Here is a 115,343-nt window from a genome sequence, read left to right as displayed (position 1 = left end):
TTTGAGCTAATTCATCACTTTCATCAATTTGTTGGTTATCATCTTTCTTTTTACGAAAAACAATAAAACCAATTTGTATTAATGCCACGATGCCCGCACCAATCATGACACCGTGAGGTACATAGTGTTCATATAAGTTATAGGGAATTAAGCCAGACTCAGAAAAACCACGAATAAGTAGACCTATTGCAAACATGAATAAAGCGAAAATACTGCCAATTAAGGCAATACCTGCGGATGCCATTGGAATTCCGAATCCGGCGCCAACGGCGCCAAAGGTGAAGCCGGCAAGCAATGCACCTAGTCGTTTTCCACCTTTATTACCTGCCCATAAGGTTTCGGCTGTTGCAACGCCTGCGGGCCATGATGCGCTGGCAGGGTACGCTTTGGTATTAAACAAGCCATACAAAATAGTACCGTCAATGATAATAGCCATAAATGCGCCAGCCATCATTGGCCAAATTAAATCAGGCATTCCAAGCACCCAAGGCACTCCAATCGCAATCATTAACCCATTGGCGGCTGCAAAAGTAGCGGCTGAAATACTGGTTTGAATTAAATTTTGTGCGTCTATAAATCTAAATGATGAAAATATAGAGATGGGAATACGAGATAATAAAATGGCTAATACGGCACCAATAATTGAGGTATTAGCTGATATTCCGAGTGTGACGATAATTTGGATACCGATAATGGCACCCACAAAAGATAATATAATTATTGCGATAAATAATGGTGGTGAAAATATAGATACACGTACCTCTGTATCATTTTTATGTTGAGATACATTCATAGAGATTACCTATTTTTTTATATTTTAATATATATCCATCGTATATTTTCGATGGTTTATTTAGCCATAAACAACAATTAAAATATGGCGGATAGCTGGGATGCTGTAGATTTTAATAATGGATAATATTCAGTTAAATCTTTACTTTGGCTTGATGCTGCAATACATAACGAACCTAATACCCCTTTCTCAAATGAGAAAATAGGAACAGACAAACCTTGAGTTCCTGCAAGGTATGCTTCTTTCGAATAGGCATAACCTTCATTTGCATAATGTTGTAATTTAGTTTTTAAAATTAAGTCATCCTGTAAATTATGTCTTATCAAATAGTCTTGAATATATAATGTATTCATAGAACCAAGAATTACTTGAGTAAAAGGTGCTTCATGAAGTGATAATGCTTCACCTTCAGTTGATGTAAAACGAATAAAATGGTCACTTTCTAAAATAAAATTACAAATAGCGATATCATCATATCGCCGATATATAAATACAGTTTCATGCGTTTTTTCTGATAAAGGGCGTAGATAGTCAGTAGCTAATTGTGAAAATTGGCGCGTATTATTAGCTAGGTGACCTAATTCAATACAACGTAAACCTAGTAGATACTCTTTATTTTTATTTTTTTGTAAAAAGCCTTGTTCTTCTAAAATATTAAAGCCGCGCTGAACAACAGAAGGGCTCTTATCTATGTGTCGAGCTAATTCGCGCACACCCCAAACAGGTTTTTTTAATGAAAAATAATTAAGTAGTAATAAAACAAATCCTGCTGATTGTAGCCGATTATTCATGATGCCCCCTGAATGCAAAGGTAATAAGTAAAATGGGATTATTGTTATATTCATTGTTCCCTTATAAGGAACAGTGTTCCATTTCGTAATATGACTATATTTAGATGAATTGATTGATAAAGTAAATGAGTTATTGCATTTTTGTTAAACTGGTCACTGAATTGATTTTAAAATTTTAGGGATAGATATTAATTAAAGATTAAGATATTGATTTTTATTGTTTTATTTGTTTTTTCGTCTGTTCCTACTAGCGAAACAGTTGCTCAGTAACTGCGTTTTACTTATTTGGCGATTATTTATTATGTTTAAATATTGATTTTAGTGATGGTGATAATGGGGTAGTTTAGTTAAATAATGAATGGATAAGCCAAGGATGCGTAATGTTAGTTGTTGAGATGCTAAGTACCGGTGATGAAGTGCTACATGGGCAAATTATAGATACAAATGCTGCATGGCTTGCAGATTGCTTTTTCCAGCAAGGTCTTCCTTTAAGTTGCCGAACAACCGTTGGTGATGAACTAGCCCATTTAGTTGAAATATTTCTTGAGCGTAGCCTCCACGCAGATATTTTAATTGTAAATGGTGGACTTGGGCCGACGAGTGATGATTTAAGTGCATTAGCTGCCGCAAAAGCGGCAGGTGTGCCACTAGTCGAGCATTCTGAGTGGATTGACGTTATGGAGCGCTACTTCGTTGCTCGCGGGCGGGTAATGCCTGAAACGAATAGAAAGCAGGCGTTATTACCTGAAAATGCAGAGCTCATCGATAATCCTGTGGGTACTGCTTGCGGGTTTTCTGTCGAGATCAATGGCTGTTTGCTATTTTTTACACCGGGCGTACCTTCTGAATTCAAAGTAATGATTAACCAACAGATCCTACCTCGTTTACAACAACGTTTTACATTACCTGAGCCTCCAATTTGCTTACGATTAACCAGTTTTGGTCGCAGCGAAAGCAGTTTAGCAAAGCAGTTTGATAGCCTAACTCATCCTCAAAATTGTGTTTTGGGGTATCGCTCTTCAATGCCGATTATAGAGTTAAAACTTACAGGTCCTGCGTCAATGCGTGATGAGATGGAAGCCCATTGGCAAGTGATTAAACAAGGGGTTGGCGATAATCTTGTTTTTGAAGGAACCGAAGGTTTACCGAGTGTGATTAGCCGAAAATTGCGTGAAAAACAGCTACAAGTGGCAGTGAGTGAACAATTTAGTGCAGGCTTATTGAGTTGGATATTACGTTCAGTTGATGGACTATTTACGCCAAGCGAAGTGCTTGAGCGAGACGCTCAACAAACGCTGCAACAGCTTGCCGAACAGGCAAAGCAGATATCAGCTCAGCAAAATGTCGCTATTGGATTAGCAATAGGGTGTTTTGACGATGGACAATTGGCTTTAGCGCTGCATACGCCAAATAAAAGTTACGCCCAGCGAGTGCAGTATTTACCAACTAATCATAGCCTAAAAGAGAAACAAGACGTCAGTGTAATGTTGATGTTAGATATGCTGTCACGTTGGCTAAATCAACGGGATGTGATAGGACAATATGAGTGGTTGGTACAATCAGAAACTTGGGTAAGTGAGTAATTTTTGTTGCTCCCCTTGGTTGATAAGGGGAGCAATCATTGTCAGTTTTAGCCTTTTACGCCACCTGCGGTTAATCCATTAACCAGCCAGCGTTGTGCTAGTAAAAATACAATAGTAATTGGAATTGCGGATAACACTGCTGCGGCAGCAAAATCACCCCATAGGTAATTTTGTGGATTAAGATATTGCTGCATACCCACGGCTAAAGCAGGGACTGATAGCGGTAGTAAAACCAGTCTGAATGCCTGCCAAGGTGTCGCACCATCTAATGCTGCGGCTTCTTCTAGTGAGCCATCAATCGTTTCGAAATAACCTTTAATCGTCCATACATGGAGTGCAATCCCGCCTAAATAAGCGAAAATGACACCGCCGTGGGTATTCAACCCGATCATCGGTATATATTGGCCTAACCTATCAAATAAGGCATAAAGGGCATTTACCTCAGAACAAGTGAATGCACTACTTGAAGATGTTAATCAGCAGCGAAAAAACATTCAGGGTAAAAGTATTCAATAGTATAAGTGTGTCTATTAATCATTAAGGCTCTCTATTTTGGAGAGCTTTATTTTTATATTTAAAAAGCCTCATATTTAAGCTTAAATTAATCGTATTTATATTGGCTTGTGGTAGCGTTATTTTTTTATTTTGAGGTATTTGCAATGGATAAGGTTATTGCTGGTGGATGTTTATGTGGTCATATTCAGTTTCGTGCATTTGAGCCATCGAATGTGCATTCTTGTTCATGTGATATTTGCCAAAAACATACAGGCGCACAAATGGCGGTATGGATTGAATTTCCGGCAAACCGTGTTGAATGGATAGGTAAAGGTGGGAAGCCAGCTGTTTATCGCTCATCAGAATATTCAAGCCGTGCTTTTTGTCCACAGTGCGGTAGCTCTATAGGTGCTATTGATGACGCACCTACAGTCGCATTATTAACTGGCGTGATGGATAATTTATCTAGTCACGATTTAGAACTCGAATACCATTCATTTACAGATTTAGCACCCAAATGGTGGTGTAAATTATTGTGCTATGACAATGTGGAGTTATAGCAATGAAGGTCATCAATTTATTATGGGTTAGTCCCGTTGAGCTTTATTGGCTGGGGGATACTGTATTAATAATGTAATTCAAACTAGATATCCCTTTTTCACAGGCTGCATTTTTGAATGTGGATGGTGTTTTTTCAATCGTACTTTTAAGCGTTGAAAGTTGGTTTGAATATATTTCTGAGCCCGTAATATCAGGGTTATCATTTAAGTAAGTAATTACAGAATCCACTTTTTGATAAAAATATTCACATTGATCGCCTTCAACAGTTATTGCCTGTAAATTTTTCAATGATTCAGGTACTAAATCTTGAGTATTTTGTTTTACTAATTCAGCATAATCACCTGATTTTACTTGTTCTAAGATCTCAATCGCTTTGTCTTTCATATTGTAAAACATGATAGCGGCAACAATCAGAAGTGCTGCTAATACCACGCTTACTGCGATGCTGATACCAAGTAAATATTTTTTCATTAGATTCCTAGAGGGAAAAGTGTGGATGTTAGGTTAATTATCAAATAAGGATAATGTGCATGGATTTAGGTATAAATACAATCTAATATTTTGGAGGATAGGCAATTATTAGTGAAAAAATAAAATAATAACAAAAAATCCACTGAGGTAGATTTCTTGTTATTTGATTTAAAGGGAGAATTAGCGAACGGTTAATACCGATATTTTTGAGTTTTGGATGATCATGGATGCAGTTGAGCCTAGGAAGTAGGTTGACATACCTGGACGTCTTGAACCAATCACAATTAAATCCGCAGAAATTTCTTCTGAGACACGCAATATTTCATCTCTTGGCGTTCCCATTACAACTTGAGCACTATATTTGCTTGCCGGGATTTTAAATTCATTAATTATTTCAGCTAATTTTTTAGTGACATTTTCTTGCTCGCTATCCGCTTTTTCTGCGAAACCAAATCCCATTGTGGTATAGAACGGGATTGTTGGGATCACGGCTAAAAAATGAATATGAGCGTTTTCATATTCTGCAAGATATTGAATATGAGATAGAACTAAATGTGCCAAGCTTTTCTCTGTAATATCAATAGGGACTAAAATTTTGTTATACATGTTTTTCTCCAGCTCTCATTTATTGAGTCCATGCTGTATTGAATTATAAGTTTTTAGCGATATAGGGTATATAAAATAAGAGATATCCATAATATTAATAAATATCTCTAAATCACGGGAGGCGATATCGTCCCGACATTTAGGATAACGGATTCAAATAAAAAATACTTTGACGGTGTATTCATCTTAGGAAAGATATAAGGGCTAAATTGACGAATTAGATGACTGATTTGTGCTATCAGTTACTTGGTGACTTTTATCAATAACCTCGTTGGTATATGATCTATATATGAAACAACTATATTTTGTATATTCAAGGGTGCGATTTTGGGAATAGTTAAAATTTCAGATGAACTGCATGATTATTTGCGATATGCGAGTCAGGTCATGTCGCGCTCAATCAATTCACAAGCGGAGTTTTGGATCAAAATAGGTATGCAGGCTGAATTGAATCCAAATAAAACATTTACCATGTTAATTAATGAAATGCTTGAAAAAGAAGTTATTGAACAAAAAGGAAAAACGCATGAATAATATTACCATCAAAACAGCTGATGAGATTGAGCTGATGCGTGAGTCAGGCCGATTATTAGCACGTGTTTTCAACATGTTAGATTCTATTATGGTGCCGGGTATCTCGACCATGGAAATTAACGATAAAGTTGAAAGTTATATCGTCAATGAGTTGCAAGCGCGTCCGGCAAGTAAAGGGCAATATGACTATCCTTATGTATTAAATACGTCCGTTAATGAGGTGGTTTGTCATGGTGTGCCCAAAGATGATGAGTACTTGAAAGCCAAAGATATTATTAATGTCGATATTACACTCGAAAAAAATGGTTTTATTGCAGACTCAAGCAAAATGTATGCGATGCCTGAAGCATCCCCATTAGCAAAAAAACTGGTTAAAGATACTTATGCCGCTATGTGGGAAGGGATTAAGCAGGTCAAGCCGGGTGCTACATTAGGGGATATTGGCTCTGCGATACAGCATCATGCAGAATCCAATGGCTACAGTATTGTCCGTGAATATTGCGGTCATGGTATTGGTCGTGAAATGCATGAAGACCCGCAAGTATTACATTATGGAATTCGTGGTAAAGGGGTGGTACTTAAAGAGGGCATGACCTTTACGATTGAGCCAATGATTAACCAAGGTGCCATGAAAATCAAAACTAAAAAAGATGGCTGGACCGTTGTTACTCGTGATAAAAAGCTGTCGGCACAATCGGAACATACCATTTTAGTGACTAAAGATGGTTATGAAGTGTTGACTTTACATGATGAAGAAAAGTAATTCAGCTTAAAGCGAAATAATATTCATGCCTTCTATATGCAAGCTGAAGGCATGAATATGAGTATTAAGTACGGAACCGATTGATCACCATTAAGGCTAGAAAATAGCTACCCCCAAGAATGGCAACTAAAGTCCCTGCTGCAATTTGGGACGGATAAATAATGAGTTGTCCTAACCAATCTGCCCAAACCATTAAGGTTGCACCAAGTAGGCTACCCAAAATCAGTTGTGATTTCACTTTCTGAGCCCCCAACAGTGCGGCCATATGAGGCGCGACTAACCCAATAAAAGCCAAAGGCCCTACAGTTGCAGTTACTAAAGCACATAGTAGAGCAACTAATCCTAGCAGTAACATTGTCGCTTTTCCCGCATGTAATCCACGAGCTTGGGAAAATGCACGACCAATACTCAACAATGTTAACCAGCGACTTAGCGATAATGTGACAATAACAAGCAATACAACAATGATTGAGAATAGAATGGCTTGTTGATCATTGACTCGATAGGTTGAACCAGAAAGCCACAATAGAATACGATAATTGCTGAGCGTTCCTTGAGCGAGGAAAAATTGGACAAAGGCCTCAAGGCAGGCGGTTAGCGAAATTCCGATCAATATCAGACTCGCAGGTGCAAATTGATGTCGTCGGCCTAATAAAAGTAACAACGCTAACACCAGTAAACTGCCTAATAAAGCCACTCCCCATAATGAAGTTTGTATGGTTGTCCCTAGAATCATACTTACCAGAATCAAACTTACAGTAGCTCCTGAAGAGACGCCAAGAATATCTGGACTTGCAAGCGGGTTGTAGATTAAGCGCTGTAATAATGTACCCGCGACAGAAAGAGCGATACCCGCTATTAGTGCTGTTAGCAATCGTGGCCACCGAAGTGCCCATTGAAATGCTTCTGGTAATTGCCAAACTATGGCATGTTCTGAGTTTTGTAAAAAAACAGAGAGCGTCATTCCTACTGCAAGTAAAAATATGATACAGCCGCCTGCACGGTACAACAATTGGGGGCGAATAATGGGTTTTAATAGTAGGGTGAGGCTATCTTGGGCTTTAAAGGTTCTGCGACTAAAAGCAATCAGTGCTGGTGCTCCGATTGCAGCGGCCATGACGCCTGTTGGGATTACGGAATGTAACCATTGGCTTATGGCAATGGCTAAAGTGTCAGCAAATAACAGAAGTAATGCACCCAATAAGGCACTTGCTAACAATTCACTCAGCGCTGTTCTTGCACCAAAAGCTCTGACAATGTTTGGTGCTAATAAACCAATAAAGCCAATCACACCAATAGTGCTTATTACGGCAGCAACTAGCCATGTAGCAACAACCATAAATAAAATAAAAATGGGTAAAACTGATAATCCTCTTGCCTGTGCGCCGTCATGTCCAAGGCGTAAGACAGTTAAAATTCGAGGGGCTGAAATAATAATAAATAACGCAGGTAATAATTGTGGCAGCAATCGAATGACTGCCGACCAACCATCTTGTGTTAAATCACCGGCACCCCACATAAAAATATTTTGAGCAAATTGGCTGTTTAGCGTAATAAGCGCCGTTGCGATAGCGCCGAGAAGAATATTAACAACCATGCCGGAAACAATGAGAGGCAGGCCTGTCATGTTACGTAGTCCAGTGATCGTCACAACAAGTACAAACGCTAATAATCCACCACCCATTGCGACTAGTGGTGCAAAATCCGCACTTAAATCTGTGAAGCTGATAGAAAGAATAACCAGCCCAAGCCAAGCACCAGAAGATGTTCCTAAAGTCAGTGGAGAGGTGAGATTATTTTGTGTTAGTTGCTGCATTAAGCTGCCAACTAAACCCAATGTCGCGCCCACTAATAACGCCATCACTAAGCGAGGTAGTTGCCCATAAAGATAAAAAATTTCTGGAAAATTTTGTGCTGATTGTGGCGCAAAAATAAGACTAATTTGCTGGCTAATAGAAAGCCCAGGTTCTAATTGAAGATTGCCAATGGCTAATACCAAGAGCAATAAAATAAAACCGAATAAGGAGGTTATTTTCATGGTGCTGGTGCAATCTCCAATAAGCTATCGGTGATCGCTTGCGCCATACGTTGTAGCGAATAAACACCGCCATAATTCCACACAGGAATGACCCCATTTACCTGATTTTTTTGTACAAACGGCATCGCTTGCCATAAACGAGCATCGGCAAGTTTTTTTTCATCAGGAAAAGGACGTAGAAATAAAACATAGCCATCATCAATACGACTAAGTTCATTAATACGGCGCTGAGTGATCCCCCAAGGTCGTGCTGGTAATTTTACGGCAGGTTTCAGTCCTAAGCGTTGTAAAACATAATTGATACTCGCATTTTCCGTTGGCAGAAATACCGAGGTCAGCGTTGAAAATCGGATGACGGTGACTTCAGTATTATTAGGATAGACTTGTGCTAGTTTTGCGCGTAATAACTCAAACTGTTTATCTAACTGGGCTAATTGTTTTTCTGCTTGTTGTTGTTTATTAAACAATGTCGCCAAAGTTTTAAAATGACGGATAGCAACAATTGCTGCATCATCTTGAGCCGAAAAATTGGTTAAATAGACCACCGGTGCAATTCGTTGTAATAACGGAATTAAATCTTGTTGTGCGCTAGTCGCAAGGATCACGTCAGGTTTTAACGAGGCGATTTTTTCAAGATTAGGCTCTGCACGAGTACCTACTTCATCAATAGATTCAGGCGCTGCTGGCATAACAACCCATTGATTGTAGCTATTAATTTCGGTTGCACCGACCGGAATGATATCAAGAGATAAAACTTGCTCTAATAAATCCCAATCAAGTACCACAATACGTTCAGGTGAAGTGATAAAGGTTTGAGTACCTCTATCGTCATTAATTGTGATTTCAGCCAAACTTAGAGAGCTGAACAGTAGTGAAAACAGCACAATTAAATGCGTAAATGGCAACGGAATTAATCGCATATCACCGCCACTTTACAGCCTTTAGGGCCTTCAGGATGTTCGATTAACCGAACACGCGTTTCATATAAATTAGATAGGCGTTGTTCATCATTTAATAAGTTTGCAGGACCTTCAAATGCTATTTGACCATTCTTCAATGCAACAATATGCGAGGCATACTGTAAGGCTAAATTTAAGTCATGCAAAATGACGATAATACCGACATCTTGGGTTCTATTGAGTTCACGTAGTAAATTCATTAATTGATATTGGTGGTGAATATCTAGTGCTGATGTAGGTTCATCCAATATTAAAACAGGAGATTGCTGGGCCAGTAACATGGCAACCCAAGCGCGTTGCCGCTCACCGCCGGATAAATTATCGGCGAGAGTATCCGCAAAAGAAGAGACACCCGCTTTATCCATGGCTTGGCTGACAATAGTTTTATCATCTTGATGCCAACGACCGAAGGCGCCACGCCAAGGAAATCGGCCTAAGCGTACAAGTTCGCGTACTGATAAACCTGCGGATGCAGGTAATTTTTGTGGCAAAAAAGCCAGTTGCCTTGCGAGCATTTTTTTATTGTAGTGTGCAAGGTTTTTGCCATCAAGATGAACGGTGCCTTGGTCTGGTACCGCTTGACCTGCAAGTAAATTAACGAGTGTCGATTTGCCTGAGCCATTGTGCCCCAATACAACGGTTAATTCAGTCGTCGGTAGCGTTAGTGATGGAATCGATAAAATCGGGCGTCCATCTCGTACAATATGAATATCACGAAGTTCAAACATAAAAATTTTCTCAAATAAAAAAACTACGCCCTATTAAATGATAGGGCGTGAGCGAAGCAGATTACCAGTTGTATTTTGTTTGGATAAGAACGGAACGAGACTGACCGTAATAGCAGTAATAATCACAGGCAGAAACGTATTCTTTATTGAGTAGGTTATTGATATTCACCTGTAACTGCCATTGTTTATTGAGTTTATAGGTTGCTGCGGCATCCCAAAGTGTGGCACTCGGTACTGTAATATTACTGGCTAAATTAGCTGGATTATCTTTTGACTGACCTAAATATCGAACGCCTGATCCTAATGTGATTTCTTGGGTATCTGTCAGTGGGATAGTGTAATTTGCCCAAGCAGAGGCCATATGTTTAGGGATTAGTCCTGCTTGCTTTTTGCCGCGGTCACCCGTGTTATCTGTTTTTGCGTTGGTATAGGTATAGGCGGCTTGAACGTTGAAATTGTCCGTTAGCTGCACCATAGCCTCAGTTTCAATACCTGTTGAGGTTACTTTTCCTGTTTGTGTGGCTACAAATGTTTTTGGATTGGTCACCAACGCATTTTTTTGTTCAATATCGAACCAGGCAACATTGATATATCCATCAAAATAGTTTGGAGTATATTTTACACCCACTTCAACTTGCTCACCTTTTAGTGGGTCATATAGTTTACCTGTTTCTGGGTCAATGGTGCTTAGCACTTCAAATGATTGTGAGTAACTTGCATAAGGAGAAAGTCCATTATCGGCTAAATACATCACTCCGGTATTCAAGCTAAACTCACCATCATTACGTGATTTATTAATTTGCTGAGTTTTATTTTTATTTTCAGTTTTAACCCAATCATAGCGAAGGCCAGCAACACCTATCCATTGGCTGTCAAATTTCACTTGGTACTGTGAGTAGAGGCTCGATTGTGTTTTATCAATGGTGCGATTGATGTTATTCGCAGGGTCAATTGGGGTGTATTTACCATAGATAGGGTTCCAAGGATTAATTTTGTCAAAATTATAGTTGTCTTGTTCATCCCCTTTGGTTTGGTGATATTGCAGTTCAACACCAGTCAACAGGGTATGTTCGAAACGTTCAGAATCCCATTCACCAACAATATTATTATCAAAAGTTATACTTTGATTTTTACCGTCACGAAATACTACACCTCGGCTTAGTTCACTGACGGAGGTATCCGCATTAGGGAATGCATAAACACTGCGCAAGGTTAATTTATTGTAGCCGTAATTTAAGCGTTGAGAAAAGCGCCATGAATCATTAATACTGTGTTCAAGTAGGTAGCCTGCAGACAATTGACTACGTTTATATTTATCGTAATCGGGCTCACCTAAATTAGTGGATGGCTTAATTTTACCAAAAGGTGATTTGATAGTTGTGCCTGCGGCAGGGAAGAACGGATTCGTGGGAGTACCATCATCATGTAAATAGGTACCCATTAATGTCAGCATCGTATCGTCAGAGATATCAATAGCTAAGCTCGGCGCAATATAAACACGTTCATTATCTGTGCCTTTTAGTTCACCATCACTTTTTTTCATTGTGCCAACAAGACGGTAGCGTACATTACCTTCTTCATTGGCATTACCAGCGACATCCAAACCGAATCCTCGTTGGTCATTATTTCCCGTCTCAAGGAAAACTTCGCCTTTGGGGGTAAATAACGGTTTTTTAGTCACGACGTTTACTGCGCCACCGGGTGTTGATTCACCGAATAAAACGGCAGAAGCCCCTTTAACCACTTCAATACGTTCGAAGCCATAAGGCTCTAATAGCCAAGTGTAATAACCATCGCGAAATAGGCGGCTGTTATCTAAATAAGTTGCAGCATCAAACCCGCGTACTTTAAACCAGTCGGTATCGTTATCGGCGCCGTAAGGTTGTGAAACTACGCCAGAAGTATAACGTAACGCCTCATCAAGCTTTTGTGGTGCGCGTGTTTCTAGCTCTTCTTGGGTGATCACTGAAACGGATTTAGGGGTTTCTTGTAGTGATGTATTCACTTTAAGAGCTTGAGCACTGACGACTAAGGTGTCAGATTTCTCACTATTCGGCGTTTCTGCAAAAGCACTGGAAATTGAAAATGATGCGGCAATGGCACTTAATAAAACGGGTGTTAGCGGGTGTTGTTTGAAAGGCGTCATGTTATTCACAGTGTATAAATCCGAATAGAGAATGATAATAGTAATGACTATTATTACTAATAATTGTATTAAGTGACATAATTATTATGTAAATGATGAGAAATAGAGAGTTTTGCAGGATATAAAATCATGAATTTGAAAAGTAACAGATGGTATGACGAGTAAAAAAATTAAAACTAATCAGTTGATTAACGTCTATATCAAAAAGGAGGCCATGAATTTGACCTCCTTTTTATTTTTAGTGATTGCCGTTAATTTAACGTAAGGCTGCTACTGTCTTAATGCAATTGCGACACGATTGAATGCACTCATTAAGCCTATCGCAAGGGTTAAATCAGAAATTTGTACGTCACTAAAGTGAAGTTTTACATGATTAAACAGTGAGTCAGGAGCCACTGTTTGTGCAATATTTGCGACAGATTCCGTCCAGGCTAATGCAGCTCTTTCTTTTTCAGTAAAATGATGGCTGACTTGCCAACCCGCTAAGGTATCAATTTTCTTATTGCTAACACCCGCAGCGCGCAATGAGGTGGCATGCATATCAAGGCAAAAAGCACAGCCGTTAATTTGAGAAATTCTAAGATAAACTAACTCGATGAGTTCTTTACCTAATCCACTTTTTTCTAGTGCATTTTTGCAATCAATTAAACCTTTGTAGGCTTCTGGTGACAGTATGTTGTAGGCTAGACGTAACGTACTCATAACTAATTCCTCATATAATTAAAGCATCAAGATAATATGCAGCTTATTGTCTTCATTGGTGTGGGTGTCTATATACTACACATTCTTGTTTTATCTGTTTTAGCACATTTAAATAACTGTAGCGCATATTAAAGCATCTTGGCCTATAATAAAGGGGCAAGAATAAAAAATATCACTAGGACAAGATGTGTTAAAAATGTTTCTACAAATTGATACAGCAGCTAATACACCACTTTATTTGCAAGTTTATCAACGTTTTCATGAAGGAATAAATAATGGGCAGCTACAGGCTTTCCAGCGTATTCCTTCAATACGAGCTCTTGCGAGTGAATTAAATGTGGCTCGAGGAACGATAGAACTCGCATATCAGTTGCTGATTAGTGAAGGATTGCTGGTGGCTAAAGGTGCTAAGGGAACCTTTATTGCTCAGTCGGTGAAAAATATACAAGACCATCAGACTAATAAATATCATGTTGCAGATGCTGTCGTATCAGAAAAAAAAGATCAAAAGCAGGAGAATAAGCAACAGTATAATATAACCGAGTATCCACAAAATATTGCTCCATTTAAATTAGGAATTCCTGCATTAGATGTATTTCCTGTCAAATTATGGTCAAGGCTATCAGCAAGTATTTTACGAGAAGCGAGTACAACACAGCTAAGTTACCCAGACCCTCAAGGCTTATTCAGTTTACGTGAAGATCTAGCTCGCTATTTAGTTATGTCTCGGGGGATCAATTGTACACCGGACCAAATATTTATTAGTGCGGGTTATTGCGCCAGCTTAACGCTAATTATGCAAAGTTTATTTAAAATCGGGGACATAGGTTGGTTTGAAGAACCGGGCTATCATATTGCGCGTTCATATTTACAGCATATTGGCATGAAATTGACACCAATCGAGGTTGATAGTCACGGTATAGTTGTTAAACAGGGCGAAAAAGTAGCGCCAAAAGCAAGATTTGCTTTAGTTACACCGACCCATCAAAGCCCGACAAATGTTTCGTTAACGTTAGCTCGAAGAATAGAATTACTTGATTGGGCTGATAGTAACCAAAGCTGGATTATCGAAGATGATTATGATGGTGAATTTCGTTATCAAGGTCGTCCATTACCGGCATTGAAAAGTTTAGATAAACATGAGCGAGTTATTTACTGCGGTACGATGAGTAAAGCGCTATTTCCTGCATTACGATTATCTTATATTGTTGTTCCTAACTCACAGATAGCTCAGTTTTATTCGGTTGCTAAAATTATAAGTAATCAAAGTTCTATTTGGCAGCAAGAAATTACACATCGATTTATTCATGATGGGCATTTTGCTCGGCATTTACGTAAAATGCGAAATTTATATCGTCAAAGAAGACAATATTTGATTGATGCAATAGTACATAATCTATCAGAGATTTTTGAAATTCAAATGCAATCGGGTGGTATGCATATTGTCGTGAAAATTATTAATGGCCAATCATCAAAACAATTTGCAGCAGTCGCGAATCAAAATGGTTTTGGTCTAGAATCACTTGATGAGTGGAGTATGAATAGCAGTAATAAGCAAATACTCATGCTAGGATTTACAAATATTAAGAATGAGGCTATCGCTGACCAATACTGTAAGCAATTAAGGGAAATAAGTTCAAAAATGTTAATTTAAAATGAGTAATTTAGCTTAAGATTGATTTTTAAATTAAAAAAATAAAGCATAACGTCAATTAAGATAATTAAATAAAACTGATAAAAATATTGAATATTAAAATGTGATGCTAAATTAATTTTATTAATTTCGTTATGATTCAATTGGTTGTAATTACTTGGATGGCTATGCGTTTTTTGCATACTATTTCGTCCATTTGCATTTCTCTTTAAGTTAAAAAAATGTAACTATCCATTTTAGGCTCAAGAGTCGCCTCAATAAAAGGGTCTTGTTAATATCAAAGACTTTAGATAAATACAATAGGGGTCCGAATGAATAGACAAAAATTGATGAAGCAAATTATTATTGCAATAGGGCTTGGCGTTATATTAGGTTGGGGATGTCATAATTACGCCGCATCGGTAGAAGAGGCAAAAAATATTGCTTCTTATATGAATATTATTACAGATGTATTTTTGCGTTTAATTAAAATGATTATTGCTCCACTTGTATTTGCGACTATTGTCTCAGGTCTTGTTTCTATGGGGGGCTCATCTTCCGTAGGTAGCATAACAATTAAAGCAATGGTTTGGTTTATTAGCGCAGCGATTATTTCATTAGCGATTGGTATGATTTTTGTTAATGTATTCCAATTAGGCGTAGGGCTTAATTTAGCTGTACCAGCAGTCGCGGTTGATAGTGGATTAAATACTTCAGGATTTACATTAAAAGCCTTTATTACGCATATTTTTCCGAAAAGTTTTGCAGAAGCAATGGCGAATAATGAGATTTTACAGATATTAGTTTTCTCAATATTTTTTGGTTCAGGATTAGCGTTTATTTGTAAAGATAAAAAAAGCCCAATTGTGACATTAATTGAAGATTTGTCTCGCATTATGTTTCGCGTGACTGACTACGTCATGAGTTTTGCACCTATCGCGGTATTTGCAGCAATTGCCTCTGCGGTAACAGTAGAAGGTTTAGGGTTACTATATGACTATGGTAAGTTAATTGGCCTATTCTATGTAGCGCTTGCTTTATTATGGGTGGTTTTATTTAGTGCGGGTTATTTCTTCTTAGGAAAATCAGTCTTTAATTTAGGTAAATTAATTAGAGAACCTGTTGCTCTTGCATTCGCTACTGCCAGCAGCGAGTCTGCTTATCCGAAAACGATGGAAGCATTGAACCAATATGGTGTGCCTAAGAAAGTTACTAGTTTTGTTTTACCCTTAGGTTATTCATTTAACCTTGATGGCTCTATGATGTATCAATCTTTTGCTGTCTTATTTATCGCAAATGCTTACGGCATAGATTTAAGTATTACTGAGCAAATCTTGATTTTATTAACCTTAATGGTTACCAGTAAAGGAATGGCAGGGGTCGCAAGGGCATCAATTGTGGTTGTCGCTGCAACTTTACCGATGTTTAATTTGCCAGAAGCGGGAATTTTATTGTTACTTGGTATCGATCAGTTCCTTGATATGGGACGAACTGCAACAAATGTAGTCGGCAACAGTATTTCAACCGCTGTGATCTCTCGATTAGAAGAGAGAAAAGGGAACTTACATGAAGAACCTGACGTTACTTTAAATGAAAAAGTAACCACAACATCATAACTCCAATATTAATAGAGCTTTAAAAACCGCTTCCTTCTTAGCGTAATGAATTAGGTGAATAATTACGCAAGAAGGAAGGAGGTAATAAAAATCGTATTATTTATAATTTTTGGTTGCGCATAAATTGCCAAAAGCGCTCAGAGGAAATATTTAGCCTCGCTTCGGTACGATAAATATAAACTCCCATTGTGATAGAAAGTTGATCATCTAAAATAGATAATTCTTTTTTTTCAATTTCATTCTTAATTGAATAATCAGGTAACCAACCAACACCACTCCCATTGAGTATCATACGTTTCAATACATCACTCATAGAAGAAACAAATGATAATTCAAAAGACAAATTATCTAGTTTACTCATTAATTGATTAACTTGTCGGCCCATATAGCTTTCATCGGTATATTTCATTAAGGGTAATAATGGGTCACCTAATTTAAAAATAGGTTGCTTATGGACATCACACAAAGAGACTAAATGTAAGCGACTTTCGAGTATTTTCGCATGCAAGAATGGAGATGACATGAGCTCTTCATTATAAAATGAAAGAATAAAATCACTTTGTCCATCTTTTAATTTGTGAACGGCTTCGTCAACATTGATAGATTCAACAAAAAATATTTTGTCAGTATCATGAGAAAACTGAGAAATAAAATCAGGTAGTAAAAAAACAGAAAGTGAATGTGCGGCTGATATATTAATACGTTGTTTGCTATTATCTACGCCCTTAATTTTATTTATTTGGAAATAGATATCATCAAGTAAGTTTCTGGCATAAACAATAAAGTTTTTTCCTTGGGGCGTAAGTTGAAGCGGATTTGTATTTCGATCAAATATTTCAAAACCTACGGCAGACTCAATAGATTGAATGCGTCGGCTAAAAGAGGATTGAGAAATATTTCGTTTTTCTGCTGCTAAAGTGAAACTTCGATATTCTTCTAATACGACAATATCATGTAGCCATTTTATTTCTAAATTACTGATCATTGTTCCACCAAATTATTTTAGTTATTAATTTATTATGCAAATTTAGCATACCTTAGCGAAACTCTGCAATTACTGAAAGGCAGCATTGTGTCAAAATATATTTAATTTCAAGGAGGGTATATGAAAAAAATAATAGGTATGCTAGGTGGAATGGGACCTGGTGCAACGGCTGATGCTTTTTCAAAATTGATAGCTAATACACATGCGAAAAAAGACCAAGATCATATTCCTATTATTATCGTTTCTATTCCTGATATTCCAGATAGAACAGAAAATATTATTCATCAAGGATTATCACCTTTACCTGCAATGATAGATTCACTTAAATTGCTCGAAAATGCAGGTGTGTCTTGTATTATTATGCCTTGTAATACGGCACATTATTGGTATGAAGATCTAAAGGAAATTGTTAATATTCATTTTATTAGTATTATTGATGCTGCCTGTAATAAAATCATTAACTCAGGTATTAAAAAAGTTGCTTTGTTAGCAACAAGCGCGACTATTTATACAAAATTATATCAAGAAAAACTAAGGAATTATGGAATTGAATGCTTTGTACCAGATGAAGTTAATCAATATAAGGTAATGCAAAGTATTATTTCATATAAGTCAGGAGATCTGGAGTTGGCTAAAGAATTAATCTTTCCTTATGTTAACCAACTTAAATCATTAGGTATGAATAAATTTATAATGGGATGTACCGAGCTCCCCATCATATTGAATGAGTTATCAATTAAATCACCCGATGACTTTATTGATGCTACAGAAGAACTTATTAAGGAAACAGTGAGCTGGTATAATCTAACTAATATAGTAAATGAAACGGAAGATAATAAACTATCTTCTGCATTATGAAATCTATACAATTATCTTGAAATATTTGATTATTAAATAGACAGTTATTATTTTATCAAAAAAATTATCGCATCGTTGCAATGGCTAACAATATTTATTTTAGGATTGTTACGCTTGTAGTTATTTTTATAGTAAGGACAATAAGCGCTTTATTATAATGACAATAACTAGATAGGGATAAGAAGATGCAGTTTAAATCGATGATAAAATTAGTTATAGCTGCTGCTATATTATTAGTTTTAGGATTGGTAAGTATAAATTCGTATACGATTGTACAAGATGGTTCAGTTAAAGTAGGAACTTTTTTAGGAAAAGTTGATCCTGTGGCTTATGATGCAGGACTACATTTTCCAATTAATCCATTTACTAACTTTGATACCTACTCAACAAAAGATATCCGCGTTTCTTTAAAAGAATTACGTGTGCCTTCGCAGGATAAATTAAAATCGATAGTTGATATTACTGTTATGTTGCAATTTGATGGTGCAAAAGCGCCTATGTTACGAATTAATGGAGGAACGGAAAGCGAAGCTCTTGATAAATATGTTCGCCAGAAATTAATATCGACTATTTTAGAATTTGGTAAAGATGTTGCTAATGCACAGGATTTGTATACCGCTGATACTCAAAGAAAACTTCAAGAATCTATTCGTGATGCTATTCAAAATTATGCATCCCCTTATGGCTATACTATTAAAGAAATTATGATCCAAGATATTACCTTACCTGAGGTAGTTCAAGAGCAGGTCGTTAATACAAAAATGCGCCAAGAGCAAATCAATCAAGCGAAAGCAGAAGCAGAAAAAGAGCGTGAACTTGCACAGAAAAAGGTAGTAATAGCTGAGGCTGAAAGAGAATCATCAGAACAACAAGCTATTGCTAGAGAACGTAATGCGCAAGCAAGTTCATTTGCTATGCGCCAAGAAGCGGATGCAAAATTATATGCAGCACAAAAAGAAGCGGAATCAAACGCCATATTGCAACGTACAATTACACAAGAAATGATTAATTGGAAGAGATTGGAAATAGAACAGATAAAAGCACAAAAATATAAAGGTGAAGTCCCTAATATTGTTGTTGGTGCAGATTATGATGGTAAGATGATTATGGATATGCGTAGTAATTAATCATAACATTTTGTTTATTATTATAATTTTACTTTAGTTAATAGTAGATTGTTATCAATTTAAACTATAGTGAATAAAATAGCTCACCTAGTAATAGAGTGGGCTATTTTTTTATCTTAGAGTAATCATAATGATTTAATAAATTTGTTAGTGTTTAGCCTTTTATTTATAGATACTATGCAATGAGTATTTTTGGCGGTTTTTTGGTATGAAGATAAATGCGCTAGTTCTCTAATTGGTTGTCTACACTGAGAATTAAAATTTACCTCTGTACGATAAATATAGATAAAGTCATTGAGGTTGCTAATGATAGCAGTAAGTTCCTGCCTACTTGGTTATTGCGTTAGATATGATGGTAAACATCAATTATATTCCCCATTGAAAAAACTTTATGATCTTGGTTTAGTTATCGGTATTTGCCCTGAAGTACTGGGCGGTTTACCTACTCCGAGACCATCAGCAGAAATTATAGATGGAAATGGTGATGATGTTTTAGCAGGCAACGCTAAAGTCATAGAGAGTTTAGGAAATGATGTGACTGAGCAGTTTATTCAAGGTGCCCATATTGCCCTAAATATGCTAAAAGAAAATAAAATAGATTTAGTAGTTCTCAAAGCGAATAGTCCTTCATGTGGCAGTCAGCATATCTATAGTGGTCATTTTGATGGGACTTTAAAGGTAGGTATGGGCGTTTGTACCGCACTTTTTAAACAGCACAGTATCGAGGTTATCGATGAAAATAACCCAACCTTAAGTGATATTATTCACCATTATCTTATTCGTAATACTACTATTGTTGATAATGGATGATAATATTTAGATTGGTCGTTTTTATACCAATATTGCTTTTAGCTAAAGCATAATAGAACTTATATTAAATTTTGCGCATTTATACTATATTAATGGGATATAGATATGTAGCCGACCTGTATTTCATCATTAAAAGATATAATCTTGGATATAATATCTGAAATGAGCCTGTAACTACTTAATAACTAGATAATTATATTAGTATTATGGTATATCATCGGAAAATCTATTCTGCGGGTATATTCTATGTTTAATATTTCTGAATTAATTAATGATTCACCGATTGATTCAATTTTGTTGTTTGTTGTTACTTTTATTTTATTAGTGCTGGCCGCTTATATTGGTAAGTATATTTTTAAACGCAAAGCGGCAAATGAAGAAGCATCAGATGACGAAGCTAAAATTATTCTAGGTGCTATTTTATCGTTGCTAGGCTTGCTCATCGGTTTTGTGCTATCGATTTCTATTAATGGTTACAATAATCGACAACAAACTGAGGAAAATGAAGCAATAGCAATAGGTACTGCATATCAACGAGCTCAACTATTAAATAATAGTACTGATAAAGCTGAAGCTTCACAATTACTACAACAGTATCTAGAAGCTCGTATTGAGTTTTTTAAGTCAGGGGTCAGTGATGAAAATAATCAATGGCGAATGATATCTCTCGATAAACAAAGCCAACTGTGGAGTATTGCAGTGAAAGAAGCAAATCAATCTCCGAATCCTATTGTTGCCTCTGTCTTATCGTCATTTAGTGATTTATATCTCTCCCAACAAAAAACTATGGCTAGTTGGCGTCATCAAATACCTAATGCAACGTGGTTTTTACTTATTTTCTTTGCGATTTGTTCAAATATTTTAATCGGCTATAACATTCGAGGAACGAAAGGAAAGAATTGGTTGATAATAATCTTGCCGTCATTAACGACATTGGCATTATTTATGATTGCTGAGATTGATATTCCAGGGGAAGGCGTAATCCATGTAACGCCTGATGATTTAGCATTGTTACAAGAGTTTCTGTTTAGAGATGGAGCTTGGATTTCAAAATAGTTTTATTTATATTTTAGCTCTCCGTAAGCTTGTGCTAACGGAGAGCTTGATGATTAACGAACAATAATACCTAATAAAATTCCGATGGCACCAAAGTCCGCGTCACTGAAGGTAGTATTCGCAATACCAATGTCCCCAAGAACAGGTAGCAAGAACACAGGTAAAAATGTGATCAATAAACCTTGAGCAAAGGCACCCAAGATTGCACCACGACGTCCACCCGTTGCGTTACCAAAGACCCCAGCCGCAGCACCAACGAAGAAGTGTGGGACAACACCTGGGATAATCACGGTCATGTTTAAGGCATAGAGAATAAACATACCAATGACACCTGCTGCAAAGCTACTCAAAAAGCCAACTAAAACCGCGTTCGGAGCATAAGGGAAAACAACTGGGCAATCCAATGCAGGTTTTGCATTTGGCACTAATTTATCTGAGATACCTTTAAATGCAGGTACGATCTCTGCAATTACCATACGCACACCTTGCAATATGATGTAAACACCCGCAGCAAAAGTAATGGATTGCATTAATGAGAACATGAACCAGTTTTTGCCACCACTGACTTCACGAACATAATCACCGCCTGCAAATAAACAGGTAATGATAAAAATAATGAACATAGTGAAAGAGATAGCAACAGGAGTATCACGTAGGAATAACAAGCTTTTTGGTACATTCATATCTTCAGTTGAATGCGCTTTATTCCCAAATTTACTACCAATGAAACCGGCTAATACATATGAAATTGTCGAAAAGTGACCGATAGCAACATCATCAGAACCAGTTACTTTTTTCATATATGGGTGTGCGATGGCAGGGAAGAAGACCATACAAACGCCTACAATGATTGAACCGAGTGCAACTAATGCTGTTCCTTCCATTCCTGCCATTGATAATATAACGGCGATCATCATGGACATAAATAATGTATGGTGACCAGTAAGGAAGATAAATTTCCATGGTGTTAAACGAGCAATCAAAATATTGATTAACATCGCAAAAAACATAATCATTGCCATTTCACGACCGAAACTTTTTTGAGCGATAGAAACAATCGCTTCATTGTTCGGTACAACACCATTAATACCAAATGCGTGTTGGAAAATAGCAGAGAAATCACCTAGAGAGCTGACAACTAGGCCTGCACCAGCACCTAAGATCACAAAACCCATAATGGTTTTGATAGTACCTTTAATGCATTCAGTAACGGGTTTTTTTTGAGCAATCAAACCAATTAATGCGATCAGACCGACCAAAATTGCTGGTTCAGATAAAACATCTTGCATCAGAAAACGAAAAAATGACATATTGCCTCCGCTTACATTGCGCCGAGTTTAATTAACGCAGCACTGAGGCGATCTTTCATCGCCACTTTGTCTATCATATTTTCGAGTGCAACGATTTCGCCATCAACTTGTTGAGCAACAAGTTGTTCTGCGATGTCTTTTGTGCCAACAAAAATATCACTCACGGTACCTTTTGCTGAGCCAAGGTCAACGTGGTCAACTTCTGCATTAACTTGTAGATCTTTTAATATTGTCTTAATGCTCATTTCCATCATTAGACTCGTACCAAGACCATTTCCACAAACAACAGTAATTTTCATAATATTTACCTTAATACCCAATTATTCATATTTAGCGATGATTTTAAGAATGTCATCTACGTTTTCTGATTGCATGATGCTATCAATATCTTCTTGATTATCAAATAGCTCGGCAAGCTTAGCGATAGCGCCGATATGGCTATTACTATCTGTAGCAGCAAGAACAATGAGCAATTTGATTGGGTCATTTCCATCAGAGCCAAACTCAACACCTTGTTTAATCACGGTAAGTCCAAGAGATAATTGGTTTACACCATCTTCAGGACGCGCGTGTGGCATCGCAATACCAGGGCCTAATACATAATAAGGACCTATTTTTTCATGCGATTGAATTATGGCGTCAATGTATCGTGGTTCGATGAACTTATTATTAATTAAGGGGGTACAGGCTATTTTTATCGCGTCACGCCAGTCAGTGGCGCTATTTACGACTTGGATGACGTTTGGTGTTAGTAATGTCGTCAACATAAAACTTACTCCTGGTATCGTTACAGTTCTTTTTAGCTTTTCTATTAATGAAACGAATAGTAGTGATCTATGGTAGCGCTATCTAGCAGTATTTGTCGTTTTCGTGATAGCGCTATCATTTTAGGTAAATATAGACAATAAAGTGAAAACAAGCATGATTGCCGGTTAATTAACAAATCCAACCTGTGGTAAGTTAGGCGGGATAGGCAATACTTTTAGAGAAACTAAAAAATATTCTATGCAAAAAATACGAAAAAGAAAAAATACAGGAAGAGTGACATTACAAGACGTTGCAAAATATGCAGGCGTGGGATCAATGACGGTATCTCGTTCTTTGCGTACGCCTGAATTGGTTTCAGATAAGCTTAGAGAGAAGATCAATGAAGCTATAGAGGAGCTAGGGTATATCCCAAACTCTGCGGCGGGTATTTTAGCATCAGGGCAGAGCAGAACTGTTGCCGTGTTGGTTCCTTCTCTTCGCGATAACGCCAGTTCAGTATTCCTGCAATCATTACAAGAAGTGTTAAACAAAAATAATTACCAGGTTGTTATTGGTAGCCATGATTATCAGCAAAAAAAAGAATCAGAAGTGTTGTTCACGTTATTACAAAGTAACCCAGCAGCACTGATAATTTTTGGCGCAATTAATTCTGAAAGTGTATTTAACACTCTTCTAAATCTTGATATTCCTGTACTCGGTGTAGCAGGGGAATCAATACATCCTTTTGCTTTAAATATTAAAAGTAATATTGGTGATGCGGTTAATTTTCTTACTCACTATATGTTACAAAAAGGACATAAAAAAATTGGGTATATTGGTGCTCAAATGGACAATAAAATGCAAAGTCAGCAGTTAAGTGGTTGGAATAAAGCTATGCTTAACCATAATCTCAGTGCCGAGCAAAGTATTACAACGCCTTATATTGCGACTATGGATTTTGGTCGCCAAGCTATTAGTGAAATGCTAACGCGACAGCCAGAGCTTGAGGCCGTTATTTGTAGCCATGAAATGATTGCACTTGGTGTGATTTTTGAGTGTCAAAGAAGATTAATCAAAGTACCAAAAATGCTTGCGGTTGCATGTGTAGAAGGCTCTTCAAATTGCGATCATATTCATCCGTCTTTGACTTCAGTGCGAATTGATTACAGTAAAATGGCGCGGGAAACAGCGAAAAGATTACAGAAATGGTTGGTAGATGTCGATTGTGATGTTGAAGCTCTACATGAAGAAATTGTTTTCCCTTATAAATTCGAAGCAAGGCAAAGCGCCTAACGTGGTATTTTTACTGGTCTAGTTTCGGAGAATCTGTGATGCCCATTTTAACTTCACATTTAATCTTGAAATATCTAAATATGATTCATCATAAAGTGATTTGACTCACTTTATGATAATAAAATAGGTTGTTTTTTTTTGTCTAAAAATAAGTTTGCAAGCTGAGTCACTGCATCATTTCTATTTCATGATAGCGTATCAAGATGGTTGATTTTTGCCATTACGTTATGGCGCGTTAACGTCATTTTTGCTACGAAATATAATCATGTGAAATGGTTACAGGGGAAATTATGAAAATAAAATTATTAAAAGCATTCGTTTCAGCCGCAATTTTAGTTTCTTGTGGTGCGACAGCAGCAACTACGGGCTCTGAAGTTCTTATGGTTCAAAATGGTGGAACACCAAATAAGGTGTATACCGCGAATAAGCCAACGATCAAAGTAGCGACTTATAATATAGGTAAAAATGAGCTTTCAGGAGATGTGGCTGATTTAACCAACTTGAATAAAGCTATCGCTAAAATAGATGCAGACGTCATTGTATTAACAGAAATAGATAATAAGACGGCACGGAGTAAAAAAGTACACCAATTAGAAGAAATCGCAAAAGCAAATAAAATGCATTTTGCTTTTGGTAAAGCTTTAGATTTTGATGGTGGTGAGTATGGCGTAGGTATTTTATCAAAATATAAAATTGAAAAATCCCAAGTTATTAATTTGCCATCAGGGGAGGCTGAACAACGTGTGGTTTTGTTGTCTCAAATCACCAAGCCGGGCTTTGATACACCGATTATTATCATGGGGACTCATTTGGATTGGCAGAAAGATCCAACGGTACGTATTGGTCAAGTGCGTCATATTTTAGATGCAAGTATTGGTGATACTTCGACTGATTTTGATAATATTGCGGCTTCAATTAAAATTTTGGCAGGAGATTTTAATTCAACGGCTAATGAATTACCGACCCAAGAAATTAATTACTTATGGAATCCAGTACTGAAAAAAGATGTTGATTATCGTACTTGGCCAGCGGTAAACCCAGCTATTGATATTGACCATATTTTCACCTTTAAGGGGCAAGTGTGGGATGTTAAAAATATGCAGATCCCAACGGACAGTAAAGATTTTCAATGGTCAGGTGTAAGCGACCATCTGCCTGTTATTGTTGAGCTAGAATTACAAGAGCAATAAAAAATTGAATCGATATTTACAATAAATAAGAGTATGTAGCTTTAAAGGGAAAGTTAGAGCTGGAAATTGTTTTGACTCGGTGTATTTAAATTTCATGTTTAAAGGCCTCTTATTATGAGGCCTTTTTTTATTTATTAGTATTTTGCAAAAGACTTTGACGCTTTAGAAAACGAGCTTCAGCTGCATTCAAATAATTTTCAATTTCGTTATAAATTTTAAGGCGTTGCTGGCTTAGTTCAGGATTACTTTCTAGTGTGTGTGCTGTTTGTTGAATGAAGTTTTCTAAGAAACTTTTAACACTGGAGTATTTGCTGGCAATATTGGCATGGTAATATTGGTATACATAAGATTCCTGTGAGTGACTTAAGTTAATGTTTTGTTTTATGTTATTGGTTGCAAGTAATAATAATTGAATATTTGTCATGGTTTACCCTTTTTATTGAGAACAAATGCTACACGATTTTAATTTTTTTTTTTATCATTATTAGTCGGATAATTTTATATTTGCGTTTTACCTAATATTAGATAGGAATGTTCTGTAATTTTTTTGAATTATGGTTTCTGTAACTATCTATAATTCTTAATTTAAGTTGTGTAGAAACGATAAGTGAGAAAAATAGCGTTAAAGAATCTTATGTTTTTTAGTTTGTATGTTTTTTGTTAAAAATACGAAGTTGTGGGTGTTTAAAGGTGTTTTTATATTTTTCTTCTGAATATAATTAATTAATATCAATGAGATACGTGGATTTCTTGATTGAAAAATAAAGAGATGGATTTTCTAGGGAGATGGCTCTTATATTTTTATTATGTGATTTTATATTTTAATAAAGTTAGAGTTACTTTTGTATCATGATGAATAATAAGATTTATTGTGATTTTTGTGTTTTTTTCTAAAATTACTAATATTTAATTTCTTTGTATAAAATACATTTTACTCTCTGGCTGAGTTTATTTACCATTGTTGGTTGTTTATTAACAATTGGAAATGTTTATTCTTAATTTATTATGTTTTATAATGCCAAAACCATAGGAAAATTAAGGTGTGGTTAATAGTTAAGGTAAATTTTTATATTTAATATTGTAAGAATTGAAATATTTCTAAGATAAAAAATACAACTGGTAATAGTTAATCTTTTGTTTGCTATTTATATTATACTAGTGATGCTGTTATACTTACTCCCCTTATAGGTAAAAGTGTATAAATACTCAATATTAGCGTTTTATTAATTATGTCTATTTGTTTTAATTAGTGTTAGCTCTTTGCACGATAGCCTTAGTGTATGAGCCATCGCTTATAAAACATATTTAAGTAAGTGATGATTTTTTAAAGTTAAATATCGATATTTGACATAGGGATTAACTATTATCTTATTACGATAATCGTATTAGATTTTTGCAATTGGTGTAAAACCTGGTTTTATGAGAGCTTAATATATGAATATAATAAAATTGCTCACGATCCTTTTGCTAACAGGATGTGCCTTTTTGTTGGGAGTTACAGTTAACTATGCACCTAAACCTGATTTGGTTAGCTTAGCAAAAATTACTGTTGAGGATTATTTATCCTATCCAGAAACTGCTTCATTTAAAAATGTTAAATATAATTTTGTTCGCCAAACATCAGATAAAGGTGATCTGGGATATGTTTGTGGTGAAGTATTTCGGGTCAATAATGAGAAACTAGAAGGGTATAAAAAATTTATCGTTAAGGTGCATAATAATCTTGATGGGCGAGTATCGCTATCAATACCATTAGTTGAAGGTGATTATGATTTATTACCGATGGAAATGATTGAGTCGATGTGGCATAAATATTGTGAATGATTTTTGTCATTAGTTTGTGTCTTTTGGGAAGATACGTGCTTAGTTAGAATTGAAAATAACCATTGTGAGAATAGAGAAAACCTGAGTAGGCTTTCTCTATTTTTAATGTGCTTAACCTTTTAGTTCTCTTGCACATTGCTGCAAATTCAAAAATGAAGTGAAACGAATGTTATGTTGTTCTTGGTAATCGCCATTGGGTTGGTAAGTCAGATCAATAGTTGAAAATTGATCCATTGCCTGTGCTACAGTATTGCAAAGGCCACCTGCAACGGCGCCTAGTATGGCAGAGCCAAGTAAAACAGGTTCACTTGCTTGGGTTGAAATGACCGGCACATTGCATGTATCGGCTAATAATTGACGTACCAACGGGTGCTGTCCTGCGCCTCCACTAACTACGATATTTTCAATTGAAGCTCCCGATTGTGCTTGAGCCTCAATAATTTGTCTTAATCCATAACCAATCCCACAAATGCCCGCAATGTAGAATGATAATAAGTTATCAATGCTGTTATCCATTGAAAGACCTGCGATAACAGCGCGTGCATGTGGATCGGCAAAAGGAGCTCGATTGCCTAAAAATTCAGGAACTATATGGATACCCTTAGCGGATTCCACTGCTTGAGATGGCGAGGTAGCTTGTTGCAGTACCATATCGGCCAACATCACAGGGAGTGATTTGTGTTGTTCTTTAGCCAGTGCTTTAGCCTGTATTGCGGCAGGGTGCAGGGAAAGTAGTTGGTCGATAGCAGCTCCTGCTGCACTTTGGCCTCCTTCATTCAACCACATACCTGGCACCATGGCTGAATAATAAGGTCCCCAAACGCCAGGTATAAATACTGGTTCTTGAGTTGTCGTCATGGTGCAAGATGAAGTGCCAAAAACATAAGCCATGTTTGCTGTGGCATCTCCATTTACTCCGACAGTGCCGATTCCACCTGCATGAGCATCAATCATCCCTGCGGCAACAGGGGTTCCTACTAAAAGTCCCATTTGCTGCGCGGCTTGCAGGGTTAAACCCTGGCCACAAGGTGTGCCGGGTTCAACAATCTGTTGACCAATACGTGCAAATTTTTCATCGGCGAGTTCTGATAAACCAATTTGTTGGAAGTAATCTGCATCCCAACGTTTTTCATGAGCAAGGTAAGTCCATTTGCAGGTTACTGTGCAGGTTGAACGAGCTAATGAATCAGTGGATTTCCAAGTTAGAAAATCGGCTAAGTCAAAAAATTGCCATGTATTATCATAGGATTGTCGACGATTTTCTTTTAGCCATAAAATTTTAGGTGTTTCCATTTCAGGGGAGATTTTTCCTCCCACATAGTTTAAAACAGGATGTTTTAACTTATTAATACGTTCAGCTTGTTCGGTTGCTCGATGATCCATCCAAACAATAATATTACGATTTGGGTCTTCACTTGGGCTAATAGAAATAGGCTGTTTATCATGGCCAAGTACGACAAGTGAACAAGTCGCATCAAAACCTATACCTGAAACTTGTTGTGCAGAAGTATGAGACGAGGCCATGGCTTGCCTCACACAATGGCATACAGCTTCCCATATTTCATCACTTGATTGTTCTGCAAAATGAGCACTGTCTCGGTAAAGAGTAATATCTTGTTTAGCTGATGCAAGCATTTTGCCTGTCATATCAAAAATGCCCGCACGTGCGCTACCTGTGCCGACATCAATGCCAATAACCACTTTATCACTCTTTATTTGTTGTTCTTTTGGGCTATTCATTTTTCCTCCTGAGTATTTATCTCAGCGTTTAAAAAGTAAAACTAGAGGTCGACACTATTTGGTAAAATAACAAGGTCACGTACAGTGACATTTCTCGAGCGAGTTAGCATGAACAATACGGCTTCCGCGACTTCAATTGGTTGCATTAAGCTACCGTTCGCTAAAGCTTCTTCCATTTTTTCTTTTGGCCAATCATCGAGCAAAGCAGTCACAACAGGGCCTGGCAATACAGCACCAACGCGAACACCATGTTCTGAAACTTGGCGACGAGTTGAATGGACAAATGCTTGAACGGCAAATTTTGAAGCGGTGTAGATTGGTTCCCAAATGACAGGCACTACGCCAGCTATTGAACTGGTGAATAAAACATCACCTGATTTCTGAGCAATAAAATGTGGTAGCACAGTGCGAACACAACGAAATGCCGCATTGATATTTAAATTTAAAACTTTATCCCAAACGTCAGCATCACCTTCTGCAACAGGACCACCAATATATGCGCCTGCATTGGCATGAAATATATCTAAACCGCCTGCTTTTTTAATAATAGCATCTAACATGCCATCGACTTGCTCGGGTTTCATTAAATCAATGACTAATGGAATTGCATTTTCACCGAGCTCTGCGACTAGTTGATTAAGTCTTTCTTCTGCGCGGTCAATTAAAACAACTTTTGCACCTGCTTTAAGAAGGGTTCTAGCACATTCAAGACCTATGCCGGAAGCTGCGCCTGTAATTGCTGCAACTTTATTTTCAAGTGATATGGCCATTATGATTACTCCAATCGGTTATTTAGAAAAAGAGATAAAAATAAAATTTGATAAATTCAAGGAAATGAAAATGATTCATAAGCTGGCTTGATTGTTATGAAGACGTGTTGACATTTATTTATAGCGCTAGAAATAGCTAATACGAGGATATCAACTCAACATTTCATCAATTTCAACCTTGCTCAATCGATGTAGCAGTATTGCGAGTTTTCATCTTTGGTGTCAAGCTAGCAAAAAATGGAGATAGATATTTGTGACAAAGATCAGACAAAATAAGAAAACAACCATCTATGACCTTGCGGAACTGGCAGGCGTTTCAGCCAGTGCAGTAAGCGCTGTGCTTAATGGTAATTGGCAAAAAAGGCGTATTAGCGCGCAGTTGGCTGAAAAAATAATTCGTATCGCACAGGAACAAAATTATGCAGTCAATAAACAAGCGAGTTTATTGCGCAGTAATAAATCAAAAATTATCGGCATGTTAGTGCCTAAATACGATAACCGTTACTTTGGTTCAATTGTTGAACATTTTGAAGAAATGGCGCGTGAACGGGGATTATTTCCAATTATTACCTGTACTCGACGTGACCCTGTGTTAGAGCTAGAAGCGGCTCGAACAATGATTTCTCATCAAGTTGATTGGCTTATATCAACAGGGGCAACTAATCCAGATAAAATTACTGAGGTATGCCATGCATCTGGAGTAGCTACTTTGAACTTAGATTTACCGGGAACGCTAGCTTCATCAATTATTTCTGATAATTTTAGTGGTGCTAAAGCGTTAACCCAACGTATTTTGCTAAATAGAATGAATAAAAAGGCATCGTTAGAATCCCTTATTTTTATTGGGGGGAGGGAACGCGATCATAACACCCGTGAACGTATTCGTGGATTTATTGATGCACATAGAGAGTTAGGCATTATCGTTCCTGAACAACATATTTTGACTTGCGGTTACGCGGCAGAAAAAGCAGAGAAAGCATTATATAATTTTGTTAATATTCAAAAAATTGAGCAATGTGGTTTATTTGTCAACTCTACTATTTCCTTAGAAGGAGTCATGAGCGGATTGCTCAAAATGTCATTAATAGGCACACGCCAGCCGGTAATGGGGTGTTTTGATTGGGACCCATTTGTCGCTTTATTGGGCAATGATATTGAAATGGTGAAACAAGATGTTCCTACTATGTTGGATCATATTTTCAGGCTGATTGACGAAGAAAATAATAAACTACAGCTTATTGAGGTCTCCCCTATTGCGGTCTGCAAAACTCAATGAATATTAGTATATTTATATGCCGCTTGAGGGTTCCCTTTTATTTAATGCAGAGTTATAGGAAAATCCAAGCGGTAAATATGAGGTATTATTTATTCAATGTTTCGATAAGCAGTTGATGGCGTTGATTATAAAATTTAATGTACGTCATATAGCCGGCTAAGATTGTTGAAAGGCTAGCAGTGGCTAATAGCATAAAAGTGACCATGATTTGGTATTTTACGGCTTCTAATGGGTCAACGCCCGCAAATATCAAACCAGACATCATCCCTGGAAGGCTAACAAGACCGACGGTTTTAGCTGAATCGACTGTTGGGATCAACGAAGCTCTAATACTTTCTCGAATAATGGTGGCAGAAGCAATTTTTGGTGTGGCTCCTAAACTGAGCATTTCTTGAATTTGTTGTTGTTGGCTACTAAAACGTTGCCCAAGATTATTAAAGCACAAGCCGACAGCAATCATTGCATTACCTGCAATCATGCCTGTAATCGGAATGACTTGCATTGGGGTGAAGGCAATAGCATCGCTCACAATTAAAACAAGTAAGGTTAAAAAGGTTCCAGAGGTAATCGCAATCAATGCCGTCACAAATATCTTATCAATATATTTACTTCTTTTTTTCGCATTCCACGCAGCATTGAAGCAAATAAACATAACCAGTGCGATGGTCAAAATTTTATTATCGACATTAAATATGTATTTTAAAATATAGCCTGCAATAAGTAGCTGAATAATGGCTCGGCAGGTACTCCAGATAATATCTTTTTCCAGTGACAGTTTTTCTTTATGGCTAATAAAAATAGCCACTAAGACTAACATGATAGAAAAACCAAGCGATTCATTTGAGATAGTCGGTTGATGCACGGTTATTTCCTATTATTCAATATGATGGACGGGAAGAACAAGAATATCATCAGCGTGAGATATCTCATTTTGGTCATGAGTTACCCACAGTATTGCAATGTTATTTTTCACAGCAAGTTGATGAACTAACTCATTTACTTTAGTTTTATTGTCTTCATCTAAAGCACTGGTAATTTCATCCAATAAGAGGATCTTTGGCAAGAATTGTAGATTTCGAATTAATGATATTCGTTGTTTTTCTCCACCTGAAAGTTCATTTATGCCTTTATGAATAATATCTTCAGATAGCGAAAAGTAGTGCAGGTCATCTAAAATTTTACTTTTATTGAGTGGTAAATGGCGAATTTGGTAAGGAAAAAATAAATTGTCATAGACCGTGGTGCCAAATAATGCCGGAGTTTGAGTGCAATAAGATACCTGCTGACGATAGTTTTCAGGTGATATGGTATCGATATCTTGCCCTTCGAAAATAATTTTTCCACTACTCGGTGGAATCAATGAAGCGATTATTTTCAATAATGTGCTTTTACCGCAGCCTGAAGGACCAGTAACTAATTTGAATTCACCTGCCGCTAAGTTAATCTGCACATTATCGAGAATGATTTTTTTATCAATTTGATAGCCAATATTTGTCAGTTGTAAAAGCACGTTTTTTTATCCATGTTAGGTATTGACTCGTTTTATCCTATTATCTAATTTTGTGCGTTGTTTCATATCAATTTAGATATAACTAATATTATGCGCTATTTGAAAGCTAATTCACATTGCATTATGGTGATATGTTTGATGGCTAATCAGGGGCTATGATTTTCATCATACGACTAGCAGTTTAAATCTTAATGGCAATTAGGAATTAAATAAGTTTACATGAACTCATGATTTGCCATATTATTTTGTGGTAATAATATTTAGGGAGATGGCATTCCTCCTGTGATAAACCGCCCATTGTGGCTGATGATGCCTACGTTAACCTTTTCAATCGATAGGGTACGTAGGTATTATGTGCCCTAAATTTAGGGCATAAATGTATCTCAAGGTTTTTCCTTTCATTTATTCCCCCGTTATGTTTTAAGGGAATTATCTATGTATGCAGCGCTTTTCGCTATTGCCGTCGGTTCAGTTTTAGGGGGATGGCTAAGATGGTTTGTTAGTTTGAAACTCAATCACTTTTATCCCAATATTCCTCTTGGAACCGTATTTGTTAATCTAATTGGTGGGTTTATTATTGGGTTTGCTATCTCTTATTTTGCAAGTGCCAATATCAGTTCAACCTATAAATTATTTATCGTGACAGGCTTTTGTGGTGCATTTACGACTTTCTCAACTTTTTCGTTGGAAGTTTTGGTGCTTATTCAAGAAGGAAAATTAGCCTTTGCTTTTAGCACGATAGCCATTCATGTTATCGGTGCTCTACTCTTTACTTTACTTGGAATGCTGTGTCATAACTGGCTAGCTCAAGGCTAAATAACCTAATTGAATTAGCTCAAGCGATTGAATCTATTACCGCTTGAATTAATTCAAACTATGGAGTTAGGCATCTGTAAGTAACTTACGGGCGGTGGCTTCATCGGTGACGAGCCCTGATATCCAACGGCCATTAAGCACAGCTTTAACGGCTTTATATTTATGCATGCCACCGGAAAAGGCTATGACAGGCTTTTTTGTCTGTGCTTCTAGCGGTACGCTGGTGTGTGTATCATCAAGTTCGGTAGACAGTCGCTCTCCATTGGCTTGAATAAAATGCCCAAGCATTTCTGCTGCAACGCCTTTTTCAAGTAACATGGCAACTTGCTCATCGGTAATAAAACCTTCTGAATTCAAAGGGCAGCCAATACCAACCTCACCAATGCCTAAAAAGGTAATATCAGCATTGATAGCTTTTTCAGTTACGTCTTTATAAACACGATGTTGGCACCACATTGCTTTATCTTCAGGACTATCTGCATATAATGGCACCGGTAAGATGTAGTGCCGACAATGTAATTTTTCAGCAAAGCTGAGGGGAACATCATAACGCGTTGCAGAGCTATCTCGTGCAATGGCACCAATTAATGAAACACATTGATGTTGAGGAGTGTTTAAATTGGGCAATGCATCAATAATATGGCGCAAAGTTCGGCCAGATCCAATACCAATCACCTGTGGCTCTTCTTTATCAATAAGTTGTTCCATCAACTCTGCACCCGCGACAGCTATCATATCTAATACTGACTCTGCATCAAGCTCTCCCGAAGGAACCACATAACAGTGTGTTAGCTGATATTGTTCCTGTATTTCAGTGGCTAACTTTAAACATTCAGTTATTGGGTGCGTTATCTGAACATGTACCATTCCCTGTTCTTTTGCTAGCGATATTAGGCGCTGAGCGACCTGCCTTGATAATCCTAATTCATGGGCTATCTCTTGCTGTGTTTTGCCAGCAACAAAATATAGCCAAGCTGCGCGTGCGGCTTGCTCCATTTTTTTCATTTCTCGCAGCATTCGTATTTCCCCACTTTTTATTATTGTGTTTATGAGCCATGGACGGATGATTAATTAGTCAATGAACTATGAGTCAGTGAACAAGAGATATGAGCCATTATTTATCTTCAGCCTAATTATGGCGATTATTGTGGGTTTGGGCAAATGTTTATTAAAAGGGCAAAAGTTAATACTGTGAGCGCTATCGCAGTAATATTAATGCTATTGAAACTAAACTATAACAAATGGGCATATGCCCTATAAATAAACAAATATCCAATTCAGGTTGAGGAGTCACAATGTTAAAACAAAAATCGGTGTGGATGCATATCGGCGCAGGTTCATTTCATCGTGCGCATCAAGCTTGGTATTTACACCGTTTAATTCAGCAAGGGGATGATAGTTGGTCGATTGCGCTGGGGAATATTCGTAACGATGCCAACACACTATTAGACAACTTAGCAAAACAAAATGGTGAATACACACTTGAAACGGTTTCACCTGAAGGTGAACGCAAATATGAAAAAATCACGTCGGTGCGTAAAATTTTGCATTGGGACGAAAAATTAACAGAATTAGTTAAGCAAGGTTGTGAAAAAGAAACTCGCGTTATTGCTTTTACTGTGACTGAAGGCGGTTATTATTTAACACCTCAACATGAATTAGATAGTGAACAATCTGATATTAAAGCAGATTTGAAAGGTGAGTTGCGTACTATTTACGGCACATTAGCACATATTTTACGAGCACGTTTAGCGGCTCATGGGGAAGCGGTTACTTTACTTAATTGTGATAATTTACGCCATAATGGTGAACGCTTTAGACATGGTTTTCTCTCTTTTCTACAATTAAAGGGCGAAATCAAATTATATGAATGGGTAAAAAATCAAACTCGTTCACCGAATACTATGGTTGACAGAATTACACCTCGTCCAACGCCAGATGTTGCTGAGCGTGTGAAGCAACATACGGGATGGGATGATAAAGCCCCTGTTATGGGAGAGTCTTTTATTCAATGGGTAATAGAAGACGATTTTATCAATGGGCGTCCTGCACTGGAAAAAGTTGATGTAGAAATGGTGGATTCTGTATTGCCATGGGAAGAAGCCAAAATTCGTATTTTAAATGCGAGCCACAGCTGTATCGCATGGGCGGGAACGTTGATTGGCTTGAACTTTATCGATGACAGTACCCGTGAGTTGCCTATCAAACAAATGGCTTGGAATTATGTTACCCAAGATGTTATTCCGTCATTGTCTCCGAGCCCGTTAGATTTAGAACAGTATCGCGATGTGGTATTAGCGCGCTTTAGTAACCCTTATATTAAAGATACAAATCAACGTGTTGCCGCGGATGGTTTATCTAAGATCCCAGGATTCATTACGCCGACATTGCAAGAACGTTATGAACAACAACAAACGCCAAGTGCGACAGCGGTGCTACCCGCACTATTTTTTGTATTCCTTAAACGTTGGGCGCAAGGAAAATTGCCTTATGAATACCAAGATGGTGTTTTGGATGTGGCCTATTACCAAACGCTGATGAACGCTGATAATGCGCTCGATAAATTTGTTGCAGATGAAACGTTATTTGGCTCATTAGCCAATTCGGCTGAATTTCATACATTAATGATAAATACCGTGGCAAATATTGAAAACTGGCTTAAATCGCCAGAACAGACATTGTAAAGGAGATTTGTCATGTATCTCGGAATTGACCTTGGCACTTCAGAGCTTAAAGCGGTATTGATTGATGGAGACGGTGAAATTGTTGCGTCTAGTCATATGGCTTTAACCGTACAACGACCTTATCCGCAGTGGGCAGAACAATCTCCTGATAGCTGGTGGGAAGCGACCAATGCGGTTGCCGCAACATTACGACAAAAGGCGCCTAAAGAATGGGCGGCGATAAAAGCTATCGGTTTATCTGGGCAGATGCATGGTGCTGTTTTACTTGATCAAAAAAATAATGTGCTACGTGATTGTATCCTCTGGAACGATACCCGAAGTGCGAATGAATGTAATTGGCTAATGGAAAACTACCCGCAATTTTTGACCATAGGGGCAAACTTGGTCATGCCAGGCTTTACTGCCCCTAAATTATTGTGGGTTGAACGTCATGAACCTGAGATTTTTAGCCAAATTGGAAAGGTATTGCTACCGAAAGATTATTTGCGTTGGAAGATGACTCGTGAGTTTGTTAGCGAGATGTCTGATGCTGCGGGAACTTTATGGTTAGATGTCGCAAAGCGCGATTGGTCTGATGAATTATTGGCTGCAACAAATTTGACTCGTGAACAAATGCCATCATTAGTGGAGGGTTCTGAGAAAAGTAGTGTATTAAGCGCTGATCTTGCCTCGCATTGGGGGCTAAGTGCAGATGTCATCGTCGCTGGTGGTGGGGGGGACAATGCGGCTTCTGCGGTTGGTGTTGGCGCGATTAATGAAGGCGATGCTTTAATTTCATTGGGTACCTCTGGTGTGATTTTTGTGGTTAACAATCAATTACAAGCCGCGCCACATAAGGGGGTACATGCTTTTGCTCATGCACTACCTAACCGTTGGCATCAAATGAGTGTGATGTTGAGTGCAGCAAATTGTTTACGTTGGCTGTGCCAGCTATTGTCGACAACAGAAAATCAATTGATGGACGAAGTTGGTCAATTGAGTGAAGAACAGAAAAAACAATCCCCCGTATTTTTGCCTTATCTTTCAGGGGAAAGGACGCCTCATAACGACCCTTTTGCGACAGGATCATTTTTTGCACTGAAAAATGAAACGACTCGTGGACAGCTGGGTTTTGCTGTTATTGAAGGCGTTACTTTTGCACTTGCAGATGGCATGCAGGTGCTTAAAGAAACAGGAACACAAGTCAGCTGTTGTAGCTTAACAGGAGGAGGGGCTCGGAGTCCTATTTGGGCACAGCTTATTGCGGATGTAATTGATATTCCAATAGTTACCCATCCTGCGAGCTCTTCTGGTGCACTCGGTGCTGCGCGCCTAGCTTGGTTAGCGGATGGTGGAATTGAAGAGCTGGTGTGCCGTAAACCCGATGTTCTGAGCACTTTTTTGCCTTGTAAAGATAACCAAGTCTGGCTTAAGCAACGTTTAGATGTGTTTAGATTATTGTATCAACAGCAAAAACAAGCAAGAGCATTAATGCCGTGATAGGACCAGTAACGGCGGTTATTTACCCTACAAGCCGTCGTTACTTTATGTGTTTTCGATTTAAAAAACATTTAATTAATAAAACTACAATTTAAAAAAGAGGAAACTGCAATGGAACAAAAGCAGTATTGGCTTGGATTACCTAAGCATTTGTTCTGGGGTTTCATCGCTATCGCTATTTTTATGAGCGGTGATGGTTTTGAAATGGCCTTTCTATCTAAACATATTACTGATCTTGGCTTTACACCGACACAATCTGCGATGGTTTTCACTGTATATGGATTAATGGCTGCGGTAGCGGCTTGGGCGTCGGGCGTTGTTGCTGAAATTATCACTCCATTGAAAGCCATGATGATAGGTTTCGTGTTGTGGATCGTAATGCATGTTTTATTCATGGCATTTGGACTCGGAATGAAAAGCTATTCAATGATGCTGTTATTTTATGGTATCCGTGGTTTGGCTTATCCACTATTTATCTATTCATTTATGATGATGTTGGTTCAAGTTATTCCTCGCGCGCATTTAGCGGCAGCGACAGGGTGGTTTTGGGCGATGTATTCAGTGGGTATCGGTGTTATTGGTAGCTATTTACCGAGTTTTTCCATCCCATATATGGGGGAGACGGGAACACTTTGGATGGCGATAGGTTGGGTTGCCATTGGGGGGGCAATTGCTTATTTTAGTCTCCGTAATGTGCCTGTTGATCGCTCGAAAGTAAATTTACCGATGAAAGATAAAATGTCCGAGCTGTCACGTGCTGCGACAATTTTATTTACCAATAAAAATATTCTTATGGCAAGTATCATTCGTATAATTAATACAATTTCGCTATTTGGATTTGCGATTATTATGCCATTATTATTTGTTGATAGATTAGGGTTTACTATTTCTGAGTGGCTACAAATTTGGGCAGTGTTCTTTTTTGTGACTATTTTCACCAATATTTTTTGGGGTATTGTTGGAGAACATATCGGCTGGATCCGTCAAGTAAGATGGTTTGGTTGTTTAGGTATGGCTGTATCGAGTTTAATGTTTTATTACCTACCCGTATATTTTGGTCATAATTTCGCGATTGCATTAATTCCAGCCATTATGTTAGGAATATTTGTTGCCGCATTTGTCCCTATGACAGCAGTATTCCCAAGTATAGAGCCTCATCATAAAGGTGCTGCGGTATCTATTTACAACTTATCTGCTGGTCTTAGTAATTTTGCTGCGCCGGCTATTGCGAGTTTATTTCTTCCTTTTTTTGATATTGTCGGTGTTGTTTGGGCTTACACTGGTTTGTATATATTTGCGGGTGTTTTAACTTTCTTTATTAAAGTGCCACAACCTGGATTTGAAAATAACCGTAAAATTAAAAATGTAGTTGTTTCATCAGAGCAGTCAGCTGCAAATCAGTAATGTATTAGGGATTAAACTCAAATAATGTTGTAAACCTGATTTTGCGAATTCAAACAACCTCATCGATATTTAATATATTTGTGAGGTTTTTTATTTATTACATTTAAAGATTTTTACGCCTTTTATGTTTATGTTGGAAGGGAAATAACTCAAAAATATAAAAAAGTAGAATATATGGTTCAAAGAGAAAATTCCTTGTTATTGTTGTGTCTTTTTTAGATTGTTGTCATGTGTAATTAAAAATATAAGCCTAGGTAATAGAATATAATTTCATGGTTTAAAAATTAACCTGAAGATTATACCGTTAAAAAAAACATATAAATAAGAATTTAACACTAATTCTCTGTTGGATTGTTAGAGGATATGGGAAGTATATAGCTAAGCTTTATTATATCTGACTATAAGATTTATTATCTCTGATTATTCCTATCTCTGTCATCCTGGTTTTGTGACCTATACATCTGGATTTTCAATGATATTATGAAATTTGTTGCGTTTTTGTATAAGTATAGATAATTACTCTTAATATTGGTTATATAACATTCATAAGCAAAATTTTAATCTGTCTCAATGTAAGATAAAAAGTTTGTAAAACTAAAAATAAACAATTAAAAAAAGATACATTCGGGGAAAAAGTCATGTCACAGATGTTAGCGCTGTTTCTTATAGTGGGGATATTGTATATCGGGGATGCGATAGCGGTGAGGACCAAAGCATGGATCCCATCGGTTTTCGTTTGTGCTGTTTTATTTTTGGTTGGCTATTGGACTATATTTCCAAAAGATATTGTCAGCATTGCCGGTATTCCACAAGTGGTTGCTGTATCACTGATGTATTTATTGATAACCAATATGGGAACCTTATTATCGCTTAAGGAATTACTGCGACAATGGAAAACAATTTTAATTTCCTTATCCGGTATTTTAGGCATCATCGTCTTTATTTATATCATCGGGATGGCACTGTTTGATTTAAATACCGTATTGGTTGCAATACCACCGCTAGTGGGCGGCATTGTCTCTTCATTAATTATGTCAAAGGGTGCGGCGGAGGCGGGTCTTGTTGATCTTTCTGTTTTTGCCATCTTAATTTATGTTATGCAAGGCTTTGCGGGATATCCACTAACAGCAGTTATGTTAAAAAGAGAAGGGCGTCGTGTTTTAGAGCAGTATCGTAGTGGGAAATGGCATGAATCATTAGCTGCGGAAGGGGCTAATGATGTTGAAGTTAAAACGTTGGTTTCAGAAGATGAAATGCCGCGTATGTTTAAAAAAATACCTTCTCATTATAATACTAGCTACTTTAAATTTTTACGATTAGCGGCTGTGGGGTATATCGCTTACATTGTTTCTTCATGGGCCGCGCCATACGTTAGCATTAGCCCATTTGTATTATGTTTATTATTTGGTGTTATTGCATCGTCGGCTGGATTTTTAGAAAGACAACCATTGCAAAAAGCCAATGGTTTTGGTTTTGCCATCATGGGATTAATGTTATTTATTTTTGATACATTAAATCATGCAACTCCCGATATGCTATTACGCCTTGTTTATCCGATGGTCGTGTTAATTGTCGCCGCTGTTATCGGTATGTATATTGCTTCATGGATAGTAGGTCGAATTTTAGGTGTTTCCAAAGAGATGGCTTTTGCGGTTTCATTAACAGCGTTATATGGTTTTCCAGCAGATTATATTATCACTAATGAAGCGATTAATGCCTTAACCAAAGATGAGAAAGAGCGTCAAATACTTACAAGTCACATGTTAGGGCCGATGTTAGTCGGTGGCTTCATTTCGGTTACGATGGTTTCAGTGGTCTTAGCTGGGATTATGGTTGCTTACATTGTTCCGGTTGCAGGGTAATTATTATGGAAACAAGTATTTCTAGAATACAACGTCATTTAGAGCAATTGGCGGAATATACATTAACACCTGGGCAAGGTACTACGCGCATGAGCTATAGCGAGCAAGATAGTCAAGCTCGTGCTTATTTAAAACAGGAAATGACTGCATTAGGTTTGCTTGTCCGTGAAGATGCGATTGGTAATATTTATGGTCGATTAGAAGGACAACAGCCTGAGCTTCCGGCGGTGATTATTGGTTCCCACTTTGATTCGGTGCCTAATGGTGGGGCTTTTGATGGCCCAGCAGGCATTATCACTGGATTGGATGTGGTCGCGCGTCTGCGTGAGCAAAACCTCCAGCCACGTTATCCACTTGAGGTGATCGCACTGGTTGAAGAGGAAGGAACGAGCTTTGGTCGTGGTTTGATGGCATCTAGTGTGATAACCGGACTGATTGGTAGTAAAGAACTTCATCAGTTAAAAGATAGGCAAGGTGTTAGTGCCGCGCAGCGCATGGCGACAGTAGGCTTCAATGCAGATAAAGCCCATGAAGCGGTGCTGAAACCAGAGTCGGTGAAAGCATTTCTAGAATTACATATTGAGCAAGGTCCTGTATTAGAGCAAGCCAATGAAGATGTTGGAATTGTCGATACCATTGTTGGTATTAGTCAATTAGAAATAAAACTTCAGGGCAAAGCAGGCCATGCAGGTACTACGCCAATGAATATGCGTGCTGATGCATTAGTTTGTGCTAGCCATATTATTAGTCATATACCGGAGCTTGCTAAGGCTGCGGGCGATAATACGGTAGCGACGGTGGGGCGCTTAAATGTGATGCCCAATGGTGCAAATGTTATTCCAAGTGAAGTTATTTTTAGTGTCGATATTCGTTCAAAAAATGATGTTGCGTTACGAAGGGTCATTGAGCAAGTTATTGAATTAACAGAGCAAGAAAGTGAAAAATTCAATATTACTAGCGCTATTGCTCAGCCTTTGTATGTGAAGCCGACAGTATTGAATAGTGATATTTGTGAATTAATGAAACAGCACGCCAGTGCACAAAATTTACGTTTTCGTACCATGGTGAGCGGTGCAGGTCATGACACGATGATTTTTGCAGGCATTACTCAGACAGGACTCATTTTTGTTCCTAGCCGTAACGGTTTAAGTCATCACCCTGATGAATGGACTGATTATGCACAAATCGCACGCGGTGTGGATCTGATGTTTGCTACAGTAAAATCGCTGACTGAATGTTAATCATTATAAATTATTAGAACAATAAATTGCATATAACTAAATTGTAAAAAGTAAATTTCAATTAAAGTGTTTGCAAAAAAGGCAAAAGGTAAAAAATGGTCAATACAACAATTGCAGCTGCAATCAAAAAACATACACAAGATATGATTGCATTTCGTCGTGAGCTCCATGCAAACCCTGAGTTATCATGGGAAGAGGTCCGAACGACCCAGCGCATCGCCCAAGAGCTGGCAAAAATTGGCATTGAATATCGACTTACCGAGCCAACGGGAATTATTGCTGAAATCAAAGGCGGTAAACCAGGTAAAACCGTTGCATTGCGAGCGGATATCGATGCATTACCTGTTTTAGAGTTGAATGATTCATTAGAGTATAAATCGACAATCAAAGGTAAAATGCATGCTTGTGGACATGATGCGCATACCTCAATGCTACTGACTGCCGCAAAAGCACTTTATGAAGTGCGTGATCAGCTAAAAGGTAATATTAGGTTGATTTTTCAACCCGCTGAAGAAACCGCGAAAGGTGCAAGCGCAATGATCAAACAAGGTGCAATTGAAAACGTGGATAACGTATTTGGTATGCATATTTGGTCTACTACGGCGTCAGGCAAGGTTTCTTGTAATGTAGGCGGAACTTTTGCTTCTGCGGATTTACTTATTGTAAAATTTAAAGGTCGCGGTGGACATGGTTCGATGCCTGAAGCTACCGTTGATGCAGCTATTGTTGCCTCTTCCTTTGTGATGAACTTACAAGCGATAGTTTCCCGTGAAACTTCCTCACTTGATTCTGCGGTTGTCACCATCGGAAAAATGGAGGTGGGTACCCGCTTTAATGTTATTGCAGAAAATGCGGTGTTAGACGGGACTGTTCGCTGTTTTGATCTAGAAACTCGTACCCGCATTGAAGCGGCTATTCGTCGTTATGCAGAGCATACAGCTGCAATGTATGGCGCAACGGCAGAAGTAGATTACATTTATGGAACATTACCAGTTATCAACGAAGAGCGTAGTGCACTGCTAGCACAATCTGTGATTAAACAGGCTTTCGGCGAAGAAACGTTAATGTTTGAAAAACCGACACCGGGCGGTGAAGATTTTAGTTTCTATATCGAAAATATACCGGGCTGTTTTGCTTTATTAGGTTCAGGTAATGCAGAAAAAGATACCCAATGGGCGCATCATCATGGTTGTTTTAATGTTGATGAAGACGCGATGGCAACAGGTGCAGAGCTTTATGCACAGTACGCCTGGTCATATTTACAGCAAGAGAACTTTTAAATGATCTCTATTATGGCTTTCGGATTGATATTATTACCTATACCAGGATTAGCGTTAACCCTATTGCCAGTGCTTTTTGTTTAAACGATGCTAATGGATTATTAGGGTGGAAACCCTAATAATCTTTATTGGTTATGATGAACAAAAATGGCGTCTCTTAAACGTTGCTGCTGCTCAAACCTCTGTTCGTCTGTTAATCCCGCATCATGAGATAACTGTGTGAGCAATTCATTCATGTTATGAACAATATTTTCGTCTAATTTTAAATCAACTTTTTTAACTATTTCTTCGTAATGTGTCATTGCGCATCGTCCTGTAAATTTAAAGGTCAAATTATAAGATATGAAAATATTAAATGCATTATCGATAATTATATCTAATTAAGTGCTAATTTTGTTTATCGATAACCATTACAGCCATCGTATCAGGTTCAAGTGCCCGCATAATATGAGGTTCATCTCCAGGATAATGAATATAATCGCCGGGGTGTAACTCTGTTGGGTTATCAAGCGGGCCGACTAAGGCTCTACCTGACATCAAAATAATATGTTCACTCACACCGTGCATATGGGGTTCTGAAATGCGGTCACGACCTGGTTGAGCAACCACGGTATAAATATCACGTCGTGAATCAGAGGGTGCGGACGAAAGTAAAAAAACTAAATAATTAGCATGTTCAGCACTGATTTGGACACCATCACCATGACGGATCACCGTTACTGTTTCTCGTTTATCTTCAATGAGACGAGCAAATGGAATATCTAAAGCAATACAAAGTGCCCATAACGTCTCAATACTGGGATTACCTTGGCCTGATTCTAATTGGGATAAAGTCGATTTAGCGATCCCTGCCTGACGAGATAATTCAGATAAAGATAACCCGCTTTTTAATCTCTCACGGGCGAGTGCTTTTGATATCAGTTCGATAGGGGGCGAAAGTAAGCTCAATTTTAATATCCTATTTTGATTGACTTAGCGATAATCATCGACATAATGAACGAACGTATTATATATCGAACGGTTGAATTATGCTAACTTCTACACTTAATAATAACACAGTGAAAAATATTACACTGGTGTGTATTGCAGACCTTATTGTTGGAATTTCGTATGGGGCACTGGCTCATTCCCAAGGATTTGATTTATGGGTGCCCCTGACTCTGTCTATTTTAGTTTTAGCTGGGGCATCAGAATTTTTATTTATTGGTGTTATTTTTACGGGAGGAAGCCCTATTTCGGCGGCATTAGCGGGGCTATTGGTAAACTCGCGACATATTCCATTTAGCTTTGCTGTCAGCGAACTGGCAGGAAAGGGGCCAAAAGCACTACTGGGATATCATATTATGAATGATGAAAGTGTCGTATTTGGTTTAGCACAAGACAATAAAACAGAAAAACGTGCTGCATTTTGGTTATGTGGGATAGGGATCTTAATTTGTTGGCCTGCAGGTGTTTTGATTGGTGAGGCGCTGGGTAGCTTCATTAATGATACTCATGTGTTGGGAATGGATGCAATGTTTCCCGCGATCATTTTAGCATTATCATTACCGGCGCTAAAAGATAAACGTTTGAGGATCACTGCAATTATTGGGGCTGTGATTGCTGTTGCTGTGACTCCAGTATTACCGGCGGGAATACCCGTTTTGCTCGCGTTATTGAGCCTAGTTATTTATATAAGGAAATAATTATGATGGATAATCCATGGCTTATTTTAGCGGGTATTTTAATATTGGCTATTGGTACGTATTTGATGCGCGCATCTGGCGCTATTCTAAAAGATAAAATAGTTTTATCCGACAACAGTCAGGCTCTATTTTCAGCGGCGGCGATTGTGATCTTATTCTCTGTTGCAGTGACTTCAACAATCTTTGATGGAAGTCACCTGTCTGATTTACCTAAAGTCGTTGGTGTTTTGGTGGCTGGTATTTTAACGTGGTTTAAAAAACCATTTATTTTGATTGTGTTATCTGCTGCGGCGGTAACCGCGTTGCTACGTTGGATTCTTTAGTAGTAACATCGAGATATAACGTAATCATAACCATTTGGTTTTAAAATAGATATTGTCAAAGCTGTCCCTACCTTATCGGTAGGGAACAGATATTTAAGCAGTTAAATCATTTATTGTTTCGGTGGAACCATTTTTCTGGACAGAGGCGATGCCTTTTAGTGCTGATTGTTTTGATGCATACATTTCACTTGTCGCAATGATTTCATGATTTGCAGCTTTTAAAACAAAGTAATAAGGCTGAGCCACATCTTTGGTCGATTTTTTTAGTTCAAAATAACCCATGGTTAGCTCCAAAATAATTTTAACTATATTAAGGTTGATTGAGGTTGGAAATTTAATCTATATAAAAACTTCAGTTTGTATAAGGTATTCAATATATAAGGTAATTCAAGTTATATGAGAAAATGGAATATTATCAATAACTTTTATAGATACTATTAATGGAAATTACGTTTACAACAAATTATCTTTAGTTACTTCGATTTAAAGATTAGTCGTAATAATGTAATTTTACCAGTGCTTAAAAAGTAATTAGGATTAAGTACAAAAAAAAGCCTCTGTAAACAGAGGCAATCGTAGGATATATATAAAATTTTTATTATCTGATTAACATATATTTTATTGGCAATAGATACTATGCGGTTATACATATCGTTGTGAAAGGTATTACCGAACACTTAAATTATATTCAACCATTTGTTCACCAATACAATCAGATTATTGTGTTACGGGTTTGTTCACTGGCAGTGGTGCAGGCATCGTATATTTATTCGAATTTTCAGGAACTTCAATTACTGCAACCTTAACGATATAGCGTTTACCATCTTCAATTTTTGGCACATTATTGGCTATTTTTTTTATTGTTTCATTAGGTGTAGTTGTTTGTTCAGTTACGCTATACACCATGTTATGGTGATTTCCCATATGTTGGCGCGGAGTATGATTATTATTCGCACTGTTAGCGACTGCTACAAACCCTACTGACATTAAGACTAAAGCAAGTAAACCTGAATTAATTTTTTTCATCATCTATCCCTCTATGTTTTCGATAGCTAGATACTCGATGAATTCATTTCTTCTCGCAATCGCTTTTACCTCTGTTGACTGAAGCTTCATAATTACTGCACTTTTTATTCATGTTTGGCTCATATTGCTATTTATTCGCTATTTCTGTACCGATTAAAAGTCAAAATATTAAGTTTTAGTCCAGTTGTGCTGAGCACATTCCAATAGCTGGTGAACAGGGAGGTTATCGTCTAGGATGGCTATAGAGTTAATAAAAAACTAACTAAGTGAGTTGTCATGTCAGATAAAAAAATTCCACTTTCCTTACTCGATTTAGCGCCGATTACTCAAGGTTCGACTGCAAAAGAGGCATTTTCTCATTCTCTAGATTTAGCGAAAATGGCACAAAAGCAAGGCTATTATCGTTATTGGTTAGCAGAACATCATAATATGACGGGAATTGCGAGTGCGGCTACGTCCGTTTTGATTGGTTACCTTGCGGCGAATACAAGCACACTTCGTTTAGGTTCTGGTGGCATTATGCTACCAAATCATTCACCTTTGGTCATTGCTGAGCAATTTGGTACATTAAATACACTGTATCCTGAACGTATTGACCTTGGAATAGGGCGTGCTCCGGGCAGTAATCAGCAAACGATGCAAGCATTGCGTCGCCATATGAATAATGATATCGATAACTTTCCCCAAGATGTTGCTCAAATAGTGAATTGGTTTGATGCGACCGATCCTGATCCTGCCGTGCGTCCAGTTCCTGGATTTGGTGAAAAGGTACCCGTATGGTTATTAGGTTCCAGTTTATATAGTGCAAGGCTTGCGGCTGAAATGGGATTACCTTTTGCTTTTGCATCACATTTTGCCCCCGATTTGTTATTACAAGCGTTGGAATTATATCGTGCTAACTTTAAACCTTCAGATAGGCTAGCTAAGCCTTATGCAATGGTATGCATTAATATTATTGCCGCAGATAGCAATCGTGATGCAGAGTTTCTATTTACGTCTATGCAACAAGCTTTTGTTATGTTGCGTCGTGGACAAACTTCTCAACTCCCACCGCCAGTCGAAAATATGGAAACTATTTGGTCTCCAGCAGAACAATTTGGGGTTCAGCAGGCACTCGCTATGTCTTTGGTCGGCGATAAAGCTAAAATTCGTCATGGATTAGAATCGATATTACGTCAAACGCAAGCTGATGAAATCATGGTTAATGGACAAATATTTGATCATCAAGCACGGTTATATTCATTTGAATTGGCAATGCAAGTGATGAATGAAATCTCATGATGAGTTGATTGCAATACTAATTGAGTTAGCTTGGAAGATAACCCAGAAATGCTCTGGGTCATTGACGATTAACAAGCAATTTGCGGCCGATTTGGCTCGAGTGGTGCTAATCCATAAGCCGCGCGAGCTTTATCGCAAGCTTCATTATGTATCCCATTAAGCCAAGATTGCTCAAATTCATGACAAGGCGTTGGTCTTTGGTGATATATTGCACAAGAAACATTTTCCCCAATATTCCCTTTAAGCGCAGTACAGCGTGTATTTTGTTTTTGATTAGTTCCTTGCATACAACTCATAAATGGTGTGATTTGCTCTGTTAGATGTTGTGGTACAGTGCCGCCACCTATTTGCGCTTCAGCCCAATAAAAGGAAACACGAAAATAGGCGCAACAAGCACCGCAGCTAATACAAGGGTTATTTGAGGAATTAGTTTCTAGTATATGAATATTGGTCATATAATTACAGGAGTCCATATTTATAAAATCATTAGAAATATTAATATTAACTACAATTAAATTGTTTAGTGTTGATGGCTAGTCTATTGTATTTTATTGTTTTTTTATTGCTGAGTTATGCAGTATTACTTTTTAAGTAAAAAATAATCCTATATGCTTATTTATCTTTTAAGCTAAAAAAGTTACCCAAAACCTTAGCGAAATTCACCCTCAAAATAGTACAGAAAGTAGACTATTAAAATTACATCAATTTGCCATTCTTTTCTATGGTCATCGTCATAATTATCTGCCAATTTTTGTGATCTGTGATCCAATAGTTTTTGAGTATTTACACCTTGATATCGATACAATTTTTTTGATAATGATCTTTATTGCATGTGTAGTTATGCATAATAATCAACCAAAAATTTAAAGCTTCATTTAACATAGATTTATATGACAGAGAAACAAGACTGACATTTGACGTTGTACTATATGCAGGGGGCTTTCATTCAGTTGCTGGCCTCTGTTCTTATTTTCTACTGGAAATCTCTATTGACGATATGAAATTTCTAAAAATTATGGGTGTTGAAGTATGCATATTCAGATTTTAATTGGTAGTGTTCGTCAGGGGCGTATTGGGCCACAAATAGCATGCTGGGTTAAAGATGTGGTAAGCCAAAAATACTCTACAGAAATTATTGATTTAAAAGATTGGTATTTACCAATGGATGATGAACCTGGATTGCCTGCTGAAGGTATTTATATGCATAAGCATACAATTGCGTGGAGCAAAAAAATTCAAGAAGCAGATGCCTATATATTCGTTTTTCCACAGTATAATTGGGGTTACCCAGCGGCATTGAAAAATGCTATAGATCATTTGTATAAAGAATGGAATAAAAAACCGGCGATGATGGTCAGCTACGCAAATAGAGGAGGGGGTAAAGCTGCACATCAATTACAGCAAGTTCTGGAAGGAATTCACATGAATGTGACTGATACGAATTTAGAAATAAAACTCTCAGAAATTAAATTTTCTCAGTCTGAAGATGTCACTAACTACCCTGAATCCCTTTATCATTATGAAGACAATCTTATAATGGCAATGAATCAGATGTATGATATTCATTCTTATTTAGAATAAAAGTCAAAACGTTGCATTATCAAAATTACTAATTAAAAATTTAGATAATAATGAATGGGTTATCACATAATTTATAGATCGAAACCTCGCTTAACGCGGGATTTTCTGTTTTCTGAGGAATTGATAATGCAAATATTAACAGAGTTAGTATTTAGACCAGTTAAAGAAACGTTAATAGAAAATATAGACGATATATGTATTGATACAGTTAATATATTTAGTTACACACTATAGACGAAATTAATAACTTATGAATATCAATTTACTCACCACCTGAGTAGTATTCTTCGTAGCCAACAACGCATGTTTATTTAAAACAGCTAAAATAGTATGGAAGAGCGACTAGTGACTATAAGTTTACTAAAGCATGAATGCAATTTTGCTAAGAATAAATTATTGCAAATGTGTTCAAGGTGAAATTTAGCATTTGCATTAACATGGCAATGATAAAAAGTATGCAAACCTGCTAAATATCAGTGAGATATATAAAAACTGCTAAGGAACACTTAAATGAAATCCCTTATGAACAAAAAAATAAAAAATAGAGTTAAGAAAGGGGTGTTTAGTTCGTTATTACTGACTTTCAGTGCGCTTTCTTATGCCGGTGTTACATGTACTCCTCAAGGAGCGTGGTTCCCTTTGCCATTACTATCTATTGATTTGAATACAATACCAGGAAATATCCCTGCTGGAACAACATTAGGTAGTGGTTTTTCAGCTATATCATGGAATTGTAATTTTTCAGGATCTCAAGCGGATAGAACTATCTGGTTTTACAATCAAACGCCCGAATCAACTAAAGCTTATCTTCTCTCTAGTGGCGTTAGAGTTTATCAATCAGCTTATGACACTAATGAAGTAGAAATTACAGCACTGAATACACCTAGATTAATGGTTGGGTATTGGAATACAGGTAATTATTCAATAGCTTTATGGCATACGTTTACTATAAAGCGCGGAGCGGGACCATTAAAATCATTTGATACAGGTAATTTTACTCTCGGTTATCACACGGATGGTGTGAGAAATCGTATTGGTGATAATTACACTATCCGTCTGGTAGGAACATTAGTTAACTATTGCCCGACACCTATTGTTACGATGAGTGATGAGGTGGTCGATTTTAAAGAGTTGACGACAGACCAATTTGAAAATAATAAAACAGTAAAAGAAAATTTTAATTTAACATTAACGCCTGTTTCAACATGTGAAGCCGCACTGGAAGTTAGTGTTAAATTTCAAAGTAATAAAGGCGTAGTCAATAATAAATATTTAGTTTTTGATAATGGCTTACAGATGGCGATTACAGACAGAAGTTTAGGGCAAGAAATTCGCTTTGATCAAGAATATTATAAAGGTGTTATTTCTCAGCAAAAACCGGGTAATTACCTTTATTCAGCGGAATTATCTAAAGAAAATAATTCAACGATTAAACAAGGCCCCTTTAGTAATACAGTCAATGTTTTATTCTCATATAGGTAATAGAAACATAGTTTTCAAATATTGTTGATGAAAATAGAAAGATAATAAAATAATCAAAAGTATATGTGAGGTATTTTAAATAAGCTTTAGTTTCATTTTTAAGCTTTACTTGTATCAATTTAATCAAAGGCTGCGCATTGTGTGGCCTTTTTTGTATATAGTCACTAAGAATCAATAAATTAAAGCAAAAAAAACCTGCCTAAGAAGGCAGGTCTATTAACTGAACTAATAATTAAACATGCTTTAATTCAGTATCATTTTCTTGATTGAAAACTGATTTATCAGTTTCGCCCATTAATTGACTTGTTACGGTACCTGCTGTCATAGAACCACTGACGTTAAGTGCAGTACGGCCCATATCGATTAGTGGCTCAACGGAAATCAATAGAGCAACAAGTGTGACGGGCAGTCCCATCGCAGGTAGCACGATTAGCGCTGCAAATGTTGCACCACCACCCACACCTGCGACACCTGCTGAGCTGATAGTCACCAGACCCACTAACGTTGCTATCCACAGAGGGTCAAATGGATTGATTCCCATCGTCGGTGCAACCATGACTGCAAGCATTGCAGGGTAGATACCCGCACAACCATTTTGACCAATAGTTGCACCAAAAGAGGCAGAGAAGCTCGCAATCGACTCAGGAATACCAAAACGACGTGTTTGTGTCTCGATATTTAGCGGGATACTTGCGGCACTTGAACGACTAGTAAACGCGAAAGTTAGTACAGGCCCTGCTTTTTTGAAAAAGGTAATAGGGTTCAAACCTGTTGATGCGACTAATATGCCGTGAATAACAAACATAATGGCAATAGCGACATAAGATGCAATGACGAATGTCCCTAGGTTAATGATGTCTGCAAGATTAGAGCTCGCAACGACTTTTATCATTAACGCCATAACACCATAAGGGGTTAAACGCATAACTAAACGCACTAATTTCATTGCCCACGCTTGTAGCACATCAATAGCCGCTAATGCTTTCTCACCGCGTTCTTTATCATCTTTAAATAGTTGCAGTGCAGCTACACCGAGGAATGCAGCAAAGATAACAACACTGATGATAGAAGTTGGACTTGCGCCAGTTAAATCAGCAAACGGGTTTTTAGGGATAAATGATAAAATCAGTTGTGGAACCGTTAAATCTGAAACCTTACCAATATAGTTAGTTTGGATAGCACTTAGACGTGCTGTTTCTGATTGGCCTTGAACTAAGCCTTCAGCTGTCAGCCCAAACATATTGGCAATTAATATACCAACCAATGCAGCGATTGCCGTAGTGAATAACAACGTGCCGATTGTTAGAAAGCTAATTTTACCTAGTGATGAGGCCTTATGTAGCCTTGCTACCGCACTCAAAATAGAGGCAAAAACTAATGGCATAATGACCATTTGTAATAGTTGAACGTAACCATTACCTACGATATTGAACCAAAGAATGGAGTCTTTTACTGTTTGGTGGCCGCTGCCGTACACTAAATGTAGTACGACACCATAAGCAACACCGAAAACGAGACCAACCAATACTTTTTTAGACAGGCTCCAGCCTTTTGAACCAAGTTTTGCTAGCAGTATTAGTAATGCCACAAAAACGAGTAAATTTATAATTAGAGGAATATTCATTCCGGACTCCAAATCGCTGATTTTAAATTACGTTGCTTGTTATTTAATCCTTCATGGTTATAAGGATTATATTTCTTCTAACAATTGGTTATATGTTATCAGGTGATAAAACACATTTCTTATAATGAAAAGTAATAAGATAGTTTTATTCATGCTTACAGTATATTACAAAAGCGGCGTTTATGTAGACAAGTGTATATCCATTTGATTATGAATATATTTTATTGCGCTCTCAATTTGAAAGTAAAAATCCAACTGGTAGCCTGCCGGTAACAAACATGCACAAACAGTCAAAAAAACAGAAATAAAACGCTCACCTCGTTTGCTATTTTTACTGCGTAATAATGGTAGGCAAAAACGTTGAGGTAAAGGCCATAGAAGAGGAACCCCTGATGGAGTGAGCATATCGGCGACAAGATGACTCAGATAACCTAATAAAAAAGCTTGAATTAAATCACTGGGAATACCCCAATCAACAGGTAACCATTGATAGCAGGAAATCATTAATATAAGCCATGCTATTAAGCTATGAGTAAAGCCACGATGGCCACAGAGTTTTGATATCGGAAGGGAGACTATACGTAACAGACGCCCAGGGATAGATGAAGGGTGGTCAATATCGGGCAGTAATGCACCTAATAACGTTCCTGGGATCATGTGCAGCCAATCACCTTGAGCAAGCTCAGGCGTTAATTGTAATTTATGAGCCATTATTAACGAGGCGACGGAAAAAAGCAGATGCCCTTCAGCAGTCATGGTGGATAAAATACCATCTGTTTATCTATACAGTTAAATGGCAGTATAAAACGTTTAAAAAGAATATGATAGAGGGAGTAAGTTAAAAAAACTCTTATTTATTAGCAGATAACAAAAGAATTTTATTCTCTGATGCGAATTCCCCTATCGAAAGTGGATAGGGGAGCGCACTTATTAATTTATGAGGCAATGATTAGCGTAAATATTCAGCAGTTAAGTCATTGAGTGATGCCAGTTTCACATCAGCTAATCCGAAACGAGGATCGTTGAAATGTTGACGATCCGGTATCACAATAGAGCGCATTCTTGCCGCTTTTGCCGCTATCATACCGTTGAATGAATCTTCTAAAGAGACGCAATGGATTGGTTTTGTCGACAGTTGTGCCGCTGCTTTAAGATAAACTTCAGGATGCGGTTTACTCATGGGTAAATCAGCCGCAGAAACTACCGCTGAAAAATAATGGCGAATATTAAGCAGCTCTAGAACTCTTTCTAACATATACATCGGCGAGGCAGAGGCTAGCGCAATTTTTAAATCTAAAGAGCGACATAATTCCATTGCATGTTCGACACCAGGAAGAACAGGACGAGTTTCTTCAACTAGACCAATAACGCGGTCAATAATTCGTTGTTTCGCTTCTTCTTGGCTACAACCTTGCCAAGGTGAAGCTTGATACCAAAGTTCAACAACGTGATCAATACGTAACCCAAGTGTGTCTGGAAGTGAATCAGCGATAGAAAGATCAAGCCCCAACTGTGAGAAAACCTCATGTTCTGCTTGTGCCCAAAAAGGCTCTGAGTCTATTAGCAAGCCATCCATATCAAAAATAACGGATTGGATAGGTAATTTATGGTACATGTCAAAACTCCATTCATGTATGAGTGTATTCTTGCCAGATTTCAAGTGATTGAATCTAAATAAAACATCACAATAGACAGTGTTCTCATTGTGATTGGCAACTTGAAAGTGTTAGCGCCTACTTTGAGTGATGCATTGTAGCAAGTCAGCACCCGATTAGACATATACAGCTAGCGCTAATATTGAACCCATTAGTGCATAGGGTAGTGCATAGGGCACTTGAATAATCTGAAAGTGATAACAAAACTATCATTTCTAAATGGAAATTTGTAGAGGATGGGCAATTTCAGCTATTATTAATAGGAAAATTGGGTGACAAAAATAAATATTGTTAAGGAATAGTTGCAATGAATTTCCGCAATGCTAGTTATATCGCTATTGGTAAACGTATTTTGGGGTGGGTTGTATTTCTTGTGGCGTTAGTTTCTACGTTAGCTTCTTTAATTAAACTAGCAGCGATAAAAGGATTAGAAGGTGAAGGGATTAATGCGGTCGCGAATGATTTTATAAAATTGATGGCCGAAATGACTCGCCAAAGTACCGCATTCCTTAATATTTTTTGGAATAACTCACCAATACCTCATGCCGCAGATGGTTTATCGGCTAACAATATTAGTTTTACGGTAATTTTTGTTTTTATATTTGTTGGGCTTGCTTTAAGTGCTTCAGGATTGCGGATGTACAGACAAATTAAGTTTATTCGTGAAAGTCTTGAAGATCACGTAATTTTGGAAAAAGCCAAAGGTATAGAGATTTCAAAAGAAGAATTAGAAGCTAAAGTGACTATCCCTCGACACACTATTTTTACACAATTCTTTATTTTATATTTTTGGCCAGTTGTGCTAGGAATTGGTATTTTCTTTATGTTGAATTTTTTAAATTGGTAGGTTCTGTTAACCGTAGAAATTATAGTTATTGAGTCTAATAAGTTATCCGAATCACTTAAAAAGTTAAGTGATTCGGCATTACGCTAGCGCAGTATTTTATTGTGTTTCAATCAATTTATCGATGATCGCTCTTGCTTGCAGGTAACTTTGTTCATTACCAAAAATATTGGCTTGATTGAGTAAATAATAAAGTTGATAAATCGGTTGTCGTTCCAAAAAACCATTAGGTAGCGGCCATACGCTTTGATAGCCATCAATAATTTGAATTGGTAGCTCATGATATAAAGGCAGCATAGCAATATCACATTCTCTGTCTCCCCAATAACAGGCAGGATCATAGAGAACACCGTCAATATGATTTGTTACTGCGCAATTAGCTGGCCATAAATCGCCATGTAATAAAGACGGCTGAGGTTGATGTCCCGAAAGACGGTTTTTAACAATATCAACAATCAATTGAATATCACCAAATACCATCCCTTTTTCAGAGGCAAGCTGTAATTGTAATCCAATGCGTTTTTCTGCAAAAAATGAATTCCATCGTTTTTCCCAGCCATTTGGTTGGGTGATGGTACTTAGCATAGTGTCAAAATCAAAACCATAACTCGGTTGTTCTTCCCATTGATGCAAGCGAGCAAGTTGTTGACCAAAGTGCCAAGCGTTTGTGGCGTCAAAGGGTTTTAATGGGAAATATTCAAGAAGGAGGAAGCTATGATGTTTATTGCTACCAACACCATACACTTTAGGGATAGTGACGGTCTGGCTTTTTGCTAATATTTCTAACTGTTCAGCCTCTTGTTTAAACAGCGGCAAAAACTCGCGTCGATTTTGCTTAATGAATACGGTGTGCTCACCGTAGTCAATGCGTAATGTATGGTGAATGTCACCCCCTGATAGCATGACTTTATTACGCAGCTCCGCTTCACCTAAGTGTTCACTTAATAAACGACACATTGCTTGCCACATGATCCACCTCGCTTTGCTTTGGTCTTCATTAATACAATACTATAGCGACAGTTTAGGAATTAATAGTGATAATTGTATAAAAAGAAGAGCCTATCACGAAATAATTGGCAGGATATTTTGTCTGTATATAATTCTAAGACACAGTAAATGAAGTACATCACAATTTATCTAAATTGAGAATGTTCAGATAATCTGGATACAAAACAATATCAGCGAGCTTTTGATTCACAATCTAAGGTAAACTGACAAACAAAATCAAGATTGAGATAAGGGATGATATGGGCGCTGATTTTGAAAAACCACGCTGGTTAAGAGATTTAATTCGATTTATTCCATTGAAAAGCCAGTTTGTTTTATTTGGTAATGTTCGAGATTTACAAGCCAGTGAAATAGCACCAAATATTGTGACGCCTTTACCGTTTAATCAATCGCTATTTAATAGCTTATTTGAAATTGGTTATACGCATATCATTACCTATACGCCATTGTTGGGTTTTCAATGGGTACCAAACCTAGCGCATAATGCGCAAGAGGGCGCTTTGCTGATGCAAAATCTGGGCCTTAATACCACAGATGATAAAGCGGCAGGTGGCATTGATATGCTCAATCACATATTAGATAAGTTTGTAAACTATAAAGAGCAACCTATTGCACTTTGTATTGATTTTGCCTCATGTTTAATTTCTCATCGAGATAACTTAACACCAGCAGAACACGGCTTGTTTACGCGCGCATTAGTGGCTTCACACCAAGTGAAAGCTCGTCCTGCTGGAGAGAATAACTTACCGTTTTATAATTCATTATTTTGGATTGTTGAAAAAGAAACGGATTTACCTGATTGGTTCTTGGTGAATAACCCCCGTATCCGTGCAATTCCTGTAGCAAAACCGGATAGTCAAATACGGCGTATACTTGCGCCTACATTGTTAGGATCATTATCTGGTTTTACTCAAATTAGCGAGCCAGAAAAAGAAAGTCTTTTAAATGACTTTATCGATGAGACAGAAGGATTGTTATTACTTGATTTAACAGCAATTATTCAATTGGCACGAATTGAAAACGTAGATGTTATTCGAATCGGTGATGCCGTCCGTCGTTATAAAGTCGGGATCACCGAAGACCCTTGGAAGAAAATTGATAAACAAAAAATCCATCATGCGCCAGACGTTATTCAACGTCGAGTTAAAGGCCAGCAACATGCGGTCACCCATTTATTAGATATTATTAAACGCGCAATGACTGGTGTGGGAAGTAATAAAGGTGGGCGTCCCCGAGGCGTGGTATTTTTAGCAGGACCTACAGGGGTTGGTAAAACAGAGCTCGCAAAAACGGTTACGCAATTACTTTTTGGTGATGAAAATGCGTATATCCGCTTCGATATGTCTGAATTCAGTGCCGAACATGCTGACCAACGGCTAATTGGCGCTCCTCCAGGTTATGTTGGCTATGATTCTGGCGGTGAATTGACTAATGCAATTCGAGAAAAGCCATTTAGTGTTGTTCTATTTGATGAAATTGAAAAAGCACATCCTCATTTAATGGATAAGTTTCTTCAAATTATTGACGATGGTGTTTTAACATCGGGGCGAGGCGACCGTGTTTATTTCTCTGAATCTTTAATTATTTTTACTTCAAATTTAGGTATCTATCGACTTGATAGTAATGGGGAACGAGTTGCCAACGTACAGCCTCATGAACCTTTTGAAACCGTGACTAGAAATGTTAAAAGTGAGATAGAACGTCATTTTAAATTAGTGTTGAATCGCCCTGAATTACTTAATCGTATTGGTGAGAATATTATTGTTTTTGATTTTATTCGTCCTGATGTTGCTGAACAAATTTTCGAGCAAATGGTGAGTAGTATTCTTTTAGGTATAGAGAAGCAAGGATTGGTTATATCGATATCAAATAACGCTAAACAAATACTCAATAATTGCTGTTTAACTGACTTGTCCAATGGTGGGCGCGGTATTCGCAACCAACTCGAAACTCATTTAATTAATCCATTGTCCCGTGCAATTTTTGATAACGATTTACAAGTCGGTACTGCTTATCAAATCACTGATATTGTTCTTGGCGGAACAACTCAAATTTCGTTATCTCCTGTGGTGAATTAATGTAATGGAAATTAGTTTGTCTCGCATGCATTTTCCAGTCACAACATTAGGGCCAGGTAACCGTATTGGTATTTGGATGCAAGGTTGCTCTCTACGCTGCAAAGGGTGTTTATCGCCGGATACTTGGTCTGTAAAAAATAATGGCATCACGGTTGAGGTACTGGTTGAACAAATGAAAGATTGGTTGCCTTTTGCCGATGGTATCACTATTTCTGGAGGAGAACCCTTTGAGCAACCTGAGGCCTTGCATTCTTTGTTAGTTGCAATACGCAAAATTTCTCAAGGAGATATTTTAGTTTATAGCGGTTATGAGTGGCATAAAATCGAGTCGCAAGTTTCTGATATGAAAGGATTAATAGATGCGCTGATCAGCGAGCCTTTTCAAGTTAAAGCGACACAAACTAAAATACTCAGAGGTAGTGATAACCAACAATTACATATGTTAACAGCGCTAGGTCGAAAACGTTTTGAGCAGTACGAAAGAACGATGACTACAAAAGATAAAGTTTTGGATTTATCAGTTGATGAAACGGGACGGATTTTTCTAACCGGTATTCCTCAGCGTGATGATATGCAGCGTTTACGATTATTACTTGAGCAGCAAGAACAACCATTAAAACAACTAAAAAAATAACGATATTGGAACAACGGATGACCATGATACGCTTTTGCCCCCATTGCCATACAGAACGCCCTTTAACTGAAATTTTTTGCGCAGGGATGATTAATCTTGAACAAAATAACAGTAAAACCTGTGGCTGGGATTTAACGCTTGAGCCTATTCATGAGTCCGGTTGGCGACCATTAACGGGTGAAAGTGTTGGTCTTATTGACATACCAGTTGTTGAAACGGAATCAATAAATACAGATAATCCGTCGTTATCATCGCTTGTTTGTACCAATGGTCATCCTATGAACGACGGTGATTTCATCTGTTTTACTTGTGGCGCTGACGCTGCACCATCCCATGTACATGAAAACACAGACGCGCTTGCTCCTGAATCGCCAAAACAAATTATTGGTGATTGGCAATTAGAGCAGCGTATTAATGGGATTGATAGTACAAGAGAACGCTATCTGGTTAACCATATAACGACAGGGCAATGTGGCATTCTCACGCTTTATCAAAAAGGTGAAGAACCCGATCCTGCTGTTTATCAAGTACTAAAATTAATTCCTACCGACCATGTTCCTGAATTTTATCAAATTGGTCGCTGGCAACAACGGGCTTGGCATGTCACTGAGCGCCTTAGCGGTGGTTCATTGAGCCAATTTATCGAACAAGGTGACTTTTGGCAGCCCACTGAGATCCCAAAATTAATTGAAGAAATGGGCCAAGCGATTGCTGCTTTTACTGAACACGGATTGCGGCATCGCGACTTGCATCCATCAAATTTATTGATCCGCAGTCGTGATCCTCTTGATATTGTTGTGATTGAATATAGTTCTGCATGCTTATCTGAATTTGATCTTGATATTGTATCTCCTTTAGATATTTCCCGTTATAGCGCGCCTGAAACATTGGCTGGGGGAGTGAGTGCAGCGTCAGACTGGTGGAGTTTGGGGATTATTTTACTTGAGCAATTGACTCAAGGTGAGTGCTTTGCTCATATTCAAGATAATGCCTTTTTGATTCAAGTTATGACCAATGGTATTGATTTACCTGATGATATTGATAGCAATACACAATTGTTACTTCGTGGGTTATTGTGCCGCGATCGCTTTTTGCGTTGGCAGTGGCCACAAGTTTCTGCTTGGTTGCAAGGTCATCCTGTCCAGGCTCCTGAATCTTCAATCGAGAATTTTCAACCACAAAATCATCAAATCCAATTTGCTAGTTTTCAGTTCAGTCAACTCGATGCATTTGCGATGGTGGCGGGTGAGAAAAAGCATTGGGATGAGGCTGTTCAATTATTGATGCGTGGTGAAATTAGCTCATGGGTCGCTAAATTTACTAATGCAAATCAGGTGATTAAGCAATTACAGAACTTGGTTGATATGCAAGTTCATCAAGATATGGACGACAGTATTAGACTTACTTTGGCGTTGAAGATACTCAATCCTAATATGCCATTTGTCTATCGTGGCGAGATTATTACACCATCATGGTTACTTGATAATCCTTCATTAGCTTATCAACTTATTTGTGAACCATTAAGTCAATATATACAAGCGATTGATGCTCAGCATTGGTTGGTTCAGCTGTATTATCGCCAAAATCAAGTTCGTCAGCGGGCACAACAACAAAATATATTATTGAGTGAACAAAGCTTACGGCTTTATTTACTGATTACATCTATAAGCCAATTAGCAGCCCGTTGGGATATTATTCACCAGCAATTTCCTGATTCACATAATGAAAGTTTACAAGCGCTATTTGATCGTCAAAATAAACAAGATGTCGATTATATTTTGTTATTAAGTGCAGATATTGGTCAATTAATATCCCTCGAAACTATCATTAATGAAGCATCAGTATTAGCGAAACAACATGATGTTGATAATTTTAATGATGATAGTGCGAGACAGCAGCTTTTATTACCTCGCAATGAGTTATATTCATTATTGAGTGAATGTTTGAGTGATTTTAAAAGAATTGGAATTGCAGAATTAGATAGCTGGTCTGAACGATATCTATTAACTCGTCGCTTACCATTGAATAAAATATTAGTGATGTTGGCTGTGCCTATAAATCAATGGCAAGTTCCGGAATCACAAAAATATATCTTAGAAGTATTACATTTTTTCTCGCAAAAACTCATTTCTGTCACCCAACGCGGTAGTTTAGTTCGTATGCGTTTAACGCAAAATACAGGCAGAGTTGATCTAACCGAATGTGATAATTCTTTGCATAGCTCATCAGCACATAGTGCTAGTGTGTTACTCGAACATATTATTAACCGAAAAAAAAGCGGCGTATCTATTGATAGTGACTTATTATTACAACGAAGTGGTGTCAATAATCGCTTACGTATTCTACAGTCTAATACGCAGTTATATCAAAGAGATACTGGTATTAATGGCATGTATCTTGGCTTTCCATTCTTATTGATTAACACTCAGCCGAATCTTGTGAAACCACGTATTGCCCCGTTATTTTTGTGGCCAGTATCATTGTTGTCATCAATTGCTCAAAATCGTCCAATTCAATTAAGTTTCGATAATGAAAGAGCAGCAATTCGTTTAAATCCGGCGTTAGCTAATTTTGTAGGGATCCCTGCTGTCAATGAATGGCAAAAAGTATTAGATAAATTACTATCGAAATCAGGGTTAAGTATTGAAGATATTATGGATACGTTGTCATCTTTATTGCCTGTAAAACAATCAATTTTGACCCCGTTACCGATAATTGACGACGCAATCGCCGATAATAGTGCTGAAATTGTGTGTTCGGCTGTGTTGTTCCATACTTCATTTATTGGTCAAGCAATGAGCAGTGACTTACAGCAAATCGCCTCATTGCCGATTAACCAAACCGCTCTAGCCACGATGTTGAACTTGCCTTTACATTCTAGCGATAACGAAAAATCCAGCTCGACTGATGTCCATTTTGACGCATCTACAATCAATCAATTCACACTTTCATTACTCGATCCTTCACAGGAACAAATTGTAAATACCGCTCGTACCAATACTGGGCTATTGATTGAAGGGCCGCCAGGAACAGGAAAGAGCCAAACTATTGTGAGTTTAATTGCAGATGCAATTGGTTTACAAAAAACAGCATTAGTGATTTGCCAAAAACCTGCTGCATTAGAGGTAGTTTATAAGCGGTTGGTTGCGAGTGGTTTATCAGACAGAGTGCTGATGGTTAATCAGAACCAAAAAAGCAGAGAGATTATTTTAGCGGTTAGAGAACAAATTGAGCAGCTATGGGCCAAGGAAAATAATGAAAAAAATTGGCTAGAACAGCGTTTGTACCTAGTTTCTCGTATTCAACGTTTTGAAGAAAAACTAGACCATTATTATCAATCAATGTATCAGGTCGATAATACATATAAGTTGTCATATAAAGAGGCGCTCACAGGGCTAATTCAATTAGAGCAAAAATCACATTATTATTTTGATAACGAAAAAATTACCGAACATTTATGTTTATTAAATAAACACAGTCTTGAGGTATTAACCGAAGATTTAAGACAACATGGCCTACAATGGTGGCAACTTGACTATGAAAATAGTGCGTTAAGAAAGTTAGCACAATTTTCAGTCAATGATCTGCAATATGAATTAGTTAATCAATATATTGTGCCGTTTATCCAAATAGAAAAGGAACGTGAACAGGCTTATGCTTCTGCTTATAACAAAATAACGATTACACAGTTAACTAATCATGAGCAAGCGATTAAGCAATGTGAAGAACATTTGTTATCACAATCAGTGGAACAGTGGCAATGTTTATCGAAATGGTTAGTACTGTTTCTAAATCGGCGAGATGATGAGCGGGTGGAAAATAGTCTAATTGCTCAACTCGAACAATTAAATCAACGATTATTAGCCATTGATGACTTAGGTTGCGATCCTTTATTATTTCAATTATTGGCACCAGTAAATAATCAAGTTTTAGCACAATTATCATGGGCTATTACCGATAAACTCGAAGGTTCATTCTTCCGTTTCATCAATCCATTTTATTATCAGCGTCAAGGTCGATTAAATAACTTTATCGCCTCCAGTGGAATGTTTGGCGATAAAGAAAAACTCATTGTTTTACTTAAAAATATCAAAGTTGAACAACAGTGGCGCTTGTTATATCAAGAGCTTTTACCGTTTTATCAACAATTGTCCATTGAAACTAATACCCAAAATGGTGAATGGCGGCAAGCATTGCATGTTTTGATTGGACAATTAAAACAGGTTGAATCCTCAGCGGTGATATTAGCTCAATATCCCGAGCAGGAGCATATTATTAATGGGATAACCAATCAGCCACAGGCTGAATTTACTCAGCTTATATTTACTCAGCAATGCTTAGAAATTAAATCTGCTATTTTAAAAGCGACAATGCAGGCAAAAAGTTTACGGTTATTACATGTATTACAAAATGCATTCACAGAAGAGAGCTTTGAACAATTTAGTCAAGCGATCGATTTAGGACAGTCGCTGGCAAATGAGCTTGAGAAATTAAATAATGAGCTACCTAAACTAGCTAAATTTCAATTGTTTAGAGAACAAACTGCGCATTTTACTGATAGCCATTGGTATTTCTTGTCTTTAATGCATTCTAAGCTTGGTGATACGGCATCTTATGTTGAAAGCGATTGGGTTGACGAATTAATTCAATCCATTAAATATGAATTTTTTATCTACGTAAAAAGACAATTTGAAGTGCAAAGACCGGCTTTAGCAATGGATAATTTACAGTTTATGTCAGATGTGGCTCAACTAACAGACGCTCAAAAGCAATTACATGATTTTAATAAACAAGCGCTTCCCCTAAATATTGAAATTGAGAAATTAGCGTCGAGACGGGATTGGGAAGAGATTACGCGTTTGGCCGGACCTCGTGCTAGGCGTTTACGTGAATTTATTAGCGAAGGGAGCCAAATGGGATTAATGCAGTTACGCCCAATTTGGTTGATGACACCTGATGTTGCAAGCCAAGTCTTACCGCTTAAAGCGGCAATGTTTGATAGCGTAATTTATGATGAAGCTTCACAAATGCCAATTGAGTTTGCACTTTCGACTCTGTTTAGAGGAAAAAAAGCTATTGTAAGTGGCGATGAAAAACAGATGCCACCTTCTAAGTTTTTTACGGGTAAACAGATAGAAGAAGAGGACAATGATGAAGAGTTTGATGAGCAGCAAGATCAAGCTGATGCTCAATGGGACTATCGTCAAATCACAGATTGTCCAGACTTATTGCATTTAGCCCGAACTGTATTACCAGTACATACTTTGGATATTCATTATCGTTCTGCTTATCGAGAGCTAATTAATTTTTCAAATTTTGCTTTCTATGAAAATCGTCTCAATATTCCAGCGCAGCTTTCAACAACCGCAATTAATAAAATAAAACCACTACATTTAATTTCCGTGGGTGGTACTTATATCAATCAAAGTAATGAAGCGGAAGCTATTGCCGTTGTTGAGCATCTAGAAAAAATTTGGCAAATGCCGTTCGAAAAACGTCCTTCAATTGGTGTGGTAACGTTTAATCAAAAGCAAGCACAATTAATTAATCAACATATTCGAGCTAAAGCGCAACAAGATGAGTATTTCTTACAAGCTTATACACAAGAAAACCAGCGGCAGAAAAATGATGAGGATATGTCATTTTTTGTGAAAAATGTAGAGAATGTACAAGGTGATGAACGGGACGTTATTTTATTCTCGACCACTTTTGGACGAAATGCCCAAGGGACATTTAGACGAAATTTCGGTGTATTAGGGCAAACAGGAGGGGAACGTCGTTTAAATGTTGCGATTACGCGAGCCCGTCAACAAGTCATTATTATGTCATCAATGCCAATTGATGAAATTTCTGACTTATTGAATACCTTTAGAAAGCCTGATATCCCTCGCGATTATCTTCAAGGCTATTTAGCCTATGCGACAAATGCATGTAACCCATTAATGCAAAAAGAGAATGAACGTTTGCTTAATCGTATGTGCCATACTCAGACTGCGATTGAATCTAGTTATCATCAGCAAGATGCATTTATTGAATCTGTTAAAGCATTTATTCAGTTAAATGGCTGGAAAATTGCTCAATCAAAACAGACAGATTTATTTTATTTTGATTGCCTAATTGAGGATGAAAATAGCGGCAATTTTCTAATTGGTATTGAGTGCGATATGCCCTTTCATCCTTTATTGAAAAATGCGCGAGCAAGAGAATTATGGCGTAAAATGGTGCTAAAACAAGTGGTTCCAGTGTGTCATCGTGTCTCCATCAAGGAATGGTATTATGACCGCACTATGGCACAACAACATTTATTTGAGGCTGTGAATCAAGCTTTATTACTTTCATCCACCACAAAGACGTCAATGACGAGCATTTGTAACCAAAACAGTTAGGTAGCTTAGAGATGAGTTCATCCGTTCACCGCATTACCGTTAGAGAAATGAATGAAATCAAATGTCGTCGCCAGCTTGCGGTGATGAATCGTTTGTTCAAACAATGGCAAAAATTGAGTCAACAGGGAAACTATAACGAAAAGCGAATTTCACAACTCAATACGATATATACAAAAATTGAGAGGGATGCCCTAGAAATTGCAAAACAGACGTCTCGTCATTTAGTACAACTCAATAAAGATGTAAAAGAATTTACTGTGGTTTTGATGGAGGAAATGCGTGATGTCAGGGAAAAAAGGCTTGATCAACAAGCGTTAAACGCAAGGACTGAGATATATCGACAACGTAATTATATTGAGCTCATTGCACTTCTTCGCCAGCAGTTACCAACAGAAACGGATTTGATTTCAGCGCTAGAACAAGCGAGTAGTTTAAGTGTCGAGCAGATGAATCTGTTAGTTTTCCGCGCACTTTCTGTATTAGAAATTAATTCGACACAACCAACTGATGTTGAAAAGCAGTTATTGAGCGAATTAAAAGCGCAATCGGAAGAGGTTAAGCAATTCTGGCATAGTGGTACCCCCAAAAGTCCATTTTCTTTACAGTGCGAACAAATTGCACTGATGATTGAAAAACTAAAACAAATCGGTACGACTCAGGAAGTTCAAAGTAGTGAGCAACAGCTTAATTTGATTCAGGCAATGGAACAAAGCTCAAAACGTCATTTGCGTGCAGATTCACTCCTATTAACAATGGCTTCTCAGCTGAGAGAGAGTCAGCAAAAAATAGAATTAGTTGATAGAATTGAACAATTAATTGATGAATTAGCTATTTTTGAAAATGCAGACCGTACCGTGATTGAGGATGCATTAAAACTGATGAATAGTGGTACCTTGATTCAATATACACAAATGATTGAAAAACTTGAGGTAATTATTGAGCAAGCGGAACAGAAAATCATTGCTCAAGCGCAGAGAAAAACGGTATTAGATGGTCTGAGTCAATTAGGTTATCAAGTTAACGATAATGCAGTTAAGTCATGGCTAGATGATGGAAAAGTGGTTGTGACACATCCTTCAACTCCAGGTTATGGATTGGAATTAGGGGGAACTCAAACGCGTTTTCAAACACGTACAGTGGCTTTTTCAGCTGATAGAGATATTAACCGAGACAAAGATGTAGATGCAATATGGTGTAGCCAACATCAACAGTTGCAAGAAATTATTAGTACATCAGACGGGGAATTAGTTGTTGAACGTGCGCTAGCTGCCGGCAGTGGCGAAATGAAAGTGTATGAAAATCAGAATGAACAAAATCAAAGTCACAATAAGGTGCTATATAACCGCCCTCGTACGATGAGTAAATAAATTCACTACTAGTACGATAATGACAAATAAAAAGGCCGAATAGGGTAAATATCCTGACTCGGCCTTTTTTATTTAGTTCTATTTTTTATAACATCTTAAGCAGCGTGCAATTTATTATTAGTCGAAATTTTTGATTTTTTTCGGGCTAAAATTAACTTGCTATATATTAATGCAACAATAAAGTAGACCGCTTGAGTCACGACGATAGTCGGCCCTGTGGTTGCATTAATATGGAAACTTAAAATAGTCCCAATTACACTCGATGTGACAGAGGCAATTACCGCAATAATCAGCATCCAGCCAAAGCTACGACATAGAACGAAAGCAATGATGCCGGGGGATATTAGCATTGCAATGACTAATATGATCCCAACTGCTTGCAACGAAGCCACAATGGTTAAGGCTAGTAGTGAAAGTAATCCATAATGAATTAATTTGACAGGAAGGCCGATGACACGAGCCTGATTAGGGTCAAAACAGTACAGCATGAAATCTTTTCGTTTTAATAAAATGATAGCTACTGTGATGCCAGCAAATAATAAAATTTGCTTAAATTCATCATCGGTAATACCTAAAATATCACCAAACAAAATATGAGTAAGATGCTGTGCGGTATCGATTTTTGCGAACATAACCAGACCAATAGCAAACATACCCGAAAAGACAATACCCATCACGGTATCTTCTTTTATTCGGCTATTTTCTTTTAGGTATCCGGTTGCGACAGCGCAAAAAAGTCCTGACGCAAATGCACCAATGGCGAGAGGTATCCCAATTAAAGAGGCAAGAATAATTCCGGGAAGTACTGCATGAGAAATCGCATCTCCCATTAGAGACCAACCTTTTAAAACTAAAAAACAAGACAATATGGCGCAGACAGTGCCTGTCACAATGGCGGTAATCAAGGCTTTTTGCATAAATGGAAATGCAAATGGTGCCATCAACAAGTCAATAAAATCACTCATTTGAGGCTCCTTGTTGTTTTTCTTGGTGCAAGATTGCGACTTCTTTTCGTGCCTTACGGCGAGAAGCAAATAAACCATGTTTAGGGGCGAAGAAGAACGCAAGTAAGAAAATAACAGTTTGCAATGTGACAATTAAGCCACCCGTCGCGCCATTTAAGAAGTAACTTGCATAAGCACCAACAGCACTGGTTACTGTGCCAATAGTGACCGAAATAATCAGTAAACGTTTAAACTGATCAGTTAGCAAATAAGCGGTTGCACCCGGGGTTACTACCATAGCAATGACTAATATTGCTCCGACAGTTTGTAATGCAGCAACGGTACAGGCACTTAATAAGGTAAAGAAAATTATTTTTAAGCGTAACGGATTTAATCCAATCGAGCGGGCATGGCTTTCATCGAAAAAGACAGCTAATAAATCTTTCCATAAGCACATTAATACCACGAACGACACAGCGATAATGATCTCGACTTGTAGAACGTCGGCGTCTGCAATACCGAGAATATTACCAAAAATAATACTTTGTACATTTACTGAAGTTGGGTTTAGCGAAACAATTAACAGTCCGGCGGCAAAGAAAGTCGAAAAAATAAAACCAATGACTGCATCTTCACGCAAACGAGTTAAATGTTTAACTAATGTCATAGCAAGTGCAGCCAGAATACCGGTAAAAAATGCCCCTGCGGCATAAGGTAAGCCTAATGCATAGGCGCCTGCAACACCCGGAACAACCGAGTGGGAGAGTGCATCTCCCATTAATGACCAGCCTTTGAGCATCAGATAAGCCGAAAGAAAAGCACACACTGCGCCAACAATGGCACTGACCCAGATAGCTTTCGCCATAAAGTTGTACTCAAAAGGCTGTAGTAACAACTCAATCATTCTGATTCCTTAGGCTGGTTTTTCCTAACCGGTGCATCATGGTCGTGACCATAGAAAACAGCTGCTCGTTCATCATCGGTAATAACGGTAATTGAGCGTGGATCATCATCGTCATGTAGTTCTTGACCTGACAGGTTAATGTGTCTCAGAACACCACCAAAGGCTTGTTGTAAATTTCTTTGTGTAAATGTGGTCTCTGTTGGACCGCTTGCCAATACGGTACGATTAATCAAAATAACTTGGTCACAAAATTCTGGCACGCTACCTAAATTGTGAGTAGAGACTAAGATTAAATGCCCTTCATCACGCAAACTACGCAGTAAGTCAATGATTGCATTTTCCGTTTTGACATCAACACCAGTAAAAGGCTCATCTAGTAGCAAAACTTTACCTTGCTGAGCAAGGGCTCGAGCTAAAAATACCCGTTTTTTTTGGCCACCGGAAAGCTCACCAATTTGTCTGTCTTCAAGCCCAGAAAGGTCAACTCGCTCTAATGCTACTTTGACGGCTTCTTTATCTTCTTTTTTAGGGATACGGAAAAAACCCATTTTTCCATAGCGTCCCATCATCACCACATCAGAAACCAATACTGGGAAGTTCCAATCAACTTCTTCTGTTTGCGGAACATAGGCAATTATGTTTTCTTTCAAAGCGGCTTTTATTGGTTGATCGTTTAGGGTGACACTACCGGATGATGGGGTCACTAAACCCATCACCGTTTTAAATAGTGTTGATTTACCACTACCATTTACGCCAACAAGTGCGCAAATTGATCCACCAGAGATATTAAAACTTGCATCATAAATGGCGGTGTGACCATTGTTATAAGTCACCGTCGCATTATCAACGACTAGATTTGGATTTTGGTATTGATTTGAGTTACTCATATTACTGTGAAAATCCTTTAGCAATCGTGTCTACAGTGGTCGTTAATAGGTCGATATAAGTGGGTACAGGGCCATTTTCGGTAGAAAGGGAATCTACATAAAGGACGCCGCCATATTTCGCGCCCGTTTCTTTACTGACTTGACGTGCGGGTTTATCCGAAATTGTACTTTCACTAAAAACAACTGGAATTTTATGTTTGCGTACGGTATCTATGACTTTTTTTACTTGTAGAGGAGAACCTTGTTCTTCTGCATTTATTGGCCATAGATAGACTTCTTTAAATCCGTAATCCTTAGTTAAATAGCTAAAGGCACCTTCGCTTGAAACTAGCCAACGTTCATCTTCTGGTATACGATTTAGACGTTCACGCAATGGCGCATCAAGTTCTGCGATTTGCTGTGCGTATTTTTTGGCGTTTGCATTATAAATCTCAGCATTTTCTGGGTCATATTTAACGAATGCTTGGCGAATGTTTTCGATATAAATTTTTGCATTAGCAGGTGACATCCACGCATGTGGATTTGGATTATCTTTATATTCACCTTCGCGGATAGGCATTGGTTCAATACCTTCAGTTAGCACAACGGCTGGCACATTTTGAAAATTTTCAAAGAAACGCTGGAACCACACTTCTAAATTCATGCCATTCCATAAAATAAGATCAGCGTCATAAGCTTTCATAATGTCTTTAGGAGTAGGCTGATATCCGTGAATCTCAGCGCCAGGTTTAGTAATTGATTCAACAATAGCAGCGTCACCAGCTACATTTTGAGCCATATCTTGCAGGATCGTAAAGGTAGTGACTACTTTGAACTTTTTAGCAAAAGCAGGTTGGCTGACAAATAAAATGGCAGCTAAAGTAAATAGGATGGCTCGTAGAGGTGCAGATAATCGCGATAATTTGTTCTTCATAAAAATTGACCCTGATATTATTGGCTTAGTATTATTTTAACTGTATTTTAACTGTATTTTAACTGTATTGTTACTGTGGTTATGTAACCAATATATTTTATAACTCAACTGATAATGATTATCAATATCATTTGTGAAAAATGAGTATAAATAATGGAAAAGAGCATTTTATCTATTTAAATTTGTTATTTCATCTATGGTTATGATTACTATTATCTATGACTAAAACACGTCCTTTAGTAAAAGTTAAGTAAAAATTATTTTATTTTTCTTGTGATTAGTTATTCTTTCATCTTCTTGATTCGCAGAGGTTACTACAGTGAAAAAAATGATAAGCAGTGCCTTTGTGCTTCTGCTACTTGCTGGTTGCTCAAGTACCTCCGAGCGCCCCGTGAAAAAACAGCGTATGTTGGACAACACTAATCAACAACCAATCACAACACAAAATACGGCATTTCCTCGTACTCCATTCGATGAATTCATTCGAGAATCAGCTTCCCGCTATAGCGTTGATGAGACTTTAATCAGAGCCATTATTGAAGTCGAATCTAATTTTAGGCCAGAAGTTGTGAGTAAATCTAACGCGATAGGACTAATGCAAATAAAAGCTTCTACGGCAGGGCGTGATGCATATCGCTATCATGGTAAATCTGGTGAACCTACCTCTGGGGATTTAAAAGATCCACGAAAGAATATTGATATTGGCACTACTTATATTCGTATTTTAAAAGAGCAACATTTAGCAGGCATTAATCATCCGCAAACAATGTACTATGCAACGGTTGTCGCATACGTAAATGGCGCTGGAGCGTTATTAAGAACTTTTGATAATGATAAAGGCAGAGCTATTGCTATGATTAATAATTTATCTCCTGAAGAGTTTTATCAGCACGTACAGGCTAAACACCCTGCATCACAGGCTCCACGTTATTTATGGAAAGTTAAAAATGCCTATAATGCATTAGCCATAAGCTATTGATATTCAGTTATTAGGTGTGGGAGCTGCGCGACAATTTCAACGATACCGTTGATAACAAATTGCACTCCCATACAAATCAACAAGAAACCCATCACCCGGCCAATTGCATCAATTCCACTGTTTCCAAGCCAACGCATAATTGAAGTTGCTCCTCTTAAACCTATCCAAACAATTAAGCTAGTAATCACGAAAGTAATAACAGGTGCTACCTTGAGTATCCAAGGTGCAAAGCCAACATCGCCTTGTAAGGATGCCGTGGAGCTTATAATCATTGCAATCGTTCCGGGACCGGCAGTGCTTGGCATCGCCAGAGGAACAAATGCAATGCTGGGTGATTCTTGACGTTTTTTCGAGACATTAGGATCATCTAAAGAAGGGGAGTTATTTTCATCAGAATTATCATTACTTGGAAACAGCATGCCAAAACCAATGAATGCGACAATAAGTCCTCCGGCAATTCTCAAACCTGGTATTGATATACCAAAAGTATTCATAACCAGTTGGCCTGCATAAAAAGCAACAGTCATAATAATAAAGACGAAAATCGATGCGAGAAATGCTTGATGATTTCGTTGTTCTTTGGTCATGTTAGCTGACAAACTGAGCATAACGGCAATGGCTGTCAGAGGGTTAGCAAGTGGTAGCAGTAAAACGAGCCCTATACCAACAGCTTGAAAAAGCTCTAGGAAATTTGTCATATAAATAATTCCAGATATCAATAAGTGCGATGTAAAAACTATATGTATGGGACTATAACAAAAATTGTTATGAATCTGTAGATTAGCAGATGGTGGTTACAGATTAAGGTTGTTGGAACAAGTTAGGGATTAAGTATTTACGTGGAGAAAAATCATTCAACTGATGAATAAAGTTGTTCACATTAACTGTGGATAACCGTCGGGTTCAGTTGTGAATAACCTGAATATTATCTTATATAACAAGGCAGTGAGGGTATGGGTTAAAAGTGTCCAAAATGAAAGGCAAAAAAAAACCTTTTTATGGGGGTCATAAAAAGGTCAAAGGCATCTATTAGCAGGGTGTCTATAATGTCGATATGGACTCATTATACTGACTGTAATGTCGTTTACTGATATTTTATGTAAATTCGTTAAAAGAAATAGGGTGTAGCTAAACGTAAAGGTGCATATATGCCAATTAAATTACTTTCAACCATACAACATGAAGAAGAGTCACTTGAATCGTTATTAATAGATTGTGTTAAAAGTGGTGCATCCGTTGGTTTTATTGCGCCATTACAGCAATATGACGCAAAGCAATATTGGCAACAGGTGGAAACAGATTTACTGGCTGGAAGCAGGAAGTTATTGGTATTTTATGTAGAAAAACAAATTGCAGGGGCATTACAACTATCATTTTGCCAAAAAGCGAATGGATTACATAGAGCTGATGTTGAAAAATTAATGGTTCATTCTGATTTTCGTCAGCAAGGTATTGGTAGGCAATTACTGGAGTTTGCAGAAAAGTTTGCTTTAGAGAACCATCGGTCATTGTTAGTCTTAGATACACGAACTAACGATGTAGCTTCATATTTATATTGCCAACAAGGGTATATTGAGGTTGGTAAAATCCCTAAATTTGTGACAAATGAAAAGAATGAATTTGAAAGTACGACGATATTTTATAAGTTACTTTGTGAGTAGATTGAATAAGTAACTAATTATTAGGTCATTTTTTGATTGGTTTCTATTTGTTTGCCGTCAATTCTATAGATAGCCGTATAAAGCTAGAGTTTTCTTTACATAGATTTTTTGATTTTAAAAATCACTTTACGCAATGCGGTATATCCTATTTTTAGTTTCAATTTTAATTGAAGTCGAATAGTAAACGAATTATAGGATGGCCAATGAAAAATATAGTAGCGACACTAGCGGGTACATTTATGTTGATTATTTTAGCTATCGCTATGTTGCTTATTCTCTTTCCTCAACAGTGGAAACAAAATATATACCCGAATATTTCTCAGATATTACCTGAATCTGTTAGTTATTTTGTGCCTTCAATGATGACAAAGAATAATGCTTGCTCCAGCTTAGAGGGAAACCTGCGCAGCTTTGCAGAGTATTTGAAAATGAACCAAGATATTGTTGATGTAAAAGGAATGAATAGTTTGGATGATCAATTAGCTCGCATACAAACACGTGTAGATACTATGCCAGGAGAGGTTCGCAATATTGTTTGCCAACAAGAATATGCACGATTAGAAGGATTAAAAAGTGTTTTCACATTAGGCCATCCAAATCAAAATACGTTTTAGTTAAACTTATTTAATTGTAAATAATTGGTCACCATTATCTTTACGTTTTCATGATATGCTTATAACGTCATTTTATTTACAGGGTAATGTGATGAGCATTTTCAAATTTCCATTGTTAAATTGGCTAATTTTAAATGGCTTCGCTGTTTATTATCTTTTTTTGCGAGATGCATTTTATTGGGGCTTCTCGGGTTGGATGGGAATACTTGGAATATTAATCGCACTAGAAAGTTTAGGATGGATATCAGCCAGTCTGTATTATTTTATGCGTTATAAAACCTCGCCAAATCCAGCCACTAAAGCCGCCTATTTAATTACTCGGGGGCCATTTCGTTTATCTCGAAACCCATTATACCTAGCATTTACCTCTATGAGTTTAGCATTTTCATTTTTTACGCACTCCCCTTATTTTTTAGTGTCAGGTCTCGTGTTTTGGTTAATTACAGATCTTTATACCATCCCTCAAGAAGAAAAATATTTATCTGAATTGTTTAAAGATGAATGGCAACAGTATAGCCAACACACTCGTCGTTGGTTATAGATGTCAAGATTCTCTTGATTGTGTCGTAGGTCGCAATCTTTTACAAATCAAAGTGGTATATAATATATAACAGTGAAATTAACTTAAGGTGGTGACGAATGAAAACATTTGGCGTCGTTCTTTTTCTTCTTGGTATTGTCGCTGCTATTGCATCTTTCAGCATGGATGCGAGTATTGTCGTGTCGTATGGTGAAAAAATTATAGATGCGGGTTTAGCATTTGACAGGCAAAACTATATTATTGGTAGCTCACTTATTGCGCTGTGTGGGGCACTAATTTGGTTTTTTGGTAAAAAATAAGTTATTTACTACTCTAAGTAGTTGAACCAGTACTAAACTCAATAATGTCAGTGCATATGAAGTATTCACTTGAATTTTTAATAACTAAAAACGAATCGATTTAATGAAAAGAATACGATAAGTAGATCACATCTGTGTTTAGTGAATTATTTAAAAGCAAATTATTTTAAGAATAGATGGTTTTTAGAGTAGATTGTTTTAAAAGCTAAATTTAGGTGGGGGAGATAATCACCTTCTTTCTATCGCGAATAAATGAGTCTGTGTTATTATTGCTGTGGAGTTACTTTTGATGTGCGTAATCGTTTTATGATGTATGTACATATCTCGCATAGTGAAGTGAGAAATCGAATGTAACGTATTGATATACAAACTTTGGAATAATCAAGCAAGTGATCTTACGTGCGGGTCACCACTGCGGATAAGGATTTTTTAATGCCTGTTATTACTCTTCCTGATGGAAGTCAACGTCAATTTGACCATGCTGTATCAGTCATGGATGTCGCTCGCGATATCGGTGCAGGTTTGGCGAAAGCGTGTATTGCTGGTCGTGTTAATGGTGAGCTAGTTGATGCTTGCGAAATTATTGAACATGATGCGAATTTGTCCATTATAACGAGTAAAGATGACGATGGACTTGAAATTATTCGTCACTCTTGCGCTCACTTGTTAGGTCATGCAATTAAACAATTGTGGCCAAACACTAAAATGGCAATTGGTCCAACTATCGATAATGGTTTTTATTATGATATTGACCTTGATTATACGTTGACCCAGGAAGATTTGGAGAAGCTTGAAAAGCGCATGCTTGAGCTTGCCAAAACGGATTATGACGTGATTAAAAAACGTGTTTCATGGAGCGAGGCTCGTGAAACATTTGTGGCGCGTGGTGAAGACTATAAAGTTGAAATCTTGGATCAAAATATAAGCCAAGACGACCGCCCAGGTTTATATCATCACGAAGAATATGTAGATATGTGTCGTGGTCCGCACGTACCTAATATGCGTTTTTGCCACCATTTTAAATTACAAAAATTGGCGGGTGCATATTGGCGTGGTAACAGCGACAACAAAATGCTACAACGTGTTTACGGTACTGCATGGGCAGATAAAAAGCAGTTAGCTGCTTATCTGTTACGTCTTGAAGAAGCTGCTAAACGTGACCACCGTAAAATTGGTAAGCAATTAGATTTATATCATATGCAAGAAGAAGCGCCAGGTATGGCATTCTGGCATAATGATGGCTGGACAATCTTCCGTGAACTTGAAACTTTTGTACGCACTAAATTAAAAGAGTATCATTATCAGGAAGTTAAAGGTCCATTTATGATGGATCGTGTTCTGTGGGAAAAAACAGGCCATTGGGAAAACTATAAAGATGCGATGTTCACTACTTCATCTGAAAATCGCGAATATTGTGTAAAACCAATGAACTGCCCTGGCCATGTACAGATTTTCAACCAAGGTTTAAAATCATATCGTGATTTACCTTTACGTATGGCTGAGTTTGGTAGTTGCCACCGTAACGAGCCATCAGGTGCATTGCATGGTTTGATGCGAGTGCGTGGCTTTACTCAAGATGATGCGCATATCTTCTGTACAGAAGAGCAAATTTTGAGTGAAGTAAACAGTTGTATCCAAATGATTTATGATGTTTATGCAACTTTTGGCTTTGAAAAAATAGTTGTTAAACTGTCAACTCGTCCTGAAAAACGTATCGGTACTGATGATATGTGGGATAGAGCTGAAGCGGACTTAGCAAATGCATTGAAAAGTAAAGGTATTGAGTTTGAATACCAACCTGGAGAAGGTGCTTTTTATGGTCCAAAAATTGAATTTACACTGTATGACTGCCTTGACCGTGCATGGCAATGCGGTACTGTACAGTTAGATTTCTTCTTGCCAGGTCGCTTAACTGCTTCATATGTTGGTGAAAATAACGAGCGTATTACGCCAGTCATGATCCACCGTGCAGTGCTCGGTTCACTTGAGCGCTTTATCGGTATCTTAACTGAGGAATATGCAGGATTCTTCCCAACGTGGTTAGCACCACAGCAAGTTGTTGTGATGAATATAACGGATAATCAAGCTGATTATGTTCAAGAATTAGTCAGTAAGTTACAAAGTGTTGGCATTCGTGCGAAAGCAGATTTACGAAACGAAAAAATTGGTTTCAAAATCCGTGAACACACTCTGCGTCGTGTTCCTTACATGTTGGTTTGTGGTGATAAAGAAGTTGAATCAGGAAAAGTCTCCGTCCGTACCCGTCGTGGTGTAGATGTAGGCAGCCTTGATGTTAACGAATTCACAACTAAACTGTTGGAAGAAATTCGCAGTCGTCAACTCAATCAGATGGAGGAATAAGGTTATTAAAGGCGGAAAAAAACTCCCAACGGCACGTCCAAATCGTATTAACGATGAGATTCGTGCTACTGAAATTCGTGTGACTGGTTTAGAGGGTGAACCACTCGGAATTATGAGTGTGCGTGAAGGCCTGACTAAAGCAGAAGAAGCTGGTGTCGACTTAGTTGAGATAAGCCCAAATGCTGAGCCACCAGTTTGTCGTATCATGGATTACGGTAAATTTCTTTATGAGAAGAGCAAGTCTCAAAAAGAACAAAAAAAGAAACAAAAAGTTGTTCAAGTGAAGGAAATTAAATTCCGACCGGGAACAGATGAAGGCGACTACCAAGTTAAATTACGTAGCCTGATCCGCTTTTTGGAAGAGGGTGACAAAGCTAAAGTTACACTACGTTTTCGTGGTCGTGAAATGGCACACCAACAGATTGGCCTAGAAGTGCTTAATCGCATTAAAGCTGATTTGGAAGAACTGGCAGTTGTTGAATCATATCCTTCAAGAATTGAAGGCCGCCAGATGGTTATGGTATTGTCACCAAAGAAAAAAATATAAAAACAATTAGTTAGTAGATATATAGACAGTAAGTAGCGTTCAATAAAATGAGCGCTACTTTTCTATTTTGAAATTACAAAAAATATAGTATTAAAAAATAATACGGAAACGAATAGTAAGAATGATTTGCCCGATGGCCTGTAAAAACTTATACGTGAATCAGTAAATGTGAACTTAGAAATGTTTGTCTTTAATGGCGATCGTTAGTCGACTTACTATGATTTCAAGTGATTGGCTGCGAATAATTTCAATATCTGCTTGAGTAATCCGTTAATAAGCATTAAAATCCGCGGTCGAATCCCTTTATTAAGTTTGGAAACAAAAAAACTGATAAAGCAAAATGAATATTGCGTTTTGATTAGTAGCCGTTTTACTGTTGTAATTTGTGTCACTATCAGTTCGTTGTTTTTAGAGAATGTAGCAAATCTCTTTATCCAGTTGGAGGAATAAAGTATTAAAGGCGGAAAAAGAATCCCAACAATACGACCGAATCGTATTAACGATGAAATTCGTGTTACTGAAGTCCGTTTAACCGGTTTAGACGGCGAACAGCTAGGCATTATGAGCATTCGCGAAGCGATTGAAAAAGCTGAAGAATCAGGTGTAGACCTTGTAGAAATCAGTCCTAATGCCGAACCGCCAGTTTGTCGTATTATGGATTACGGCAAATTCCTTTATGAGAAGAGCAAGTCTCAGAAAGAACAGAAAAAGAAACAAAAAGTTGTTCAGGTGAAGGAAATTAAATTCCGCCCTGGTACAGATGAAGGTGATTATCAGGTCAAACTACGCAACCTGATACGCTTCATAGAAGATGGTGATAAAGCTAAAGTAACACTGCGTTTTCGTGGTCGTGAAATGGCTCACCAACAGATCGGTATGGAAATGCTTAATCGCATCAAAGCTGATCTGGAAGAGTTAGTAGTCGTTGAATCATTTCCTTCAAGAATTGAAGGGCGTCAAATGATCATGGTACTAGCACCTAAGAAGAAATAATTAGGCCATCAAGTAGTAACTTGTGTAGAAATGCAGAAGATATTCGCCTAGTTAATTCGTAGTTAATCACAATGCGAAGTTGGAATTAGAAATGCCAAAGATAAAAACTGTACGTGGCGCAGCAAAGCGCTTTAAAAAAACTGCAGGCGGTGGCTTTAAGCGCAAGCATGCAAACCTTCGTCATATTTTGACCAAGAAGTCTACTAAGCGTAAACGCCATTTGCGTGCTAAAGGAATGGTATCTAAGGGCGATTTGGGTCTGGTAAGTGCTTGCCTGCCATACGCATAAGTAAACATTGGTTAATTTAAGATAAAAGACGATAGGAGATATATATGGCTCGCGTAAAACGTGGTGTTGTTGCCCGTGCACGTCACAAGAAAATTCTGAAGCAAGCGAAAGGTTATTACGGAGCACGTTCACGTGTTTACCGTGTCGCGTTTCAGGCAGTAATCAAAGCTGGTCAATACGCTTACCGTGACCGCCGTCAACGTAAACGTCAGTTCCGTCAACTGTGGATTGCGCGTATTAACGCTGCAGCTCGTCAGAACGGCCTGTCTTACAGTCGCTTCATCAATGGCTTGAAAAAAGCTTCAATTGAAATCGACCGTAAGATCCTAGCAGATATCGCAGTTTTCGATAAAGTCGCATTTGCTGCGCTTGTTGAAAAAGCGAAAGGCGCTTTGGCGTAATTGTTTGCTTGAAAAAGAGGAAGGAAACTTCCTCTTTTCATTTATATTTTTTGTGATTATACTTTAATAAAATGATTTACTAGAGAAATTTTCATATGTATAACGTTGCTTTTCGCTTCTTTTTTTACTTTAGCACCTGAGTATCGGGGGCTTGTCTGCGTAAGAAAAGAAACGAAAAGTTACGCTAAAGCCTCCTAATGGAGGCTTTTTTGTTTTTGATTTCAAAGAAAATGCAGTAAAATCAGTTAAGTACTTATCTGTTATTATAATGGTGAGTTGAACTTAATATAATGAATAACTAGCAAAACGACCGAGTGGTCATAAAGGGGAAACAATGCCACATCTCGCTGAATTGGTTGCACAGGCAAAAGCAGCCATTGAACAAGCCCAAGATGTTGCTACGTTAGAGTCAGTGCGTGTTGAATTTTTAGGCAAAAGCGGCCACTTCACACTACAGATGAAAACGTTGCGTGATCTGCCTGCTGATGAACGTCCAGCAGCAGGGGCTGTTATAAATGAAGCTAAAGTTCAGGTTCAAGATGCACTGAACGCCCGTAAAGATTTAATGCAAGCTGAAATACTGAATGCGCGCTTATCTTCAGAAACTGTGGATGTTTCTTTACCGGGACGCCGTATGGAAAATGGTGGATTACATCCAGTCACTCGTACAATTCAGCGAATTGAAGAGTTTTTTGGTGAGTTAGGTTTCTCTGTTGAGACCGGTCCTGAAATAGAAGATGACTACCATAACTTTGATGCGTTGAATATTCCAGCTCATCACCCTGCGCGTGCCGATCATGATACTTTTTGGTTTGATGCTAAACGTTTATTGCGTACCCAAACATCAGGTGTGCAAATTCGTACAATGGTTGGGCAGCAACCACCTATTCGTATCATTGCGCCGGGTCGCGTATACCGTAATGACTATGATCAAACACATACTCCAATGTTCCATCAAACAGAAGGTCTGATTGTTGATAAAGATATTAGCTTTACCAACCTCAAAGGAACATTGCACGATTTTCTAAATAATTTCTTTGAAGAAGAAGTTCAAGTACGCTTTCGCCCATCTTATTTTCCATTCACCGAGCCATCTGCTGAAGTCGATGTGATGGGTAAAAATGGCAAATGGCTTGAGGTATTAGGTTGTGGAATGGTGCATCCAAATGTATTACGTAATGTAGGTATCGACCCAGAAGTTTACTCTGGATTTGCATTTGGTATGGGTATGGAACGTTTAACTATGTTGCGTTACGGCGTTTCAGACTTGCGCGCATTCTTCGAAAATGATCTTCGTTTTCTCAAACAGTTTAAATAAGGCGGGTTTATCTCATGAAATTCAGTGAACTATGGTTACGCGAATGGGTAAACCCGGCGATAAATAGTGAAGCTTTATCAGACCAAATCACAATGGCAGGTTTGGAAGTTGATGGCGTTGAATCAGTAGCAGGGCAATTTAATGGTGTGGTTGTAGGGGAAGTAGTTGAATGTGGGCAACACCCTAATGCCGATAAATTGCGAGTCACTAAAATCAATGTAGGCGGCGATCGCTTGCTAGACATCGTTTGTGGTGCGCCAAATTGCCGTTTAGGTTTAAAAGTTGCAGTAGCAACTGTGGGTGCAGTACTACCGGGTGACTTTAAAATTAAAGCGGCTAAATTACGCGGTGAGCCGTCAGAAGGCATGTTGTGTTCATATTCTGAGCTAGGTATTTCTGATGATCACAGCGGTATTATTGAATTACCTGCTGACGCGAAGATAGGTACGGATATTCGTGAATATCTAAAACTTGATGATAATGCGATTGAAATCAGCATTACACCAAATCGTGCGGATTGCCTGAGTATTATCGGGGTTGCACGCGATGTTGCTGTTATCAATAAACTTGAACTCAATGAGCCGGTTATTAATACCGCTCAAGTTACGACGAAAGAGACATTTCCTATTCGTGTTGAGGCACCAAAAGCGTGTCCACGCTTCTTAGGTCGTGTTATTCAAAACATTGATGTGTCAGTTCCGACTCCATTATGGATGAAAGAGAAGCTGCGTCGTGGCGGCGTTCGTTCTATTGATGCCGTTGTTGATATTACAAACTTTGTCCTACTTGAGTTAGGTCAACCGCAGCATGCGTACGATTTGGACCGTTTAACCGGTGCTATCGTAGTACGTATGGCAAAAGATAAAGAAAAGCTTGTATTATTAGATGGTTCAGAAGTGACCCTAAAATCAGATACTTTAGTTATTGCTGATGAAAAGCAAGCATTAGGTATTGCCGGTATTTTTGGTGGTGACCACTCTGGTGTTAATAGCGAAACAAAAAATATTCTTCTTGAATGTGCTTATTTCGACCCACTATCGATTACAGGACGCGCACGTAATTATGGCTTGCACACTGATGCATCACACCGTTTTGAGCGTGGTGTTGACTCACAATTACAATTTAAAGCTCTTGAACGTGCAACGGCATTAATTGTTGATATCTGTGGTGGTGAAGTTGGTGAAATAATCGATGCAACGAGTATTGAGCATTTGCCTAAAGCTGCTAATATCAAATTGACGCGTCATAAACTCGATCGGTTAATTGGTCATTTTATTGCTGATGATTTAGTGACGGATATTCTGACGCGTCTCGGCTGTAAAGTGACTGTATCTGCTAATTGTTGGGATGTAGTCGCACCAAGCTGGCGTTTCGATATGCAAATCGAAGAAGATTTGGTTGAAGAAGTAGCGCGAGTGTACGGATATAATAGTATTCCAGACGTGCCTTTACGCGCTGATCTGATCATGACTAAGCATAAAGAAGCTAACTTGCCGCTGAAACGCATGAAAGCGATGTTAGTCGATAAGGGCTATCAAGAAGCTATTACCTATAGTTTTGTTGACCCTAAAATACAAGCGTTGCTTCACCCTGAGCAAGATGCATTAATTTTGCCTAATCCAATTTCAGCTGATATGTCTGCAATGCGTTTGTCATTATTGACCGGCTTATTAGGTACTGTGGTCTATAATCAGAATCGTCAACAAAATAGAATTCGATTATTTGAGACAGGTCTACGCTTTATTCCTGATAATCAAGCAGAATATGGAATACGGCAGGAACCTATGTTGGCTGGCGTGATTACAGGCAATAGATTTGATGAACATTGGTCATTAGATAAACAAGTTGTTGACTTCTTTGATTTAAAAGGTGATCTTGAAGCTGTTTTTGAATTGACTGGAAAACTAAATCAAATTACATTTAAATCTGAGGCACACCCATCGTTACATCCTGGGCAAAGTGCTGGGATTTATCTGGAAAATGAACACATTGGCTTTATTGGTGTCGTTCACCCAGAATTAGAACGTAAACTCGATTTAAATGGTCGTACAGTCGTGTTTGAGGTTCGTAGTGATGCGATAACACAACGTGTAGTCCCTGAAGCTAAGGTGATTTCACGCTATCCATCGAATCGTCGTGACATTGCTGTTGTTGTACCAGAAAATGTAGCAGCTGCAGAAGTTTTGGCAGAGTGTAAAAAAGTTGGCATAAATCATATAGTTGGCATAAACTTATTTGATGTGTATTGTGGTGAAGGAATAGCAGACGGTTATAAGAGCCTTGCTATTAGTCTAGTCTTCCAAGATACCCAGCGTACGATGGAAGAAGAAGAGATTACCGCGACCGTTGAACTGTGCGTTGCTGCGTTAAAACAGCGATTCCAAGCCTCCTTGAGGGACTAAACCTATGGCGCTTACTAAAGCTGAAATGTCGGAAAATTTGTTTGAAAAACTGGGTGTTAGCAAACGTGATGCTAAAGACCTTGTTGAAACTTTCTTTGAAGAGGTTCGCCTTTCTTTAGAAAATGGTGAGCAGGTAAAATTATCTGGATTCGGTAACTTTGATTTACGTGATAAAAGTCAACGTCCCGGACGTAACCCAAAAACTGGGGAAGATATTCCAATTACTGCACGCCGTGTTGTTACATTCCGCCCTGGCCAAAAATTAAAAAGCCGTGTAGAAAAAGCAACACCAAAAGACTAATCATATCTATTGATATCAATAGATATAGAAAAAGACCGCTTAGGCGGTCTTTTGTTTTTAAGCAACCACTTGTTTTATAAAGGGATTTATAAGACACCATCCACATTACATCCACATGTAACCCATCTTTAGCATTAGCCCCTTGCAATAAGGGGCTTTACTTATCGTTTAAACCCGACTTTAATTTATTCTCAATTCAATAAGGGGAAATATAATGCTTAGAACATTTTTTAGTGATGTAAAACACATTACGAGTACCAATTTTTTGACCCAAGTAAAAAAACTTTTTATTTGCTCTGCGTTTTCCATATTTGCCTTAGTTGTTAGTATCAGTTCGGCTTCTGCTGCACCGTACCTAAAATCAAATGAAGATTGCACAAAGCAAAATGAAGTTTACGCAACAATGAATGATGCAATGGAATATTTCAGTGATTATTACCCTGAAAATAATTCACTCGAAATTATTAGTGAATCACCACTAAATATTAGGCTTTCAGCGGTAGCTTTTGAGCAAGATGGGCAAGACGTAAAGGAGCTACTAGCAAAACGAGCCATTGTCTATGGTGTTTATCGCTCATTAATTAATACGCCCAATGATAAAGTTACTGTCACTTCTTATTTAGTTGACACAAATGGAAAAAAACTGAAAGGCTCACCTGAATACACAGCAACAATCACTAAGCCGCAAGCATTAGCGATCACTAAAAAATATGTTCCGATTAATAATTTGAGTGAGCTAACCGACGATAGCTGCTCTTTCACTGCGCAGTTCAACGAGCTGCGATTTGATGATAGTGGCAAAAAAGGTTTTGATAAGCTCTTTGATGAATTAATTAGTGTATCTAAATAGCATTGAGCTCTTCATTTGAAGTATGGAATTTAGGTTTTAATAATATGAAATAAAAAGGTTTACTCACTATAGCGTCTACGTATCGTAGCATATTTTAGAACAGTCCTTCATTATGTTGCCTGTGTTATACGGTTTAACAATGTGAAATAAAAGGATTTAATTCTGTCGATGACTACATATTAACCACATATGCTGTAATCCCCCTTGATTGGGGGGTTTTATTAGCTAAAACTAACTAATCTTCTAAAAATAAAAATGATAGCTTTCTTAAATAATTATCTATTTCAAATAATTGTGATGAATATCAATTGTTTGGATTTTTTATTGATAGTAAATATATATAATAAATCTTATTATTCATTTTTATATTAATTTTGAATAAAAACTAATGATTTAGCTGTGAAATAGTTCAATAGCTTGACTGAAAATGTTAATTTTTAATAAATTTGAGTTTTGAGTGAAATATATGAGTGTAATTTATATAAAAACTGAAGAAATAACAGATATAGAAAAGCTAAAGCAAGTTATTTTATCTGATAATAAAAAGTGTTTGTACCGAGGCCAGCATGATTCTTCTTGGGGATTAGTACCTAATATTTATAGAAAGGAGAGAATCGATCTCATAACTAAATACCTAACTCGGGTAGAACATCGTAGCAAATTTGAAGAAAATAAAACTATTACAAGAGCGATTTTAAGAAATACTGAAATTGGACTAATAGTTGATTTTTTGAAGCACAGTCACTATATTTCCTTAAGGCTTCCATCAGGTGCAATGAGAGTATATGAAAAATATGTATATGAAGGGGCGAGACCTAATAATTGGCCTAGCGATGAAGATTTAGACATACTATCGATAATGCAGCACTATAGTTTTCCTACTAGGTTACTAGATTGGTCTCATAATATACTGGTTGCAATATTTTTCGCGGCTAAATATCATGTCATAAATAAAGGTATTGTTGGGAATTTTTCTTTTTGGGAGTTTGATCAGGTTAATTTTATTTCAGTTAAAAGACATGTTAATCAAGAGCATAGAAAGATATTAAGAAATAAAGTAAGGATAAGGGATGAATATACAGATTTTATTGAGGCTTTGAATTGTTTTTATTTATTTAAAAGTGATTCTGAAATAAATAAAAACCTAGGGGCTCAGAAAGGTTGTTTTACATATATAAAAAATCAAAAATTAACATATTTTGATAATAATCAAGATTATAGAATACCGCATGATAATTATATCGTAAGATTAATTTTGGAGTCGGAAAAACTAAAGGATTTTAAAAATGATTCAGAAGAATTAATTTATAATGAATCAAAAAAACTTAAGTTAGTGTTGAAGAAATACATTATAAATAATGAGTTAGCCATAAAGGTTATGAACCTGCTAGGAAAATTAGGCTATAATCAATCAGCGTTATTTCCTAGTTATGATGGTGTTTTAGAGCAAATAGAATTGGATGTATCCATTAAGTTTTATAACCAACGGTAATTTAATTTAAGCGCTACCCCCCATTCCATTGTGGGGGGCTTTATTTTTACAATACTAACGCAGCTTGCTGAAACTTATTCGGATGCGGTTCAACAACATTAACGTGTGCGGGTTTAACAACAATTTTGGTCACTGACTCGTGACTGACGAATGTGCAACCACAATTAATATTTTGGCATTGGTTGTAGCGTTCTTTGGTTTCGGATGAAACTTGGTAGGAGCTACGAGTGTGTGCAGCGTGACCGCATTCGGGACAATTCATCATGATAGATTACCTTTTGTCATGATGTTGATGTTACCTAAATTATACCATGTATATCCATACAGTCTAAAAAATTATTCATCCTCAATATCCAAATCTGAAATTTTTATCTCCAACTCCAAAGCTGAAGTAAAGCCACTGTCATTCAATGAATGAACGATTCGCGTTAATATCCACTCTGCAATATCAATCTCAGGTTTAAAGCCACTTACGGTGACGGGCATTTCAGGGTAAAGCTCGGCACGACCTCGGGCAAGTTGAATCGAAAATGACGCCACACCGCGTTGAATCTTTTCCCAATTGGCTTTTGCCGCTCGAGAGGCGTTTTCTTTTGTGGCGTAAGTGTGGGATAGGGTGAGGATATTTCCTTGTTCGCCGGCGAGGTATTCGCCTTGCTTTTCTTTTGGCTCTTCTTTCTTCGCCGGTTTTTTACTTTTGTGCTTACGCTTTACCGTGACTTCTTTTTTCTTTTTGGGCTCACGGGTGTTTAACCAGTTTGCAATGACGCCGGTGTATGCGCCACGATCAGCCAATGAAAAACGGTGTCCATCGCCCACGGAACGGGTGATATGCATTGTTTGGATGGGTTGGCCACTGGAGGTTAAGCCTTGCCCTTGGCGCATAAATAATAAATTACCGTCTTTAACCGCAACAATCGCCCCCTCTTGTTTAGCAACACGGGTTAAAAATGAGCCGTCTGATTCATTGGTTTGGTCAATGTGTGCCAGTTTAATTTTATCTAATTTGCTATCAATCACTGGCTTTAACTTATTGCGCTCTGCCAATGTGCGAATAATATCGCCCAAGGTTTTTTGATGATAGGACTGTTCGCGCTTAACATTTAACGTGTCTCTAAAATCGGCACTGCGCCCACGGATAGTTAATTTATCCGGTACGCCGCTATGTTCGATTTGGTCAACGGTAAAAGTACCTTTGTAAATCAATGGCGCATTTTTCCAACCCAAATGTAATGAAAGAGTCTCGCCTCGTTTGGGTAAGGCTAATTGTCCGTCGCTGTCGTTCAGTTCAATATCTAACTGGTCAGCCTCAAAGCCTCGGTTATCGGTCATGGTGAGTGACATTAATCGGCCTTGAATTTGAGCATTAATATTTTCACCACCGGCCGCGAGGGCAAAAGACGGCGTACTTTCATCGCCAGTAAACCAACTCATAGCGGAATGGCTCCGCGTATATCATTAAGTTGCTGATTGAGATCGCCGAACATTTCAGATAATGACTCGTCGGTACGTTTGAGTTTTAAGGTGAAATCTATTTTTCGCGCGGCACCATCATTGAAAAAATCGCTTTTGGATTGTGTGATTTCTTCAATCACAAACATACCGTATATCGTTCCGGTACCATCAATCAGCGACCACGCTTTACCCATATCAGCCATCAATTCGAGCGTGAGCAATGATAATCTGCCCCCGGTTAGCGAGGGATATAATGTGCCGCTTAATGTGAAATCATCATTATCAGGGCCGATGTATTGGAAAGCTGGACGTTTACCAATACGATTATTAAAACCATAACGATATTTTTTATTAATTTGCATCATCTGGTACGGGGTAGTACGCAAATGAAAGACGAATAAACCGAGCGCAGCCATTGCCATTATGAATAGTCCTCACTGTCTTGGTAGCGGCTTAATTGCCGTGCTTGTTCGCGGCGTTGGTGCTGTTCGAGCTGCTTAGCCACTTCACGTGCAATATCAGCCGGTGACTGACTTGGTGTAGGGTGAATATTGATCACAATAGGCGCAGCACTTGTTGTATGGTTATTTTGATTAATCGTCGCCGGTGCGGATTGATAGCTAGTTGCAGGCAGGGCGAGAGGGTGAAGTGGTTTATCAGCGGCGGCTGACATGGAACCAAACGTGAGCGCCGCGGCGGCAAGGGCGGCGGTACTTTTGCGACTAGTGATGCGAGCCGGACCATTGACGATTTCAGGGCCATATTCGCCCGCAATACCAAACTGGCCGCGTGGAATAAAGCCGCCACTGTCAAACATGCCGGCACTTTTCATGCTGCTTTGAATAACGTTAACTTGGGATAGTGCCCGTGTGGTTTTTACATCATCGGATAGCATCCAGTCGGGCAAGATATTCGTTGCCATCTGCTTGATTTCAGCGAATTGCGCCTTGAGTGAATCCCATTTTTCTAGGATGCCATTTTTTAGGCTATCAATAATTTCGCCACCAATTTGTTTAAAGCGCTCAGGTAAGCCTTTGACATCAGCAACAATCTGATCCCACTGGTCAGAAATGGTTTTTCTGACCAACGCCCACATACGTGTCGTGACTGAAACAATACTATCCCAGTGTTGATAGACTAGCCCGACAAGTCCCCAATTCAGAACATACGCTTTAATCCCCTCCCAAAATTGAGAAAATATATCTGTAACGCTATCCCAGAGCTTTTTCACATAGGGAACAATATCATCCCAATATTTATAAATAAGATAAGCGGCAGCGGCAATGGCGGTAATAATTAAGATAATCGGGTTGGCTAATAGGGCTTTGCCCATCCACATAAATGCAGCTCCCACCAGTTTTATAGGCTTAATCAGTAAGGATAAAAAGCCACTGCCTTTAATACCTAATACCGATAGGCTGAGTTTCGCCATCGCGAGAGGGCCGATCATCGCGGCAATCATTAATGAGATACCGCCACCCACGGCGAGTACTGCACTGAGCCCCAAGGTGATCATGGTAATTTGCTTGACGAGTTCAGGGTTTTTTTTTGCCCACTCACCAAATTTGGAAATGAGGTCAGTCACCCGTTTTGCAATATCACGCAAAGGGCTATCCGCACCGCCGAAGATTTGAATGCCTACATCTTCATAGGCAGAGGTTAGGTTTTTTAAGTCGCCATCAAGGTTGTCAGTCATGATTTTGGCGACTTTGCCGGCTTCCCCTTTGGCGGCTTTAATTTCAGCCACCATAGCTTGCAGTTGCCCTGAACCGGCTTGATCAACTAAGACCGATAGCGCGGAAAATGCCTCTTCACCGGCGATATGTTTAAAGAATCCCGCACGCTCGGCTGTACCCATTTTCTTGGTTTTTTTATCCAGTTCGGTGAGTATGTCCGTAAATTCGCGCAAGTTACCTTTTGCGTCACGCGTTTTAATTTTTAGCTTATCAAGGGCTTCTTCTGCCATTTTCGGTGGCTCGGCCAATCGACCTAAGATAGAACGTAACCCTGTACCCGCCATACTGCCTTGAATACCGGCATCTCCCAATTTACCGGCTGCTGCGGCGGCGGTTTCTAAATCAACCCCTAAACCCGAGGCCACCGGTGCGACATATTTCATGGTATCACCGAGCATGTTCAAGTTGACGTTTGAACGGGTAAAGGTAGCAACAAGGGTATCGCTGACGCGGTTCATTTCATCAGAGTTTAACTTGAAGCCGGTCAAAATATTCGAACCAATATCAGCGGTAGTGGCTAAATCAATGCCGCCTGCTAATGACATGGATAATGTACCGGGCATGGCGTTTTTAATTTGCTCAGGTTTAAAGCCAGCCATCGCATAAAAGGCTTGCCCTTGGGCGACTTCATTTGAGGTGAAAGCCGTTGTTGCCCCAAGTTCTCGCGCTTGGCCTCGCAGCATTTTGTATTGATCTGAGTCTTTATCAAGTCGTGTTAATGCCTGTACTTTTGACATGCCCACTTCAAAATCATAACCCGGTGCGAGCACTTTTTTAGCGGCGTAACCAATACCAATGCCGGATGCCGTCATTGCCGCCCCAGAACCTGCCATTTTATTGCGCACATCCATGGTTTTTTGGTAACTATTTCGTGCATTAGACATACGCCGTTCTTGTTCTGCACTGCGGCGTAGTTGTTGTTCTTGGCGTTGCAGTTGCTGGGTTGTGCGTGAAATATCACTGTTTAGCCGGCGTTGTGATTGGCCTAACTGGTTCGTGGATATCCCGCTGGCTTGCAGTTCGCTACGCTGGCGTTGTACGGATTGCTGCAATTCCCCAAATTTGGTTTTGAGTTGGCCAGCTTCGCGTTGGGCTTTGTTGAGTTCGGCGGTCTGTTTTCGGGTAGGGTTTTCGATTGACCCCATGGCACGCGCGAGACTTGTCGCCCGCGCGGTAGCTGCTTGATACGCTTGTTGGGTTTCAGTGAGTTGTTGCTTCGCTTTACGAAAGCCGTCAATCTGACCGGCTTGACGATTGAGGGCTTTTAAGGTGTCACGAGACTGACGGATTGCACCCGCCAGTTTTTTATTGGACTCTTGCGCACTGCGAAACGGCTTGGTTAATTTATCAACGGCACTCAGTACCACTTGTAAACGTAGATTTTTACTCATCATTTGCACCACTTCGTTTATAAGCGTGAGCACGCCATTCTAATAATTCAATCAAGCCCATTTCGGCTGTTGCTGACGGTGGCCAATGAAAGATGGTGGCAATATCAGCCACCATATCATCGACAGTTAATCGTTCTGGTAGTCGGCACGCATCGAGTTCGGTAACAAAAAATTGACCACCTCAATCGACAAGTTCACCAAATCGCCGGGGGACATTGTCATGATTTCCGGCTTAGTGAGTGCCGGTGCAGTGATGCGAGGCAGTACTTCGGCCATGTAGATCACGTCCATTTCCATCAACGCCTGTAAGCGCACACCGCGTAACGCGCCCGCATTGGGTTTGCGTACCACAATTTCGGTGATTTCAGTTTCACCGCGTTTGATGGGTTCATCTAATACGACGGTCACTTGGGTTTTATTCATTTGTTCAGTCATTTGCTTTTACCTTATAAGCCCAGTGCGGCACGTTGTTCGGCTAAACGGTCAACACCGCCGGCTTTTTCAACCATGTTAAGGATATCAATTTCTATTTTTTCGCTACCATCCATAATTAACTTGTAATAGGTTGGCAGAAACGGCAGTTTGATTTGTGTATTTTCACCGGCTTTTGAGTTTCCCGGGTCAATTTCTTTAAATCGTCCCCGCACAACGACCTCAACAGCGGTGGTTTCACCGGTATCATCACGTTGATAAGCGCCATTGAATCGCAGCATGACGCCGTCGATTTGTGAAATACCCCACTGCTCATAAATTTGCGCTTCGATACCCCCAAGCGTGATATCCATATCCAGTGCACCATCATCCAGCCCCATATCAATTTGAGCTGAGCCGTTCATTCCTCCCCCACGATACCACTCAAACTTGCGAGTAATTTTAGGCAGCGTCACTTCCTCAATGATGCCTAAATAACTTTGAGCATCGTTGAAGAGATTCATGTTTTTTAATTTGCGCGGTAAAGCCATTGGTTACCCCTTAATTTTGCTGCTGAAATCTAATAAATAGCGGTCAGTGATACGCTGGCGTAATAACAAGTTTTCAAGCGGTGGAACCGGGGTATAGTCATAATCAAGATATAACTTGCCGCTTTTGAGCTCTTCTTTGTCGTTAACTTTTGCATCAAACCAACATGCCCCACCGAGCAAATAACCTTGCGTTGTCATGCTGCGCAACTTGGCATTAATGCTTTCAATAATGTCGCGAGTTAGCGATGGCGTTAATGTTCCATCGATTGCCCATTCTTGACCTTCCGCTATGGTGTCAGCTAAAACCTGTGCGGTACGGGTATAAGATTCGAATGCAAATAATGGATCATCAGAGCAAGTGCGTGAGCCCCAAAACTTGAAGCCGTTATGACGAATGAGCGTAGTAATGTCGTTTTCATTGAGTAAGCCCGCATCCGTGGCAGGGTCTTGTAAATCCCACGAGATATCGGCAGAAATACCGGTCACGCCATTGACGCCTACGTTAGATAGAGTTTTATGCCAGCCTGTTTCATTGTCGATTTTTGCGCGTAAGCCAAGGGCACAGGCGGTTGCGTAGATATTGGCCTCTGCATTGGCAACCGTATCCCAACTTTGAAATTCCGGCCAAATCAACATCAGTTCACGCTGACTGAAATTTTCACGGTATTTGATGGCTTCGGAAACTGTCTTGCACCCATTGGCACTGACATAAGCCATGGCGCGCATTTTTTGTGCAATCCCCGCGAGGGCAGCGGAAACGGCTTGGGTATCGTGACCGGGCACCGCCAGAATGCGCGGTTTCACACCGACACGGCTTTGCGCGGCGGTCAGTGCTTGTAAGCCAGTTTTTCGCCCCTCGGCAGTCGAGCCGCCAATAATATTGGATGTGGTTTCCGCTTCGCTTTCGCCTTGCTCAACCCGTACAACGACTGTGACCGGTTTGGCTTGGTTGCCAATGGCTTCTAATGATCGTGCGAGTGTACCGGTATCGCCAGCTTTGCCAGCCGCGTCGATAACATCGGTAATTAATACCGGGGTATTGAGTGGAAAATATTTTGCGTCCGCATCGTCGGCGGTGCAGACCATGCCAGCGATAGCGGTGTTAATAGTGCGAATAGGGCGCGTGCCCTCGTTAAGTTCGATAACCCGCACGCCATGATGATAATCTTGAGCCATAACAATAGCGTCCTCTATTTAGTCATGGCTTAATTTTGTGGTGTGGTTAAGACAAATGCACGAGGTGGGGGTTGTGTGGGGAATGGGACAACGCTTTAAAAATTATTCATTTTTATTTTTTTTTATTATTAGCTCGTACATTGGCTTAAATGGCTTCAAGCTCCAAGACCATATTGAGGCTATAATGGGTACCGCTATGACAAGGATAATTGGAATACTAATTATGTAACTTAGTAAATAAATAAAAGGGTAATTTATATCCCACCAAAAGAGAGGGTCTTCTATTGAAGATCCTCCTACTGATACTGGTCCTCCAGGAAGAGTAACGACTAAGAATAATTTCAATGCTATGAATGGCCACGTAAAAAATGATAGGGTAAGAATGCAGATCGCAGCTCTAAACATCAACGCTAAAATATAGAGACCAAAATTTGCAGCTCCTTTTGGTCTGTCACTTAACCCCCAGCTCAATAAGCCTGTGATTCCCATTATTGTCATAATGCTAGAAATAAGTGATAACACATCAGTAATATTTTTCATTTCAATTTCCATTTAAAACCTCAATATAAAGAATGTGTATTATCAGCATTGTTGAATGGAATTAGAAGATGATTTATTCCGGCTTTACAGGCCAATCGATACCCGGCGCTGTTGAAGTATCAATATCAGATACTTTGATGCTGTATATTTCCCACTGTTTTAGTAACGTAACTTCATCATCAGTTGCCATATCTAAGCGCACTTTACGTTCAAGCATTAATATCTGTTGCTCGGCTTCTTCTAATCGCTGGGCTTTTTCGTTATCTGCTATAGCAACAAATGCAGCTTTTTGCGCTTCAACATCAGTGACCCATTTTTTGCCGTTCCAAATATCAAACTCGGTTTTCGGCTCTAACAAAGTCAATATCGGCGGCAAATCACCGATAAAATCAATCTCAATCGGTTGGCGGTTGTCAGTGCTGTAAGCGGTTTTTGTCCTATGGTCTGCAACAATTTCCCATTTAGTTTCATCTTGACTGCGAATTACCGCAAAACCTGCTTTGGTGGGTAATTCTGGCGCATCGGTATAAGCACCTGCTGATACACTCACGTCAAAATAAATATTTTCCATCGATGCGTTGATATATTCGCGCGTCGCGGGGTCTGCGATATAGGTTTTAATCCAACCTGCTTTTGATGCAAGTCCGTTAATGCCAATTTCTGCTTGTTCGATATCTAATTTATAGTTTTTCATTATGCTGCTCTCACGATGTATAAAAATGCAATGTTGCGCGGACGAGTTTCACCACTTGAGCCCGAGTTTTCTGTCGTAAAATTTAATGTACCTAAGTTTTGACCAAGCGTACGCATAGCTCTTGTCTCTAATCCCCCATTACCACTCGCACCCTGTAATTTAAGGTCATGGGTATGTTGCTGGTACGAATGCACTTGATTAGATAAAACAGCTCGTCCATTATCAACATTGCGTCCTGCATCAAGCCCTCGAATAAACTCACCACGTAAATCAGGCAAAGCGCCAGCTGGGTAAGCTTTGGCTAGCAATGGGTAAGTCGCTTTATTGAATGCTTGACCGTTACAAATTAAATAGCCACTAGGTGCGGTGGATTGAGGCCATGGCAAAGGAATACCAACTTGACAGTCGCTGAGTTCTTCTGAGCTACCGGACGCTTTTAAATAACCATTACGATCTGTTTTTGTATTCGCTGTTGTATAAAACATTTGAGTAAAGGGAACTGTCTCACTGCTCGTATAAGATAGTGCATACCAATTAGGATATGAGGCACTGCCGCCTTCACATGCAAGTACTTTTACTGCTCTACCTGCGCCATTAGCAGCCCAAGACAGCGTCATCCCAATCAGGTTTTTATTAATAGTATTGGTCAACGATGCATCAAACGTACGGAACCCTGTTATATAAGGCCTTGAGCTATCTATATTTGCGTAAAGTGATTGGCTACCAAGACCAAAATCACCAGTGACAATTAAACTTCCTGATTTTTCAGGCCATTTAACATTATAAAAACCGTTACCTGTTGGATTCATAGAAAGCCCATCTAATGTAAACCACATGCGCTTCCCACCCATTCCAACCTCACCAATACCTACTTGTGTGAATGCGTGTTGTCCTTTCCATGTCACATCTTTACCGACTCCGGTATTCATGAACTTTGCATCCATTTTAGAATCAAGGCCGGTTTTTAATGCTGTATTTGTTGCGTAGTCGCCAGATGGCTGGTAATTACCTTTCGGTTGAAACCGATTATCAGATTCAACTTTTGAATAGCTGTAACCAATTGCGGCAAGTTTACCTATTTCCCCAGTAAACAAATGAAGACTTGGCACTTTGTCGTTATCATTGCCTTTCTGACTTGAAATGTTTGCTTTGTCGAATTTCTTGTTTAAATCAAGTTTAGTTTGCGCCGATAGTGCATCAATCTTTTTATCGACTACGGTGATTTCAGTATTCACATAATCACGGGTTGCTAGCACCACAGACGGATCAATCTTTAATGTCACTGATTCGGTATGGCTCACAATTAATACGATACGAATTGATTGTGTGCGGCCTGAACCCTCGGCAAGTTGTGGCTTATAGGTTTCGGGGCAGTTTGCAATAGCAATTAAATTACCGGCTTTATCAAACAGACCGATTTCACGTATCCACCAACCGCCCTCAGATTCAGGGATAATCTGCTCTGCAACAATTTGATTTTTATTCTTTTCATCAACAAATAACGTATTGATAGCCGCGCGACGTTTCTCTGCGATTAGTGGGATGATATTTTGATGGACAGGTCAGCGTAATAAACATGCCAATATCGTCACGCTCTTTTGCGACGCGCTCAATGCCGGCCATTTGCGACATTAATTCCATACGACGAATTTCAGGATTAGACACACTCGCCATCACTTTATCGAATAAATCAAAACGTTCACCCGTTTCAACATCTTCAATATCCATGCCTTGCAAATACTGCATATTGGATAAACGTTGCGCCTGCACCGCGCGAATAGCTTGCGATACCAATAATCGGCGTTAGCTAAATTGGGGGGTAATGGTGAGAATTAGTATATTATAATGTCTGTAACTCTTTGATATATGTTGTCAGCCCCAACGCTCAGGGCTGACGATGCTCTTTTAGGTGGTCTTTTGTTTTGGTATAAGTTAATTAACTTATTTTTGTACTTGGCTTAAGTCTAATTCTCTTTGAATCAATAGCTCTAAATATTTGTTAGCGGACTTAATTGCGGCGATATCTGCTTTGCTTATCTCTAATTTTTGGGGTGTAGATTGATTCACAGAAAGATTATGAGGCGACATAATACTATGAAACGAAATTGCGATACCGTTTGGTGTCATGCGATTAGTTTCAATATTTTTTACTAACTCAAGGAGGAGTGGCATGGCGATTTGAATAGCTAGTGGCAGTTCTTTAAGTGGAGGTATTTTAGCTAATTTATTTATTTTTGCTCGCTTTAAAATTTCTTGGCTATTAACTGGTTGATTATTGGTTACGTATTGAATGGTTGCTTCTTCTTGCTCAGTAGCTTCATTAATTTTCTCAATTAATTGAGCTAATTTGCTTGTTTCACTCTGGGACTTATTTATAGCCTGCGTTAGCACTATTTTGGACGCACTAATTAAATCATTCAGTGCGATCTTATTTTTATTTATAAGTACATTACTAATACCTACACCGGAAGAGATGGAATCTAAAATTAAGTCAATTTTTTTCTTTACGCCAGGTACGCGTGAAATGCCCTCTTGATTAGTGAATTCTGGTGTAGCTATAGCTTGAGCCATGATTTCATTAAATTTTGAAAAAGCTGTTTTCTCTGCTTCTGATAAATCTTGGTAGTTACTTATTGTTTGTAAGTTTGAATTTGAAATTTTAGCTGCTATTTTTTGCTGTTCACTTTGCTGCTTAAGACTATCCGTTCTGTATGAAGACTCTGGAGTCTGCGCTTCTAATTCATTATTATCAAAAATTCTGTACTTTGCGGTAGGCTCAGTGTGGTTTCGCTCTTTGGAAAGTTGGTTATAATGAAAACGTTTTTCAACTGTTTCAAAAGGCTTTTGCTGTGTAATCTTTTGTTCTGCCAATTTTAGTTCCTGCTTTGTTTTATATATAGAAACTGGAACTGAAGGCTCTTGTTCGTTAGTATTAAGTTTTCTATTACTCAGTAATTCACATTTATCTTGTTTTGAAATACTAAAAAAATGCTGGCAAGAACGAATAATATTTGTGATTGATAATAAAAATCCTTTATTTTCTTGTAATTTAATTGGAACGTTTCTCGTTACATTAGAAGTTGCTATTGGTAAGCTAGATGATGCTGAAGTAATCTGCGGTAGAGTCATATTATTACCCTTTAAATGTCATTTTCACATTGAAAATCGAGTATAAAATTATTGAATTAGCACTACTTTCATAAATAAACACTAGTTTATTAACTTAAAAGATAATCAGATAAACTACAAAATGGCTCATCTAATAAATAAACTAAAAAAACAACAAAAAAATGCTGACATACGAGTGGTTATATTACTGGCTATTTTTTTATTGATGATAGTTATCCTTTCCCTAAGCGCTGGGGAAATATGGCTATGGCCAAACCAATGGACAAGTGAGCCTGCTCAAATGTTTATTGGTCAAATTCGTTTACCTCGAATGTTGGCAGTTATCGCTATTGGTGCAGCACTTGCCGTAACAGGTGCAATTATGCAGGCGCTATTTGAAAATCCTCTCGCTGAGCCTGGCCTATTAGGAATAAGTAACGGTGCTGGGGTCGCGGTGGTATTAACCGTCTTATTATCATCAGGTATTACCCATTATTGGTTAATAAGCACAAGTGCGATTATCGGTGCTTTAGTGCTCACTTCTGTACTACTTTATTTTGCTCGCAGTAAACACCTGAATAACTCTAGCTTGCTCTTAGTCGGTGTCGCTTTAGGGGTTATTAGTGGTGCTTGTATGACATGGATGGTTTATATGAGCAGCAACTTAGATTTGCGGCAATTACTTTATTGGATGATGGGTAGTTTTAGTGGTGTCGATTGGCGACAGTTTGGATTAGTGATGGTGAGTCTTCCGTTTTTGTTGTGGGCTATTTGCCAAGGTAAAACATTGAATTATCTTTCACTCGGCAGATTGCAAGCTTATCAGCTTGGCTTTTCGCCTCAAAAATGGCGATTGGCCTTAATTATTGTTAGTGGTGTGTTGATTGGTTTTAGTGTTGCAATTGCGGGAGCGATTAGCTTTATTGGTTTGGTTATCCCCCATATATTACGCTTGAGCGGGCTAACTGATAATCGCATATTATTACCAGGTTGTGCCCTTGCAGGCGCATTAGGATTATTAATCGCTGATTTGTTATCTCGCTTATTGATGGCTAATGCTGAAATTCCTATTGGTGTTATAACAGCAACATTAGGCGCACCTATCTTTATCTTTTTACTTATCCGTAACCATCAATGGCGTTAAAAAATGAAGATGAAAAGAGTCATTGAGATAAACAATTTGTCGGTTGCTAATCGTATCGTAAATCTTACTGAGATGATATTTGCTGGCGAACAAATTCATTTATTAGGTGCCAATGGCGCGGGGAAAAGTACATTATTGGCTGCATTAAGTGGTTTCCTTGATTTTGACGGACAGGTACTAATCAATAATCAGGATATTAATGTCTATAGTGTCCAAGAGTTGGGGCGACAACGCGCATATTTGCCACAAATGATAAATTCATTGCCAATATTAAAAGTATTTCAATACCTCGATTTATTTTTGCCCTCAACAAGCCGTTCTTCTGATAGCTTGTCTGTCAATATTGTTGATTCTCTTTGTTTAGATTTTCAGCTAACACCATTGCTACATAAATCAATAAATCAACTTTCGGGGGGGGAATGGCAACGAGTTCGGATCGTCGCCGTATTTTTACAAGTCTGGGATAGTAATCAATTATGTGGAAAATTTATACTATTTGATGAGCCAACGAACAATTTAGATATTATTCAGCAAGCCAACTTAGATAAATGGATTAAATATTTTTGTCATTGCTTAGGAACGGTTATAATGAGTGGACATAATCTTAGTCACACTTATAAAAATGCTAGTCGTATATGGATGATAAAAAAAGGATTGATGGTGGCATCAGGAAAACCTGATGACGTAATGACTGACAGTAACTTATCCGACATTTTTATGTTAGAAATTAGATTAAGTGAAAGTAGCGCTAATAAGATATGGCAGATTATTAGTTTTGACGATTAACTAAAAAATTGTTTTAATCACTCGTTTTTATGTAATTTCTTATTGTAATGATGATGAGTGTTGAGGTTCGGTTAAAGTATCATTAACTAGAATATCCTATTATCAATGAAAACTAGGCTATAACAATATGAGCAATTTCCTTCCGTTTTCAAAGCCTGCAATCGGTGATGAAGAGGTAAAGGCAGTAGAGAAAGTTCTACGTTCAGGCTGGATAACTACTGGGCCGCAGAATCATCAGTTAGAAGAAGATTTTTGCAAGCGTTATGGCTGTAAGCATGCAATTGCATTAACTTCTGCAACAGCGGGTATGCATGTTGTTTTGATGGCACTAGGTGTTGGTCCCGGAGATGAGGTTATTACACCTTCGCAAACTTGGGTATCCACAATTAATATGATTGAGTTGCTAGGCGCGACTCCGGTAATGATTGATGTCGATCGTGATACTTTAATGATCCAACCCGATGCAGTTGAACAAGCACTGACAGCAAAAACTAAAGTTATTATTCCTGTGCATTATGCTGGGGCGCCTTGTGATTTAGATGCATTACGTGCAATTGCCGAAAAAGCAGGTGTCTTTTTACTCGAAGATGCCGCTCATGCAGTCGGCACACGTTATAAAAATGAATGGATTGGTGAGACTGGTACTGCAATTTTTTCATTTCATGCGATTAAAAATGTCACTTGTGCTGAAGGTGGGTTAGTCACTACGGATAATGATGAACTTGCTCAACGAGTTCGAACTTTAAAATTTCATGGATTAGGGGTTGATGCATTTGATAGACAAATGCAAGGCCGTAAGCCTCAGGCGGAAGTCGTTGAGCCTGGTTTTAAATATAATTTATCCGATATTCATGCTGCGATAGCAGTGGTGCAGTTATCGCGTGTTGAGCAAATGAATCAACGCAGAGCTGAACTGACTGCACGTTATCGCGAGTTGTTGAAAAATTCACCATTAGAAATGCTCTCATTTCCTGATTACCCACATTTACACGCTAATCATTTATTTATGGTGCGTGTAGATAAATCGCAGTGTGGTATTGATCGCGATACATTTATGGAAAAACTAAAAGCGCATGATATTGGCACAGGTTTACATTTTCGTGCAGCGCATACGCAAAAATATTATCGCGAAAAATACCCGGAACTTTCATTACCTGAATCAGAATGGAATAGCGCAACTCTTTGTTCGCTGCCTTTATTCCCTGATATGATAGATGAAGATGTTGATCGGGTTGTTAAAGCGATTACTAAAGTTCTTTTGGAGTCAAAATAGTGTCAATAGCAGATGAATTTGATGAGATTAAAAAAGTCTCAGTAGTTATCCCTGTTTATAATGAAGAAGAAAGTTTGCCTCAGTTATTAGAGCGCACAATTAAGTCGTGTAAACAACTCACGCAATCTTATGAATTGATTTTAGTAGATGACGGAAGTAGTGACCGTTCAGCAAAAATGTTAGTAGAAGCCGCTGAAGATCCAGAGAATCACATTATTGCTATTATTCTTAATCGTAATTATGGCCAGCATTCAGCGATTATGGCGGGTTTTAACCAGGCTGATGGCGATTTAGTTATCACTCTTGATGCGGACTTACAAAATCCACCGGAAGAAATTCCACGTTTAGTTCAAACGGCAGCGCAGGGTTATGATGTAGTCGGTACGCGCCGTGCAAATCGTCAAGACTCATGGTTCCGTAAAACCGCATCAAAAATGATTAATGCGATGATAACCAAAGCAACAGGGCGTTCTATGGGTGACTATGGTTGTATGTTACGAGCTTATCGTCGTCATATTATTCAAGCGATGTTGCAATGCCATGAAAGAAGCACATTTATTCCTATTTTAGCGAATACATTTGCACGTAGAACCATTGAAATTGATGTCGCTCATGCGGAGCGCGAATTTGGTGATTCTAAATACAGTTTTATGAAACTGATTAATTTAATGTATGACCTGCTAACCTGTTTAACGACAGCTCCGTTGCGTTTACTGAGCGTAGTGGGCAGCGTTATTGCCGCAGGCGGTTTCTTACTTGCTGTATTATTAATTATTTTACGTCTGCTATTCGGCGCTGCATGGGCAGCAGACGGCGTATTTACACTGTTTGCGGTACTCTTTATGTTTATCGGCGCACAGTTTGTTGCTATGGGTTTATTAGGCGAATACATCGGTAGAATTTACAATGATGTACGTGCTAGACCTCGTTATTTTATTCAAAAAGTCGTCGGCGCAGATATTAAGTCCGACAAAAATCAGGAAGAAAACTAATGAAAGCTATTGTTTTTGCCTATCATGATATTGGCTGTGTAGGGTTAAAGGCGCTTAAAGAAGCAGGTTTTGATATTCAGGCAGTATTTACACACACTGACTCACCTAATGAAAACCACTTTTACTCTTCAGTAGCACGTGTAAGCGCAGACATGGAACTTCCTGTTTATGCGCCTGAAGACGTTAATCATCCACTATGGATTGAACGTATTCGCGAGTTGAAACCTGATGTTATCTTCTCTTTTTATTACCGCGATATGTTAAGCGAAGAACTGCTGTCAATTGCACCAAAAGGCGCATTTAACCTGCATGGTTCTTTACTGCCAAAATACCGTGGTCGCGCACCAATCAATTGGGCGCTATTAAATGGTGAAAGCGAAACGGGTGTGACGCTGCATAAAATGGTCAAGAAGGCTGATGCTGGCGATATCGTTGCTCAAGAAAAATTTGCGATTAGCGATACCGATACCGGGCTAACACTTCATGCAAAAGCACGTGAAGCAGCAGAAGTACTGTTGACTAAAACGTTGCCATTAATCGAAGCGGGTAGCTATAAAGCGGTTGCTCAAGATGAAAGTAAGGCAAGTTACTTTGGTCGCCGTTGTGCTGACGATGGACAAATTGATTGGAATCGCTCAGCAAAAGAAATCAATTGTCTTATTCGTGCTGTTACTGAACCTTATCCTGGTGCGTTTACCTATTTAGGTGCGCGTAAGATGACTATCTGGCGTGCTAGCGTATTAGATGATAACCAAGGTCGAGTTGCCGGTACGGTATTGTCTAATAATCCACTGCGTATTGCTTGTGGTCAAGGTGCAATTGAAGTTATTAGTGGTCAAAGTGAAACCGGTCTATATATGCAAGGTAACCGCCTTGCAAATGAAATGGGTATCGTGAAAGATGTTCGTGTTGGTGAAAAACCGACTACACAAATCAAACGTCGTAAACGCGTTTTGATCTTGGGTGTGAATGGCTTTATTGGTAACCACCTAACTGAGCGTCTGTTGAAAGATGATAACTATGATATCTATGGTATGGATATCGGTTCATCTGCAATTGAACGTTTTATTGGTAACCCACGTTTTCATTTTATCGAAGGTGATGTAAGCATTCATACTGAATGGATTGAATATCACATTAAAAAATGTGACGTTATTCTGCCGTTAGTAGCGATTGCAACGCCTATTGAATACACCCGTAATCCACTGCGTGTTTTCGAATTAGACTTTGAAGAAAACCTGAAAATTGTTCGTTATTGCGTGAAATATAACAAACGTATCATCTTCCCATCGACTTCAGAAGTTTATGGTATGTGTGATGATAAAGAGTTTGATGAAGACGAATCACGTTTAATTGTAGGTCCAATCAATAAACAACGTTGGATTTATTCTGTATCTAAACAGTTACTTGACCGAGTTATTTGGGCCTATGGCGCGAAAGAAGGTCTGAAATTTACGCTATTCCGTCCATTTAACTGGATGGGACCACGTTTAGACAGCTTGAACTCTGCTCGTATTGGTAGCTCTCGCGCAATTACTCAGTTGATCTTGAACTTAGTTGAAGGCTCACCAATCAAGTTAGTCGATGGTGGTGCACAAAAACGCTGCTTTACTGATATCAAAGATGGCATTGAAGCGTTATTCCGTATCATTGAGAATAAAGATGGTAAATGTGATGGTCAAATCATCAACATTGGTAACCCAACTAATGAAGCGAGTATTCGTGAATTAGCTGAAATGTTGCTGGAAAGCTTTGAAAAACATCCTGAGAGAGCAAAATTCCCTCCATTTGCTGGCTTCCGTGAAATTGAAAGCAGTAGTTATTATGGTCAAGGTTATCAAGATGTTGAGCATCGTAAACCAAGTGTTGAAAATGCGCGTCGCCTACTTGAGTGGGTACCAACGATTGATATGAAAGATACCATTGAAGAAACACTAGACTTTTTCTTGCAAGGTGCAGTTGAAGAATTGAGTGATAAAGACTAATGAAAAAAGTTGGCTTGAGAATAGATGTAGATACCTATCAAGGAACATTGAAAGGGGTACCTCAGCTACTCAAAGTGCTGAAAGAGCACAATATTCAGGCCAGTTTTTTCTTCAGTGTAGGACCCGATAATATGGGGCGCCATTTATGGCGCCTTTTGCGTCCTAAATTCCTGTGGAAAATGCTGAGGTCTAATGCAGCATCTCTTTATGGCCTAGATATTTTACTCGCGGGTACTGCGTGGCCAGGGAAGAAAATTGCTAAAGACTTAGGTTATCTAATGAAACAAACATTAGATGCTGGGCATGAAGTGGGTTTACATGCGTGGGATCATCAAGGTTGGCAAGCCAAAGTTGCCAAGTGGAGTGAGGCCCAATTGACAGAACAAGTTAAATTAGGTGTTGATGCATTAACCTTAGCTATTGGGCAGCGGGTAACTTGCTCGGCAGTTGCTGGCTGGCGTGGGGACGAAAGAGTTCTTAAAGTTAAACAACAGTTTAATTTTGATTATAATAGTGATTGTCGTGGAAAGTACCCATTCAGGCCTATTATGCAAGATGGTTCGATTGGTACCGTACAAATTCCGGTGACATTACCCACATACGATGAGGTCGTGGGAACGGTTGTTACTGACGACGCATTTAATGATTATATCCTTCAGGCGATTAAAAATGATCAAGGCGTTCCTGTTTATACAATCCACACTGAAGTGGAAGGAATGTCAAAATCGGAACAATTTTCACAATTGTTGGAACGAATCGCACAAGAAGAAATCCAATTCTGTACATTGAGTGATTTGTTGCCAGAAGACATCAATACACTGCCTAAAGGAAAAGTGGTGAGAGCACCATTCCCTGGGCGAGAAGACTGGCTGGGCTGTCAAGAAGAGGAATAACAGACGTATGTTGAATAACCGAGCGAGCAAAGTAGGAGCCTCTCTGCTGGCTCTTTTTTTTATCCTGACTTATTTTTTGCCGTTGAACAGCCGTTTACTTTGGCAACCTGATGAAACGCGTTATGCAGAAATTAGCCGTGAAATGCTACAGCGTGGAGACTGGATTGTTCCGTACATGTTAGATGTGCGTTATTTTGAAAAACCCGTCGCAGGATATTGGATTAATAATATTAGCCAAATGATTTTTGGTGAAACTAACTTTGCGGTGCGTTTTGGCTCTGTATTTTGTATTTTTCTCAGTGCCTTACTTGTTTATCGTATGGCTAAAATGATGTGGAGAAATAATCATGTCGCTTTTGTTGCTAGCTTCATTTATATCTCTATGTTTTTGGTTTTTTCTGTTGGTACCTATAGCGTACTTGACCCGATGCTATCTCTGTGGATAGCGGCAAGTATGTATTGCTGTTTATGGGCGATGAAAGCACGAGAAGTTAAAACCAAGCTAGCGGCATGGGCTTGTTTGGGGCTTGCCTGTGGTATGGCATTTATGACTAAAGGGTTTTTAGCTTTGGCAATTCCCGTCATTGTGATGATCCCGATTACCCTCTATCAAAAACGTTTCCTTGAAATGATAAAATATGGCCCAATAGCCATTATTTTTGCGATCTTAATTAGCTTGCCTTGGGCGTTGGCGATAGCTCAGCAAGAGCCTGATTACTGGAATTATTTTTTCTGGGTCGAGCATGTTAAGCGTTTTACAGCAGATGATGCGCAGCACGTGGCTCCTTTTTGGTATTACATCCCTATTATTATATTGGGTGCTATTCCTTGGGCTGGCTTATTACCTGGGGCATTAATTAAAGGTTGGAAAGAGCGTAAATCAAGTCCTGATATGTTCTTTTTATTGTGCTGGTTTATTGTTCCGGTCATCTTTTTTAGTATTTCTCGTGGAAAATTACCGACTTATATGCTGCCATTTATGGCACCATTAGCGTTACTGATGGCAAAATTTGGTGTTGATTGTGTTCGCAATGGAAAAATGGCTGCATTGAAAGCGAATGGGATCATTAATATTATCATTGGTATCGCCGCAGTGATCGCAGTAATTGTCGTGAGTTCAGTGATTAAAAAACCTTTATATGAACCTGACGAATGGTCAAAAATGGTTTTAGGGGTGGTTGCATTTTCCATCTGGGCAATTATTGGCTATCTGTGTACTGTATTGAATGCTAAATATTGGTTATGGGCTGCATCTTGCTCATTAGCAGTCAGTTTATGTATCGGTAGCGCTTTACCAAACAACACGATTGATTCAAAACTACCACAGAACTTTATTCATCAAAATCATGATTTATTAATGAATAGCCGGTATTTGATGGCGAGTAATGTTGGCGTTGCGGCAGGATTAGCATGGGAAACCCAAAACTCACAAATCTACCTTTATAATAGTAGTGGCGAATTGACTTATGGACTTGAATATCCAGATAGCCAACATCGACTGGTTAAGCCTGAAAACTTTGCTGCTTGGTTAGAAAAAGCACGAAAAGAAGGGCAGGTAACCGTAGTGTTCTTACTTAAGCGTAAGGACGGTCTACCAGATATCCCTAAGCCAGATGAGGTGATTCAAAATTCGCGTATGGCCATTGTGGTTTATCATAAGCAATGATTACGCAATTATCGCTTTTATTATTCGTTAGTGTATTAACCTGTGTCGGGCAAATTGCACAAAAGCAAGCCGTGGTTTGTTGGCAAGGTGATAACACTAATAAAGCAGCATCAGCCATTCGTTGGTTGGTGCTAGCGGTATTGATGCTTGGGCTAGGGATGCTTTTTTGGTTAAAACTGTTAGAAAGTATGCCATTAAGTATTGCTTATCCCATGCTAAGTATCAATTTTGTGTTGGTTACATTGATTGGCCAGTTTGTTTATCATGAACAAACTGGGTTTAAACATTGGTTAGGTGTTATTTCAATTATGTTTGGCATTTTGCTAATGAGTATCAGTATATGAATAAAGGCTACTTATGGGTATTGGGTAGTGCGATTTTAGTGACAATCGCTCAATTGAGTCTCAAAGCGGGTGTGATGGAGTTACCTTCGTTCGCATTAGGTTGGCATTGGTTGCAAATTGATTGGCTTCTGACAAATACAGTGAGCTTAAGCATTATTTTTGTTGGTTTAGTATGCTATGCCTTATCGATGCTATGTTGGTTATTTGCACTTAAATTTATTGCACTAAATAAAGCCTATCCGCTAATTAGCCTGAGTTATGTTTTTGTTTATATTCTGGCAGTAGTATTACCTTGGTTTAATGAACCTGCGACATGGCTTAAAGCAGCCGGAATTGGATTCATTTTGCTTGGGGTATGGCTCATTAGCCGTCCGACAGTTCAGCAAACAAAAAATATTAAGTAAGATGCATTTATCGATTAATTGTATATTTTTCATGCATTTCTCATTATGATGTTAGATTAAGCATATGTTTTAACTGTAACTTGTTAGGGTGCGCTATGATAATGAAAATACAACACCTTCCATTGCTGCTTTGTTTGGTGCTAATCGGATGTTCATCAACATCAGTTAAACGAACGCCTGCGCCCCCTTTAAAAACACAGCTCTCTGATCCAATTATGACGATAGCGCAGTTAAAAGATCAGTTACAACAATGGTATGGCACACCTTACCATTATGGTGGAATGAGCCAAAACGGTGTGGATTGCTCGGGTTTTGTCTATCGTACTTTTAATGATCGCTTCGCCATTCAATTACCGCGAACTACAGTTGATCAAACTCAGCTTGGTACTCGAATAGAAAAATCAGATTTAATGCCTGGAGATTTGGTTTTTTTCAAAACGGGTTCAGGTGAAAATGGCCTGCATGTTGGTATTTACGATACAGATAATACATTTATTCATGCATCAACTAGTAAAGGTGTTATTCGTTCATCACTCGAAAATGTCTATTGGCGAAAAGTGTTTTGGCAAGCAAGACGTATCTAATTTCTGTGTTTTCACCATTATTTCTTCAATGATTATGCTATCTTAGACGTAAATTTTGTTTCTAGGATAGCCTAATGTCAACGTTACGTTTACTCATCTCAGAATCCTTCGATCCTTGGTTTAACCTTGCGGTTGAAGAAACTATTTTTCGTCAAATGTCTGCGGACCAACGAGTGATGTTCTTATGGCGTAATGCGGATACCGTGGTTATTGGTCGCGCGCAAAACCCTTGGAAAGAATGTAATACACGCCGTATGGAAGAAGATAATGTGCGTCTGGCACGCCGAAGTAGTGGCGGTGGTGCTGTATTTCAAGATTTGGGTAATACCTGCTTTACTTTTATGGCAGGAAAACCTGAATACGATAAAACTATTTCTACACAAATTATTGTAAACGGATTAGCTCAAGTTGGAATTGATGCTCAGGTTTCAGGTCGAAATGACTTAGTTTTAAATACCGACAATGGGCCCAGAAAAATATCGGGATCAGCATATAGGGAAACTCGTGATAGAGGTTTTCATCATGGCACGTTACTCATTAATACCGATTTAAATCGACTGGCTAACTATTTGAACCCAGATCCGAAAAAGTTACAGGCTAAAGGGATCACTTCTGTTCGCTCTAGAGTTGCTAACCTATGCGAACTGGTATTGGATATCAGTCATGAAAAAGTGTGCGAAGGCATAATTAATAGTTTTTTCAGTCATTACGGTGAAACTGTTGTCGCTGAATATATTTCACCTGACAAATTGCCTGACCTACCTAATTTTGCAGAAACTTTTGCCAAGCAAAGTAGCTGGGAATGGAATTTTGGGCAAGCTCCTGCATTTTCTCATTATTCTGATACACGTTTTTCATGGGGTGGTATTGAGTTTCACTTTGATATTGAAAAAGGGGTTATCACCCGTTGCCAATTTTATACTGATAGTCTAGACCCATCACCACTTGAGTGGATGAGTAACCAGCTTACAGGTCGAGTTTACCAAGCTAATACGATTAGAACATTAATTCAACAAATGACTCAGCAGTGGCCAGATTTAGCTGAACAATTAGCGGATTTAGAACACTGGTTAGTTCATGAACTGAGCTAAAAAAAGAGCCGATTTAATCGGCTCAGACATAGACTTCAATATTTGAAAATAAAAAACTAATAGGAAGGAATGGTATTCTTACAATTCAATTTACTTGGTGATTAGCAGCTACAGGTCATAAACGCTTTACACTCAGGCATTTCACCTATTTGGCGAAATTTTGCAGGTGTTGTATCAAAATGTTTTTTGAAGATCCGCGTAAAAGTTGCTTGAGAGCTAAAACCGTATTGCAATGCAATATCAAGGATAGGCAAGTTGCCTTCACGTAAGGATTTAGCTGCTTCTAATAAACGACGTTTACGAACATATTCACCTAGCGTGCATCCTTTCATCTCTTTGAAAACACGCTGCAAATGCCATTTTGAATATCCGCTTTTGTCGGCTATCGTATCAATTTTGATGCCTTCATTGCGCTGCAACTGGCTTTCTAGCCATTTAATAATCTCGTTGACTACACTTTCTGACATATTTACCTCCTACTATCGTAGGTTATTGTTCATTAATTACTAATAATAGCTCTGGAAATTAGGGTCTATTCTTCCTGTTTTTCCGATATATCGATAGGCTAAACGTGCGGTTTTTTAGTGAGAATAACTATTGTTACGATAGGTTTTAAAAAAACAGACAATTTAAACATACAGTGATGAATGTTTAAAGTTCATTGAAATCAATGCATTAACCTAATATCTCATGATGAATTTATTAATAATTTTATCAATTTAAATAATATTCAAATATATTGTTGAAGCTGTTCGATTTTATTAACCAAGTAAACTATTGAAAAATTAATTTAACTTAAATTTGATATGAAGTGGCGGAAATAACAATAATCAACAGGAAATTCCGAAATGAGTGATTTGAAGTTAAATGCTGAAAATAATCAATTAAGTGGTGTAATAGTTAATAATAATAGATTTAAACAGAGTGATTAATTATTGATAGTATTAGTACTGATGAGATTTTGAGAGTTATACACCAATTGCACTATACATTGATTGCTATTTAATCAATGTATAGTGCGTAGAGATGAATGATATTATTCAGATAATCAAAAAACGCATTTATTGGCGTAAACAAATATGAGGTTTTAAAGTTTCAGGGTGTGGAATAACCGTTAAGTCGGCTTTATACCAGCGTGTTAAATTTTCAGTGGTTAAAACGCTAGATACGCTACCTTCACTGACTTTTTTACCTTGGTGCAGTATATATACCCGATCAGCGTAAAGCGCTGCTAGATTGAGATCATGTAAAACACAACATACACCTAAAGGGCGTTCACGAGTTAATCGACGTAATAGCCGCAATGTATGTTGTTGGTGATGAAGATCTAATGCAGAAGTGGGTTCGTCAAGAAATAAGCAAACAGGTACATTAACTGGCTGCCAAATCTGTGCAAGTGAACGGGTGAGTTGTACTCGTTGCTGCTCTCCACCTGAAAGTTGGCGGTATTCGCAATAGCGTAAATGGGTACAATCCGTTTGTTGCATCGATTCTTCAATCGCTTGCTGTTTATTTAGTGTGCCATGAGGAATTCTTCCCATTGAAATAATATCTTCAACAGTAAAATCAAATGCGATATGGCTATGTTGCTTCATGACAGCGCGCTTTTGAGCTAATTGATTTACTTGCCAATCTAATAAAGAATATCCATCAAGTAAGCATTCACCAGTGGTTGGTGTCACAAAGCCGGTCAATAGTTTTAGTAAGCTAGATTTTCCTGCGCCATTGGGGCCGATAATGGCGACTATTTCATGGGTGCCAAGGGTGAAGCTAATATCATCAATTAATAGCTTATTATTGATTTTGTAACTAAGGTTGTGTGCTTCTAACAGGTGGGAGGTATGTCGCTGAGTTTTAATAATAGCTTGTTGAATTAACGACATGAAGTTAATGCCTCCTATTTGCTTTACGTAAGATTAGCCATAAAAAGTAAGGTGCGCCAATCAACCCAGTAATGAGTCCAACAGGAATTTCAGCTGGCGTGACTAATGTTCGGGCTAGAGTGTCCGCCATTAATAATAAAATGGCACCTGCGAGTGCAGAGCCCACGATTAACCATCTGTGGTCAGCGCCTAACGTCATACGGACCAAGTGAGGTATGACCAATCCGATAAAGCCAATAACACCACTCATGGCAACAGCACAACCAATAAGCAATGCACTTAAAAACAATAAAATAAATTTAGTTTGTGCAACGTTTAGGCCTAAATAATGAGCATCTTCATCACCCAATTGAAGGATATTGAGTTTGTTGCTCTGCCAGAGGCAAATAAAACAAGTCAATAAAATAACGGTGGCGGCGACAGTAATTAGTGACCAATCTCCATTAACTAAGGTTCCCATCATCCAAAGGCTAAATGTCCGTAATTGCTGATCATCACTGATATAACTTAGCACGCCAATTAATGACATAGCTAAAGCATTGATGGCAATTCCAGCAAGTAATAACGTTGTTAAATTTCCATTGGAATAACGGTTCAAGCTGAAAATGAGTATTGAAACGAATAAGCTTCCGATGAAAGCGGCACCTATGTAGCCGTAGTTTTGTAATGTATCGGGTAGCGAAATGGAAAATACTATAAATATAGCGACACTAAATGCGGCACCACTACTGATGCCGAGTAAGCTCGGATCTGCGAGTGAATTACGAAATAGCCCTTGCATTATCGTGCCCGATACGGCGAGGGCGAGCCCAACAAGAATGGCTAATACAATACGAGGTAGTCGGATATTGAGCCAAATTTGCCATAGCGGATCGCTGATAGGGCGCGACCACAAAACTTTAAACGAGAGATCCATTGCGCCAGTATTAGAAACTATTATCACAATCCCGATAAGAGCGAATAGCATCGCAATAACACTTCGAATAGGGTATTTAGTTAGATTCATGGCAATTTCTCTAACGCTTCACGTATCTGATTCATGACGGCGGGTGTGCCTAAACTAAAGCTGAGCATGCCCATATCATCGACTACCAATAAGGCTTTATTTTTAGCTGCGGTTGTCATTGCTATACCGGGTAACAACCAAATTTTATCTATTCCACCCAGTGATTTAATGCTCTCTTTACCAACAATAATTAAGTCAGGTTGACTTGCTATTACCCCTTCAGGTGAAAGAGGGCGATAATGGTTAAACTCGCTTAATGCATTTTGTGCGCCAAGAGCGAGGATCATACTGTCAGCTGCGGTTTGTTTTCCTGCCGCAAGAGGTAAAACGCCGCTATGACTCATAATGAACATGATTTTTTTATTAATACTAGCGGTATTTACCTTGCTAAGTTCTTGGTTAAAACGTTGTATTAGCTCTTTTCCTTGCTCAGTTTTACCAAGCGCAGAGGCTATTGTTGAAATTTTGTCAGGAATGGCTTTTAAGGTAGGGACACCAGTAACTTTGATTACTCGTACACCATTTTTTTCAATTTGTGATAATGCCATTGATGGTTTAGCGAGAGCACTGGCGATCACTAAAGTAGGATGCATAGAGAGCACACCTTCAGCGTTAAGCATTCTCATGTAACCAACGTCCGGTAGCTTGAATGCACTTGAGGATGTCGGCTGGTGCTGTCACGAGCCACGACTTGAGAGCCAGAACCTAAGGCAAACACAATTTCAGTCACATCACCACCCAAAGTAACAATACGGTCTGATGCTTGTGCATTCAGTGTTGTTATCGTGATGACTAACATGATCCCTACCATTAAAAGCCATTTTTTCATATTATTTACCTAATTAATTAAATTTTCGGTAATGAGAGAATTTGATCGCGCCATATTTTTTGTTCAGGCTCACCTTCGGTACGCTGGCCATACATTTGTATGATTTGATTACCATTTCTATCAAAAACTTCCAAGCTGGTTACAAAACCATCTTGAGTGGGTTTTTGGGTTACCCAACATTCGGTTACACCATTTTCGATCATATGTAAGGTGAAATTTGAGTTGAAAACATTCAGCCAGTTGATACCGGAGTCTTCTTCAAAAAGAGGGGATAAACGTTCAATTAAACCGGTAAATATTTGCACACAACCACGGTTGCCAACAAAAAGCATAATTTCATTTTGTTGCTCATGAGCAATTGATAGTAATTGAGAAAGTGAATTGATTGGAACTTGCCAAGCAAGCTCATCACTGACTGCACGAAAGACTTGTTGACGACTTAGATTGTTATTTTTCAATAAAATAAAAAATTGGTGAACGTCGGTCATGCTACGCCATTGTTGTTCGAGTTGTTGCGCTAATGCTTCATTAATAGGCTGTTCTGAGAATGGTTGTACTTTGTTAATTATTAATTCAGGATTATGCTCTGTAGCATACTGTTTGATCAGCGCATTCCATGCAGACATATCAGTGTGTTCAGTTGCATAGACTTTATGTAGTGCATCTCCGTGTTTATCGAAAAACTGAATGCTGTGATGTTCTCCATTACTAATATTTTCATTTAATGCAAATACACTATCCCATTGTGCAAAAAACATTCTAAGGTCTAATCCTCTAGGGTTTAAAAATAAGCCTGCATGCGAGCTAAACTTGGCATTATCGTATTGACCTATTTGCTGACTAATGGCGAATTCATTACGTGTAATTGCTTTAACCTCACCAATCGTTGATAGTGCTTGGAGCAAGTCAGGGATGTTTGCTGATAATCGTTGGGAACCATCTTTACCAACACGACTATGCAAAATTTCTGCCTCAGAAACATTAAGGAGATCTGCCAAATTTCGAGTATATTTTCCTTTATTTTCTTTTTTTGCTTGTTGGTAGCGTTCAAAGAGTATTGTATTCACTATTATTTCCTTAGTATTAATATAGTTATTGTTAATTCGCAGGTTACTTGGTATTAATAACACTTGTATGAATGTAGGGTACTGCAAGCCTTTAATATTCTTGGTTATTAGCTAAATACTGACGATGAAGTTTTTGTTTTATTATCGTAGTCATCTGATATCACTTTTTTGATAACAACTTATCCATAACAACGCGTCAGCAATTTTGTTGGTTACCACTTATAATTCATACTGAAATAGAAGTTTCTACCTTCTTGTGGTACCCCCATTGATGAAACGTATTGTGTATCAAAGGCATTTTTTAATGCTAAAGTTGAACTCAACCCTTCAATAAATTGATCTGCTTGATAATTTACATAAAAATCATGTAGTTGGTATCCTGGATATTGAATGACTTCTTTGTGATAACGATCTAAGCCTTTATCTGATTTATGCTGCGCTAATTTATAGGTTGAATTGCCTTCAAGTGCTGTTTTTGCCGAAAACTCACCAACCCAACCTAGGTTGAGTCCAGTGGCTGCTATTGGTGCATTTAATCTAACAAGGTAAGTTTCAGGTCGAACTGATGAAAGGGAATAATGAGTATCATCTTCTTCACCAATAGTTCTGTTATGACTGATATTTAAATCGAACCAATAAGTTTTATAATGAATAAAACTATCAACCCCATAAATTGTGGCTGATGGGATATTGGTGAAATATATTTCACGGGGGAACCATTGGTAGATACCTTGCGTCCAATTGTATTCTTTGGTGTAACGTCCTTCGACTGCAATATGGTTTTTCGCTTTAGTTTTAAAATAAGTAGTACCGAACTGCAAAGAATCTCCAGTGAAGGCAAGATCATCAAAACTAAATTTTAGCCCTGCTTCTAGTGTTTTATTAGTTTCGGGTTTTAAGTCAGGTGATGGTCTAAACTCTGAGCTAAAAATAAAAGCTTTAAAATGGTTTGAGTTGTTATAGAGCTCAGCCATACGAGGTGTACGATAACCCTCTGAATATGAAGAATAAATATTTAGCCAATGAGTAGGTGTTGCACTAAGTGCAAAACGTGAAGACCAGTTATTGTGCTTATTTTCATCAAAATTTTCACGGGATGCTTTATATTGTGTAAAGCGGGTGCCTACTGAAAAAGTAACTGGTAAGTGATGCAATGTGATGTCATTTGCTAGCCAAACTGATGCATTTGATAATTCAGCTGGTGGATAACTGATAGTATGTTCATTCGGCTTTTGTTTTTGTTGGTAATATTCAAATCCACTTTGAATATAATGGTTTACCCAACTGTGCATAGGAAGATTAAAACTATTGGTGAATTTAGTGCCATAAGTGTACTGATTACGTTTTTCGGTACCGTATTGTTTTGTTGATTTTACTTTGATTAAATCAAGTTGGCTTAAAGCGAGGTCGGTGTAATAAATATCCCAATCTGCTTGCCAATTTAAGTTGTTTTTGGGTGTAAAGTGCTGATGTATCAAAATATCTTTTTGATGACTGTTTCTTTCATGGGCGGTATTTTTAAACTTAGGTTGTTTGGTATCAATTACTGTTGGTTGTTTTAAACTAATACCATGATTCTGATACTCTTTTAATTGTAACCCAAGGCGATAAGATGGATGGGCAAACCACAACGTTTTTAACATCCAGTTGTGAATTTTCTCATTATTATCAAAAGGAGGTAACTCTTGAGAACTCCTGAGTTGTTTTGTCCTTTGGGTATAACTAAATAGGGCGTCAACAGTGTCTGTTCGGCCTAATAATGTGCCTCCTGCATAATAGCTGTGATCGTTACGGTTAATACCACTGAAAACACGCCCCCCCATATTTTGTCCAGGTTTCAAAATATCAGCTGCATTTAGTGTTTTCATTGAAACGACTCCAGCCAATGCCCCCCCGCCGTGATGCAATGAAGAAGCGCCTTTATGTACATAAACTTTTTTAATTAGAGATGGGTCAATAAAGGTCGCATCGTATAAGCCGGAATTAAAATCTTGTGTGATATTATCAACGGTAATTTTAACTCCCCGTGAATCGTATCCTCGCATATGAATACTTTGACTGACTGAAGGTATAACCTAGTTGATTTTTAAGAGTTTATTACTGTAGGAGTTATTGCTTGGGGCAGCTGTGGGGCATTTCGGTTCATTAGTGCAATTTGGTCTCTATCATTTTCTTTCATCCACGCTCCATAAACATCGTGTACCATCTTTGATGAAGAGTGTCCCATTTGTGTTGCTATGAAAGCTGGGTTTGCGCCAGCAGCTAACATCCAGCAAGCATAAGTGTGTCGTGTCTGGTATGACTTTCTGTGTCGAACTCCAGACCTCTTTATCAAAGAGACCCAAATATTACTAAATCCACCCGGTGAGTAGTATTTGGTTTCAAGCCCATTTCTGGCAACGATATTGGGTTGGAAAATAAAAGTGCATGTGTCTTCCTTGTATTTTCCATACTCCCTTGTTGCTACACTTACGGTTTCAGGTGATGTCATTCTGGTTAATGACATTTGCTCTCTAAGGCTTTCATAAACTGGGTCTAGCATGTAGATGACTCTGTCTGTGCTGGACTCTGTCTTAGGTAATGAAAAGTCTCCTATATTTGAAATGTTTCTTTTTACTGTAATTGTTCTTTCAGTAAAGTCTAAATCTTCATAGGCTAATGCACATAACTCTCCCGGTCTTAACCCTGTATAAACTGAAACGATAAGCATGTTCTTTGCTTGTATATTTCTGGTTGCCTTTAATAACCTAGGAAATTCATCTTGAGTGATGGGGTCTGGTATAGCTTTTGATTTCTTTAACGGCTTAATGAAAGAAATTATATTTTTACCAATGTACCCATTCTCGAAAGCAAAGTTAAAGATACTGTTTATAATTAACATATAGTTATTAACAGTAGCTACACTTCTTCCTAACTTGCTTTTCCTGTTTTTGAAGTGGTCAACAAAAATTGGTCACCGTTTTAGAGTTTTCCCAATACAATC

General features: G+C 38.3%; 109 protein-coding genes, 3 pseudogenes, 1 riboswitch and 1 other annotated feature (1 of these 114 running past the window's edge). Of the genes and pseudogenes, 58 read left to right on the top strand and 54 right to left on the bottom strand.

The features are described 5' to 3' along the window. Positions 1-793 carry the beginning of an OPT/YSL family transporter gene (locus ACTH6U_RS10375; protein ID WP_441832142.1) on the bottom strand. Its footprint begins 836 nt before the window's first position, so only the first 793 of its 1,629 coding nucleotides appear in the window; it begins with the start codon at positions 791-793; the stop codon falls past the left edge of the window. A gap of 77 nt (positions 794-870) precedes the next feature. Further along, positions 871-1,584 (bottom strand): IclR family transcriptional regulator, encoded by a 714-nt coding sequence (locus tag ACTH6U_RS10370; RefSeq protein WP_434718757.1) that lies wholly within the window; start codon positions 1,582-1,584, stop codon positions 871-873. Positions 1,585-1,964: 380 nt separating this feature from the next. Here ACTH6U_RS10370 and ACTH6U_RS10365 point away from each other — a divergent pair, with 380 nt between their 5' ends. Beyond that, positions 1,965-3,167, top strand: a complete 1,203-nt coding sequence (locus tag ACTH6U_RS10365) for a nicotinamide mononucleotide deamidase-related protein YfaY (RefSeq protein WP_441832141.1) — start codon at positions 1,965-1,967, stop codon at positions 3,165-3,167. A gap of 47 nt (positions 3,168-3,214) precedes the next feature. On the opposite strand, the pseudogene ACTH6U_RS10360 reads toward ACTH6U_RS10365, so the two are convergent. Continuing rightward, positions 3,215-3,601 (bottom strand): annotated as a pseudogene (locus tag ACTH6U_RS10360) (ABC transporter permease subunit); the annotation flags it as partial. Positions 3,602-3,826: 225 nt separating this feature from the next. Between ACTH6U_RS10360 and ACTH6U_RS10355 the strand changes: the two are divergent. Then, positions 3,827-4,222 carry a GFA family protein gene (locus tag ACTH6U_RS10355; RefSeq protein ID WP_441832140.1) on the top strand — a complete coding sequence of 132 codons (396 nt, stop codon included), beginning with the start codon at positions 3,827-3,829 and terminating at the stop codon, positions 4,220-4,222. Positions 4,223-4,265: 43 nt separating this feature from the next. On the opposite strand, the gene ACTH6U_RS10350 is transcribed toward ACTH6U_RS10355, so the two are convergent. Further along, on the bottom strand, positions 4,266-4,694 hold the full coding sequence (locus tag ACTH6U_RS10350; protein WP_441832139.1) for a DUF5339 family protein: 429 nt from the start codon (positions 4,692-4,694) through the stop codon (positions 4,266-4,268). 180 nt (positions 4,695-4,874) lie between these two features. Next, the gene (locus ACTH6U_RS10345; RefSeq protein ID WP_294107576.1) at positions 4,875-5,300 is read right to left on the bottom strand and encodes a universal stress protein; all 426 of its coding nucleotides are present in this window, start codon (positions 5,298-5,300) and stop codon (positions 4,875-4,877) included. A 327-nt stretch (positions 5,301-5,627) separates the two neighbouring features. Here ACTH6U_RS10345 and ACTH6U_RS10340 point away from each other — a divergent pair, with 327 nt between their 5' ends. Beyond that, positions 5,628-5,834: a ParD-like family protein gene (locus tag ACTH6U_RS10340; RefSeq protein WP_294107574.1), complete on the top strand. Its 207-nt coding sequence runs from the start codon at positions 5,628-5,630 to the stop codon at positions 5,832-5,834. Further along, positions 5,827-6,597: a type I methionyl aminopeptidase gene (gene map / locus ACTH6U_RS10335; protein ID WP_441832138.1), complete on the top strand. Its 771-nt coding sequence runs from the start codon at positions 5,827-5,829 to the stop codon at positions 6,595-6,597. Before ACTH6U_RS10340 ends, map begins: the two co-directional genes overlap by 8 nt. Before the next feature lie 64 nt (positions 6,598-6,661). Here the strand turns inward: map and fhuB are convergent, their stop codons facing one another. The 5 genes from fhuB to ACTH6U_RS10310 form a co-directional block, all read right to left on the bottom strand. Next, positions 6,662-8,635, bottom strand: a complete 1,974-nt coding sequence (gene fhuB, locus ACTH6U_RS10330) for a Fe(3+)-hydroxamate ABC transporter permease FhuB (protein ID WP_441832137.1) — start codon at positions 8,633-8,635, stop codon at positions 6,662-6,664. Next, positions 8,632-9,555 (bottom strand): iron-siderophore ABC transporter substrate-binding protein, encoded by a 924-nt coding sequence (locus tag ACTH6U_RS10325; protein WP_441832136.1) that lies wholly within the window; start codon positions 9,553-9,555, stop codon positions 8,632-8,634. The genes fhuB and ACTH6U_RS10325 overlap by 4 nt, the downstream gene beginning before the upstream one ends. Further along, on the bottom strand, positions 9,546-10,322 hold the full coding sequence (locus tag ACTH6U_RS10320; RefSeq protein WP_441829414.1) for an ABC transporter ATP-binding protein: 777 nt from the start codon (positions 10,320-10,322) through the stop codon (positions 9,546-9,548). Before ACTH6U_RS10320 ends, ACTH6U_RS10325 begins: the two co-directional genes overlap by 10 nt. A gap of 61 nt (positions 10,323-10,383) precedes the next feature. Then, on the bottom strand, positions 10,384-12,468 hold the full coding sequence (locus ACTH6U_RS10315; protein WP_441832156.1) for a TonB-dependent siderophore receptor: 2,085 nt from the start codon (positions 12,466-12,468) through the stop codon (positions 10,384-10,386). Positions 12,469-12,738: 270 nt separating this feature from the next. Next, positions 12,739-13,170, bottom strand: a complete 432-nt coding sequence (locus ACTH6U_RS10310; protein WP_294107563.1) for a carboxymuconolactone decarboxylase family protein — start codon at positions 13,168-13,170, stop codon at positions 12,739-12,741. Positions 13,171-13,366: 196 nt separating this feature from the next. On the opposite strand from ACTH6U_RS10310, the gene pdxR reads away from it, so the two are divergent. Together pdxR and ACTH6U_RS10300 are read left to right on the top strand one after the other, a co-directional pair. Beyond that, a complete protein-coding gene (gene pdxR, locus ACTH6U_RS10305) occupies positions 13,367-14,824 on the top strand; it encodes a MocR-like pyridoxine biosynthesis transcription factor PdxR (protein WP_441832135.1) in 1,458 nt (485 codons plus the stop codon). Between the two features lie 311 nt (positions 14,825-15,135). Next, positions 15,136-16,419, top strand: coding sequence for a dicarboxylate/amino acid:cation symporter (locus ACTH6U_RS10300; RefSeq protein ID WP_294107558.1), 1,284 nt, complete (start codon positions 15,136-15,138; stop codon positions 16,417-16,419). A gap of 100 nt (positions 16,420-16,519) precedes the next feature. On the opposite strand, the gene ACTH6U_RS10295 is transcribed toward ACTH6U_RS10300, so the two are convergent. After that, the gene (locus tag ACTH6U_RS10295) at positions 16,520-17,404 is read right to left on the bottom strand and encodes a LysR family transcriptional regulator (RefSeq protein ID WP_441832134.1); all 885 of its coding nucleotides are present in this window, start codon (positions 17,402-17,404) and stop codon (positions 16,520-16,522) included. 120 nt (positions 17,405-17,524) lie between these two features. On the opposite strand from ACTH6U_RS10295, the gene ACTH6U_RS10290 reads away from it, so the two are divergent. The 4 genes from ACTH6U_RS10290 (at position 17,525) to ACTH6U_RS10275 (ending at position 21,255) form a co-directional block, all read left to right on the top strand. Beyond that, on the top strand, positions 17,525-18,262 hold the full coding sequence (locus ACTH6U_RS10290) for an aspartate/glutamate racemase family protein (RefSeq protein ID WP_441832133.1): 738 nt from the start codon (positions 17,525-17,527) through the stop codon (positions 18,260-18,262). Positions 18,263-18,447: 185 nt separating this feature from the next. Further along, positions 18,448-19,389: an SPFH domain-containing protein gene (locus ACTH6U_RS10285; protein WP_434718769.1), complete on the top strand. Its 942-nt coding sequence runs from the start codon at positions 18,448-18,450 to the stop codon at positions 19,387-19,389. A 306-nt stretch (positions 19,390-19,695) separates the two neighbouring features. Then, positions 19,696-20,199, top strand: a complete 504-nt coding sequence (locus ACTH6U_RS10280) for a DUF523 domain-containing protein (protein ID WP_336430831.1) — start codon at positions 19,696-19,698, stop codon at positions 20,197-20,199. Between the two features lie 246 nt (positions 20,200-20,445). Then, entirely contained in the window at positions 20,446-21,255 is an 810-nt protein-coding gene (locus ACTH6U_RS10275; RefSeq protein WP_294107550.1) for a bestrophin-like domain, read from the top strand. Positions 21,256-21,308: 53 nt separating this feature from the next. On the opposite strand, the gene ACTH6U_RS10270 is transcribed toward ACTH6U_RS10275, so the two are convergent. The 3 genes from ACTH6U_RS10270 to ACTH6U_RS10260 are packed head-to-tail and all read right to left on the bottom strand — an operon-like array spanning position 21,309 to position 23,332. After that, entirely contained in the window at positions 21,309-22,565 is a 1,257-nt protein-coding gene (locus ACTH6U_RS10270; protein WP_294107548.1) for a PTS ascorbate transporter subunit IIC, read from the bottom strand. Positions 22,566-22,576: 11 nt separating this feature from the next. Further along, positions 22,577-22,864, bottom strand: coding sequence for a PTS sugar transporter subunit IIB (locus tag ACTH6U_RS10265; protein ID WP_294107546.1), 288 nt, complete (start codon positions 22,862-22,864; stop codon positions 22,577-22,579). Positions 22,865-22,885: 21 nt separating this feature from the next. Further along, positions 22,886-23,332, bottom strand: a complete 447-nt coding sequence (locus ACTH6U_RS10260; protein WP_294107544.1) for a PTS sugar transporter subunit IIA — start codon at positions 23,330-23,332, stop codon at positions 22,886-22,888. Positions 23,333-23,570: 238 nt separating this feature from the next. Here ACTH6U_RS10260 and ACTH6U_RS10255 point away from each other — a divergent pair, with 238 nt between their 5' ends. Together ACTH6U_RS10255 and ACTH6U_RS10250 are read left to right on the top strand one after the other, a co-directional pair. Further along, positions 23,571-24,605 carry a LacI family DNA-binding transcriptional regulator gene (locus ACTH6U_RS10255; RefSeq protein ID WP_294107542.1) on the top strand — a complete coding sequence of 345 codons (1,035 nt, stop codon included), beginning with the start codon at positions 23,571-23,573 and terminating at the stop codon, positions 24,603-24,605. A 290-nt stretch (positions 24,606-24,895) separates the two neighbouring features. Next, positions 24,896-25,795 carry an endonuclease/exonuclease/phosphatase family protein gene (locus ACTH6U_RS10250; RefSeq protein ID WP_441832132.1) on the top strand — a complete coding sequence of 300 codons (900 nt, stop codon included), beginning with the start codon at positions 24,896-24,898 and terminating at the stop codon, positions 25,793-25,795. A gap of 127 nt (positions 25,796-25,922) precedes the next feature. On the opposite strand, the gene ACTH6U_RS10245 is transcribed toward ACTH6U_RS10250, so the two are convergent. Further along, positions 25,923-26,219 carry a hypothetical protein gene (locus tag ACTH6U_RS10245; protein ID WP_294107540.1) on the bottom strand — a complete coding sequence of 99 codons (297 nt, stop codon included), beginning with the start codon at positions 26,217-26,219 and terminating at the stop codon, positions 25,923-25,925. A gap of 1,010 nt (positions 26,220-27,229) precedes the next feature. Here ACTH6U_RS10245 and ACTH6U_RS10240 point away from each other — a divergent pair. After that, on the top strand, positions 27,230-27,619 hold the full coding sequence (locus tag ACTH6U_RS10240) for a hypothetical protein (protein WP_336430830.1): 390 nt from the start codon (positions 27,230-27,232) through the stop codon (positions 27,617-27,619). A gap of 111 nt (positions 27,620-27,730) precedes the next feature. On the opposite strand, the gene ACTH6U_RS10235 is transcribed toward ACTH6U_RS10240, so the two are convergent. Together ACTH6U_RS10235 and ACTH6U_RS10230 are read right to left on the bottom strand one after the other, a co-directional pair. Further along, the gene (locus ACTH6U_RS10235) at positions 27,731-29,359 is read right to left on the bottom strand and encodes an FGGY-family carbohydrate kinase (protein WP_294107537.1); all 1,629 of its coding nucleotides are present in this window, start codon (positions 29,357-29,359) and stop codon (positions 27,731-27,733) included. 41 nt (positions 29,360-29,400) lie between these two features. Continuing rightward, the gene (locus ACTH6U_RS10230; protein WP_294107535.1) at positions 29,401-30,129 is read right to left on the bottom strand and encodes an SDR family oxidoreductase; all 729 of its coding nucleotides are present in this window, start codon (positions 30,127-30,129) and stop codon (positions 29,401-29,403) included. A 253-nt stretch (positions 30,130-30,382) separates the two neighbouring features. Between ACTH6U_RS10230 and ACTH6U_RS10225 the strand changes: the two genes are divergently transcribed. After that, positions 30,383-31,405 (top strand): LacI family DNA-binding transcriptional regulator, encoded by a 1,023-nt coding sequence (locus ACTH6U_RS10225; protein WP_336430829.1) that lies wholly within the window; start codon positions 30,383-30,385, stop codon positions 31,403-31,405. 85 nt (positions 31,406-31,490) lie between these two features. On the opposite strand, the gene fetB is transcribed toward ACTH6U_RS10225, so the two are convergent. Both fetB and fetA read right to left on the bottom strand, forming a co-directional pair. After that, on the bottom strand, positions 31,491-32,267 hold the full coding sequence (fetB, locus tag ACTH6U_RS10220; RefSeq protein ID WP_294107531.1) for an iron efflux ABC transporter permease subunit FetB: 777 nt from the start codon (positions 32,265-32,267) through the stop codon (positions 31,491-31,493). Between the two features lie 12 nt (positions 32,268-32,279). Then, positions 32,280-32,915 (bottom strand): iron efflux ABC transporter ATP-binding subunit FetA, encoded by a 636-nt coding sequence (gene fetA, locus ACTH6U_RS10215; RefSeq protein ID WP_294107529.1) that lies wholly within the window; start codon positions 32,913-32,915, stop codon positions 32,280-32,282. Positions 32,916-33,170: 255 nt separating this feature from the next. Continuing rightward, positions 33,171-33,238: riboswitch (Fluoride riboswitch) on the top strand. A 112-nt stretch (positions 33,239-33,350) separates the two neighbouring features. Here fetA and crcB point away from each other — a divergent pair. After that, positions 33,351-33,731 carry a fluoride efflux transporter CrcB gene (gene crcB, locus ACTH6U_RS10210; RefSeq protein ID WP_294107527.1) on the top strand — a complete coding sequence of 127 codons (381 nt, stop codon included), beginning with the start codon at positions 33,351-33,353 and terminating at the stop codon, positions 33,729-33,731. A 66-nt stretch (positions 33,732-33,797) separates the two neighbouring features. On the opposite strand, the gene ACTH6U_RS10205 is transcribed toward crcB, so the two are convergent. Next, on the bottom strand, positions 33,798-34,748 hold the full coding sequence (locus tag ACTH6U_RS10205) for a sugar-binding transcriptional regulator (protein WP_441832131.1): 951 nt from the start codon (positions 34,746-34,748) through the stop codon (positions 33,798-33,800). 278 nt (positions 34,749-35,026) lie between these two features. Between ACTH6U_RS10205 and dalD the strand changes: the two genes are divergently transcribed. The 6 genes from dalD (at position 35,027) to ACTH6U_RS10175 (ending at position 43,681) form a co-directional block, all read left to right on the top strand. Continuing rightward, positions 35,027-36,415 carry a D-arabinitol 4-dehydrogenase gene (gene dalD / locus ACTH6U_RS10200; RefSeq protein WP_294107523.1) on the top strand — a complete coding sequence of 463 codons (1,389 nt, stop codon included), beginning with the start codon at positions 35,027-35,029 and terminating at the stop codon, positions 36,413-36,415. A gap of 12 nt (positions 36,416-36,427) precedes the next feature. Then, positions 36,428-37,894, top strand: coding sequence for a xylulokinase (gene xylB, locus ACTH6U_RS10195; RefSeq protein WP_434718786.1), 1,467 nt, complete (start codon positions 36,428-36,430; stop codon positions 37,892-37,894). Between the two features lie 111 nt (positions 37,895-38,005). Next, positions 38,006-39,298 carry an MFS transporter gene (locus tag ACTH6U_RS10190; RefSeq protein ID WP_294107517.1) on the top strand — a complete coding sequence of 431 codons (1,293 nt, stop codon included), beginning with the start codon at positions 38,006-38,008 and terminating at the stop codon, positions 39,296-39,298. A gap of 638 nt (positions 39,299-39,936) precedes the next feature. Next, on the top strand, positions 39,937-41,160 hold the full coding sequence (locus ACTH6U_RS10185) for a hypothetical protein (protein ID WP_294107515.1): 1,224 nt from the start codon (positions 39,937-39,939) through the stop codon (positions 41,158-41,160). Between the two features lie 5 nt (positions 41,161-41,165). Continuing rightward, complete coding sequence (locus ACTH6U_RS10180; protein ID WP_441832130.1) at positions 41,166-42,401, top strand: Zn-dependent hydrolase; 1,236 nt, start codon at positions 41,166-41,168, stop codon at positions 42,399-42,401. Between the two features lie 95 nt (positions 42,402-42,496). Next, on the top strand, positions 42,497-43,681 hold the full coding sequence (locus ACTH6U_RS10175) for a M20 family metallopeptidase (RefSeq protein WP_294107511.1): 1,185 nt from the start codon (positions 42,497-42,499) through the stop codon (positions 43,679-43,681). Between the two features lie 125 nt (positions 43,682-43,806). Here ACTH6U_RS10175 and ACTH6U_RS10170 read toward each other — a convergent pair whose 3' ends face one another. Together ACTH6U_RS10170 and ACTH6U_RS10165 are read right to left on the bottom strand one after the other, a co-directional pair. Next, positions 43,807-43,983, bottom strand: a complete 177-nt coding sequence (locus tag ACTH6U_RS10170) for a DUF2526 family protein (RefSeq protein ID WP_434718789.1) — start codon at positions 43,981-43,983, stop codon at positions 43,807-43,809. 85 nt (positions 43,984-44,068) lie between these two features. Then, complete coding sequence (locus tag ACTH6U_RS10165) at positions 44,069-44,629, bottom strand: helix-turn-helix domain-containing protein (protein WP_294107508.1); 561 nt, start codon at positions 44,627-44,629, stop codon at positions 44,069-44,071. Between the two features lie 80 nt (positions 44,630-44,709). Here ACTH6U_RS10165 and ACTH6U_RS10160 point away from each other — a divergent pair, with 80 nt between their 5' ends. Both ACTH6U_RS10160 and ACTH6U_RS10155 read left to right on the top strand, forming a co-directional pair. After that, positions 44,710-45,366 carry an AzlC family ABC transporter permease gene (locus ACTH6U_RS10160; RefSeq protein WP_441832129.1) on the top strand — a complete coding sequence of 219 codons (657 nt, stop codon included), beginning with the start codon at positions 44,710-44,712 and terminating at the stop codon, positions 45,364-45,366. Between the two features lie 2 nt (positions 45,367-45,368). Next, positions 45,369-45,689 carry an AzlD domain-containing protein gene (locus tag ACTH6U_RS10155; protein WP_434718790.1) on the top strand — a complete coding sequence of 107 codons (321 nt, stop codon included), beginning with the start codon at positions 45,369-45,371 and terminating at the stop codon, positions 45,687-45,689. Positions 45,690-45,782: 93 nt separating this feature from the next. On the opposite strand, the gene ACTH6U_RS10150 is transcribed toward ACTH6U_RS10155, so the two are convergent. Both ACTH6U_RS10150 and ACTH6U_RS10145 read right to left on the bottom strand, forming a co-directional pair. After that, a complete protein-coding gene (locus ACTH6U_RS10150; RefSeq protein WP_294107504.1) occupies positions 45,783-45,971 on the bottom strand; it encodes a YegP family protein in 189 nt (62 codons plus the stop codon). Positions 45,972-46,406: 435 nt separating this feature from the next. Beyond that, positions 46,407-46,715: a hypothetical protein gene (locus ACTH6U_RS10145; protein ID WP_434718791.1), complete on the bottom strand. Its 309-nt coding sequence runs from the start codon at positions 46,713-46,715 to the stop codon at positions 46,407-46,409. A gap of 276 nt (positions 46,716-46,991) precedes the next feature. Between ACTH6U_RS10145 and ACTH6U_RS10140 the strand changes: the two genes are divergently transcribed. Then, positions 46,992-47,996 carry a luciferase-like monooxygenase gene (locus tag ACTH6U_RS10140; protein ID WP_336430827.1) on the top strand — a complete coding sequence of 335 codons (1,005 nt, stop codon included), beginning with the start codon at positions 46,992-46,994 and terminating at the stop codon, positions 47,994-47,996. A 68-nt stretch (positions 47,997-48,064) separates the two neighbouring features. On the opposite strand, the gene ACTH6U_RS10135 is transcribed toward ACTH6U_RS10140, so the two are convergent. Next, positions 48,065-48,451, bottom strand: coding sequence for a YkgJ family cysteine cluster protein (locus ACTH6U_RS10135; protein ID WP_294107500.1), 387 nt, complete (start codon positions 48,449-48,451; stop codon positions 48,065-48,067). Positions 48,452-49,025: 574 nt separating this feature from the next. On the opposite strand from ACTH6U_RS10135, the gene ACTH6U_RS10130 reads away from it, so the two are divergent. Beyond that, entirely contained in the window at positions 49,026-49,577 is a 552-nt protein-coding gene (locus ACTH6U_RS10130; RefSeq protein ID WP_441832128.1) for an NADPH-dependent FMN reductase, read from the top strand. A gap of 522 nt (positions 49,578-50,099) precedes the next feature. Then, complete coding sequence (locus tag ACTH6U_RS10125) at positions 50,100-51,059, top strand: fimbrial protein (protein ID WP_441832127.1); 960 nt, start codon at positions 50,100-50,102, stop codon at positions 51,057-51,059. Positions 51,060-51,291: 232 nt separating this feature from the next. On the opposite strand, the gene ACTH6U_RS10120 is transcribed toward ACTH6U_RS10125, so the two are convergent. The 3 genes from ACTH6U_RS10120 to hxpB all read right to left on the bottom strand — a co-directional run bounded on the left by ACTH6U_RS10120 (position 51,292) and on the right by hxpB (position 54,298). Continuing rightward, entirely contained in the window at positions 51,292-52,683 is a 1,392-nt protein-coding gene (locus ACTH6U_RS10120) for an L-cystine transporter (protein ID WP_294107495.1), read from the bottom strand. 180 nt (positions 52,684-52,863) lie between these two features. Next, a complete protein-coding gene (locus ACTH6U_RS10115) occupies positions 52,864-53,439 on the bottom strand; it encodes a metal-dependent hydrolase (protein WP_434718794.1) in 576 nt (191 codons plus the stop codon). A 193-nt stretch (positions 53,440-53,632) separates the two neighbouring features. Next, positions 53,633-54,298 (bottom strand): hexitol phosphatase HxpB, encoded by a 666-nt coding sequence (hxpB, locus tag ACTH6U_RS10110; protein WP_294107491.1) that lies wholly within the window; start codon positions 54,296-54,298, stop codon positions 53,633-53,635. 347 nt (positions 54,299-54,645) lie between these two features. On the opposite strand from hxpB, the gene ACTH6U_RS10105 reads away from it, so the two are divergent. Next, positions 54,646-55,185 (top strand): YniB family protein, encoded by a 540-nt coding sequence (locus ACTH6U_RS10105; protein ID WP_294107490.1) that lies wholly within the window; start codon positions 54,646-54,648, stop codon positions 55,183-55,185. Positions 55,186-55,281: 96 nt separating this feature from the next. Here ACTH6U_RS10105 and ACTH6U_RS10100 read toward each other — a convergent pair whose 3' ends face one another. Further along, on the bottom strand, positions 55,282-56,151 hold the full coding sequence (locus ACTH6U_RS10100) for a fructosamine kinase family protein (protein WP_441829401.1): 870 nt from the start codon (positions 56,149-56,151) through the stop codon (positions 55,282-55,284). Between the two features lie 278 nt (positions 56,152-56,429). Here ACTH6U_RS10100 and ACTH6U_RS10095 point away from each other — a divergent pair, with 278 nt between their 5' ends. The 4 genes from ACTH6U_RS10095 to ACTH6U_RS10080 are packed head-to-tail and all read left to right on the top strand — an operon-like array spanning position 56,430 to position 66,655. Next, entirely contained in the window at positions 56,430-58,268 is a 1,839-nt protein-coding gene (locus ACTH6U_RS10095) for an AAA family ATPase (protein WP_294107484.1), read from the top strand. 4 nt (positions 58,269-58,272) lie between these two features. Next, on the top strand, positions 58,273-58,902 hold the full coding sequence (locus ACTH6U_RS10090) for a 4Fe-4S single cluster domain-containing protein (protein WP_441832126.1): 630 nt from the start codon (positions 58,273-58,275) through the stop codon (positions 58,900-58,902). 17 nt (positions 58,903-58,919) lie between these two features. Then, complete coding sequence (locus ACTH6U_RS10085; protein WP_441832125.1) at positions 58,920-65,288, top strand: AAA domain-containing protein; 6,369 nt, start codon at positions 58,920-58,922, stop codon at positions 65,286-65,288. 11 nt (positions 65,289-65,299) lie between these two features. Continuing rightward, positions 65,300-66,655, top strand: coding sequence for a hypothetical protein (locus ACTH6U_RS10080; protein WP_441832124.1), 1,356 nt, complete (start codon positions 65,300-65,302; stop codon positions 66,653-66,655). 95 nt (positions 66,656-66,750) lie between these two features. On the opposite strand, the gene ACTH6U_RS10075 is transcribed toward ACTH6U_RS10080, so the two are convergent. Genes ACTH6U_RS10075 through ACTH6U_RS10060 form a run of 4 tightly spaced genes read right to left on the bottom strand, consistent with a single transcriptional unit; the run spans position 66,751 to position 70,303 of the window. Continuing rightward, positions 66,751-67,620 carry a metal ABC transporter permease gene (locus ACTH6U_RS10075; RefSeq protein WP_441832123.1) on the bottom strand — a complete coding sequence of 290 codons (870 nt, stop codon included), beginning with the start codon at positions 67,618-67,620 and terminating at the stop codon, positions 66,751-66,753. Beyond that, positions 67,613-68,503 (bottom strand): metal ABC transporter permease, encoded by an 891-nt coding sequence (locus ACTH6U_RS10070; protein ID WP_336430825.1) that lies wholly within the window; start codon positions 68,501-68,503, stop codon positions 67,613-67,615. The genes ACTH6U_RS10075 and ACTH6U_RS10070 overlap by 8 nt, the downstream gene beginning before the upstream one ends. Continuing rightward, the gene (locus ACTH6U_RS10065; protein WP_336430824.1) at positions 68,500-69,390 is read right to left on the bottom strand and encodes a manganese/iron ABC transporter ATP-binding protein; all 891 of its coding nucleotides are present in this window, start codon (positions 69,388-69,390) and stop codon (positions 68,500-68,502) included. The genes ACTH6U_RS10070 and ACTH6U_RS10065 overlap by 4 nt, the downstream gene beginning before the upstream one ends. Position 69,391: 1 nt before the next feature. Then, positions 69,392-70,303 (bottom strand): metal ABC transporter substrate-binding protein, encoded by a 912-nt coding sequence (locus ACTH6U_RS10060; RefSeq protein WP_441832122.1) that lies wholly within the window; start codon positions 70,301-70,303, stop codon positions 69,392-69,394. 319 nt (positions 70,304-70,622) lie between these two features. Here ACTH6U_RS10060 and ACTH6U_RS10055 point away from each other — a divergent pair, with 319 nt between their 5' ends. Then, positions 70,623-71,282 carry a transglycosylase SLT domain-containing protein gene (locus ACTH6U_RS10055; RefSeq protein ID WP_441832121.1) on the top strand — a complete coding sequence of 220 codons (660 nt, stop codon included), beginning with the start codon at positions 70,623-70,625 and terminating at the stop codon, positions 71,280-71,282. Here ACTH6U_RS10055 and ACTH6U_RS10050 read toward each other — a convergent pair. Then, positions 71,276-71,980 (bottom strand): MarC family NAAT transporter, encoded by a 705-nt coding sequence (locus ACTH6U_RS10050; RefSeq protein WP_294107865.1) that lies wholly within the window; start codon positions 71,978-71,980, stop codon positions 71,276-71,278. The two genes, ACTH6U_RS10055 and ACTH6U_RS10050, sit on opposite strands and share 7 nt — an antisense overlap. Positions 71,981-72,430: 450 nt before the next feature. On the opposite strand from ACTH6U_RS10050, the gene ACTH6U_RS10045 reads away from it, so the two are divergent. The 15 genes from ACTH6U_RS10045 to ACTH6U_RS09975 all read left to right on the top strand — a co-directional run bounded on the left by ACTH6U_RS10045 (position 72,431) and on the right by ACTH6U_RS09975 (position 85,351). Next, positions 72,431-72,943 (top strand): GNAT family N-acetyltransferase, encoded by a 513-nt coding sequence (locus tag ACTH6U_RS10045; RefSeq protein ID WP_441832120.1) that lies wholly within the window; start codon positions 72,431-72,433, stop codon positions 72,941-72,943. A 203-nt stretch (positions 72,944-73,146) separates the two neighbouring features. Next, positions 73,147-73,557: a hypothetical protein gene (locus ACTH6U_RS10040; protein WP_294107469.1), complete on the top strand. Its 411-nt coding sequence runs from the start codon at positions 73,147-73,149 to the stop codon at positions 73,555-73,557. Positions 73,558-73,648: 91 nt separating this feature from the next. Next, positions 73,649-74,098, top strand: coding sequence for a methyltransferase family protein (locus tag ACTH6U_RS10035; RefSeq protein ID WP_294107467.1), 450 nt, complete (start codon positions 73,649-73,651; stop codon positions 74,096-74,098). A gap of 98 nt (positions 74,099-74,196) precedes the next feature. Then, positions 74,197-74,397, top strand: a complete 201-nt coding sequence (locus ACTH6U_RS10030; RefSeq protein ID WP_294107465.1) for a hypothetical protein — start codon at positions 74,197-74,199, stop codon at positions 74,395-74,397. A 432-nt stretch (positions 74,398-74,829) separates the two neighbouring features. Next, positions 74,830-76,758, top strand: coding sequence for a threonine--tRNA ligase (thrS, locus tag ACTH6U_RS10025; protein WP_294107464.1), 1,929 nt, complete (start codon positions 74,830-74,832; stop codon positions 76,756-76,758). 4 nt (positions 76,759-76,762) lie between these two features. Continuing rightward, positions 76,763-77,305 (top strand): translation initiation factor IF-3, encoded by a 543-nt coding sequence (infC, locus tag ACTH6U_RS10020; protein WP_434719614.1) that lies wholly within the window; start codon positions 76,763-76,765, stop codon positions 77,303-77,305. Positions 77,306-77,758: 453 nt separating this feature from the next. Next, positions 77,759-78,298: a translation initiation factor IF-3 gene (gene infC / locus ACTH6U_RS10015; RefSeq protein WP_294107862.1), complete on the top strand. Its 540-nt coding sequence runs from the start codon at positions 77,759-77,761 to the stop codon at positions 78,296-78,298. A 91-nt stretch (positions 78,299-78,389) separates the two neighbouring features. Further along, the gene (gene rpmI / locus ACTH6U_RS10010; protein ID WP_294107462.1) at positions 78,390-78,587 is read left to right on the top strand and encodes a 50S ribosomal protein L35; all 198 of its coding nucleotides are present in this window, start codon (positions 78,390-78,392) and stop codon (positions 78,585-78,587) included. Positions 78,588-78,631: 44 nt separating this feature from the next. Beyond that, entirely contained in the window at positions 78,632-78,988 is a 357-nt protein-coding gene (gene rplT, locus ACTH6U_RS10005; protein ID WP_067398290.1) for a 50S ribosomal protein L20, read from the top strand. Positions 78,989-79,077: 89 nt separating this feature from the next. After that, positions 79,078-79,202 (top strand) — a sequence feature (Phe leader region). Next, the gene (locus ACTH6U_RS10000) at positions 79,084-79,128 is read left to right on the top strand and encodes a hypothetical protein (protein ID WP_434719615.1); all 45 of its coding nucleotides are present in this window, start codon (positions 79,084-79,086) and stop codon (positions 79,126-79,128) included. (Overlaps the previous feature by 45 nt.) A gap of 120 nt (positions 79,203-79,322) precedes the next feature. Beyond that, positions 79,323-80,306, top strand: a complete 984-nt coding sequence (gene pheS / locus ACTH6U_RS09995; protein ID WP_294107448.1) for a phenylalanine--tRNA ligase subunit alpha — start codon at positions 79,323-79,325, stop codon at positions 80,304-80,306. A gap of 14 nt (positions 80,307-80,320) precedes the next feature. Further along, positions 80,321-82,708, top strand: coding sequence for a phenylalanine--tRNA ligase subunit beta (gene pheT, locus ACTH6U_RS09990; RefSeq protein ID WP_441832119.1), 2,388 nt, complete (start codon positions 80,321-80,323; stop codon positions 82,706-82,708). Positions 82,709-82,712: 4 nt separating this feature from the next. Beyond that, complete coding sequence (gene ihfA, locus ACTH6U_RS09985) at positions 82,713-83,009, top strand: integration host factor subunit alpha (protein WP_294107444.1); 297 nt, start codon at positions 82,713-82,715, stop codon at positions 83,007-83,009. 214 nt (positions 83,010-83,223) lie between these two features. Next, entirely contained in the window at positions 83,224-83,859 is a 636-nt protein-coding gene (locus ACTH6U_RS09980) for a hypothetical protein (protein ID WP_441832118.1), read from the top strand. Between the two features lie 466 nt (positions 83,860-84,325). After that, on the top strand, positions 84,326-85,351 hold the full coding sequence (locus tag ACTH6U_RS09975; RefSeq protein ID WP_441832117.1) for an FRG domain-containing protein: 1,026 nt from the start codon (positions 84,326-84,328) through the stop codon (positions 85,349-85,351). 46 nt (positions 85,352-85,397) lie between these two features. On the opposite strand, the gene ACTH6U_RS09970 is transcribed toward ACTH6U_RS09975, so the two are convergent. The 13 genes and pseudogenes from ACTH6U_RS09970 to ACTH6U_RS09910 all read right to left on the bottom strand — a co-directional run bounded on the left by ACTH6U_RS09970 (position 85,398) and on the right by ACTH6U_RS09910 (position 96,434). After that, a complete protein-coding gene (locus ACTH6U_RS09970) occupies positions 85,398-85,616 on the bottom strand; it encodes an ogr/Delta-like zinc finger family protein (protein WP_441832116.1) in 219 nt (72 codons plus the stop codon). A gap of 71 nt (positions 85,617-85,687) precedes the next feature. Continuing rightward, entirely contained in the window at positions 85,688-86,785 is a 1,098-nt protein-coding gene (locus ACTH6U_RS09965; protein ID WP_441832115.1) for a phage late control D family protein, read from the bottom strand. After that, positions 86,782-87,228, bottom strand: coding sequence for a phage tail protein (locus ACTH6U_RS09960; RefSeq protein ID WP_434718704.1), 447 nt, complete (start codon positions 87,226-87,228; stop codon positions 86,782-86,784). Before ACTH6U_RS09960 ends, ACTH6U_RS09965 begins: the two co-directional genes overlap by 4 nt. Continuing rightward, a complete protein-coding gene (locus tag ACTH6U_RS09955) occupies positions 87,228-89,936 on the bottom strand; it encodes a phage tail tape measure protein (protein ID WP_441832114.1) in 2,709 nt (902 codons plus the stop codon). The genes ACTH6U_RS09960 and ACTH6U_RS09955 overlap by 1 nt, the downstream gene beginning before the upstream one ends. Beyond that, complete coding sequence (locus tag ACTH6U_RS09950; RefSeq protein ID WP_220271084.1) at positions 89,926-90,045, bottom strand: GpE family phage tail protein; 120 nt, start codon at positions 90,043-90,045, stop codon at positions 89,926-89,928. The genes ACTH6U_RS09955 and ACTH6U_RS09950 overlap by 11 nt, the downstream gene beginning before the upstream one ends. Before the next feature lie 14 nt (positions 90,046-90,059). Further along, complete coding sequence (locus ACTH6U_RS09945) at positions 90,060-90,368, bottom strand: phage tail assembly protein (RefSeq protein ID WP_441832113.1); 309 nt, start codon at positions 90,366-90,368, stop codon at positions 90,060-90,062. An 11-nt stretch (positions 90,369-90,379) separates the two neighbouring features. Continuing rightward, positions 90,380-90,895 carry a phage major tail tube protein gene (locus tag ACTH6U_RS09940; protein ID WP_441832112.1) on the bottom strand — a complete coding sequence of 172 codons (516 nt, stop codon included), beginning with the start codon at positions 90,893-90,895 and terminating at the stop codon, positions 90,380-90,382. A gap of 3 nt (positions 90,896-90,898) precedes the next feature. Next, a complete protein-coding gene (locus ACTH6U_RS09935) occupies positions 90,899-92,071 on the bottom strand; it encodes a phage tail sheath protein (protein ID WP_441832111.1) in 1,173 nt (390 codons plus the stop codon). A 102-nt stretch (positions 92,072-92,173) separates the two neighbouring features. Continuing rightward, entirely contained in the window at positions 92,174-92,611 is a 438-nt protein-coding gene (locus tag ACTH6U_RS09930; RefSeq protein WP_441832110.1) for a hypothetical protein, read from the bottom strand. A gap of 73 nt (positions 92,612-92,684) precedes the next feature. After that, positions 92,685-93,305: a tail fiber assembly protein gene (locus ACTH6U_RS09925; protein WP_441832109.1), complete on the bottom strand. Its 621-nt coding sequence runs from the start codon at positions 93,303-93,305 to the stop codon at positions 92,685-92,687. Further along, complete coding sequence (locus ACTH6U_RS09920) at positions 93,305-94,816, bottom strand: phage tail-collar fiber domain-containing protein (protein ID WP_441832155.1); 1,512 nt, start codon at positions 94,814-94,816, stop codon at positions 93,305-93,307. The genes ACTH6U_RS09925 and ACTH6U_RS09920 overlap by 1 nt, the downstream gene beginning before the upstream one ends. 25 nt (positions 94,817-94,841) lie before the next feature. Then, positions 94,842-95,090: pseudogene (locus ACTH6U_RS09915) on the bottom strand (replication endonuclease); the annotation flags it as partial. Positions 95,091-95,246: 156 nt separating this feature from the next. Beyond that, complete coding sequence (locus tag ACTH6U_RS09910) at positions 95,247-96,434, bottom strand: hypothetical protein (RefSeq protein WP_294107428.1); 1,188 nt, start codon at positions 96,432-96,434, stop codon at positions 95,247-95,249. 121 nt (positions 96,435-96,555) lie between these two features. On the opposite strand from ACTH6U_RS09910, the gene btuC reads away from it, so the two are divergent. The 11 genes from btuC to ACTH6U_RS09855 all read left to right on the top strand — a co-directional run bounded on the left by btuC (position 96,556) and on the right by ACTH6U_RS09855 (position 107,575). Further along, on the top strand, positions 96,556-97,557 hold the full coding sequence (gene btuC, locus ACTH6U_RS09905) for a vitamin B12 ABC transporter permease BtuC (RefSeq protein ID WP_294107425.1): 1,002 nt from the start codon (positions 96,556-96,558) through the stop codon (positions 97,555-97,557). 3 nt (positions 97,558-97,560) lie between these two features. Further along, positions 97,561-98,343: a vitamin B12 ABC transporter ATP-binding protein BtuD gene (locus ACTH6U_RS09900; RefSeq protein WP_441832108.1), complete on the top strand. Its 783-nt coding sequence runs from the start codon at positions 97,561-97,563 to the stop codon at positions 98,341-98,343. Positions 98,344-98,470: 127 nt separating this feature from the next. After that, on the top strand, positions 98,471-99,616 hold the full coding sequence (gene arnB / locus ACTH6U_RS09895) for a UDP-4-amino-4-deoxy-L-arabinose aminotransferase (RefSeq protein ID WP_434718812.1): 1,146 nt from the start codon (positions 98,471-98,473) through the stop codon (positions 99,614-99,616). Further along, on the top strand, positions 99,616-100,608 hold the full coding sequence (gene arnC, locus ACTH6U_RS09890) for an undecaprenyl-phosphate 4-deoxy-4-formamido-L-arabinose transferase (protein WP_294107419.1): 993 nt from the start codon (positions 99,616-99,618) through the stop codon (positions 100,606-100,608). The genes arnB and arnC overlap by 1 nt, the downstream gene beginning before the upstream one ends. Further along, positions 100,608-102,593 (top strand): bifunctional UDP-4-amino-4-deoxy-L-arabinose formyltransferase/UDP-glucuronic acid oxidase ArnA, encoded by a 1,986-nt coding sequence (gene arnA, locus ACTH6U_RS09885; protein WP_294107417.1) that lies wholly within the window; start codon positions 100,608-100,610, stop codon positions 102,591-102,593. Before arnC ends, arnA begins: the two co-directional genes overlap by 1 nt. Next, a complete protein-coding gene (arnD, locus tag ACTH6U_RS09880) occupies positions 102,593-103,486 on the top strand; it encodes a 4-deoxy-4-formamido-L-arabinose-phosphoundecaprenol deformylase (protein ID WP_441832107.1) in 894 nt (297 codons plus the stop codon). The genes arnA and arnD overlap by 1 nt, the downstream gene beginning before the upstream one ends. 7 nt (positions 103,487-103,493) lie before the next feature. After that, positions 103,494-105,152 (top strand): lipid IV(A) 4-amino-4-deoxy-L-arabinosyltransferase, encoded by a 1,659-nt coding sequence (gene arnT, locus ACTH6U_RS09875; RefSeq protein ID WP_336430821.1) that lies wholly within the window; start codon positions 103,494-103,496, stop codon positions 105,150-105,152. Beyond that, positions 105,149-105,496 (top strand): 4-amino-4-deoxy-L-arabinose-phosphoundecaprenol flippase subunit ArnE, encoded by a 348-nt coding sequence (gene arnE, locus ACTH6U_RS09870; RefSeq protein WP_336430820.1) that lies wholly within the window; start codon positions 105,149-105,151, stop codon positions 105,494-105,496. The genes arnT and arnE overlap by 4 nt, the downstream gene beginning before the upstream one ends. Next, complete coding sequence (arnF, locus tag ACTH6U_RS09865; protein ID WP_441829056.1) at positions 105,493-105,900, top strand: 4-amino-4-deoxy-L-arabinose-phosphoundecaprenol flippase subunit ArnF; 408 nt, start codon at positions 105,493-105,495, stop codon at positions 105,898-105,900. The genes arnE and arnF overlap by 4 nt, the downstream gene beginning before the upstream one ends. 95 nt (positions 105,901-105,995) lie before the next feature. Continuing rightward, entirely contained in the window at positions 105,996-106,484 is a 489-nt protein-coding gene (locus ACTH6U_RS09860; protein ID WP_294107407.1) for a C40 family peptidase, read from the top strand. Between the two features lie 74 nt (positions 106,485-106,558). After that, on the top strand, positions 106,559-107,575 hold the full coding sequence (locus tag ACTH6U_RS09855) for a lipoate--protein ligase (RefSeq protein WP_441832106.1): 1,017 nt from the start codon (positions 106,559-106,561) through the stop codon (positions 107,573-107,575). A 101-nt stretch (positions 107,576-107,676) separates the two neighbouring features. Here ACTH6U_RS09855 and ACTH6U_RS09850 read toward each other — a convergent pair whose 3' ends face one another. From ACTH6U_RS09850 to ACTH6U_RS09820, 7 genes and pseudogenes are all read right to left on the bottom strand, one after another. Continuing rightward, on the bottom strand, positions 107,677-108,042 hold the full coding sequence (locus ACTH6U_RS09850) for a helix-turn-helix domain-containing protein (RefSeq protein WP_294107403.1): 366 nt from the start codon (positions 108,040-108,042) through the stop codon (positions 107,677-107,679). A 594-nt stretch (positions 108,043-108,636) separates the two neighbouring features. Continuing rightward, positions 108,637-109,458 (bottom strand): heme ABC transporter ATP-binding protein, encoded by an 822-nt coding sequence (locus ACTH6U_RS09845; protein WP_434718815.1) that lies wholly within the window; start codon positions 109,456-109,458, stop codon positions 108,637-108,639. A gap of 4 nt (positions 109,459-109,462) precedes the next feature. After that, positions 109,463-110,464, bottom strand: coding sequence for a FecCD family ABC transporter permease (locus tag ACTH6U_RS09840; RefSeq protein ID WP_294107398.1), 1,002 nt, complete (start codon positions 110,462-110,464; stop codon positions 109,463-109,465). Further along, positions 110,461-111,293 (bottom strand): annotated as a pseudogene (locus ACTH6U_RS09835) (heme/hemin ABC transporter substrate-binding protein). The gene ACTH6U_RS09840 and the pseudogene ACTH6U_RS09835 overlap by 4 nt, the downstream one beginning before the upstream one ends. Before the next feature lie 17 nt (positions 111,294-111,310). Next, a complete protein-coding gene (locus ACTH6U_RS09830) occupies positions 111,311-112,360 on the bottom strand; it encodes a hemin-degrading factor (protein ID WP_441832105.1) in 1,050 nt (349 codons plus the stop codon). A 212-nt stretch (positions 112,361-112,572) separates the two neighbouring features. Continuing rightward, entirely contained in the window at positions 112,573-114,411 is a 1,839-nt protein-coding gene (locus ACTH6U_RS09825) for a TonB-dependent receptor domain-containing protein (RefSeq protein ID WP_441832154.1), read from the bottom strand. Between the two features lie 35 nt (positions 114,412-114,446). Beyond that, positions 114,447-115,241, bottom strand: coding sequence for a tyrosine-type recombinase/integrase (locus ACTH6U_RS09820; RefSeq protein WP_441832104.1), 795 nt, complete (start codon positions 115,239-115,241; stop codon positions 114,447-114,449). Positions 115,242-115,343: the final 102 nt, after the last annotated feature.

It is taken from the genome of Providencia sp. (assembly GCF_052096715.1).
Lineage (GTDB): Bacteria > Pseudomonadota > Gammaproteobacteria > Enterobacterales > Enterobacteriaceae > Providencia.
This window is presented reverse-complemented; position numbering and strand designations above follow the sequence as displayed.

What these genes read in the sequence shown, in the direction of transcription:
- ACTH6U_RS10145 (WP_434718791.1), bottom strand. Translation starts at nt 46,715, where the DNA reads ATGAAAAAAATTAATTCAGGTTTACTTGCTTTAGTCTTAATGTCAGTA.
- ACTH6U_RS09940 (WP_441832112.1), bottom strand. Translation starts at nt 90,895, where the DNA reads ATGGCTTTACCGCGCAAATTAAAAAACATGAATCTCTTCAACGATGCT.
- ACTH6U_RS10310 (WP_294107563.1), bottom strand. Translation starts at nt 13,170, where the DNA reads ATGAGTACGTTACGTCTAGCCTACAACATACTGTCACCAGAAGCCTAC.
- ACTH6U_RS10325 (WP_441832136.1), bottom strand. Translation starts at nt 9,555, where the DNA reads ATGCGATTAATTCCGTTGCCATTTACGCATTTAATTGTGCTGTTTTCA.
- ACTH6U_RS09900 (WP_441832108.1), top strand. Translation starts at nt 97,561, where the DNA reads ATGAAGATGAAAAGAGTCATTGAGATAAACAATTTGTCGGTTGCTAAT.
- rplT (WP_067398290.1), top strand. Translation starts at nt 78,632, where the DNA reads ATGGCTCGCGTAAAACGTGGTGTTGTTGCCCGTGCACGTCACAAGAAA.
- ACTH6U_RS09860 (WP_294107407.1), top strand. Translation starts at nt 105,996, where the DNA reads ATGATAATGAAAATACAACACCTTCCATTGCTGCTTTGTTTGGTGCTA.
- btuC (WP_294107425.1), top strand. Translation starts at nt 96,556, where the DNA reads ATGGCTCATCTAATAAATAAACTAAAAAAACAACAAAAAAATGCTGAC.
- pheS (WP_294107448.1), top strand. Translation starts at nt 79,323, where the DNA reads ATGCCACATCTCGCTGAATTGGTTGCACAGGCAAAAGCAGCCATTGAA.
- ACTH6U_RS09935 (WP_441832111.1), bottom strand. Translation starts at nt 92,071, where the DNA reads ATGGCTCAAGATTATCATCATGGCGTGCGGGTTATCGAACTTAACGAG.
- arnB (WP_434718812.1), top strand. Translation starts at nt 98,471, where the DNA reads ATGAGCAATTTCCTTCCGTTTTCAAAGCCTGCAATCGGTGATGAAGAG.
- ACTH6U_RS10040 (WP_294107469.1), top strand. Translation starts at nt 73,147, where the DNA reads ATGAAAAATATAGTAGCGACACTAGCGGGTACATTTATGTTGATTATT.
- ACTH6U_RS09970 (WP_441832116.1), bottom strand. Translation starts at nt 85,616, where the DNA reads ATGATGAATTGTCCCGAATGCGGTCACGCTGCACACACTCGTAGCTCC.
- arnF (WP_441829056.1), top strand. Translation starts at nt 105,493, where the DNA reads ATGAATAAAGGCTACTTATGGGTATTGGGTAGTGCGATTTTAGTGACA.
- ACTH6U_RS09975 (WP_441832117.1), top strand. Translation starts at nt 84,326, where the DNA reads ATGAGTGTAATTTATATAAAAACTGAAGAAATAACAGATATAGAAAAG.
- ACTH6U_RS10275 (WP_294107550.1), top strand. Translation starts at nt 20,446, where the DNA reads ATGTTTAATATTTCTGAATTAATTAATGATTCACCGATTGATTCAATT.
- pdxR (WP_441832135.1), top strand. Translation starts at nt 13,367, where the DNA reads ATGTTTCTACAAATTGATACAGCAGCTAATACACCACTTTATTTGCAA.
- ACTH6U_RS09955 (WP_441832114.1), bottom strand. Translation starts at nt 89,936, where the DNA reads ATGATGAGTAAAAATCTACGTTTACAAGTGGTACTGAGTGCCGTTGAT.
- ACTH6U_RS10240 (WP_336430830.1), top strand. Translation starts at nt 27,230, where the DNA reads ATGAATATAATAAAATTGCTCACGATCCTTTTGCTAACAGGATGTGCC.
- hxpB (WP_294107491.1), bottom strand. Translation starts at nt 54,298, where the DNA reads ATGTACCATAAATTACCTATCCAATCCGTTATTTTTGATATGGATGGC.
- pheT (WP_441832119.1), top strand. Translation starts at nt 80,321, where the DNA reads ATGAAATTCAGTGAACTATGGTTACGCGAATGGGTAAACCCGGCGATA.
- ACTH6U_RS10080 (WP_441832124.1), top strand. Translation starts at nt 65,300, where the DNA reads ATGAGTTCATCCGTTCACCGCATTACCGTTAGAGAAATGAATGAAATC.
- ACTH6U_RS09945 (WP_441832113.1), bottom strand. Translation starts at nt 90,368, where the DNA reads ATGACTGAACAAATGAATAAAACCCAAGTGACCGTCGTATTAGATGAA.
- xylB (WP_434718786.1), top strand. Translation starts at nt 36,428, where the DNA reads ATGTATCTCGGAATTGACCTTGGCACTTCAGAGCTTAAAGCGGTATTG.
- thrS (WP_294107464.1), top strand. Translation starts at nt 74,830, where the DNA reads ATGCCTGTTATTACTCTTCCTGATGGAAGTCAACGTCAATTTGACCAT.
- ACTH6U_RS10050 (WP_294107865.1), bottom strand. Translation starts at nt 71,980, where the DNA reads ATGACAAATTTCCTAGAGCTTTTTCAAGCTGTTGGTATAGGGCTCGTT.
- ACTH6U_RS10065 (WP_336430824.1), bottom strand. Translation starts at nt 69,390, where the DNA reads ATGAGTAACTCAAATCAATACCAAAATCCAAATCTAGTCGTTGATAAT.
- ACTH6U_RS09845 (WP_434718815.1), bottom strand. Translation starts at nt 109,458, where the DNA reads ATGTCGTTAATTCAACAAGCTATTATTAAAACTCAGCGACATACCTCC.
- ACTH6U_RS10205 (WP_441832131.1), bottom strand. Translation starts at nt 34,748, where the DNA reads ATGCTGCGAGAAATGAAAAAAATGGAGCAAGCCGCACGCGCAGCTTGG.
- ACTH6U_RS10235 (WP_294107537.1), bottom strand. Translation starts at nt 29,359, where the DNA reads ATGAATAGCCCAAAAGAACAACAAATAAAGAGTGATAAAGTGGTTATT.
- ACTH6U_RS10345 (WP_294107576.1), bottom strand. Translation starts at nt 5,300, where the DNA reads ATGTATAACAAAATTTTAGTCCCTATTGATATTACAGAGAAAAGCTTG.
- ACTH6U_RS10095 (WP_294107484.1), top strand. Translation starts at nt 56,430, where the DNA reads ATGGGCGCTGATTTTGAAAAACCACGCTGGTTAAGAGATTTAATTCGA.
- ACTH6U_RS10115 (WP_434718794.1), bottom strand. Translation starts at nt 53,439, where the DNA reads ATGACTGCTGAAGGGCATCTGCTTTTTTCCGTCGCCTCGTTAATAATG.
- ACTH6U_RS10300 (WP_294107558.1), top strand. Translation starts at nt 15,136, where the DNA reads ATGAATAGACAAAAATTGATGAAGCAAATTATTATTGCAATAGGGCTT.
- ACTH6U_RS10370 (WP_434718757.1), bottom strand. Translation starts at nt 1,584, where the DNA reads ATGAATAATCGGCTACAATCAGCAGGATTTGTTTTATTACTACTTAAT.
- ACTH6U_RS10320 (WP_441829414.1), bottom strand. Translation starts at nt 10,322, where the DNA reads ATGTTTGAACTTCGTGATATTCATATTGTACGAGATGGACGCCCGATT.
- ACTH6U_RS10265 (WP_294107546.1), bottom strand. Translation starts at nt 22,864, where the DNA reads ATGAAAATTACTGTTGTTTGTGGAAATGGTCTTGGTACGAGTCTAATG.
- ACTH6U_RS10100 (WP_441829401.1), bottom strand. Translation starts at nt 56,151, where the DNA reads ATGTGGCAAGCAATGTGTCGTTTATTAAGTGAACACTTAGGTGAAGCG.
- ACTH6U_RS09910 (WP_294107428.1), bottom strand. Translation starts at nt 96,434, where the DNA reads ATGACTCTACCGCAGATTACTTCAGCATCATCTAGCTTACCAATAGCA.
- ACTH6U_RS09960 (WP_434718704.1), bottom strand. Translation starts at nt 87,228, where the DNA reads ATGGCAATGGCTGCGCTCGGTTTATTCGTCTTTCATTTGCGTACTACC.
- ACTH6U_RS10180 (WP_441832130.1), top strand. Translation starts at nt 41,166, where the DNA reads ATGGAAACAAGTATTTCTAGAATACAACGTCATTTAGAGCAATTGGCG.
- ACTH6U_RS10295 (WP_441832134.1), bottom strand. Translation starts at nt 17,404, where the DNA reads ATGATCAGTAATTTAGAAATAAAATGGCTACATGATATTGTCGTATTA.
- ACTH6U_RS10290 (WP_441832133.1), top strand. Translation starts at nt 17,525, where the DNA reads ATGAAAAAAATAATAGGTATGCTAGGTGGAATGGGACCTGGTGCAACG.
- ACTH6U_RS10355 (WP_441832140.1), top strand. Translation starts at nt 3,827, where the DNA reads ATGGATAAGGTTATTGCTGGTGGATGTTTATGTGGTCATATTCAGTTT.
- ACTH6U_RS10230 (WP_294107535.1), bottom strand. Translation starts at nt 30,129, where the DNA reads ATGGCCATATCACTTGAAAATAAAGTTGCAGCAATTACAGGCGCAGCT.
- ACTH6U_RS10120 (WP_294107495.1), bottom strand. Translation starts at nt 52,683, where the DNA reads ATGAATATTCCTCTAATTATAAATTTACTCGTTTTTGTGGCATTACTA.
- ACTH6U_RS09855 (WP_441832106.1), top strand. Translation starts at nt 106,559, where the DNA reads ATGTCAACGTTACGTTTACTCATCTCAGAATCCTTCGATCCTTGGTTT.
- map (WP_441832138.1), top strand. Translation starts at nt 5,827, where the DNA reads ATGAATAATATTACCATCAAAACAGCTGATGAGATTGAGCTGATGCGT.
- ihfA (WP_294107444.1), top strand. Translation starts at nt 82,713, where the DNA reads ATGGCGCTTACTAAAGCTGAAATGTCGGAAAATTTGTTTGAAAAACTG.
- rpmI (WP_294107462.1), top strand. Translation starts at nt 78,390, where the DNA reads ATGCCAAAGATAAAAACTGTACGTGGCGCAGCAAAGCGCTTTAAAAAA.
- arnT (WP_336430821.1), top strand. Translation starts at nt 103,494, where the DNA reads ATGTTGAATAACCGAGCGAGCAAAGTAGGAGCCTCTCTGCTGGCTCTT.
- ACTH6U_RS10070 (WP_336430825.1), bottom strand. Translation starts at nt 68,503, where the DNA reads ATGATTGAGTTGTTACTACAGCCTTTTGAGTACAACTTTATGGCGAAA.
- ACTH6U_RS10255 (WP_294107542.1), top strand. Translation starts at nt 23,571, where the DNA reads ATGCAAAAAATACGAAAAAGAAAAAATACAGGAAGAGTGACATTACAA.
- ACTH6U_RS09840 (WP_294107398.1), bottom strand. Translation starts at nt 110,464, where the DNA reads ATGAATCTAACTAAATACCCTATTCGAAGTGTTATTGCGATGCTATTC.
- arnA (WP_294107417.1), top strand. Translation starts at nt 100,608, where the DNA reads ATGAAAGCTATTGTTTTTGCCTATCATGATATTGGCTGTGTAGGGTTA.
- ACTH6U_RS10130 (WP_441832128.1), top strand. Translation starts at nt 49,026, where the DNA reads ATGCATATTCAGATTTTAATTGGTAGTGTTCGTCAGGGGCGTATTGGG.
- ACTH6U_RS10155 (WP_434718790.1), top strand. Translation starts at nt 45,369, where the DNA reads ATGATGGATAATCCATGGCTTATTTTAGCGGGTATTTTAATATTGGCT.
- ACTH6U_RS10060 (WP_441832122.1), bottom strand. Translation starts at nt 70,303, where the DNA reads ATGAAGAACAAATTATCGCGATTATCTGCACCTCTACGAGCCATCCTA.
- ACTH6U_RS09930 (WP_441832110.1), bottom strand. Translation starts at nt 92,611, where the DNA reads ATGAAAAATATTACTGATGTGTTATCACTTATTTCTAGCATTATGACA.
- ACTH6U_RS09980 (WP_441832118.1), top strand. Translation starts at nt 83,224, where the DNA reads ATGCTTAGAACATTTTTTAGTGATGTAAAACACATTACGAGTACCAAT.
- ACTH6U_RS09925 (WP_441832109.1), bottom strand. Translation starts at nt 93,305, where the DNA reads ATGAAAAACTATAAATTAGATATCGAACAAGCAGAAATTGGCATTAAC.
- ACTH6U_RS10035 (WP_294107467.1), top strand. Translation starts at nt 73,649, where the DNA reads ATGAGCATTTTCAAATTTCCATTGTTAAATTGGCTAATTTTAAATGGC.
- ACTH6U_RS09850 (WP_294107403.1), bottom strand. Translation starts at nt 108,042, where the DNA reads ATGTCAGAAAGTGTAGTCAACGAGATTATTAAATGGCTAGAAAGCCAG.
- fhuB (WP_441832137.1), bottom strand. Translation starts at nt 8,635, where the DNA reads ATGAAAATAACCTCCTTATTCGGTTTTATTTTATTGCTCTTGGTATTA.
- crcB (WP_294107527.1), top strand. Translation starts at nt 33,351, where the DNA reads ATGTATGCAGCGCTTTTCGCTATTGCCGTCGGTTCAGTTTTAGGGGGA.
- arnE (WP_336430820.1), top strand. Translation starts at nt 105,149, where the DNA reads ATGATTACGCAATTATCGCTTTTATTATTCGTTAGTGTATTAACCTGT.
- ACTH6U_RS10075 (WP_441832123.1), bottom strand. Translation starts at nt 67,620, where the DNA reads ATGAGTGATTTTATTGACTTGTTGATGGCACCATTTGCATTTCCATTT.
- ACTH6U_RS10280 (WP_336430831.1), top strand. Translation starts at nt 19,696, where the DNA reads ATGATAGCAGTAAGTTCCTGCCTACTTGGTTATTGCGTTAGATATGAT.
- ACTH6U_RS10250 (WP_441832132.1), top strand. Translation starts at nt 24,896, where the DNA reads ATGAAAATAAAATTATTAAAAGCATTCGTTTCAGCCGCAATTTTAGTT.
- ACTH6U_RS10285 (WP_434718769.1), top strand. Translation starts at nt 18,448, where the DNA reads ATGCAGTTTAAATCGATGATAAAATTAGTTATAGCTGCTGCTATATTA.
- ACTH6U_RS10135 (WP_294107500.1), bottom strand. Translation starts at nt 48,451, where the DNA reads ATGACCAATATTCATATACTAGAAACTAATTCCTCAAATAACCCTTGT.
- ACTH6U_RS10365 (WP_441832141.1), top strand. Translation starts at nt 1,965, where the DNA reads ATGTTAGTTGTTGAGATGCTAAGTACCGGTGATGAAGTGCTACATGGG.
- ACTH6U_RS10315 (WP_441832156.1), bottom strand. Translation starts at nt 12,468, where the DNA reads ATGACGCCTTTCAAACAACACCCGCTAACACCCGTTTTATTAAGTGCC.
- ACTH6U_RS10170 (WP_434718789.1), bottom strand. Translation starts at nt 43,983, where the DNA reads ATGACACATTACGAAGAAATAGTTAAAAAAGTTGATTTAAAATTAGAC.
- ACTH6U_RS10175 (WP_294107511.1), top strand. Translation starts at nt 42,497, where the DNA reads ATGGTCAATACAACAATTGCAGCTGCAATCAAAAAACATACACAAGAT.
- ACTH6U_RS10245 (WP_294107540.1), bottom strand. Translation starts at nt 26,219, where the DNA reads ATGACAAATATTCAATTATTATTACTTGCAACCAATAACATAAAACAA.
- ACTH6U_RS10105 (WP_294107490.1), top strand. Translation starts at nt 54,646, where the DNA reads ATGAATTTCCGCAATGCTAGTTATATCGCTATTGGTAAACGTATTTTG.
- ACTH6U_RS10090 (WP_441832126.1), top strand. Translation starts at nt 58,273, where the DNA reads ATGGAAATTAGTTTGTCTCGCATGCATTTTCCAGTCACAACATTAGGG.
- arnD (WP_441832107.1), top strand. Translation starts at nt 102,593, where the DNA reads ATGAAAAAAGTTGGCTTGAGAATAGATGTAGATACCTATCAAGGAACA.
- ACTH6U_RS10125 (WP_441832127.1), top strand. Translation starts at nt 50,100, where the DNA reads ATGAACAAAAAAATAAAAAATAGAGTTAAGAAAGGGGTGTTTAGTTCG.
- ACTH6U_RS10350 (WP_441832139.1), bottom strand. Translation starts at nt 4,694, where the DNA reads ATGAAAAAATATTTACTTGGTATCAGCATCGCAGTAAGCGTGGTATTA.
- ACTH6U_RS10160 (WP_441832129.1), top strand. Translation starts at nt 44,710, where the DNA reads ATGCTAACTTCTACACTTAATAATAACACAGTGAAAAATATTACACTG.
- ACTH6U_RS10190 (WP_294107517.1), top strand. Translation starts at nt 38,006, where the DNA reads ATGGAACAAAAGCAGTATTGGCTTGGATTACCTAAGCATTTGTTCTGG.
- ACTH6U_RS10085 (WP_441832125.1), top strand. Translation starts at nt 58,920, where the DNA reads ATGACCATGATACGCTTTTGCCCCCATTGCCATACAGAACGCCCTTTA.
- ACTH6U_RS09820 (WP_441832104.1), bottom strand. Translation starts at nt 115,241, where the DNA reads ATGTTAATTATAAACAGTATCTTTAACTTTGCTTTCGAGAATGGGTAC.
- ACTH6U_RS10045 (WP_441832120.1), top strand. Translation starts at nt 72,431, where the DNA reads ATGCCAATTAAATTACTTTCAACCATACAACATGAAGAAGAGTCACTT.
- ACTH6U_RS10260 (WP_294107544.1), bottom strand. Translation starts at nt 23,332, where the DNA reads ATGTTGACGACATTACTAACACCAAACGTCATCCAAGTCGTAAATAGC.
- ACTH6U_RS10140 (WP_336430827.1), top strand. Translation starts at nt 46,992, where the DNA reads ATGTCAGATAAAAAAATTCCACTTTCCTTACTCGATTTAGCGCCGATT.
- ACTH6U_RS10270 (WP_294107548.1), bottom strand. Translation starts at nt 22,565, where the DNA reads ATGTCATTTTTTCGTTTTCTGATGCAAGATGTTTTATCTGAACCAGCA.
- dalD (WP_294107523.1), top strand. Translation starts at nt 35,027, where the DNA reads ATGTTAAAACAAAAATCGGTGTGGATGCATATCGGCGCAGGTTCATTT.
- ACTH6U_RS09965 (WP_441832115.1), bottom strand. Translation starts at nt 86,785, where the DNA reads ATGAGTTGGTTTACTGGCGATGAAAGTACGCCGTCTTTTGCCCTCGCG.
- ACTH6U_RS10150 (WP_294107504.1), bottom strand. Translation starts at nt 45,971, where the DNA reads ATGGGTTATTTTGAACTAAAAAAATCGACCAAAGATGTGGCTCAGCCT.
- ACTH6U_RS10030 (WP_294107465.1), top strand. Translation starts at nt 74,197, where the DNA reads ATGAAAACATTTGGCGTCGTTCTTTTTCTTCTTGGTATTGTCGCTGCT.
- ACTH6U_RS10185 (WP_294107515.1), top strand. Translation starts at nt 39,937, where the DNA reads ATGTCACAGATGTTAGCGCTGTTTCTTATAGTGGGGATATTGTATATC.